This window comes from Thermophilibacter provencensis, assembly GCF_030372065.1.
Taxonomy (GTDB): Bacteria; Actinomycetota; Coriobacteriia; order Coriobacteriales; family Atopobiaceae; genus Thermophilibacter; species Thermophilibacter provencensis_A.
This window is the reverse complement of the sequence record NZ_JAUDEA010000004.1, coordinates 57,672-160,413: the sequence shown is the minus strand read 5'-3', so window position 1 is coordinate 160,413 and position 102,742 is coordinate 57,672. Positions and strand designations below refer to the sequence as shown.

The following is a 102,742-nucleotide window of genomic DNA, read 5'->3' as shown; positions in this document are numbered from 1 at the left end:
CTCGCCTGGTCGGCGCGGGAGATGGCCTGGTTGGCGAGGCTCGACTCAACGTAGACCACCGTGCGCGGGCCAAACGCCATCGTGACCACGGGGTCAACGCTCGCACGAACGTCCGAGCGCTCGAGCATCTTTGCCGCAAAGCGCGATCCCTTGGGCAGCGAGATCATGAGCTTCTCGCCATCGTCGGACACCGCGGTCGACGAGAGGAGCAGCGAGCCCTTGGCGGGCATCTGCGCCACGAGCTGGTCGACGACCTGCTTCCAGGTGCGCTGGAGGTTGCCGTTGCTGAGGCCGCCCCCGCCGCCCCGAGCCCCGGCGCGTCCCGCGCCTGCTCCGCGCTCGGCTGACGCCTCGCTCGCTTCGCGAGTCGCAGCGCGGGGCGCGCCGGGGCTCGGGGCGGCGGGGGCACTCGGCTGTGGCGCCTTCTCGGCTGGGGCGGTCGGCGCCGGCTCGGGCGCTGTAGCGGCGGCGGGCTCGCTGCTCTTCTCGGCGGGCGCGGGAGTCGGCGCGGCTGCCACATTCGGTTGGGGCTGGGGAGCAACCGGGGCCGTGGGGGCCGGCTGCTCGAGGCTCTTCTCGGCTGTTGGGGCGGCGCTCGCGAGCGCGCCGGGGGTGGCGAGAACGGCCACCTGGCGCTCGAGGTCCGCCACGCGCGCGGCGAGGGACTCGAGCGTGAGGTCCGTGGCGGGGCGCGCTATGCGCGTGAGGGCAATCTCCAGAACGAGGCGCTGGTTGGTGGCGGTGCGCATCTCGCTCGAGGCGTCGCCCAGGACGGTGAGCACGTGGGCGAGGCGGTCGGTGGAGCCAAAGGCGGCCGCCTCCGTGCGGAGCGCCTCGAGCTCCTCCCCGCGCGCGGCCACCACGTCATCGGCGCTGGGGACCGCCGCCACGACGTAGACGTCGCGCACGTGGGCGGCCAGCTCGCGCGTGAACTGCAGCAGGTCACGGCCGGCGTCCGCCAGCTCGGCGACCTCGGCAAAGAGCGCGGAGACGTCGCGGTGCGCCAGCGCGCGGGAGAACTTGCCCAGCACCGCGCCCGAGACCTCACCGAGAAAGTCCGTGGCCGCCGCCATGTCGATGCTTCCGGCGCCAAAGACCGAGAGCTGCTCCAGGGTGGTGAGGGCGTCGCGCATGCCGCCGCGCGCGTGGCGGACGATGAGCTCGAGGGCGGTCTCGTCGTAGGTGAAGCCCTCCTGCTTGCACACGTAGGCCAGGTGGGCCTGCATCTCGTCGTTGCCGATGGCGTGGAAGTCAAAGCGCTGCACGCGGCTGAGGATGGTGGCCAGGATCTTCTGCGGGTCCGTGGTGCACATGATGAAGACCACGTGCTCGGGGGGCTCCTCGAGCGTCTTGAGCAGGGCGTTGAACGCCTGCGTGGTGAGCATGTGGACCTCGTCGATGATGTAGACCTTGTAGCGGCCCATCGTGGGCGCATAGCTCACGCGCGAGATGATCTCCTCGCGGACGTTGTCCACGCCGGTGCGCGACGCCGCGTCAAGCTCGATCACGTCCGGGTGCTCGCCCGCGGCGATGAGCTGGCACTGCTCGCAGGTGCCGTCGGGCAGGGCGGCGGGGGCCTTCTCGCACATGAGCGCCTTTGCCAGGATGCGCGCCATGGTGGTCTTGCCCGTGCCGCGCGGACCACAGAACAGGTACGCATGGCTGGTGCGCCCCTCGAGCACGGCGCGCTTGAGGGTCTCGACCACGTGGGCCTGGCCCACGACCTGCTCGAACGTCTGCGGGCGATACTTGGTGTACAGCGATTCCATGCGACCTCCGGCGGTTTCGTCCCGAGGTCCTAGTATACCCGCCCTGCCGGACGCGGGGCGGCGCCCCTCATGATTCAAAAGGGGTCTGTCCCCTATTGAATCACGCGCGGGGGCGATACCAGGAGAGGAGCTCATCGGCGGCGTCTGCGGGGAGGTCGCGCAGGTCGAGGCCGTCGGCGTCGCTCGCCGCGGTGCGCACGGAGAGCGTGGCCACGCCGGCGCGCCGCTGGAAGGGGTTGGCGCGCACCTCCATGCGCTGCAGGCGAGCGCGCGGGGCGATCACGGTGAGGCGCGTCAGGCCGCCGGTAACGAGCACCAGCTCGCGGGCGGTTTGGCCGTAGCGGGCCGCGCCCCAGGCACGCAGCGCGTCCGCGACAAACCCCACGAGCAGCACTACGCTCAGCACGGCCGCGGCCACGAGCAACGGCTCCAGCAGCCACGCCGCGCTCTCGAGCAGGCCAGAAAACCCAAAGAGCCAGTGCACGCCAAAGAAGATCGCCGTCGCGAACGGCCACCAGATCACCGCGCGCACCACGGCGCGACGGCGCGCGACGGGCCCCAGGCGCCCCAGCTCAACGCTGCCAAGGACGCCCGCGCAGTCCGGCAGAACCTCCGCGAGGAAGGCGTCGACCTCGCCCACGCGGATGAACGGGTGAAGGAGCACGCTGCCCGAGGGCTCGCCGTCCTTCTCGCCGGGCGTGGCAACCACCTGTGCCGTGACCTCCGCATACCCGATGAGCTGGCGAATGATGCCCTGCCGCACCGCCACGTACTGCACGCGTCCCGCGGCAAGCGCGCGCGACGAGCGTGAGAGCAGGCCGTGCTCCACCACAACGCGGTCCTCGAAGCGCTCGACGCGATAGCCAGCGTAACGCACGAGGTTGACCACAAACGAGACCGCCGCGCCCAGGAGCAGCGCAACGGCGAGAAACGCCAGCACCGCGGGCACGACAACCGGTGAGATGCCGGCCATGAGCTCGTCGCCCCTGCCGACCACGTCCAGCAGCCCCCACTCTATGAGCTGGTTGGCCCCATTGACGAGAAGGACCACGAGCGCGAGGGCCTGGCTGCCGGCGCTCATCTGGGATGCCGCGGCGAGCGCGAGCTCGCGGCCCGCGAGCGAGAAGGTGGCAAGCGGGCGCCCCTCGGCCGGCGCGTCGTCCAGCGGGACGTCCTTCTCGCCCACCCCTGTCTGACCGGAGGCGGCGCGCTTGCGGCGGAAGAGCTCCGCGCGAAGAACGTCAGCCTCACCCGCACGGAGGCCAGAGATCTTGGACGCGTCGCCCTCGGAGGCGGCCGCGCCCGTGTCCAGGTCGAGCGTCAGGAGGCCAAACACGCGGTCGAGCAGCGACGAGTTCATCGAGACCGTGTGGATGTGCTCATAGGGAATCGTGAGGCTGCGGCGGCTGAACGGCCCCCAGCCCAGGCCCCAGCACAGGCGGACGCCCTCCGCCGTGAGCTCCCAGGTCCTGGCGCGCCAGACGGCAAAGCTCAGGAGCAGGCACGCCGCAAAGATGGCCGCGGCGGCAAGGACCAGCTTGGTGATCGTCCCCAGGTCCCCGGCAAAGAAGTCGCCGGCCAGGCCAAACGCCACGATCGCCACCAGGCCGGACGTCATCTTGAGCGCCTCAACGACCACCGAGAGCGGGTTGGCGCGACGCGTGCCGAGAAGCGCCTCGGGAGTGGCACCCGCCTCCTCAAAGAGCGAGCGCTCCGGGACGGTCAGGCGCTCGAGGTCCTTCTCCAGGCTGATGGGCTCGTCGCTTGGGGCGCCGGGCGCGGGCGGGCGGCCGTCCTTCTCGCCGGCGCTCACACGTCCTCCTTGGCGAAGCGCGCGAGCTCGGCCACGCGGTCGCGCAGCTCGTTGGCGTCGTCCTCCGCGAGGCCGGGTATCTCGAAGCTCTCTCCGGCGGTGGAGATGGTCACGGTGGCCAGGCCGTTCGCACGCAGGATGGGGCCCTGCTTGGTCTGAACGTGCTGGACGCGCACGAGGGGCACGAGCACGCGCTTCTTGGTAAAGACGCCGCGGTAGAGGTCCACGTCGGTGGGCGTGACGTCGTAGCGCCACGTTGCCATCTCAACGCGCGGGGAGATGAGGAGGTCGCCCACGCAGACCAGCTCGATGATGCCAGCCACCAGATAGACCCAGAAGACGTCGCCGCCCAGGTGACGCACGACGAGCCAGGCAACAACGGCCAGAACGGCCACCACAACGATGCCAATGGCGTCCGAGACGTACCACACGCGCAGCATGCGCGGGTCAAGGCGGTGCGAGGGCAGATTACCCATGAAACTCCTTCTGTCGCGGGGCGGAATCATTATCGCACGCGCGCCGACCGGCGCCTCTGAGAGGGGCTGCTGCCGCCTTGCACTCTCCGATCCCAAAAATAACGGGCACAGATCCACTGGGAAAAAGATGCCAACTGGGCTTTTGCTTCGCTCCCCGGCCATTTTGGCGGACCTGTGCCCGTTATTTTTGGGGCCACTCAAGTACGCGCCGAATCGAGGCATGAAAGAAGCGCGCTCGATGGGATCGGGTGCCCGCCAGAGGCCCCTTATGGCTGCTGCCTCCCGGCCCTGACCAGGTTCGAGGTGTTGCGTCACCCGAGCCCATCGAACGCGCTCGCAAAGAGTGTAGCAGAACCGCGGGAGCGCCACCGCACCGCGGCCCAAAATGGACGAGGGCCCGCCGACGCCAAGCGTCCCGGGCCCCCACTTCGGCAGCTGCCGAGCAATTGTGCTCTACAGTGCGGGCCCATGCGAAGCAATCTCGTCGTGCGCCCGCTCCCTGCGCAGTGAGTATCATTCCCCATCCGGCGCGCCCTAGCCACAGCGCTCCGGTGAGCGGTATTCTTCACCGGCCGAACATAACTGAGAGACAAGTCCTCCACATACGCTAGGATTTGACGGGTAAGCAACTCGAGGGGGGTCGATGTCCAAGAAGAACTCCACGCGCCGCAAGAACGCCGGTGCGGACGCCAACTTTGCAGGCGAGAAGTACGACGGCGAGCGCATCTCCGCAGTGTTTGACTACAACGAGCTCTGCCTCGCGCGCGCCGCGGAGCTGCTCGCCCCGCGCCTCGCGGACGTGACGATGGTGGCCTCGTTTGCCTCGCTGCTTGCCATCGTCCTGGTCGCGCTCATCGAGAAGGACCAGCTCGTCCTTCTTGTCGTGCTGTTTGTCATCTCGTTCTCGCTGCTCCAAGCCTCGCGCAACATCGGCAAGCTCAAGATGCGCTACGCGCGCGGCACCAACCTGCTTCCGGACGACGAGGCTCCGCGCCAGCGCGTGGTGGTCTGCGACGACGCCGTGCACGTTGAGCGCGAGAACGGCAGCACCGAGAGCTACAACCTCTCCGAGCTGCGCCGCGTTGGCGAGACCTCGGACTCCATCCTCGCCTGCTTTGGCAACAAGCGCTACGTCTACATCCCGCGCACGGCCCTCTCCGAGGGTCGCTTCCGCGAGGCGTCCCGCATCCTCAAGGGCCATCTCAAGAAGTAGCCCGCCACCAACCCGTCCCCTAACCCAGACCCAAGGAGGTCCCCATGGCCCTTATCAGCGTTGACTACTTCTCCTCCGCGCTCATGCGCACCACCACGCTCGAGGTCATTCTCCCCTTTGACGACCAGGGCGACGCCTACGCCACGGACTCCGCGATGCGCCGCGAGGGCGGCACCCTCGAGAAGGACCTCAAGACCTGGGAGGCCCACCCCTACCCCGCCCGCAAGGCGCCGTTCAAGACGCTCTTCCTGCTGCACGGCATCTCCGGCAACCACGCGGACTGGATCTCCGAGACCCGCATCCGTCACTGGGCGGAGACCCGCGGCGTGGCCGTGGTCATGCCCTCTGGCTACAACGCCTTCTACCTGGACCAGCCCGAGGTCCACAACTACTACGGGCGCTTTGTGGGCCAGGAGCTCGTTGAGGTGGCGCGCGCGATGTTTCCGCTCTCGCACCGTCGCGAGGACACCTTCATCGGCGGCATCTCGATGGGCGCGTACGGCGCGCTGCGCAACGGCCTCAAGTACTGTGAGACCTTCGGCGCCATCGTGGGGCTGTCCTCGGCCATGATCATCGACAGCTTTGACCAGATCATCTCGTCCGACGGTCTCTTCTTCCTCTCGCGCCCGTTCCTCGAGCACACCTTTGGCGACCTCAACCACGTGCGCGACTCCGACAAGGACCCCGCGCGCCTGGCCGCCGACCTCGTCTACTGCGACCGCCCACGCCCGCGCATCTTCATGAGCTGTGGCTCCGAGGACCCGCTTGCCGAGCCCAACCGCGTGTTGGCCCAGCGCATGCGCGACACGGGACTCGACGTCACCTATCATGAGATGCGCGGTGGCCACGACTGGGACTTCTGGAACGCAGCCCTGCCGGAGGCCCTCGACTGGCTCATCTAGCGCGCACGCAAACGGTCCGGACTCACGGGGAGGGACGCGAGAATGGCACTGCTCAGGGTCGACTTCTACTCCCACTACCTCAAGCGCAACGTGGTTCTCACCGCGGTGATTCCCGCCGACAAGATGGAGGGCGACAAGCTCGCCAAGAAGCGACGTGGGCCGTACCGCACGGTCTACCTGCTGCACGGCCTCTTTGGGCAGGACGTTGACTGGATCGACCGCACCCACGTGGTGGAGACGGCCGAGGCGCGCGACATCGCCCTCATCATGCCCTCCGGCGAGGACGGCCTCTACCTCAACAAGCCCGAGATAAACGAGTGGCACGGCAAGTTCATAAGCGAGGAGCTGGTGGACTTCACGCGGCGCCTCTTCCCGCTGTCCGCAAAGCGCGAGGACACGGCGCTCGCCGGCATCTCCATCGGCGCGTACACGGCGCTGATCAACGGCCTGCTGCGGCCGGACCGCTTTGGCTCGATCATCATCCTCTCCGGCGCCTTCATGCGCGACCGCGTGCTCGAGGCCGTGGAGAGCCGCTCGCCGCGCAAGCGCAAGTACTACGAGCGCTTCTTCGGCGACATCGACACCGTCATTGGCTCCGACAAGGACTATGTGGCGCTCATCGACAAGTTCAAGCAGGACCCGGAGCTGCCCAAGCCGCGCTTCTACTCCGCGTGCGGCCTGCACGACAACCTCTGCGAGAACAACCGCGACCTCGTGAAGCTCCTGCGCGACGCCAACTTTGACGTCACCTACTGGGAGCCGGACATCGGCGCACACGAGTGGCCGTTCTGGAACGCGTGGATCGACTGCGCGCTGGATTGGTACGCGCCCGGCCCGATGAAGCCCTCCACGGCCGAGGTGGACTACACGGCGCTCACCACGCTGCGCCCGCCCGAGAAGCAGTAGCGGGCGGCGGGCCTGCTTGTCCTGCCTTCTCGCTGGCCTGGACCTTCTCGCACCCTTGTCCGCCTTGCCGGGTTTTGGGCAAAAGATTTTATGCGCATCGAGCATCGCACGTTCTTCTCGCCTTAAGCGCTAACTGTTGTTTTATATCAATAACTGGCGAGAAGAACGCGCACGGCGCAAGGCCATCCTGGGCATGAGGCTCCCGCCGGCAACATCAAAGATGTTGCCCAAAACCGCCCCTCAGCGCGACGGAAGGCCACCTCGCCGCGCGCAAGGGCACGCCTCAGCGCAAAAGCACGCCAAACCGTGTATCAAGCTTTTATCTTGCTCGGGGCGCTCCCAGGACGCGACCCACGCGCTTGCGGAACTCGGCGAGGAAGCGCGGCGCGTCAACCGTGACCGCGACCTCGCAGGTCTTCTGAGCATCGCAGAGGCGCTCGGGGTCGCAGACCGTCCGGCCGCGCGTTGGGCCCTCGAGGTCCACGCAGAGGTTGGCCCCCAGGCACCCCACCAGCGACGGGTCGATTGCCGCCGCAACCGCCAGGGGGTCGTGCAGGGCACAGCCTCCCATATGCGGGTTGTTCTGCTCGTAGATGTCTATGTAGTGGTCCGTCATATCGGCAAAGAGCACGCCCGCAGACGTGCCGAGCGCGCGCCATCGGGCGGTGTCCTCGCGCGTGAGCACCACCTGATGCGTCACGTCGAGGCCGATCATGCGCGTGGGAAGCCCCAGCCGCAGCACCACGTCCGCCGCCTCGGGATCATTGTGAACGTTGGCCTCGGCGCACGGGGTCACGTTGCCCGGAACCGTGAGGGCGCCGCCCATGAACGTGACGCGCGAGAGGGTGCGTGCGAGCTCCGGAGCGCGCACCAGCGCGCTCGCGAGGTTGGTGAGCGGTCCCGTGGGGACGTAGTAGAAAGACGAGCCATACACCAAGGGCGTTCCCGCCGGCAAATGAGCACGATATTTCCCTTCGTGTAAGGGTCGGCTTTTACCAACGAGAAAATCCACGCCGTCACCGGGCGCGCGACGGCACATACACCCAAGATGCTGCCCGCCGAGGCCGTTCGCCCCGTGGATGCGCGCCACGCCCTCCGGTGGCTCAAACGCCGCGCTCGCAGAGAGCGCCCGGTCCGCCCCGCGGTATACCGGGATGTCTGGATACCCCAGCAGCTCGAGCAGGGCATGGGTGTTTCTCACCGCCGTATCCACTGCCACGTTGCCGTAGCTGCAGATCACCGCCACAAGCTCGACTTCGGGACTTCCGAGCGCATACGCGAGCGCCAGGGCATCGTCGATGCCGGTGTCCAAATCCAGTACCAGGGGCCGACGAGAAGTTCCGCTCATCGCGCCGCCTCCACTTCCTCTGCGGTGGGTATGGACGGCTGGGCGCCGAGGCGGCTCACGGCAATCGCGGCCGCGGCGGCGCCCCAGCGCATGGACTCCTCAAGCGTCATGCCGCGCACGGCGCCCGCGACAAGAGCCCCGATGAAGGTGTCGCCCGCAGCCGTGGTGTCCACGACGGTCGCGGGCGCGGCGGGCACGCGGGAGGGCGCGGCGTCGGCGCCCAGCCCAAAGGAGCCCGCGGCGCCGAGCGTGATCACGACGCAGCCAGCACCCAGCTCTCGCAGGCGGCCCGCCGCAGCGAGGCACGTGACGTCATCGACGGGCAGCACGCCACACATGACCTGACACTCGGTCTCGTTCAGACAGACGAGGTCGACGCAGGGCCAGAGGTCGTCCGGTGCGGGACGGGCCGGCGCGGGGTTGTAGACCGTGTAGAGGCCGAGCTCGTGCGCCTCGCGCAGTGCGGCCTCGGTGGTTGCGGGGTCGCACTCGCCCTGCGTGACGAAGACGTCGCCCTTCTCGCCAATACGCCGCAGGTCGGCGACTACGTCTGCCTCAACGAGCGCGTGGTTGGCGCCCGCGTGGAGCACGATACGGTTCTCGCCGGCCGTGCGCAGGATCACCGCGACGCCTGTGGTCGCGTTCACCAGGCGCCGCACGCCCGTCGTATCCACGCCCGCCCCTGCGAGCCCGTGCGCGAGCTCCTCGCCAAAGACGTCCGCACCCACGGCGGCGATCATGCGCACGTCGGCGCCCAGCCGCGCCGCGGCGACGGCCTGGTTGGCGCCCTTTCCTCCGGCGGCCGTGATGAAGCCGGAGCCGGAGAGCGTCTCTCCGGCGGCCGGCAGGCGCGGCGCGTCGATGGAGAGGTCCATGTTCATGCTGCCGAAGACGATGACCTTGGGCATGGCGACCTCCCCGCAGCGGCTACTTGACCTCGATGAGCTCGTAGCGACTCGTGCCCAGGCCGATCTTCTCGGCATGCTCGATCATGGATCGCCAGTTGGTGTCCGGGTGCGTGAGGTTGAAGTGGTCGTGCTGGCAGCGCTCGGGGACGCCACCCTGGGCCTCCAGCTTGGCGCGCATGTCGGTGAGCTCGGTGTTGGGCATCGCCGGCGCGGCGAGCGCCATGTCGATGCAGGCCTGGTCGATGGCAACCGGGTCAAAGCTCGCGAACATGCCAAGATCCGGCACGATGGGCGTGTCGTTCTCGGGGTGACAGTCGCAGTTGGGGCTCACGTCGATGGCAAGCGAGATGTGGAAGCTCGCGCGGTCCTGCACCACGGCCTGCGCGTACTCGGCAATCTTGTAGTTGAGCACGTCAACGGCCTGGTCGTAGTCCGGCGTGATGGCGTCCTGGTTGCAGGCGCCGATGCAGCGGCCGCAGCCCACGCAGCGATCGTGATCGATTCTCGCCACTGGCACGGAGACGACCTTGCCGCTTGACAGCTCGCGCTGGCGTGCCTGGTCAAAGTTCACGGCGCCGTGCGCGCAGATGCGCTCGCACGCGTGGCAGCCGACGCACTTCTCGGCGTGGACGCTCGGCTTGCCGGCGGAGTGCTGCTCCATCTTGCCCGCACGGGAGCCGCCGCCCATGCCCAGGTTCTTCATGCAGCCGCCAAAGCCGGCCTGCTCGTGGCCCTTGAAGTGCGTGAGGGAGATCACGACGTCGGCGTCCATGAGGGCATGGCCGATCTTGGCCTCCTTCACGTACTCGCCGTTCTTCACGGGCACGAGCGTCTCGTCGGTGCCCTTGAGGCCGTCGGCGATGATCACCTGACAGCCGGTGGCGTAGGGCGTGAAGCCGTTCTGATAGGCGCAGTCGAGGTGCTCGAGGGCGTTTTTGCGGCTGCCCACGTAGAGCGTGTTGCAGTCCGTGAGGAAGGGCTTGCCGCCCAGCTCCTTGACAACGTCGGCCACGGCGCGCGCGTAGTTGGGGCGCAGGAAGCTCAGGTTGCCCAGCTCGCCAAAGTGAATCTTGATGGCAACGAACTTGTTCTCAAAGTCGATCTGCTCGATGCCCGCCTTGCGGATGAGGCGCTTGAGCTTGTCGAGCTGGCTCTCGCGCGCGTGCGTGCGCAGGTTGGTGTAGTAGACCTTTGCGGTGCTGGTGCTGGCGTCCATGAGGCCCCTCTCCTTGGTTAGTCCACCCTGAAATTGTACGCTAGAGGCGTCCCGCACCGCAGGCGTCATGACAGTGGTGTCAGGGTTAGCTGTCATAAAACGCGGCGGCCCCGCCTCTCCTGGGAGACGGAGCCGCCGCGCTGCTTTTGCGATGCTGCTCAGGTGCTAGTTGTTCCGCCCCTTCCGGCCGAGTTTCAAAATGTAGACGTTTTGACACCCGGCGGATATTATTTGTCGCTGGAAAATACCAAGAGAGATGGCCTAGTTTCCTCAATGTAGGCCGGGAGCAGTGCAGGGAATATACCCCGGCCTACCGTAGCGCTGCGAAATCCTGCCGAGTGCGCGCTTTTGGGCTGAGGGGCGCTGAGAAAAACGCGTGAGTGCCGCGATGCCCTTCTCGATGCTGAGAAATCATGTCGAGTGCGCCCCCTGACGCTTGAACAACCCGCCGAGTGCACGCCGAGAAGAACCGCGCGCGCCGCACTCGACCGGATTTCAAAGCGCCCTGCGGCCCAATCGCGCGCACTCGGCGCAATTCCGCAGCGGCAGCGGCGCCGCGGTACAATGTGGCGCCAGCAAAGGAGGACCCATGCCCACAGAGAAGAACTTTGAGCTCGGACGCCCCGTCCTCGTGTGCCGCTGGCGCCTCGCGGGCCACGCGCTCCCCCTCGAGAACCGCCACCTGCGCGCGCTCTCCCGGCGCCACGTCAACGGAAGCCCCGTGCCCACGCAGCTCGTGGCCTGGGCAAAGCAGCACATCGAGTGGACGCTCGCCGAGGGCGCGGCGGCCTGCCCGGACGGCACCCTCATGCTCGTCGTAGACGAGGCGGGCCAGGCGGCCATGAGCGTGGGCCCCTACGAGCCGCTCGCCGCAACCGCCGCCGCTGACCTCGCGTATCGCGCCCAAAACGCACTCGAGGAAGCCGCAAAAACGGGCGTTGCGCCAGAGTCGCTCTGGGCCGTGCGCGCGGGCGCGCTCGTAAGAGACGCCGCCGAGAAGGACGCCCCCTCGGGCGCCGCCACGCTCGTCGCGGACCTCGCCGCCACGCTCGGCATCCCCGTCACGGCCGAGAAGGACCTCGTCTCGGGGGTCATCTCCGGGTCCGCGCCCTTTGAGGAGCTTTTCCTCACCTCAGATGAGCACGGCATCGTCCCGGCAACCGGCTCGGACGGCCCCCTCGCCCAAAGGCTCGCCGCGGGCTACGCCAAGCTGCTCGACAGCGCGCGATAGCACCTCCCGCCGGATCTTCTCGCGCGCCGAGGGCTACGACGCGACGGTGAAGCTCCACACGCCGGCGGCCTCGGAGCAGATGAGGTCAAGCGACCACGTGCGCATGCTGCGCCCCACGCTGTTGGAGTCGTGCACCACCGCGGTACCGTCCTCGGCAAGCCGCTCGAGCACGATGTAGTGCCCCACCTCGGTAAACGTGCCTGGGTTCATCACGCAGATGACGGGGCGCCCGGCCTCGAGCTCCGCCCGCAGCGAGTCCACGGTGGCAGAGACCATCGTGCCCGTGAGGCCCAGCTTGGCCGCGCCCGTGGTCATGAGCTCCCACGAGCTGCCGTTGAGGTCCGTGGAGTAGCCGTTCTCGGTGGCAAACGCGGCCATGCCCGCCGGGTCGTAGCTCGTGTCTCCCGTGAGGTAGATGTAGACCATGTCGAGCGCGGTGGGGCCGCACCCCTGCTTGGAGAGGACGCCGCCCGAGTACTCAACGTCCGCCCACTGCGGGTCGGTCTGGTAGAGGTAGGGCATGGAGCCCTTTGCCCAGAGGTCAACCGGCGTGCTCGTGGGGCCCTCGGGCTCCCCCGCGCCCTCAACCGTGACGGGCACGTTGGGAATCTCGCCCGGCTGCTCGTCAACTGTCTCGGGAGCGGAGCAGGCTCCCGGTAGCACGGCAAGAAGGAGCACGAGAAGGGCCACGATGACGGCGGCCGCAGCCCCCAGGAGCGCCAGGCGCCCACGAGCGACGCCGCGCGCGCCGCGAGCCCCTCCCATGTTGAGTTTTCCGCCCACGCGACCTCCCGTAGATTGCTCAGAAGATAGTAGCATCACCGGTCATGGCCGGCAAAACCGTGAACTTTTTGTCCGCGGGCCTCCAGGGGGGGCGAAAGGCGCCGCGAGGACGCCTTCCGCGCACGGCAAAACCCGCTCCGCGCACAGGCCCCTCTCGCCCGGCAGAAGAGCACTTTACCTGCGCTTTATTTTGCTGCTACCGGTTACGGAAAAAAACGACGCAATAGCCAGAAACCAACCAAATATTGTTTCCGAGAACGCCCTTCGGGGTAGTAGACTGTGAGATACGTGGGCACATGCCCACGCTCAGTCATGCGCCTTGTGAGTGAGAGCAGCCTGGGACCATGGGGGTTCCCAGCCTAGGGTAAGAAGGAGAGGATATGGCGCGTAAGTTTAAGTCCATGGACGGCAACGAGGCGGCATCGTACGTCTCGTATGCGTTCACCGAGGTGGCGGGCATCTACCCGATCACCCCGTCCAGCCCCATGGCCGACCACGTCGACCAGTGGGCCGCTCAGGGCATGAAGAACGTCTTTGGCACCCCGGTCAAGGTCGTTGAGATGGAGTCCGAGGCGGGCGCCGCGGGCACCGTCCACGGCTCGCTCGGCGCCGGCGCCCTCACGACCACCTACACGGCGTCGCAGGGCCTGCTCCTCATGATCCCTAACATGTACAAGATCGCCGGCGAGGGCCTTCCGGCCGTGTTCCACGTGTCCGCCCGTACCGTGGCCTCCCACGCCCTCAACATCTTTGGCGATCACTCCGACGTCATGGCCTGCCGCCAGACCGGCTTTGCCATGCTCGCCGAGGGCAACGTCCAGGAGGTCATGGACCTCGCGCCGGTGGCCCACCTCGCGGCCATCGAGGGCAAGGTGCCGTTCCTGAACTTCTTCGACGGCTTCCGCACCTCGCACGAGATCCAGAAGGTCGCGGTCTGGGACTTTGACGACCTCAAGGACATGCTGGACATGGACGCCGTCCAGGCGTTCCGCGACCACGCCCTCAACCCGGAGCACCCGCACGCCCGCGGCTCCCACGAGAACGGCGACATCTTCTTCCAGCACCGCGAGGCCTGCAACAAGGCCTACGACGCGCTGCCCGCCGTGGTCCAGTCCTACATGGACAAGATCAACGAGAAGCTCGGCACGAGCTATCACCTCTTTGACTACTACGGCGCCGATGACGCCGACCGCGTTGTGGTCTGCATGGGCTCCTTCTGCGACACCCTCGAGGAGGTCATCGACTACCTCAACGCCCACGGCGAGAAGGTCGGCCTCGTGAAGGTCCGCCTGTACCGTCCGTGGTCCGTCGAGGACTTCGTGGCCGCGCTGCCCGCCACCGTCAAGAAGATTGCCGTGCTCGACCGCACCAAGGAGCCCGGCTCCATCGGCGAGCCCCTCTACCAGGACGTCATCACCGCCCTCTACGAGGCCGGCAAGTCCGAGATCACCGTCGTTGGCGGCCGCTACGGCCTCGGCTCCAAGGACGAGCCGCCCGCGGCAGCCTTCGCCGTCTACAAGGAGCTCGAGAAGGACGCCCCCGCCCGCGAGTTCACCATCGGCATCGTGGACGACGTCACCAACCTCAGCCTCCCCATGGACCCGGACGCCCCCAACACGGCCGATCCCTCCACGATCGAGTGCAAGTTCTGGGGCCTCGGCGGCGACGGCACCGTTGGCGCCAACAAGAACTCCATCAAGATCATCGGCGACCACACCGACAAGTACGTCCAGGCCTACTTCCAGTACGACTCCAAGAAGACCGGCGGAGTCACCATCTCTCACCTGCGCTTTGGTGACTCCCCGATCCGCTCGCCGTACTACATCAACAAGGCCAACTTCGTCGCCTGCCACAACCCGTCCTACATCATCAAGGGCTTCCCGATGGTCCGCGACGTCAAGCCGGGCGGCACGTTCCTGGTGAACTGCCAGTGGTCCGACGAGGAGTTCGCCTCCCACCTGCCGGCCGTGGCCAAGCGCTACATCGCCAAGAACAACATCAACGTCTACCTGATCGACGCCATCGACCTCGCCGAGAAGGTCGGCATGGGCAAGCGCACCAACACGGTGCTGCAGTCCGCGTTCTTCTCGCTGGCTCAGGTCCTTCCCGCCGAGGACGCCATCCAGTACATGAAGGACGCCGCCGAGAAGTCCTACGCCAAGAAGGGCCAGAACATCGTCGAGGCCAACTGGAAGGCCATCGACGCCGGCGCCACCGCCTACCGCAAGTTTGAGGTGCCCGCCGACTGGGCCAACGCCGAGGACGAGAAGGTCGAGCTCACCCTTGAGGGACGCGAGGCCATCGTCAAGCAGGTCCGCGAGCTCATGGAGCCCATCAACCGCATGGACGGCGACTCGCTGCCCGTCTCCAAGTTCGTCGACGTTGCCGACGGCCAGTGGGAGCTCGGCGCCTCCGCGTACGAGAAGCGCGGCGTTGCCGTCATGGTTCCGCACTGGGACGAGTCCAAGTGCATCCAGTGCAACCAGTGCTCCTTCGTGTGCCCGCACGCCACGATTCGCCCGATCGTCATGAACGCCGACGAGCAGGCCGCCGCTCCCGAGGAGATGCGTCGCATCGACGTCATGGTTCCCAAGAACTCCGGCCTCACCTTCACCATGGCCATCAGTCCGCTCGACTGCATGGGCTGCACCAACTGCGTCAAGGTCTGCCCGAAGGGCGCCCTCACGATGGTGCCGCAGGAGTCCGAGCTCGACCAGGCTCCGGTGTGGGACTACGCGGTGAACAAGGTCTCCGAGAAGAAGGAGCTCGTGGCCGCCAACGTCAAGGGCAGCCAGTTCGCCAAGCCCTACCTCGAGTTCTCCGGCTCCTGCGCCGGCTGCGCCGAGACCGCCTACGCGCGCCTCGTCACGCAGGTCTGCGGTGATCGCATGTTCATCTCCAACGCCACCGGCTGCTCCTCCATCTGGGGCAACCCCGCTGCCACCTCGCCCTTCACGGTCAACGAGTGCGGCCACGGCCCGGCGTGGAACAACTCCCTCTTTGAGGACAACGCCGAGCACGGCCTGGGTCTCGCCCTTGGCTACGACGCCGTCCAGGAGAAGATCGTTGCCGAGACCGAGGAGCTCCTCCAGTGCGACAAGGCCTCCGACGCCCTGAAGGAGGCTGCGACCACTTGGCTCGAGAACCGCAAGGACACCGAGGGCAGCAAGACCGCAGCCGCTGCCTACATCGCCGAGCTCGAGAAGAGCGACTGCGAGACGGCCAAGGCCATCCTCGCCGACAAGGCCTATCTCACCAAGAAGGCCTTCTGGATCTTCGGCGGCGACGGCTGGGCGTATGACATCGGCTTCGGCGGCCTCGATCACGTCCTTGCCTCCGGCAACAACGTGAACGTCTTCGTCTTTGACACCGAGGTCTACTCCAACACCGGCGGCCAGGCCTCCAAGGCCTCCAACATCGGCCAGGTGGCCCAGTTCGCGGCCTCCGGCAAGGTGACCAAGAAGAAGAGCCTCGCCGAGATCGCCATGTCCTACGGCTACGTCTACGTGGCGCAGGTTGCCATGGGCGCCAACATGAACCAGACGCTCAAGGCCATCCACGAGGCCGTGAGCTACGACGGCCCGTCGCTGATCATCGGCTACAGCCCGTGCGAGATGCACTCCATCAAGGGTGGCGGCATGCAGAACTGCCAGATGGAGATGAAGAAGGCCGTGGAGTGCGGCTACTGGAACCTCTTCCGCTTCAACCCGGCTGCCCCCACGGGCAAGAAGTTCACGCTCGACTCCAAGGAGCCGGCTGGCGGGTACCAGGACTTCCTCATGAACGAGGCCCGCTACACCTCGCTCACCCGCTCCTTCCCCGAGCGCGCCAAGGAGCTCTTCGCCCAGAACGAGGAGGCCGCCATGGCTCGCTACGCGCACCTGCTCAAGCTCAAGGACCTTTACGCCGAGGCGTAAGTTCCTCTCGCTGAGCTGATTGCGCAAGCTGCGGCCCCCGGCATCACGCCGGGGGCCGTTTTTGTGGCGGTCGGCAGGGGTGATGACAAAGGTGACAGGGTAGATTGTCATCATGGGCTTCATGATGACAATCTACCCTGTCACCTTTGTCATCACCCCTGCCGCGATCCGTGTCCTGAAAATCGGGGGTATGGCACAAGGTCCTTCTCGCGACCTGCGGTTCTTCTTTTCAGTGTCCTTAAAAATGGGGCCATGGCACGGCGAGTTGTGCCACGGCCCCGAATTTAAGGACACTGAAAGCAATCGAGGGCGCGCGCTACCGCCGCCCGAGCGCCCAGGCAGAGAAGGCAGAGGCCAGTGGCACGGAGAGAATGACCGCAAGGCTGCCCACCAGGCTCTGGAACACCTCAAGCGTGAGGTAATCCGAGTTGAGCAGCTGAAACGGCGCCGTGCCGTACGTGAGCAGCGAGAGCAGCGTGGTGATGGCGCCGCCGGCAAACGCCAGGATGAGCGTGGTGCACATGGTACCCGTCATGTCCTGGCCCATCTCCATGCCCGCGCGGAAGAGCTCCCGCTGCGTGATGGCCGGATGCACCTGCCGCATCTCAAAGAGGGCCGAGGTGACGCCCATGGTCATGTCCAGCACCGCGCCCAAAGAGGCAATGAGCACGCAGGTAAACAGCACGTCGCTCACCTCAAAGCCCGCCCGCTGGCGCAGGAAGATGAGCTCCTCGGCGGCGTCCATGTTGTACCCACCCACGTGCAGAACGGCCGAGAAGATCGCGTAGAAGGCGGCCGCAACCACAACGCCGCACATGCTCGCGAGGATGGAGACGCGCGTCTTGGCACTCCAGCCGTTGAGCAGCGTCATCGAGCTCACCGTGATGGCAAGCACCACGCCCACCGTCACCAGGATGACCGGGTAGCCGTGATAGAAGGCGGGCAGCAGGAAGCACGCAATGAGAAAGATCGCAAACGCGAGTCCAATGAGGCTCCGCAGCCCCTTCATGCGGCCAATGCCAATCATGAGCGCGGCAAACACGGCGAGAAGCCCCAGGAGTCCCACGCTCCTGTTGTAGTTGTAGATGCTGTAGTACGGCTCGAGGCCCTCCTGCATCTCAAGTCGGATGATGACGCCCGTGCCCGCCTCGCAGATGATGTTGTGCGTGTCGCTGACCTCGTTGTGAACCTGAAGCTCCTGCCCTGCAAGCTCCCCGTCGTTGACGCGCACGCGCAGCTCCTGGGAGCCCCAGTACCTGCTCTCGTCGTACGGCGTGGGCTCAAGGTCCTCCGAGATCACCTCGAGCACGGTGCCGCTGGGGTACGTGATGCCCGACGTGTCCAGCGAGGCGTAGTCGATGGGGTTTGACCGCCCCCACACGAGCACCCCGACAACGGTCGCAACGATGGCGAGAAGGACCACGAGGTCCGACTTCTCAAACGGGAGCTTCTTCATGGGTCTTGTCGCTCTTTCTCCTGGGTTCTCATGCAGCGTGCGGCCCCGCAGCGCAGAGGCTGCGGGGCCGGGCGGGACCGGACGAGCCGGCAAGGGAGGAATCTGGCTTACTTGACGTTCAGGCCGTACCAGGCAATGCCTTCCTTCTGCCAGCCGAGCTCCTCAAGCGCGTCGTACTCAAGGGTGTCGGCGGTGTAGAGGTGCGTCGCGGTGTCCTCATACGGGTTGAAGAGGCGGTAGAGCGGGGCTGCGTTCTCGTCGTCCTTGTCGGCGGAGTGCCAGGCCACGCCCTCCTTCTGCCAGCCGAGGGCCTCGAGCTTGTCGCTCTCCTCAACGCTCATGGTGTAGTGGTGGTCGTCGGCGTAGGGGTTGAAGAGGCGGTAGACCTCGGCGCCCTCGGTCGGGGCAACCCAGGCCTCGCCCTCGACGGTCCAGCCGATCTCGGCAAGGCTGTCCTTCTCGTCAACGCTTGCCGTGTAGAGGTGCTCGGCGGTGTACTGGTTGTAGAGACGGTACATGACCTCGCTCTCGGCGGGCTCCTCGGCGCGCTCGATGGTCACCTGGTCGAGGATGTCGTCCTCGGTCACCTGCGCGTCATCGGTGTAGTAGGTGGTGAAGGTGATGGAGTCCTCGGTCACCGTGGCGATGGACATGTTCTGGCGCTGGGACTGGTCCTGAACCGCGGAGAAGGTGTTCTGCGCGAGGTTCTGAATCTCGTAGTACTTGGAGCCGGAGGCCGAGTTGGCGGTGATGTAGAGGACCTCGCCGCTCTCGGGGTTGGTCAGCGTGTCCTGGACCTCGTCGGTGATGTTGGGCGTGGTGCCGTCCATCAGATACGTGCGGGTGTACACGTGGTCGTGACCCATGAGCACGGCGTCAATGCCAAGCTGCGAGAAGACCACGGGCAGCTCGGAGCGGCGCTGGAGGATGTCGCTATCAGCGGTGTGGTCGGCCACGGAGTAGACGGAGTGGTGGAAGGTGACGATCTTCCAGTTGGCATCCGGGTTCTGCGCGATGGCGTCCATCATAAACGCGCGGTGCTCAGAGGTGCTCATGTTGTTGGAGTTGAGCGACATGAACAGCACTCCGTTGTAGGTGTACCAGTAGTCGCCGGAGGCGTCGCCCGCGTTCTCGGTGGCACCGAGCTCGGAGACGTTGGGCATGTTGTAGTTATAGGAGTAGTGCTGGTTGTCGTTGTAGGTGTCGTGGTTGCCCACGTTGGTGGCAAGCGTGATGCTGTGGAGCACCTCGGGGGCAAAGAAGCCCTCGTACTCCTCCTCGATGGTCTCGACGTCACGCGTGTTGACCTGGTCGCCCAGGCTGATCATGAAGTCGGTCTCGGGGAAGGCCTTGGTCATGGTGTCAAGGGTGTTGGTCCAGCCCTTGGTGTCGGAGGCAACGTCGCCGCTGGCGCCAATCTGCGGGTCGCCGGCAAACATGAACGAGAAGGACTCGCCGTCGCCGAGGTTGCCCGTGGAGAACTCGTAGGTCTCGGACCAGCAGTCATCGTTGCCCACGCGGTAGATGTAGTCGGTGTTGGCCTGAAGCTTGTCGACGGTGGCCTTGAAGGAGTTCAGGCCGTCAAGCTCGGAGCCGTCGACCTCGGCGGTCGCGGACGTGACGCCCTCGGTGGGGAAGGCAGACTCGGCGGTCCAGTTGGCGGGCTTCACGGCGACCTGAACCACGGCGTCCTCGGCGGTGGTGCCCAGCCAGTTGAAGTTGCGCTGGGTCTCGGTGGCGCCGATCTCAAGAGAGACGCGCTCGACCGAGTTGGCCTCGGCGGCGCTTGCCTTCACGGCGGGGGCCGCCGCGGCAACGCCCGCTGCGAGCATAATCGCGCATGCCGCGCTCAGCCATCGTTTGCTGTTCTTCATCTTGCTCCCCTCTTATGGGTACCGGTTGTGACCCCGTGCGATTCTCACGGAGCCGTTCTTGGTAGTTATAGGAGGGAAGTTCGCGTACTTGCGTAAGCCGTTGTGACACGCTGCGGTAAGCAATCGTAAGTTTGCGGTAAGCAAGCTGAACGCCTGTTGATGACAAAGGTGCCTGTCACCATTGTCATGATGACAATGGTGACAGGCACCTTTGTCATCAACAGGCACCCTTGTCAGGTTCCGGCGCTACCTGTGCGTGGCGATTCTCATGGCAACGTCGTGTGCGATGAGCTCGAGGTCGTCGTTGAGGGCGGGCAGCCCGACCGTAACCCCACGGCGGCGCAGCGCGCGGGCGAGCAGCCAGTCGGTGACGCCGGGGTTCTTGGGCAGGATCGGCCCGTGCAGGTACGTACCAATGACGCCTTCGTGCAGCACGCCCTCGCCGCCGTCCTCGCCGTTGTTGCCGGTGCCGTGAACGAGCGCGCGCCCCAGGGGCTTCTCGCCAGCGCCAAGGAGCGTCCTTCCCGCGTGGTTCTCAAAGCCCACGATTGGCGCGTCGCACACGGGAGACTCTATCGCCACGTTGCCAATGAGGCGGGTGGCGCCCGCGGTGGTCTCTATGTCAAGGACGTGCAGGCCCTCCACGCGCTCGTCGCCCATCATGTAGTAGTGGCCGAGCAGCTGGTAGCCGCCGCAGATGGCGAGAAGGACGCCGCCGGCCTCCACGTACGCGGCGAGCTTCTCGCGCTGGCCCTGGAGCTCGTGGCACACGGCGAGCTGGTCGCGGTCCGCGCCGCCGCCCAGAAGCACCACGTCCGCGTCGGAGAGGTCGAGCTCCTGGCCCATGAGGACCTGGTCAACACGGCAGGGGATGCCGCGCCACTCGCAGCGCTTGGAGAGTGAGGCGATGTTGCCGCCGTCTCCGTAGAGGTTGAGCGCGTCCGGGTAGAGGTGCACGATCCGCAGCGGGCGGTCAAGCGCCCACTTTGTGCCGGGTACAAAGTTGACATCGCCAGCGGCAGACCTGTCCCGTTTTGTCTGCACGGAAAAACACGTCCCCAAATTGCAGAGGCGCTCGAGGTCGGCGACGACGGGCGGGAAGGCGGTGTAGTTGGCGATCACGTGGAGCTTCTCGCCCGCGCCAACGAAGCGCAGGGCATCCTCCACGCCGTTGATGAGCTCGATGGGGGCGCCCAGCTCGGCGTACTTCACGCGCACGGCCATGTCCTCGCGGCGGGTGCCGCCCACGCAGACGCAGCACAGGTCGGAGAGGTCGCGCAGGCGCTCGAGGTCAATATCCCAGATCCAGGAGACGTCGTGGCCGTCCGCGTCGTTGTCGTTGAGGAAGAGGGCGAGGTAGCGGCCGTCCTCCGCGCGCACCTGCTGGACCATGCGGTTGAAGCCGGTGGGGTTCTTCGCGAGGTTGCTCACGACGGAGTAGCCGCCCTCGAGCTGGTAGGTCTTGCCGCGCCCGCTCGCGGGCTCGTAGGCGTCGAGCACCTCCTGGAAGCGCGCCGCGCTGCCGCCGCCGAGCAGGCACGCCACCAGGGCCGCCGTCACGTTGTAGACCATGTAGAGGCCGTTATAGCGCGTGGTCACGTGGTGGCGCACGGGCTTCTCGCCGCGGCGATCCTCGATGTCAAACTCGTACCCGCCACAGGTGAGGCTCACGTTCACGGCGGCAAAGGCCAGCTCGGGGCGCTCCCAGCCGCACTCCGGGCAGCGGTACTTGCCCAGCTGGCCGTAGTGCACGTACTCGTAGTCGAGCGGGGCGTTGCACTTGGCGCAGAAGCGGCTGTCCGAGATGCGGTCCGCCTCAAGGCCCGTGGGCTCGTCGATGCCAAACGGCACGCCCGGGTTGTCCACGCGCGCTGCGATGGAGGCGCAGAGCGGGTCGTCGGCGTTGTAGGCGATCGCCGTCTGGGGGGAGCGGCGCAGCGCCTCGGCAATGACGTCCTGCGTGTGGTCAATCTCTCCGTAACGGTCCAGCTGGTCGCGGAACAGGTTGAGAAGGACGAGCGCCCGCGGCCGCAGGCGGGGCAGCACGCGCACGGTGTAGAGCTCGTCGCACTCAAAGCAGCCGACGCGCGGCCGCTCGGAGCGGGCCTCCACGAGCGCCGCGGCGATGCCGGACTCCATGTTGTTGCCGGCGCGGTTGCACACGACCTTCTCGCCGCGCGAGCCAAGGGCGTCGGCGGCAAGGCCGGTCGTGGTGGTCTTGCCATTGGTGCCCGTCACCACCACGGAGCGCTCCAGAGCATCGCCCAGCGCGCCGATGATGCTGGGATCAAGCCGCAGCGCAACGGCGCCGGGAGCGTTGCCGCCGCCTCGATGCAGCAGGCGGGTGGTGCCCCACCGAGCGGCGTCGGCGGCCAGGCATGCGATTCTCGCACGGGGATTCATGTGAGCTCCTTCTGCGCGTGTCCTCTCACGCAATACTAGCATTCCGGGATGGGGCGCCCCTCGCACCGCCCGCGGGCGCGCGTCCTTCTCGCCAGAGCCGCTGCCGAGAAAAACCGGTGGCTGTACCACTTTCCGGAAAGCGCGCCGAGAAAACCGCGGGGCTGTGCCGGCGCCGCCCGCCCCAAGGGAAGCGCCATGGTACAGAGTCCGTCTTTTCTCGGCGCGGTTCCCCGGAAGTGGTACAGACCCCGGCGTTTCTCGGCACCCGGGCCCTCGCCAAACCAAGGCCTGCACAGACCCCCTTTTTTCTCGACGCCCCGCGCACCGCCCGTGCCGCCACGGCCCCCTCCCCATAACTCTGCTAGTATCTTTTCTGTCGTGCTCGCGGGGATGCTTCTTTTGGAGTGCTTTCCACCGGGATCCCGCAGGTCGCGGGCGCGTCATGCCCCCGCCCGGGCATCCAGAAAAGCCCTCCAAGGAGAAAAGAGAACCGCATGTCAAGGCAGTCAGGAACTACCCAGATCTCTCCCGCCGCAAGCGAGGAGCACGCCCGCAGAATCGCCCGCACCGGCATGGTCGCCGCGACGTATGCCGCCCTCACCCTCGTTGCCCTCCTCTTCCTGGGCAGCCTTGCCTGGGGCCCCATGCAGTTCCGCGTCTCCGAGGCCCTCTGCGTCCTCGCGCTCTTCACCGCGGACGCCGTCCCCGGCCTTGCCCTTGGCTGCGCCATCGCCAACATCGCCAACATCGTGCTCTCCGGCACCGGCATGCTCGGCATGCTCGACGTTGTCTTTGGCACGCTCGCCACCGCGCTCGGCGCGTGGTTTACCTGGAGGAACCGTCGCCGCCCCGCCCTGGCGCTGCTTGGCCCCGTGATCGCCAACGCGCTCATCGTGCCCGCCTACCTGCCCCTCCTTCTTCAGGGCATCGGCTTCTACACCATCCCGTTCACCAACATCGCGCTCGACGGCGCGTATCCCGCCATGTACGTCTTTGGCCTGCTCGCAACCGGCATCGGCGAGGCCGTGGTGATGTACGCGCTCGGGCTCCCGCTTGCCCGCGCGCTCTCCCGCACGTCTCTCCCCAAGAGCCTCGGCGCAGACGAGGGCCCGGAGAGGTAGGCACCCGCGTGAACCCCGTAGTCGTCATCCCCTCATACTGGGCGCAGGGCGAGAAGCCCGGCGCGCTCGGCGAGCGTGGCGTCTACGACTACACCACCCGCATCGACCGCCCCCTGCCCGAGCTCGAGAGCTGCCTCTCCTCGCTCGAGCAGGTGAGCGGCGTCCTGCGCGTCATCGTGCTCGTGGTGGCGCCCAAGTCCTGCGCGGACTCCGCGCGCGCCCGCGTGAACAGCATCTGCCGCGCGCACGCGGACCTCAACCCCCTCGTCATCGGCGCGCAGGAGGCTGCCCACGTGGAGCGCGCGGTGGCCAGGATGGCGCACCACATCGCCGGGGAGACCGTCTCCCTGCGCGGGTACGGGGCCATCCGCAACATGGGCCTGGCCGTCGCCTCCATCCTGGGCCACGACGTCGTGGTGTTTCTCGATGACGACGAGGTGGTCCTGGACAAGGACTTCCTCATCAAGGCCGTGTGGGGACTGGGGTCGCTCACCCGCCAGAACCTGCAGATCCTTGTTAAGAGCGGCTTCTTTGTGGACGCGCTCGACTCCCCCTACGCAGAGCCCAGCGACCAGTGGAGCGAGAAGTACTGGACCAAGGCCGCCGAGTTCAACAAGGTCATGGAGCGCGCCCAGACCTCCGCCAACAGGATCACCCGCAGCAACCACCTCTGCGGCGGGTGCTGCGCCCTGCACGCCGCGGCATACACGCGCGTGCCCTTTGACCCCTACATCACGCGCGGTGAGGACCTCGACTACGTGCTCGACCTGCGCGCCAACGGCCTCGACGTCTGGTTTGACAACGAGTGGTTCGTGCGCGCGCAGCCGCCCGAGGAGCCCGCGCCCGTGCCGTCCACCTTCATGCAGGACGTCTACCGCTGGCTCTACGAGTACCGCAAGCTCGACGCCATGAACGCGCGGCGTGACCTGCGCACCATCACGCCGGAGTCCCTCATGCCCTACCCGGCGCCGTGGCTCACGCCGGACGTGCGCCAGCGCGTCTTTTGCACCGCCCTCAGGCGCTTCCTCGCCGGGCCGGACCGCCTTGCCTATCTGGGCATCCTCACGAAGGGCCGCTACGAGGCGGACAAGTTTGCCAAGCTCGCGAGCACGCGGTACCTCTCGTTTGCCATGGTGTGGCCCACCATTGCCTCGGCGCTCTGGGACGACCGCTTTCTCCAGGGCTCCATCCTCTCAACGGGCGAGGTGAGCGCGCCGATCTCCAGCGCGATGCGGGCCGCGCGGCCAACGAAGGACCAGCTCGGAGACACCGGATCTCTCCCCATGGTAGGTGATGACCAGTGATCAAGCCCACAAAGAGCCTCGCCGCGGACCTGACCACCCTCCTGCTCCTACTGTGCGCCCTGACGCTTGCCGGGGCGCTCGCGTGGAGCGTGAGCGACGGCCTGGTGGTGACCGCCATCCTCGTGGGGTGCGGCCTCGCTGCCGTCATCGTGATGAGCGGCGCCATCAGCCTCACGCCCGAGGATACGCGCGCCGAGTCCACCGAGCGCACGCTGCGCGTGGCCACCAACACGCTGGGCCACCTTCGCGGCGGCCTCACCGTGGAGAACGCCCGCGCCATCTGCGCGCTGCTCCTCCCCGAGACGAGCGCCGCGGGCATTGCCATCACGGACACGCAGACGGTCCTCGCCTACGAGGGCGCGCTCGAGACCCCCTTCATGCCGGGCACGCTCAACGCCAAGCCCACGCGCGAGGTGCTCGAGAGCAGGCGCATGGAGACCTTTGTCTCCGTTGACCAGGAGAGCCAGGACGTGCGGCGCTTCTCGATAGGAAACCGTCGCCCCGGCCACGCCTTTGGCATCATCGTGCCCCTGCTCGTGCAGGACCGAGCCGTGGGCACCATCAAGCTCTACTACCGCCGCGACCTTGACATCGACCGCACGCAGCTCGCCATTGCCGAGGGCCTGGGGACGCTGCTCTCCACGCAGCTCTCGTCCCTGGAGCTGGACCGCCAGGCGGAGCTCGCGGCGCGCGCGGAGATCAAGGCGCTCCAAGCACAGATCAACCCGCACTTCCTCTTCAACACGCTCAACACCATCGCCTCCTTCACGCGCACCAACCCCACCAAGGCGCGCGACCTTCTCCGCGAGTTCTCGGCCTTCTACCGCAGCACGCTGGAGAGCTCGGAGAAGACGCTCATCTCGCTCTCGCAGGAGCTCGAGCAGACGAGGCGCTACCTCAAGATCGAGAAGGCCCGCTTTGGCGAGAACCGCATCGTGGAGAGCGAGCACATGGAACCCGGCTGCGAGGACCTCCCCGTGCCGAGCTTCCTGGTTCAGCCAATCGTTGAGAACGCGGTGCGCCACGCGATGCGCGATGAGGGCGCACTTCACGTTGACGTACAGGTTGCAACCGACGGTGATGATATTCTTATTGCTGTTGCCGACGACGGCCTTGGCATGGACAAGGACGTGGCCGATCGCCTTCTGGCCGAGGCGACCGAGCAGCACGAGCAGAGCGGCGGCGGCTCGCGCGGCACGGGCATGGCGCTGCGCAACGTTGCCGACCGCATCGAGCGCTTCTACGGCCAGGGCTCCGGCGTGGAGATCGTCTCCAAGCCGGGCGAGGGAACGTGCGTTACGCTCAGGCTTGCCAACGCCCGCGAGAGGCTCGCGAGCGCGCCGAGGGCCTAAGGGAGAATGGAACGGGGCTCAGGCCCTGGAGGAACAAAGGGGTACACATGCGAGCGATGATCGTAGACGACGAGGCGCCGGCCCGCTCCGAGCTGAGGTTCCTGCTCGAGGAGACGGGCAGGATCGATGACATCATGGAGGCGTCGAGCGCCCGCGAGGCCGTCGAGAAGCTCATGGAGGGCAAGGCGGACGTCATGTTCCTCGACATCCAGATGCCCAAGACCTCCGGCATGCAGCTCGCCGAGGCGCTCCACAAGCTCAAGAACCCGCCCGCGGTGGTCTTTGTGACCGCCTACAGCGAGTACGCCCTCGAGGCCTTTGAGGTGGACGCCATCGACTACCTCATGAAGCCCGTGGACCCCGACCGCCTGAACCAGGCCCTCGACAAGGTCCAGACCCGCATCAAGCCGCAGCCGCAGAGCCACTCCTCCGTGGAGCGCATCCCCGTGGTCAAGAGCGGCCGCAAGGTGCTCGTCCCCATCGACCAGATCCGCTACATCGAGGCCAAGGACGACTACTCCTGCATCTACACGGACAACGACCGCTTCCTCTCCACCATCTCGCTCGCCAAGCTCGAGCAGAAGCTCGCGCCGCACGGGTTCTTCCGCGTGCACCGCGGCTACATCGTCAACCTTGAGTACGTGGAGGACGTCGAGGTCATCTCCTCCGGCATCCTGCAGCTGGGCGTCAACGGCATCGAGGGCAAGAAGATCTCCGTCTCGCGCCGCCGCGTGGTTGCCCTCAAGCGCGCCCTCGGCCTCTAGGAGCGCGCGTGACCACACGCTACGACATCATCTCGGACACGCACGGCTATCTCTCGCCCGAGCTTCTCGCCGAGCTTGCCGGGGCGGACGTGATCGTGCACGCCGGCGACATCTGCTCACCGCGGGACTACCTCGTGCTGCAGGACATCGCGCGCGTGCAGATGTGCCTGGGCAACAACGACTGGCCCTCGGACTACGGCCCCATGGTCAAGGACCGCAAGGTCTTCATGGGCAGCGGGCTCAAGTGGCAGGTGACGCACTATCGCAGGCGCCTCAACCTCGCCATGTGCGACGTCGCCATCTTTGGCCACACCCACACGCCGGTACTCGAGCGCGACGAGTGGACGGGCGTGCTCGTGATGAACCCGGGCAGCCCCACCTACCCGCGGCGCTCGCGGCCGTCCATGGGCCGCATCATCGTGGAGGACGAGAAGATCGTCGAGGCGAGGATCATCACGCTTGCGTAGCGGGAGGCCGCGGCGCGTCCACGGCCACGAAGAGCGGCGCCACCACCTTGACGTAGAAGACCAGCCACACAAACGAGACGCAGAAGCCCGCAATCACGTCTGAGGCGTAGTGAACGCCCAGGTAGACGCGGCTGATGCCCACCATGGCGATGACGAGGCCAAACACGACGCACCACACCACGCGCATGGCGTCCTTGCGGTGATAGCGCCAGACCATCCAGATGAGCAGGCCAAAGAACGCCATCGAGACCATCGAGTGGCCCGACGGGAAGCTGTAGCCCGTCTCCGAGATGAGACGGAACCCGTCCGGCCGGGGGCGCTGGACGATCTCCTTGAGCACGGTGTTGAGCAGCACGACGCACACCAGGTTCACGGCGACGCACCACCCGGGCGCCTTGCCCGGCGCGAGCGCCGCAATCACCGCGGCAAGCACGGCAAGGACGACCACGGAGGCAAGCGAGGTGAAGGCCTCCATGAAGGGCGTGAGGGCGTCTGAGCGCAGACGCTCGACAAAGAACTCGTAGGCAAGGGTGTCCAGGCGCATGATCTCGCCGGACGCCACCTCCCCGAGCAGCCACACAAAGACAAGCGCCGCGGCGAGAAGCATGAGCGTCTTGACGTTCTCACGGGCAAGGCCCAGGGCGCCGCGAGCAATCTCACGGGCGCCCCGGGCAAACTCCCCTGTCTTGGACATGATTAGAGGTTGGCCTCGAGCTCGGCGACGAGGGCCGGCTTGGGCATGTTGCCCACGACGGTGTGGACCGGCTTGCCGCCCTTGAAGAGGATGAGCGTGGGGATGGAGACGATGCGAAACTGCGTGGCGAGGTCGGGCTCCTCGTCAACGTTGCACTTGTAGACGGTGAGCTTGTCGGCCATCTCCTGAGAGATCTGGTCGATGACGGGCGCGAGCGCGCGGCACGGGCCGCACCACGACGCCCAGAAGTCAACGAGAACGGGCTTCTCGGAGCTGGAGATGACGGACTTAAAGTCCGCGGTGGTTATTGCCTTGGCCATGGGAACCTCCCCGGTCGAATTGTGTACCTGTTTGCCTTATGCCCGATTTACACTGGTTCAAACGGACATCCGCGACGGGGTGATGACAAGGGTGACAGGGCGGATTGTGACAAAGGTGACAGGGTAGATTGTCACCATGGTTCTCATGGTGACAATCTACCCTGTCACCTTTGTCACAATCCGCCCTGTCACCCTTGTCATCACCCCTGTCATCACCTTGTCGCGAGAACGGAGAATCACATGGCCTCTGAGCGAGACGTGCGGCGGCGCGCGTACCTGGATAAAGCGGCGGCAGAGCTCGATGCGCTCACCAAACGCGGCGTTGTGATGGGCGGAAACGCGCTCTCCTCGGTCCTTCTCGTCAAGGGAGAGCTCTCGGACGCCGAGAAGAACGGCGACGCCCCCTTCTCCGGCGCCGACGGAACGGCGCTCAGGGCCTCCCTCGACCGGCTGGGCTACGCCCCCGAGGACTGGGAGTGGGCGCTCGGCGTCACGGCGGACGGAACGCCCCTCGAGGCGAGCCTCTTCCGCCTTGCCATCTGCACGCTCGACCCCGCGACGCTCGTGTGCTGCGACGACGTGGCGGCAAACCTCGTGCGCGAGGCCTATGCGGACGAGCTCTCAAGCCTGGACCGGCTCGAGGAGGCAATGCTGCTCCCTGGAGAGGTGGCCCACGTCCTTGGGGTGCGCGTGCTCAACCTTGGCGGCTTTGCGGCGGCCCTTGCGTCCGGGGACGCGTACGAGAAGCAGGTCATGTGGGCTCGCCTCAAGCGGATGCCGCCGCTCGGTGAGCCGTTCTAACCCGTTACCGCGCTCTGACGCCACCACGGCCGGGGGCGCGGTATGCTTAGTCCATCTGTTGCAACCCGGGGAAGGAGCATCTCCCATGTCCACCATGCCTGCACCCATCGACGCCACCACCACCCCTGAGTGGGCCGCCCTCATGGCCCACCACGACGAGCTCGTCCAGAGCGGCTTCCACCTCAAGGACGCCTTCGCGGCCGACCCCGAGCGCGTGGCCAAGCTCTCCTACGACATGGACGACCTGCACTTTGACCTCTCCAAGAACCTCATGGACGACAAGACCGTGGGGCTGCTCTGCGACCTCGCCCGCGCCGTGGGCCTCGAGGAGCGTCGCGACGCCATGTACGCCGGCGAGCACCTCAACACCACCGAGGACCGCGCCGTCCTGCACACCGCGCTGCGCCGCCCGGCCTCCGAGGTCGGCACCGTCTTTGACGGCGAGCAGGACTGCGTGGCAGACGTCCGTGCCGAGCTGGACCGCATGTACGCCTTTGCCGAGCGCGTCCGCTCCGGCGAGTGGAAGGGCGTCACGGGCAAGCGCATCGAGCACGTGATGTCCATCGGCATTGGCGGCTCCGACCTCGGCCCCGTCATGGTCTACGAGGCCCTCAAGCCCATGGCCGACGCCGGCGTCGACTGCCGCTACGTCTCCAACATCGACCCCAACGACATGGCCGAGAAGGTCAAGGGCCTCGACCCCGAGACCACGCTCGTGATCGTGGTCTCCAAGACGTTCACCACGCTCGAGACCCTCACCAACGCCCGCGAGGCCAAGACCTGGCTGCTCGAGACCCTGCGCGCCCAGGGCGCCATCGACGGTTCCGCCGAGAAGGACGCTGAGGCCATCCGCAAGCACTTCGTGGCCGTCTCCACCGCGCTCGACCTCGTGGCCGACTTTGGCATTGACCCCGAGAACGCCTTCGGCTTCTGGAACTGGGTCGGCGGCCGCTACTCCGTCGACTCCGCCGTGGGCCTCTCCCTCATCATCGTCTTTGGCCCCGAGCGCTTTGAGCAGTTCCTCGCCGGCTTCCACGACCTCGACGAGTACTTCCAGAAGACCCCGCTCGAGAAGAACGTGGTGGCGCTTCTCGGCCTGCTCAACGTCTGGTACGTCAACTTCTGGGGCGCCGAGAGCCACGCTGTGCTGCCCTACAACCAGTACCTGCACCGCTTTGCCGCCTACCTCCAGCAGCTCACGATGGAGTCCAACGGCAAGAGCGTGCGCTGGGACGGCACGCCCGTGACCTCCGCCACCGGCGAGATCTTCTGGGGCGAGCCGGGCACCAACGGCCAGCACGCCTTCTACCAGCTCATTCACCAGGGCACCCGCATGATTCCGGCGGACTTCATCGCCTTTGTGAACACGCCCAACCCCACCAAGGACGGCGACCAGGACGTTCACGAGCTCTTCCTGGGCAACTACCTCGCCCAGACCAAGGCGCTCGCCTTTGGCAAGACGGCCGACGAGGTCCGCGCCGAGGGCACGGCCGAGTGGATGGTTCCGGCGCGCGTCTTCGAGGGCAACCGTCCCACCACGTCGATCTTCGGCATTGACCTGACCCCGCACGCCCTGGGCGAGCTCATCGCGCTCTACGAGCACATCACCTTTGTCGAGGGCACGGTCTGGGGCCTGGACAGCTACGACCAGTGGGGCGTTGAGCTGGGCAAGCAGCTCGCCAAGCAGATTACGCCCGCCTTCCACGACGACGAGGCCCTGGCCGCCCAGGACGCCTCCACGCAGGCCCTCATCAACTACTACCGCGCCCACCGCAAGTAACCTGACAAAGGTGACTGACAAAGGTGACAGGGTAGATTGTCATCATTTTGGCCGCCGGGCGAGAAGGGCCCGGCGGCCGTTTTGTTGGGTACCAAGAAGTGCCGGGCCCATGCCAGCCCTGGCGCCCGCGTCAGGAAAGCGCGAGGGGGAGGACGTCGAGCAGACAGGTGAGGTGGACGTCCGCCAGGGACTGGTCCAGGTGCACGCCCTCGGGCAGCGGCATGGCGCAGACGCGCGCGCCGGACCTGTGCGCGGCAAGAATCCCGATGGGCGAGTCCTCAACGACGAGCGTCTGCCCCGGCTCAACGCCGAGAAGCTCCATCGTGCGCAGGTAGACGTCGGGCGCAGGCTTTGACGCCGCGCACTCCTCCCCGCTCACGGTGACGTCCAGAAGCCCGCCGATGCCGAGTGCCTCCACAAAGCCGTCTATCACCCAGCGCGGCGAGGCAGACGCCAGGCCGGTCCTCACGCCGGCCCGGCGCAGCCCCGAGAGAGTCTCCCGTACGCCGGGGGTGGCAAGCTCGGCGTAGGGCATGGGATTGTTGGCAAAGCGCGTCCGGAACTTCTTGTACAGCCGCTCTCGGCGCTCAACATCGTGCGGCTCCACGCAACCCCACACGACCTTGTTGTTTGACCCGTAGAAGTCCGGAAAGCCCGAGTCGTCTATGCCCTCCTCGGCAAAGAACGCGCGGCGGCGGCGGTCGAGCTCCGGCTCGGAGTTGACGAGCACGCCGTCCTTGTCGAAGATCACCGCCTCGTACACGCCCCCACCTACTTTGACTCGAGCTGCTTGGCGAGCATGATCGAGAGGATGGCCTCGTCGGTCTGGGCAAAGCCCTCGCGCATCAGCTTGCCGGTGTTCTTGATGGTCTCCTCGGCATCGTCAAAGATGATGCCGTCCTTACTCGTGGGAGAGATGTCCGCGAGCGCGAGCGTGGAGCACTGGATGGCCGAGTTGGTGCCCGCTGCAATCTTGAGCGCGCAGGTGGCCTTGGCGCCGTCGCAGATCATGCCCTGCAGCGTGGCGAGCATGTTGTTGATCGCGTACTTGATCTCGCGCAGGCCTCCGCCCTGCAGGAAGGTGATGCCGCAGCACGAGCCCGTTCCCCCGGCGATGCCGGAACCGCACAGCGGGGACAGGCGGCCCATGTACTCCTTGATGTGCAGGACCACAAGGTCGGAGAGCACCAGGGCACGGGCGAGGTCCTCGTCGCTGGAGCCGAGGATGCGCGCGAGCTCGATGATGGGAAGCGAGCTCGCAATACCCTGGTTGCCGCTGCCGCCGCAGGTCATGACTGAGAGGGGGCAGCCTCCCATGCGCGCGTCGCTCGCGGCGGCGGTGACCGACATCAGGCGCAGCGTTGCGTTGTTGAGAAGCGCCCCGCGGCGGTCGGCGCCGGCGCCGATGCGCTTACCCACCTCAAGGCCGTACTCGCCGGAGAGACCCTCCTCGCTCACGCGGGTGTTGAGCGGCACGCAATCCAGGATGAACTTGATGTCCTCGAAAGGAGTGGTCGTAGCAAACTCGTAGATGGCGTCTACGGTGAGGCCCTCGTGGGCGTCGTCCGCGCCGCTCCCAACAGAGACGGGCTCGTCAACGAGAACCTCTCCGTTCTTCTCCACGCGCACCACGTTGGTGTGGTCGCGCATGATGACGACGCGCGAGCTGTCCGCCCCGTCGGTCAGGAGCGCCTCGATGTAGAGCGCCTCCGAGGTGGCCTTCTGCTCAACGCGGATCGCATGGGCGTCAACGAGGGCCTTTGCCGCCTCCAGGTGCTCGGGCGTAAAGCCAGAGAGGACCTCGAGCTTCTTATTGGACTGGCGCACCACCGCGCCCAGGGCGGCGGCGATCTCGATGCCCACCATGCCCGTTCCCGGGATGCCCACGCCGAGCGCGTTCTTGATGATGTTGGCGCTCAGCTTGAGACGGATGTCCTTGGGCGTGCCGTCAAGCTGCTCGGCGGCGATAGAGACGGCGTAGGCAACCGCGATGGGCTCGGTGCAGCCCTCGGCGGGAACGACCTCCTTCTTGAGGAGCTCGATGAAGTCAACCATGCTAGTCCTCCAATGACGCGGCAAGCCCGACGATGCCTCGAACCGCCTCGCAGTAGATGTCTGCGGCGCGAGAGACGTCCGTGAGCCGCACGTGCTCGTCGACGCCGTGCGCGCCGCTGTGTGTTCCGGGAAGCTTGGGGCCAAACGCCACGAGCGCGGGCATGAGGCTCGCATAGGTGCCGCCGGCCATGACCGAGCAGCCGCCCCGTTCGCCGCACACGCGCTCATAGGCGCCGAGAAGAACCTGGACGCAGGGGTCGTCCTCGGCAACGAGGTGGATGGGCTTCTCCTGCGCCACCTCGACCTGCCAGGCCTCGCCAAGCGCCGCGCGAACGCGGGAGACCGCCTCGGTCGTGCCAAGCGCGGTGCCGCAGCGCACGTCAACCTCTGCCGCAAGGGCACCGTCCCGGACGTTCAGGACGCCGAGGTTCATGGAGGTATGGCCAAAGACCTCGTCGGGAACGTCGATGCCAAGGGCCGCGCCGGTGAGGTCCGCGCACAGCAGGCGGCAGACCTCGTCCAGGCAGCCTGCCTCAGGACCCAGCTCCTTCACGAGGCGCGCCACGAGGGCGTTGATGGCATTCTCGCCGCGCTCCGGCGTGCTCCCGTGAGCGGATCGGCCCGTGGCGGAGATCTCCCTGCCATCGGGGAGCGTCGCGTGAGCCTCTGAGGGAACCACGTTTGCTGCGGTCCCGCCGCTCAGCGTGAGCCCCGACAGGTCCGACGTTCGGGACAGCCTCAGGTGAAGGCGGGCCTTCTCCCCCCTGACCACGGGAAACGCCGCGTCCGGCACAAACCCCATGCTCGGGAGCTCCTCCCCCGCCTCCACGTACTCGCGGAGGTCGGACATGCCGGTCTCCTCGTCCGTGCCAAAGATGATGCGCAGGCGGCACGGCAGGTCCTCGCCCACGTACCCGGCAAGGAGGACCATGAGAATCGCGGCGCCGATCTTGTTGTCCATGCAGCCGCGACCGTAGAGCACGCCGTCCTCAACCTCGGCGGCATATGGGTCGCGCGTCCAGCCGTCTCCCGCGGGCACAACGTCCAGGTGCACGGGGAACGCGGCGAGCGGTCCGCGTGCGCCAGTCTCGGCCCAGCCGACCTTCTCGCCGAGGCGGCGCGTCTCAAACCCCAGGCGCTCGCACTCGGCAAGGGCAAAGTCGAGCGCACGGGCGCACCCCTCGCCGTAAGGCGCGCCAGGCGCGGGAGCGGCATGCTCAGTGTTGATGCGCACGAGCGCGCGCAGCAGCGAGACGATCCTCTCGTCGCGCTCGGCAACCTCACGGCAAGGGGCGCTCACGACTACTCGCCTTCCTTCTCGGTCTTGGGGGTAAAGACGAGGTCGCACGTCTCGTCGCCGGCACCGATCTGGGCGTCAAACTCCAGGTTCACGCCGGCGCTGTCCGCGCGGGCAAAGTCGCTGTAGCAGGCAAGGCGGCAGAGCTCGGCAACCTGCTCGGCGGGCAGGCCCATGCCCTTCCAGGTGGCGGCAAGCGGGCAGTGGTGGAAGCGGAGCAGGCCGCGCTCGTCGGTCTTCTCCACGAGCTCCATCTCAAAGACGTCCTGGCCGTTGGAGTTATAGAGCATCTCGGCCATCTTGCCCGGGTTGCCCTCGCAGACGCCGTACTTGCGGCCGCGCTCCACGCCAAAGGCGTAGATGGTGGCCTTGCAGAACTCGTCAGGATCGATGCCGTGCCTCTTGGCCTCCTCGAGCATGAGGTGGAACCACTGCGCGCGGGTGCCGTTGGCGCCACGGACGCCCTCGAGGTACTCCTCGCGCGTGAAGGTCTGCTTGTCGGACATGTCTCTCTCCTTTTTCTTGGGGGGGGCGCGACGGCAATCCCCTCGCCGCCGCGCCCCGGCTGTCTGTGCTGGTTACGCGCTGAGGATGCCGAGGAAGGCGCCCACGAGCGAGACCACGATGAGGATCACCAGGAGCTTGGTGATGGTCCACTTCTTGTACTTGATGCCCCAGAAGACGAACATCACGGCCGCGAGGGCGAGGATGCCGGGGGCGATGGAGTTCAGGGTGTCCTGAAGGACGATGGTCTTCTCGCCAAAGGTCCAGGCAAGCGGGGTGGAAACCTTGACCGTGCTGGCGGAGAGGGCGCCCATGACGAACATGCCCACGATGGAGGCGCAGTCGATGAGCTTGTTGACAATGCCGCCGGCGAGGATCTTCTGGACGGACTCGCGACCGAGCTTGTAGCCCAGGCCAAAGAGGGCGCGGGCCTCGGCAAAGGTGAGGAGGCCGAAGAGGATCACAAAGAAGACGCCGAAGGCGTTGCCCTGGGTGGCGAAGGAGGCGCCAAGGGCGAAGAGGATGACCTGGACGGTGCCAAAGTCAACCGTGTCGCCAACGCCGGCGAGCGGGCCCATGAGGCCGTTCTTGACACCGGTGATGATCTCCTCGGGGATGTCGGCGCCCATGGCACGCTGCTCCTCCATGGCGAGGACGGTGCCGTGGATCAGGCAGCCCCAGTTGGCGTTGGTGTTGAAGAAGCCGAGGTGACGCTTGAGGGCGGCCTCAAGGTCGGCCTGCTCCGGATAGAGCTTCTTGAGGACGGGCGCAAAGGAGGCGCAGACGGCCACGGACTGCATGCGCTCGAAGGAGTTGGAAATCTCGGCGGTGAACTGCCAGCGCAGGAAGACGCCGTTCACGTCCTTCTTGCTGAGCATGCGCTGCTCGCCGGCGGCCGCGGCCTTCTCGGAGAGCTCGCGCAGGGTGGCAAAGGAGTCGTCCTCGCCCATGAAGGTAACGAGAAGGGCAAGGCAGATGCCAAAGATGGCGGCGGCCATCGTGGGGATCTGGAGGTACTGGACCAGGAAGAAGCCGATGATGAACAGCGGCAGGAACTTCATCTTGCCGATCATAAACACGACGGTGGCGAAGCCGAGGGCCGGCAGGAGGCCGCCCATGACGTTGAACGCCGTGAGGATCCACTGCGGGCAGACGTTGAGCAGCGAGGTCACCAGGTCGGCACCGAAGTAGTTGATGACGAACATCAGCGGGAAGCGCAGGATGAAGCCAAAGATGAGCGGGTAGACCGTGGCGCAGCGCCAGACGGCGTTGACGTCGCCCTTGTCGGCGTACTTATCGGCCCAGTGCACAAAGACGGCGTTGCCGGTGCGGCGGACGTTGTTGACGAGGACGCCAAGAACGCCGAGGGGCACGGCGATGGAGACGGCGGTCTCCGGCGTGCAGCCCGTCTGGATGGCGATGGGAACGGCGATGAGGGCCGCGAAGACGCGGTCGGACGGAATGTTGCCACCGGCGGCGACCATGCCGAGATACACCATCTCGATGCTGCCGCCCGTGACGACGCCCGTCTCGAGGTTGCCGGTGAGCGCGCCAAGGACGGTGCCCACGAGCAGCGGCGACTTCATGGTCTGGATGAACGAGTAGCCCGCGAGGCCGGCCGCCCACCAGAACCACAGGCCGCCAACTATGGCAAAGAACAGGTTGAGACCCATGACGTTTCTCCTTTACGACTCGTACTTCCTCATGGCCTCCTCGTAGGAGATGCCTGCCTCCTCGGGGACGACCTGAATCTCGATGTTCACGCCTGCGTCATGAAGGGCGCGAACGTCCTCAGCCTCAGACGGACCGAAGGCGACCGCAGGGAAGACAACCTTGCGACCGGCCTCGGCGGGGATACCGCCGAGCTGAAGCGTCTCGAACGCGAGGCCCGCCTCGTGCGAGGCGCGCGCCGCGTGAACATCCTTGAACAGCAGGAAGATGTTGCCCGTGCCGAGCGTGCCGGCCTGATAGGCGGCAGCGGCGTCGGCGGCGGTCTTGATGTCGACGTTCACGCCGGAGGGCGCGGCCATCTTGTAGATGCTCGCCATGAACTCGTCCTGACCGAGCACGTCGTCAACGATGATGATCTCGTTGGCGGAGGCGATCTTGGACCACTTGGTGATCACCTGGCCGTGGATAAGCCTGTAGTCAACGCGGGCCCACGTAATCTTTGCCATTTCCTCTCCTTTTCCTGTCGTGCCTTGTCTGATACCCAACAGACCGGGCGCACCCGGTCGCAACCCCTATGCCTGGGCGAGAAGCTCGTTGATGTGGCGAATGCCCTCATGCGAGGTCTCGATGCAGCGCTTTGCGAGCGCCTCGGGGTCAAGCCCCTCGTCGCGGCTGTTGATCGCCTCGATGAGCATGGGAAGGTTCGCGCCCGAAACGAGGTGGTAGTTGCGTGCGGTGCGAAGGCCCATGCTCGCGACGTTGCAGGGCGACCCACCAAAGAGGTCGCAGAGCACGAGCACGCCGTCGCCGGTGTCAACCTCCTCGAGCGCCGCGGCAAACTCGGAGCTGAGCTCGTCGACGTTTCCCTCGCGCCTGAGCGCGAGCGTCTTCACCTGCTGAGCGGGCCCCATGATGACCTCGCTGGCGCTCACGAGCCCCTCCGCAAGGCCGCCGTGAGTCATGACGACGATTCCGACCATTCATCCTCCTTACTTTTGATTACTTTTGAACGTCACAATTTCTTCAAAACTGCTCCTAGTGCGCGCTTTGGGTTGCATAGCACTCTACCTAAGCCTCGACAGGCCATCTTTTGGCAGGGGTGAGCGGCATTTTTTCGCTTGTTGTCGAATTTCTCGCTGATTTGTCGTCAGATAGGGTGATAATTAGATATTAAAGAAGGAAATTTTGCTCTATTTCACGTGTTTTTTGCTCTCTGTTTTGCAAAGTGAATTTGCTCTATTTTGGTCAGTTATTTTTTTTAATCAGAATAGAGGTACTTTTTTATGAAGATGGACAAGCAGGACCAGGGATATCTGTGCCCTCACGGCTACCGAATGAGGCTCATTGACGGAAAGCTCCGCCATCTCCTCAAAAACCACACAATCGTGCGCCTTGTTGGCCCCCACGGTGCGGGAAAGAGCTGGACCGCGCTCGCCCAGGCCCGAAGCGTCATTGCCGCAGACGACGAGGGCATCCGCCCCATCATCGAAACCAACCCGGATCGCGCGCTGCAGGGCGGTCTGTCGCCGCACGTTATCGACGAGTGGCAGCTCATCCCCTCCCTCGCCAAGTCGGCGGCGCAGTCTCGCGACGGGTCGTTCCTTCTCGTGAGCTCAGTTGATGGACGACCCGAGGAGGAGCGCCATCTTGCGAGCACCCCGATCGTCCGGCTCTGGCCCCTCTCGCTTGCCGAGGCCGGCCTTTCCAACGTGAGCGTCTCCCTTATGGGGCTCTTCACCCACAACTTCTATCCGATGTCGTGTCCAATGGGCCTCCCCGAGGTTGCCGAGGCAATCTGTCAGGGCGGGTGGCCCCGCCTGCAGGGTCTGGGGGCGGATGCCTCCGCGCGACTCATCCGAGTTCTGCTGCAGACCGTCATGGAGAACGAGCTGCCAAAGCGGGGCAAGCGGATCCCCATGGCGGTAAAGGTCGCCTGCGCGCACGCCGCCTGCGATTGGCAGGCAACCTACGAGGACTATGCGGCATATGCCCGCGACCGCGGCGAGAAGCCCTTCTCGAGAAACACCGCGCGCGATTACCGGCAGCTCTTCCTTGATACGTATCTTGCCTATGTCGTTGAGGGATGGCGGGCGCCCATTCGCTCCACCTCACGCGTGAGGTTCAAGCCGCGAATGCAGTTCGTAGACCCATCCATCCCCGCCATGTGGCTCACGCACACGCCGGACACGCTGCTCCAAGACGCCCCCGCGCTCCTCTCGCTTCTGCGCTGCCTCGTTCTGCGCGACCTCAACGTCTACGCGTCCGTGCTCGAGATGGAGGCCGCGCCCACGGTGAGGTACTACGCGGACTCCGACGGGGCGCGCGCCGACGCCGTGATCACCCTGTCGGACGGCAGGTGGGGAGCAATCAACGTTGCGATTGGCGAGACTCAGTTTGATGAGGCGGCCCGCGGGCTCACGCGCCTGAGAAGCAAGCTCCGCAAGAACCCTGCCGCCGGCTGCCCCGACCCCACGTTCCTCGCCGTCATCATGGGCAGTTGTACGCGACCTCGGCTCGACAAGAAGACGGGCGTGTACGCCTTCCCCATCGGCGCGCTCACGATGTGACGACCCGACAAAGGTGATGACAAAGGTGATGATGACAAAGGTGACAGGGTAAAGTGTCATCATTTTGGCCGCCGGGCCTTCTCGGGGCGCCCACCGCGCCGAGAAGGTATAGAGCGGCGCCCCGGGCGGCGTTGGGGCCGTCCGGGGCGCACATGACAAACTACCCTGTCACTTTTGACAGGTTTCTTTGTCAGGTTAGTGGCGGAAGTGGCGGTTGCCGGTGAAGACCATCGCAATGCCGTGCTCGTTGCAGGCCTCGATGGACTCGTCGTCGCGCTTGGAGCCGCCGGGCTGGATGATGCAGGTCACACCGTGCTCGGCGAGCACGTCCACGTTGTCGCGGAACGGGAAGAATGCGTCGGACGCACAGGCGTATCCGCCCTTCTCCATGCCCATGCGCTCGCAGGCCTCGTCCGCTCGCTGGCAGGCCAGAAGCGCGGAGTCAACGCGGTTGGGCTGACCCGGGCCCATGCCAATGCCGGACTTGTCCTTGGAGACGAGAATTGCGTTGGACTTCACGCCCTTGCAGACGCGCCACGCAAACATGAGCTCGTCCATCTCCTCCGGCGTGGGCTTGCGCTCGGTGGGGCAGGTGAAGGTCTCGGGGTCCTCGGCAACGGTGTCGACGTTCTGGACGAGGATGCCGCCATCGATGGAGCGCAGCTCAAACTCAGCGTGCCCCTCGGCACCACCCGTGGCAAGGACGCGCAGGTTGGGGCGCTTGGCCATGCGCTCGATGGCCTCGGGGGTGTAGCTCGGGGCAATGATGACCTCGACGAACTGGCCGTTCTCGTCAAAGGCGTGCTCCACCAGCTCAAAGGGCACCTCGCGGTTGCAGGCGATGATGCCGCCAAATGCGCTCTTGGGATCGCACGCAAAGGCGCGGTCGTAGGCGGTGGTGATGTCCTCGGCAACGGCGGAGCCGCAGGGGTTCTGGTGCTTGAGGATCACGCAGGCCGGTCCGTCGAACTCGCGCACGAGGTTCCACGCGGCGTCCGCGTCCAGGTAGTTGTTGTAGGAGAGCGGCTTGCCCTGGAGCTGCTCGGCGCCCACGAGCGGGTTGGCGGAGGAGCAGGCGTCGGCCATCTCGTCGGCAAAGCGGTAGACCGCGGCGGTCTGCTGGGGGTTCTCGCCGTAGCGCAGGTCGTCGACCTTCTCGAGATAGAAGCCCAGCTCCTCGGGCATGGCGGGAGCATCGTCGCACTCGTCGTCCGCGAAGTCCTCGTCGTAGCGGTCGGCGAGCCACATGGCGATGGCCGCGTCGTAGTTGGCCGTGGTCTCGTAGACCTTGAGCTGCAGGTAGCGTCGCAGCTCGAGGGAGGTGCAGCCGTCGTTGGCGCGCATCTCCTCGAGGACCTCGTCGTAGTCCGCCGGGTCGGAGACCACGGTCACGGACGCGGCGTTCTTTGCCGCGGAGCGCAGCATCGAGGGGCCACCGATGTCAATGTGCTCGATGGCGTCGTCAAACGTAACGTCCGGCTTGGACACGGTCTTCTCAAACTCATAGAGGTTCACGCACACAAGATCAATCATACCAATGCCGTGCTCGGCAGCCTCGGCCATGTGGGCGGGGTTGTCGCGGCGGGCAAGAAGGCCGCCGTGCACCTTGGGGTGAAGGGTCTTCACGCGGCCGTCCATCATCTCCGGGAAGCCCGTGTACTGCTCGATGGGCACCACATGGACGCCGGCCTCCTCGAGCACGCGAGCCGTGCCGCCGGTTGAGATCACCTCGACCCCAAACTCGTCCTCGAGCGCCTTGACGAAGTCAACGACGCCGGTTTTGTCGGTTACCGAGACGAGCGCGCGCCTGATGGGAGTGTCTGCCATAAGCCCTCCTTGGAAATGTGGACCGCTTGCGGTACCGTCTCTCTTACGATACCTCAGCTAGGAGACGATATGTCAGAGAACGTCGGGGAACTCGCGCTGCGCCCCTTTGAGGAGCGAGACTTCTATCCGCTCGTCAGCCTCATCGCCCAGACGTGGCTGGCGGACTTCCCGGGCGAGCCCGGCGAGCTCGCGGCAACCGTGGAGCTTTGCGACTACCTGAGCCACACCACGTGGTCGCTCGTGGCCGAGCGCGACGGCGCTCCGCTCGGCGCCGTTCTGCTTGCCGAGAAGGATGGCGTTGTCGCCGACGCGGACGAGTGGCGCGACCGCGGGTCCGTCGCTGAGCGCGAGGCCGCGCGCAGCCCGGAGGCCACCCTCGCCATGGACCTTGAGATGGCGGGCGTGGTGGAGGGCGCGGGCCTCGCGCTGGACTACGAGAAGGCCGGCGCGCCCGAGGCCGCGGCCGCCCTCAAGCTGCTCATCGTCTCGCCGGAGGCGCGCGGGCTCGGCCTTGGCCGGCGGCTTCTCGACCGCGTCCGCGCGCACCTGCGCGAGCGCGGCGCGGCGGGCTACTACCTGCTCACCGACGATAACTGCGACGTCTCCTTCTACGACCACATGGGGCTCACGCAGGAGCTGCGGCGGCGCTCGGAGGTCACGTGGCCGGGCGAGGAACCGGGCGCCGACTTTGGCATCTACGTCTACTCGGAGCGTCTGTAGCGCCCGGCGCGCGGGATGGCGATTCGGATTTCTGGCGCCCGGATGTCCTGATTTTCGGTTCTGCCTGTTCATGGGGGGTGAGGAATGAGCAACGCAACACCGTGCGTGCGCGGCAGGTTTGCGCCAACGCCCTCGGGTCGCATGCACCTGGGAAACGCGTTCTCCGCGCTCATGGCCTGGCTCTCCGCGCGATCGGCGAGCGGAGAGATGGTGATGCGCGTCGAGGACCTTGATCCGCGTGCCCAGAGCCGCGAGCGCGCCGAGCTGCTCATGCACGACCTCGAGTGGCTGGGACTCGCCTGGGACGAGGGACCGTACTACCAGAGCGAGCGCGCCGAGCTCTACGGCGCAGCGCTCGAGGAGCTCTCCGCGCGCGGGCTCACCTACCCCTGCTTCTGCTCGCGCGCCGAGCTCCATGCGGCAACCGCGCCGCACGCCTCCGACGGCGCGCCCATCTACCCCGGCACATGCCGGGAGCTCTCCGCGGATGAGGTTGCCCGCCGCAGTGCGACGCGCCCGCCGGCCGTGCGCCTGCGGGTTCCGGACGAGGACGACCCCGCGGGCACCATCGAGTTCTCCGACCTCGCCTTCGGGGCGCGGCGCGAGGTGCTCGCGCGCGAGTGCGGAGACTTTCTCGTGCGACGCAGCGACGGCGTTGTGGCCTACCAGCTCGCCGTGGTGGTAGACGACGCCCTCATGGGCGTGAACCAGGTGGTGCGCGGGCGCGATCTTCTCGGCTCGTGCGCGCGACAGATCTATCTGGGGCGCCTGCTCGGATACGAGGCACCCGCCTACGGGCACGTCCCCCTGCTCGTTGCCGCAGACGGAAGGCGCCTCTCAAAGCGCGAGAAGGACCTCGACCTCGGCGCGCTGCGCGAGCGCGGCGTGCGCCCCGAGCGCATCGTGGGCGCGCTCGGGGCCGCAGTTGGCCTCTGCGAGCCCGGCGCCGACGTCACGCCCCAAGAGCTTGTCCCTCTCTTCTCGTGGAACAAGCTTGCCGCGCGCCACGGAGACGTCATCGTTGACGAGCGGTTCCTCGCGCGGCTTTTCTGAGCGTGCAGACGATCTCTAGGTATTTCTCGTTGCCGAGAAATACGGGCGTTGTGAGTTGAGCCGTTGTGGGGTATCATGCTCTAGCACCTAATGGAGAGCTGACCGAGAGGCCGAAGGTGCTCGCCTGCTAAGCGAGTATAGGATGCAAATCCTATCTGGGGTTCGAATCCCCAGCTCTCCGCCAGACTGTTTGGGACCCGTCTTGCTGCGCGCAAGGCGGGTCTTTTCGTTTGGCGGGCCACGGCCTCACCACATCTTCGACTTTTTTCTCGCTGACGCTTGACGCGGTCCCTCTTGCGTGGCAATATATCCAATCGCACGCGGCGTTACCTCAGCTGGATAGAGGACCTGACTACGAATCAGGGCGTCATAGGTTCGAATCCTATACGCCGCACCACGCAAGTTACGGGAGGCTCCCTTGGGAGCCTCCCGTTTTGTGTATCGCCGTCACGAGCGCGTCGAGAAAACAGCTCCCCTGTACCAGTTTTGGCAAATCACGCCGAGAGAACCGGGGGTCTGTACGGCGCGCTCAGACCGCATGCCGAGAATACCTCGCCCCTGTACCAGATCTGAGAATTCTTGCCGATATAATCCGCGCGCTGTACCACGCGCCAACACCGCGGTGGCGCCGGCACGGTACAGAGGACCAGTTTTCTCGGCAAGAATCGCGTCGTGCGGTACACCCCCCAGGTTTTCTCGACGGGTGGGCGGCGCCGCTGGCACACGCCCCGGGTTTTCTCGGCACAGATCTGAGAGCGTGGTACAGACCCCGAGTTCTCTCGACCTCGGACCCGGGACGTGGCACAAGGGCAGGTATTTCTCGACATGGCTCCGAGACGTGGCACGGGACCACGGCCTCCTCGCCGTCACGCGCCAAGGCCGAAGTCCCGCAGACAGAGATCGAGGTCCTCCTCAAAGCTCCCCAGCTCAATACCCGCAGCCCGTATCTTGTCCGACGCAAGGCGAAAGTCGCGCGGGTGCTCGGCATAGGTGCTCTCGTCCGGAAGGATGAGGCGGTCAACCTCGGCGACAGGGCATCCCAGGCGCTCCGCGACCAGGCGCGCGGTCTCATACGTGGTGCGACCGTTCTGGCTGGCAAGGTGATATGCCCCGCTCGGAAGCCCGAGAATCGCGGGAAGCTGGCCCGCAAAGCGCTGGGCATAGGTCATGTTGCGACGCTCATGCACCCTAAACACCGTAGGTCTGCCGGAGCGCAGCGCGCCCATCACGTTGGTGAGGATGTTGGGAGAGGGTCGCACACCGGGCATGGCCAGGCCAAACATCCACGAGAAGCGCAGGATGAGATAGTCGTCGACGTTTTCCCTGATCCAGGCGTCCGCCTCCATCTTCTGCTGACCGTAGCGCGTCGTGGAGGCCTGCTCGTCCTCCTCCGAGAAGGGCGCCGCGCCGGGAGAGGCGTTGAAGCACTGCTCCGTAGAGATGAACACGACCTGCCTTCCCAGCTCGTGACAGGCGCGCGCGATGGCGATGGCGGACTCGGTGTTCACGAGGCGCGTGCCCTCGGGGTCCTGCTCGCAATGGGCGGTCGTGGCGTCCGCCGCCATGTGCAGACACACGTCAAAGTCCGCCGCGCGGACAAACGCCTCCACACCTTCAGGGTCTCGAAAGTCAACGTCAGAGTGCGAGACGCGAAGGAACTCATAGCGCCCCGCGTTGTAGAGCTGGGCCAAGCTTGCAAGATAGCCGTTTGCCCCGGTGATGAGAATTCGTTGCATCGTCTCCTCCTTAGGAAGTCTCGCCCGGCCTTGTTGCGTAGCTCCTCAGCACTCGGCACGTGCCCTCTATCGAGTAACTGCCCACACTCGCGGGAACGAGCGCGGAGCGCGTGAAGGGGAGTTCGACCATCCCGTCCGTCGTGCAAATCCGAGCGCGACCCGCAACGCACGAGATGACCTCGTAGCGTCCGTTTGTCCGTGCCTCCCAGCCTCCGCGCACGTCAACGACGTCGCTCACAAACAGGCGATGCGTCACGCCGCGCCGCACGGAGGCCGGTGCCTGAGCGTCAAAGGCGCCAAAGTGGCCGGGCTCTGGGCGGCTGTCCGTCCGCAGCACGTCAAAGCCCCGCTTCACGTGAAGCTCGCGCCCGCGCCCCCAGTCGCAGACGCGGTAGGTCTTGAAGCCAAGGCTGCCAACCTCGAGGGCAAAAACGCCCTTGCCCAGGGCATGAAGCGTCCCCGCCGGTATGAGGACGAAGTCACCCTCAGAGACAGGCACCTTGCGACAGCACTTCTCGCCCACCGTGTCGTCAAGCGCGGCCGCTCGGATGACATCGACGTCATTGGTAATGGTTCCGCAGTAGATGAAGGCACCGGGATTGGCGGCAAGGATGTACCAGGACTCGGTCTTCTCGTGGTCGCCCTCGTGCGCCTGGGCATACGCCTCGTCAGGATGGACCTGCACGGAAAGGTTATCCGCAGCGTCCATGACAAGCACCTGCACGATGCCGTCGTCCTCGAGGTCTCCCATGATCTCAGCTCGATGCTCGCGAATGAGCTCATCGAGCGGGACCCCGCCATACGGCCCGCCCTCAACCACGTTGACGAGCCCCTCGTGAACCGAGACGTCAAAGGACTCTCCGTGGCAAACGTCGCCTGTCATCCCGCGGGCCTCGTTGATGCGCGGACCCGACCAAACCGGCGAGATGTAGTTGGGGCGCAGAAGCAGCGGTCCCATCCCGCCCCCCTAAAGCTCGAGCGAGGAGACGCCGTCGGCCGCCATGCGCGCGCCGATCTCCTCAATGATTGGAACTCCGGCGCTGCAGCCAATGCGCTCGGCACCAGCGCTCACCATATCAAGAAACGCGTCAGCGGTGCGAATTCCGCCCGCCGCCTTGACCTTCACGCGGGCGTCAACGTGTTCGCGCATGAGGCGCACGTCCTCAACGGTGGCTCCCCCCTTCGAAAAGCCCGTCGAGGTCTTCACGAAGGAGGGCAGGACCTCGCTCGCAATCTCGCAGAGCCTGAGCTTCTCGTCGTGCGTGAGCAGGCAGTTCTCGAAGATGACCTTGGAGGGCACCTGCGCCTCGCGGCACACCTCCACAATCCGCGTCATCTCGTCAGTCACATACGCCCAGTTGCCGGCCTTGACCTCGGTGAGGTTGACCACATAGTCAATCTCGTTGGCACCGTTGGCGAGCGCGTCCTTTGTCTCGAAAACCTTGCAAGCAATAGAGGTCTGACCCAGAGGAAAGCCAATCGCCGCGCCCGTGTGAACGTCCGTCCCTGCAAGAAGCCGCGAGCAGAGTGCGGACTGCACCGAGTTCACCGCCACCATCCTAAAGTGATGACGCCTGGCCTCGTCGCAGAGCCGCTCCATGTCCTCGCGCGTAGCGTCGGGACGCAAATTGGTGTGGTCAATCAGCTGGGCAAGGTCGTCGAGCGTATAGCGTTTCATGGCGGCTTCCCTCCATTTCCCCTAGAATCGATATGTTGGTAACATAACAACTGGTTCTTCTCAATATGTTATGTATATGTCAGTACACACTATTGACACAAGGGAGGTCCGATGACCCTCTATGATAAGGTCCGCGAAGACCTCCTCTCCAAGATTAAGGACGGGACCTACCCCGAAGGACAGACCATACCCTCAGAGCTTGAGCTTGCTCAAATCTACGGGGTGAGCAGGCCGACGGTACGCCAAGCCCTTCAGCTTCTTGCGGACGAGGGTTATCTCGAGAAGCGCCGGCGTCGTGGCACGGTGGTGACCAGGCCCAAGGTGAGACAGTCCTTCACCATGAGCATCTCGAGCTTCGAAGACGCCATGCGTCTTGCCGGGCGCCTCCCCAAAACCAAAGTCCTCGTGTTCAAGCGTGAGCGCGCGAACACCGAGGTCGAGAAGCGCCTCGAGCTCACCCGCGGTCAGGACGTCTTCAAACTCGTCCGACTTCGCTATGCCGACAACCTGCCCAACGTCTTTGTGGAAAGCTACATCCCCTGCGCGCTCTACCCAGAGCTCGACTCGTTCGACTTCAACGAGTCGAGCCTCTACGCCGCAATGGATGCCTGCGGAAACCCCGTGATGACGGCACAGCGACGCCTTGAGGCCATCAAAGCCGACGGTGCGATCGCCGCGCTCCTCGACGTCGAGCCCGGAGACCCGCTCTTGCTCTTCCACACTGTTGCCCACGACGCCAGTGGGACGGCCGTGGAGTACTCCGTGGCAACCTACCGCGGGGAGAGCAACAGCTTTGAGCTCAACGTCAGTCGAGCCTGAGCACGGGCGGGGCGCTCGCGCCCTAGCCCAACTGCCGGGCCGGCCTGAACTGTGCCCCACTTTGGGCGCCCAGCCCCGTAAAGGCATAGGGCACCCCGCGAGCGTCGCAGAGATCCATGAGATCGACGATGTCATGCTCCTCCCGAGAGAGGTAGGCGCTCAGAGACTCCTCTCCCGCAGCACCCACCGCGTCGAGCAGGCCCCGCACGGCCTCCGGCGCAAACATCGCCCGCATGCTCCGCTCCTCGTCTCCGTACACGACGAGCGCGGACGGTCCGGCAAGGTCCTCTCGCACCACAACGTAGCCATCCTCCTCGCCAACGAGCATCGTGCGAACGTCCCCCGCACTCTCAAACCGCGCGACCTCCGTCATCTGCATCTCTTCTCCCTCCCTCGGCTCCGTGATCTCAGTATACCAGAACAATTGTTCTTTGGAACAGTTGTTCTGAACTATTTTTGAGATTCCGCGCGTCACGCAAAGAGGGCCGCCCGCCAGCGCGGGCGACCCTCGGCGCACCCTGCGTATGAGCGCTAGGCCTCGGGCTTGATGACCTCCACACCGCCCATGTACGGGCGCAGGGCCTCGGGCACCGTGATGGAGCCGTCGGCGTTCTGGTAGTTCTCCATGATGGCGGCCATGGTGCGGCCCACGGCAAGACCGGAGCCGTTGAGCGTGTGCACGAAGCGCGTGCCCTTGAACTCCGCCGGGTCCTTGTAGCGGATGTTGGCGCGGCGCGCCTGGAAGTCCCAGCAGTTGGAGCAGGAGGAGATCTCCTTGTAGGCGTTGTAGCTGGGCAGCCACACCTCGAGGTCGTAGCACTTGCAGGCAGAGAAGCCGATGTCACCGGTGCAGAGCGTCACCACGTGGTAGGGCAGCTCCAGCGCCTGGAGGACGGCCTCGGCCTCGGCGACCATGCTCTCGAGCTGGTTCATCGAGTCCTCGGGCTTGGCGAACTTGACCATCTCGACCTTGTCGAACTGGTGCACGCGGATGATGCCGCGCGTGTCGCGGCCGGCCGAGCCCGCCTCCTCGCGGAAGCACGGGGTGAAGGCGGTGTACCAGAGCGGCAGCTGGGACGCGTCGAGCACCTCGCCGCGGTGCAGGTTGGTGAGCATGACCTCCGCGGTGGGGATGAGATAGAGGTCGGGGTTCACGTGGTAGAGGTCGTCCTCGAACTTAGGCAGCTGGCCCGTGCCAAAGAGGGTCTCGCGGTTGGTGATGACGGGCATCCACCACTCCTTGAAACCAGCCTTGACGTGCATGTCCACCATGAAGCTGATGAGCGCGCGCTCCATGCGGGCGCCCATGCCGCCGAGCACGTAGAAGCGGGTGCCGGCAATCTTGACGCCGCGGTCGAAGTCGATCATGCCCGTGGCGGGGCCAAGGTCCCAGTGCGCCTTGGGCTCAAAGCCGTCCGCCGCGAAGTCGCGCGGGGTGCCCCAGCGGCGCACCTCGGGGTTGTCCGAGTCGTCCTTGCCGTAGGGGACGCTCTCGTGCGGAATGTTGGGGATGCGGGAGACGAGGTCAAAGAGGGCGTCCTCCACCTCGGTGCGGCGGGCGTCCAGCTCGGCGATGCGGTCCTTGTTTGCCGCCACGCGCTGCTTTGCGGCCTCCGCCTCGTCCTTCTTGCCCTCGCGCATGAGCAGGCCGATCTCCTTGGAGACGGAGTTGCGCTCGGCCTGGAGCTTCTCCACCTCGGCGATGACGGAGCGGCGCTCCTCGTCGAGCTCGAAGAACTTCTCGCGGTCCCAGTGGGCGTTCTGGCGGGACTCGCAGGACTTGTCCACGATGTCAGGGTTTTCTCGGACGAACTTGATGTCGAGCATGCTGGCTCCTCGCTTCGTGCTGTGCCTTCGCCATCGACGCGCGGGCCGACGGCCCTCCAAGTATATACTTGTGCGGTGAATCTTCGACCGCACTTGGGAGGCAGGACATGCAGGCAATCGGCGACTTCTTCACATGGCTCTTCAACGACCGCATGGGCGTCATCTGCCTGATCGTGGGCGGCATCGTCTTGTGCCTGCTCATCGCCCTGCTCATGGAGCGCAAGACCAAGAAGCGCTACTTCAATCACGAGAAGAGCGAGGGCGACTGGGACCTCTTCGGAGAGGACGAGTAGCGCGACCCTCCTGCCGGCCCGTCCGGCCATGCGCACACAAAAGGGCCGCCGGGCGAGAAAACCCGGCGGCCCTGCTCTTTTATGGTGCGGGCGAAAGGACTTGAACCTTCATGGAGTTGCCCCCATACGGACCTGAACCGTACGCGTCTGCCAATTCCGCCACGCCCGCGTGCCGGTTAATAGTAGCGCAACGACCACGCGCTGCCAAGGGGTTTTCTTGAGAGCCGCCGCGCGTCTCCCGCGCGCTGGCCGCGGCGCAAACGGCGCGGTAGAATAGCCGCACGCACGGCAAACGCAACTTAATCGAGGAGGTGCCGTGATCGAGACGCCGCACAGCGACGCCATGGGTGAGCGCGAGGAGGTCCTGCTCGGGCGCTACCGCGTGCTCGAGCGAAGGGGCACCGGCGGCTTTGGCACGGTCTGCACGTGCTGGGACACCCGCCTGCAGCGCCGCGTGGCGATAAAGCGCATCCCCCTTGCCGCGGACTCGGGCACCACCGCCGAGGAGGCGCTCGCGGAGGCAAGAACCGCCTGCATGCTCGCCCACCCCAACATCGTCACCGTCTACGACTTCGAGGCGGAGGGGGCCTACGCCTACCTTGTCATGGAGTACGTGGACGGCCTCAACCTCGCCGAGCTTCTCGCCCGCGTTGAGGGGGGCGTCCTCACGCCGGAAGAGTGCGCGCACGTTCTTGCGTGCGTGGCGCGCGCCCTCTCCTACGCGCACGAGAACCGCGTGCTGCACCTCGACATCAAGCCCACCAACATCATGGTCGACCGCCGCGGGACCGTGAAGCTCGCGGACTTTGGCATGGCCTCGCTCGCATCCGCCGCCGGCTATGGCGGCGCGCGCGGCGGAACCGTGGGCTACATGCCCCCCGAGCAGATCGAGGGGATGCTCGTTGACGAGCGCACGGACGTCTTCTCGCTCGCCACGGTCATCTGGCAGTCCCTCACCGGCTCGGACCCCTTCCTGGCGAGAAGCGCCGAGGAGTCCCTCACGAGGATTCGCCGCGGCCCGGGGCGGGGCCTCGCCCGCACCTGTCCCGAGCTGTCACCTGACGCCGAGCTGGTGCTTCTCGACGCGCTCGCGCCGGCGGCCTCCGAGAGAACCCCCTCCGTTGACGACCTGGCCGGGGAGCTCGCACCGCTCCTTGGGGACGAGCGCGAGGGCGCCACGTCCCTGCGCGACCTCGTTGAGCAGGCCGAGGAGGACGACGGCGCCATCGCCGCGGGAAGGAGGGCGCGCCCGGGCCTCGACGTGCGCCTGCCCCGCCTTGAGGGCGTCCTCACCCGCGGCCTCACGGCCGTGGCCACCCTCGCCGCGCTGCGCGTTGTGCTGCTCGCCGCCGGAACGCAGGGGCAGGCCCTCGCCGTGGCGCCGCTTCTGGGGTGCGCCCTCGCCGCCGTGTGGCCGCCCTTTGGGGGCCCGCTCGCCGGCCTGGCACTCGCCTGGGCCATCGCCTCGGCGAGCATCACCGGGACGGCGACCCTTCTCGCCTGGGCCCTCGCCCTTCTCCTTGTCCTCTGGCTCGCCCTCTTTGGCAGGCACGACCGGCTCTCCTCGCTGCCGCTGCTTCTGCCCTGCTGCCTCCCGTCCCCGGTCTCGGGCGCGGCACTCGCGGGGTTTGCCCTGGACCCGCTCCCCGCGGCGGCCACGGGCGCGCTCGGCTACGCGCTGGGCAGCCTCTTCCACATTGCCGCCACGGTGGGGCCCTCCTCGGAGGCGCTTCTCGCCGCGCTCGCCGCGTCCTGGCTGCGCCCGGCGTTCTGGGTCATGCTGGCGGGCTCGACGGCCTGCGCCTGGGTCTCGAGCATCGTTGCCCTCAGGGGGAGCGTGGCCGCGGGGGTCACGGGGCAGGCGCTCGGGCTGGGAAGCGTGATTCTTTTCTCGGTTCTCGCAGCTAGGATGGAGAATGCCCGCATACTGTCAGCCCTCGATTGGGAGACGGTGACACTTGCGGTACTCTGGTTTGTGCTTTTGTGCATCGCGACTGTCCTGAGGGGTCCCCTCTACGAGGACCAAGAAGGCGGGGGTACCAATGAGTTTTCTGAGTGACTTTGAGGCGCGCATAGGCTCCGTCTTTGGCGCCGCTCCGCAGGGCTACACCGAGCCCTTCTCCTTTAAGAAGCTCGCCAAGCGCGCCGCGCGCGAGATGGAGAGCGAGACGTACGAGATTGACGGCGTGGACACCGCGCCGGCGCTCTACACCGTGCTCGTCTCCGCGTCCGATGACTCGCTCATGCGCCCGCTCTACGAGCAGATCACGTACGAGACCTCGGCCTTTGTGACCTCTCAGGCCCAGAAGAAGGGCTACGCCTTTGTGGGCAGCCCGCTCGTGCGCTTTATGGTCGACCCCTCCCTCAAGCCCGGGAAGTTTGCCGTCTTTGCCGAGAACGTCGACGCCGGCACGCTCGCCCGCCTGCGCGAGGAGGAGCGCGCGTTTCTCGCCGGCAACTCGAGCTCGGGCGGCGCGGCGGCGCAGCTCCACCCCAGGGCCAAGCGCCCCACCAACGTCCCCAGCCCGCGCCACGACTCCGACACCGGGCTCGACGTGATGCCCGCGGACTACGCGACCCCCGAGCCCGTTGCCTCGGCCTCGGAGTCCACCCCCATGCCCGTGCCCGTCATGGCGCCCACGCCCGCCGCGGGCGTGCCGCAGACGCAGCGCCGCAGCGTCCCCCTCGTCAACATGAGGACCGTGAGCTCCAGCATCCCCGGCATGCAGGACGAGCCGATCGCCCAGGGCGCGCCTCAGGCCGAGGCCTCCTGCCTGCTCATAGACCGCCAGACCGGCCAGACCTTCACGGGCAGGGCCCCCTCGACGGTCATCGGCCGCGAGCGCTCCCGCGCCGGCGTGGTCCTGAGGGACCCCAACGTCTCCCGCGCGCACGCCGAGCTCTCCTTTGACGGGCGCGACTGGCGCATCACCGACCTCAACTCCACCAACGGCACGCTCGTCAACGACGTTGACGTCAAGACTTGCGTCCTGCGCGACGGCGACCTCATCACCGTCGGCCTCGTGAACCTAGAGTTTAGGGAGAACCCGCGATGATCGAGCTCGTCCTCTTTGTGGGACGCGTGCTCCTCATCGTCGTCCTGTACCTCTTCCTCTTCGCCGTCATGCGGACGGGCGTGGGCCTCGTCAAGGGCCAGCGCCGCGACTCGGCGATTTGGTCCATCGACGTCGAGAAGGGCACGAGGTCGCTGCGCGGCCTCCACGTGGACATCCTCGGCCCCGTTGTCATTGGGCGCTCGCCCTCCTCGGACATCGTCGTTGACGAGCCGTACGTCTCGTCCACCCACGCGCGCTTCACCCTCCAGGGCCCCGCGCTCGTGCTCGAGGACCTCGGCTCCACCAACGGCACGCTCGTCAACGGCCACCCCATCGAGCAGCCCGTCACCCTCCGCGAGGATGACGAGGTGCAGGTTGGTGACACCATCATGCGGGTGAGCCGCGGATGACGACGGAGGAGACCCACATCCCCGCCACCCAGGAGCCCGCAAACGCTCCCGGCCGCGCCGAGATCCCCGTTGAGGGGCGAGCCGGCGCGGACGTTGCCTCGGGCGCCAACGAGTTCATCTCCTGGGGCGCGCGCAGCGACGTGGGCCTGGTCCGCGGTCACAACGAGGACTCCTTCCTTCTTAGAACGCCCCTCTTCGTGGTCTCGGACGGCATGGGCGGACATGCGGCAGGCGAGGTCGCGAGCTCCATTGCCGTTGAGACCATCGGCGAGCGCGCGCCCGGCACGGCCGACGACGTTCTTCTGGGCGCGGCCGTTGAGGCGGCAAACGCCAGCGTCATCAAGGCGGCCGAGGAGGGCGTGGGCAAGCCCGGCATGGGCTGCACCGCAACCGCCGTACTTATCGAGAAGAACAAGATGGCCGTGGCGCACGTGGGCGACTCGCGCGTCTACGTGCTGCACCACGGCACGCTCGTGCGCATCACGCACGACCACTCCTACGTTGAGGAGCTCGTCGACGCCGGCGAGATCACCGCGGACGAGGCGCGCACGCACCCCTCGCGCTCCATCATCACCCGCGCCCTGGGCTCCGACCCAGACATGTACGCCGATCACTTCTCGCTTGAGGTCAACGACGGCGACCGCATCATCCTGTGCTCGGACGGCCTCTCGAGCATGATCTCCGACAGCGAGATCGAGTCCGTGGCCGTCTCCAGCGCAACGCCCCAGCAGGCGGCGGACAACCTCGTCTCCGCCGCGCTCACGGCCGGCGGCGCCGACAACGTGACGGTGGTCGTGGTCGACGTGCTCGACGACGGCCTCGTGGACGAGGTCCGCAAGAGGATCGCCAAGAGCGTTGCGGGCATTGCCGCCATCATCATCGGGATTGCCCTCGTCGTTGCCCTGATAGCGTTCACCTTCATCAGGGGCGAGTGGTTCCTCGGCATCAACAACGGCACCGTGGGCCTGTACCGCGGCGTCCAGGGGAGCTTCCTCGGCGTCCCCACCTACGAGCTCGTGGGAACGAGCGCCGTCAACGTCTCCGACCTCCCCGTTGCCATCCAGGACCAGCTCGAGCAGGGCATCAGGGTCAACGGCGAGGATGCGGGGCGCGAGGTCATCAACTCCTACCACCAGCAGATTGACGAGGAGAAGCTGCGCGCCGCCGAGATTGCGGAGACGGCCCGCTCCGAGACCGAGACCCCTGCAGACGCTCCCGAGGACGCGCCCGCGAACACGCCGCAGGACGCGGCGCCGGAGGGCGGCCAGGAGGAGCAGCCGGCGGAGGAGCCCGAGGCGCCGGCTCCGGAACAGACGGAGCAGACGGGCGCCGAGTCGCAGGACGGAGGTGAGTAGCATGCTGAGAAGGACGAGATATGCCGGTGCGGCCTCCCGCGCCGAGATGGATGCGATGTCAGCGCCCGCGCCGGCCGCCGCGCCGCTGGCTGACCGCGGCCATGGGCGCCGCAACACCGAGCTTCTCCTGCTCTGCATCGCCGCCATCCCCGTGGTGCTGCTCTACGCCATGTACGTGGTCAACTCGAGTCTCACGCTGAGCCTCTCCACGCTTGGGGTGCCGCTCGGCCTCTTTGCCGCGTTTGCGGCGGCCCACGTGGCCATCCGTTTCCTCGCGCCAGAAGCTGACCCGGCCATTCTCCCCATCGTCTTTGTCCTCTCGGGCGTGGGCATAACCTTCCTCACGCGCCTGGCGCCGGACTCCGCCGTCAACCAGATCGTGTGGCTCTTCCTCTCCGTAGCCGCCATGGTGGCGGTTCTCGCCGTCGTGCGCGACCTCGACAGCCTCGCGGACTACAAGTACACCCTCGGCATAGCCGGCGTGGTGCTTCTCGTGCTGCCCATGATCTTGGGAACCGAGCAGAACGGCTCCAAGCTCTGGATCTACATCGGCAGCTTTAGCTTCCAGCCCGGCGAGTTTGCCAAGATTCTCATCACGCTCTTCCTCGCGTTCTACCTGGCCACCAACCGCGAGGCGCTCTCCGCCTCCATGCGCAGCTTTGGGCCCATCCACCTGCCGCGCCTGCGCATGCTGCTGCCGCTGCTCGTCATGTGGGGCATCAGCCTTCTTGTGGTGGTCTTTGAGACGGACCTCGGCAGCGCCCTGCTCTTCTTTGCGTTCTTCGTCATCATGATCTACGTGGCCACCGGCCGCGTGAGCTACGTTGCCGTGAGTCTGGGGCTCCTGGCCCTGGGCGGCGTGGCCTGCTACTTCCTCTTTGGGCACGTCCAGAACCGCATCAACATCTGGATCGACCCGTGGTCGGCGGCGGCCACCGGCGGCTACCAGATCGTCCAGTCGCTCTACTCGCTCGCAGACGGCGGGCTCACGGGCGTGGGCATTGGCAACGGACTTGCCACCACCATCCCCTTTGTCCAGAGCGACTTCATCTTCTCGGCCATCGCCGAGGAGATGGGCCTTCTGGGCGGCTCCGCCATCCTTATTCTCTACCTGCTCTTCTGCGTGCGCGGCCTCGCAACCGCGGCGCGCGCCAAGTCCGACTGCTCCGCCTTTGCGGCCGTTGGCCTCACCTGCGCCATCTCCTTCCAGGCGTTTCTCATCGTGGGAGGCGTCACCAAGCTCCTCCCGCTCACGGGCGTCACGCTGCCCTTCATGAGCCAGGGCGGCACCTCGCTCCTGGCGAGCTTTGTCATCGTGGGCCTGCTCCTGCGCGCGGGCGACGAGGGCACCGGGCACGAGGCCGAGATGGCCAGCGCCTCGCAGCGCGAGAGCGAGCGGCGCGACCCCATCCTCACGCTCGCGAGCCAGGCGCCCACAGGCTCCCAGGCGGGCGCCCACGTTGCCTCCGTGGTGCACGGCAGCCACGCGCGCGGCCACTTTGGCCTCACCACCGCCGAGTCCGGCGTGCTCGGCCGCGTGGCGCTGAGCAAGCGCCTCACCACGCTCATCACCGTCTTTGCGCTGTTCTTTGCCGCGCTGGTGGCCAACCTCACCTACGTGCAGCAGATCGACGCCGAGCGCGTCCAGAACATGCCGAGCAACAACCACACCATCGCCCGCAGCGCCTACGTGCAGCGCGGCGCGATCATCACCTCGGACGGCGTGACCCTCGCGGAGAGCGTGCAGCAGTCCGACGGCAGCTACCTGCGCAGCTACCCGCAGGGCTCGCTCGCGCGCCACACCGTTGGCTACGTCTCCACGCAGTACGGCAGCGCGGGCATCGAGTCCACCATGAACGAGACGCTCACCGGCCGCAAGGACTACTCCAACTGGAGAAGCGCGCTCTACTCGCTGGCCGGCGTCTCGCAGTCCGGCTCAACGGTGGCGCTCACCATCAACTCGAGGATCCAGAAGGCCGCCGAGGACGCGCTTGTGGGCTACACCGGCGCCATCGTGGTGCTCGACCCCAAGACGGGCGCCGTCCTTGCCAAGGCCTCCTCGCCCACCTACACCGTGGAGAACCTCGAGCAGGCCATGCAGGGCACGGGCGGCGAGCTGCTCGACCGCACCACGCAGGCACTCTACGCCCCCGGCTCCTCCTTCAAGGCGATCACCCTCTCCGCCGCGCTGGACTCCGGCACGGCAACGCTCGACGAGACCATCTACGCCGGCCCCTCGCTCGAGATCGGCGGCGCCGAGGTGAGCAACTACGGCCACAACGACTACGGCAGCCCCAGCCTCAGGGAGGCCTTTGCCCTCTCGTCCAACACCGCGCTCGGCGCGCTTGGCGTTGAGGTTGGCGCGGGCACCCTCGTGAGCTACGCCAACGCCTTTGGCTACGGCCAGAACATCGGTCAGGACTTTGACTGCCTGCCCTCGCTCATGCCGGACCCGGACGAGATGACGGAGTGGGAGACCGCATGGGCCTCCTGCGGCCAGCCCGTTGGCCAGCACGAGAGCCCGGCGGGACCGCAGACCACCGTCATGCAGAACGCCGTCGTCGCCCAGGCAATCGCCAACGGCGGCGTGGCGATGAACCCCTACGTTGTTGACCACGTGCTCTCGCCGGAGGGCATCGAGACCTCCAAGACCTCCCCGCGCTCGCTGGGACAGGTCATCTCGTCCACCACTGCCGAGCAGGTCAAGGAGGCCATGCTCGCCGTCGTGGACCACGGAACCGGCACGCGCGCCCAGGTCTGGGGCGTGCAGGTTGCCGGCAAGACCGGAACCGCGCAGGTGGAGAACGGCAACATCAACTCGTTCTTCATCGGGTTTGCCCCCTACGACAACCCCACCCTCGTCATCTCCGCGTGCGTTGAGGGCCAGGGCGAGGACGTCGAGGGCTTTGCCGCGGGGTTTGCGGGACAGGTTCTCGCCGAGGCGCTTGCAATTCAGGCCTCGGGCACGGGCAACTAGGCACGGGGGGCGAGACGGCGAGAAGAGCACGGAAGACGAGCAGAGACGCAGCCAGAAACGAACTACGACGAACATGAGGAGACGCGGGCGCATCCCGCGCGTGGATAGGAGAGACAATGTCAGCGATGGTTCTCGGGGGACGCTACCAGGTCCAGGACAAGATCGGAGCGGGCGGCATGGCCACGGTCTACCGCGGCCTTGACGAGGTCCTCGGCCGCACCGTGGCGATCAAGACCATGCTGCCGCAGTACGCCAACGACCCGTCCTTCGCGGCGCGCTTCAAGCAGGAGGCGCAGGCCGCAGCGGCACTGCAGAGCCCCTACATCGTCTCCGTCTACGACTGGGGCAAGGACGCGGACACCTACTACATCGTCATGGAGTACCTGCGCGGCACCGACCTCAAGAGCGGCATCCGCAAGCACGGCGCCCTCGACTGCAAGAAGGTCGCGCAGATTGGCTCGCAGATCGCCCAGGCGCTCTCCGTGGCCCACAAGCACGACATCATCCACCGCGACATCAAGCCGCAGAACATCATGGTGCAGCCCGACGGCAACATCAAGGTGATGGACTTCGGCATCGCGCGCGCCAAGAACAGCCACCTCACGCAGGACAACTCCGTCCTCGGCACCGCGCACTACGTCTCCCCCGAGCAGACGCAGGGCAAGGACCTCGGCCCCACCACGGACATCTACTCGCTCGGCATCGTCATGTACGAGGCCGTCACGGGGCAGGTGCCCTTCCAGGGCGACGACGCCATCACCGTTGCCCTCAAGCAGGTAAACGAGCAGCCCAAGCCGCCCAGCCAGCTCAACCCCGCCGTGGACCCGTCCCTTGAGTCGATCATCCTCAAGTGCATGCAGAAGAGCCCCGCCGACCGCTTCCAGACGGCCGACGAGCTCTATCGCACCCTGCGAGACTACCTCGCCGGGCGCATGCAGGCCGTCAACACCGCAACCTCCATGCTGCCCGCCCAGCCCACCAACAAGCTCGAGCGCGGCGCGGGCGTGGTCCCCGCCACGAGCGGCACGGCCTCGATGCCGCGCGTGGAGCGCACCAACCGCTACCGTGGGCAGAGCGCCACGGAGCAGGCCGCCGAGCAGGAGGCCGAGCGCGCGAGAAAGCACAAGCGCAATGTGGTTCTCGGCGTCATTGGCGGCGTAGCCGCCGTGGCCATTGCCATCGTTGCGCTGGTGAGCGTGCTGGGCAACCGGACCGCGATGGCAACCATCCCCAGCCTTGCGGGCATGACGCAGGAGCAGGCCGAGGACGCCCTCGCGGAGCGCGGGCTCGAGCTTGGCGACATTGACCGCGGCTTTAGCGAGGACTACCCCGAGGGTCAGATCTACGACCAGGACCCGAGCGCCCTGCGCGAGGTCCCCGAGGGAACGCGCGTGAACATCCGCATCTCCCGCGGCCCGTCCGGCGCGGAGGAGACCGAGGTCCCCGACCTCACCAACCTCACGCCCGAGGATGCCGAGAGGAAGCTCCAGGAGGTTGGCCTTCTCGGCCGTGAGGGCGAGTCTCGCGAGGACGAGAACATCGAGCAGGGCCGCGTGTGCGACCAGAGCGACGAGCCCGGCTCCAAGATCCGCGTTGGGCAGACCGTCACCTACTACCTCTCCTCCGGCAGCGGCCAGGAGAGCGTCCCCGACGTCTCAAACAAGGACGAGGAGACGGCTGCCAGCGAGATCGAGGAGGCCGGCTTTGAGCTTGCGCCCACGCAGTACATCTACAGCGACAGCGTGAGCGAGGGCAACGTCGTCTACACCACGCCGAGCGCCGGGGAGTCCCACGACAGGGGCACCACGGTGACGCTCTACGTCTCCCTTGGGCCCGAGCAGCCCGAGGAGATCAACGTCCCGTACGTGGTCTCGTACTCCTACTACGACGCGGCCGCCGCCCTGCGCAACCAGGGTTTCACGCCCATCCTCGCGTCAGGCAACTCCGCCGAGGGCAAGGTCACGAGCCAGTCCATCACCGGCACCGCCCCCAGGGGCGCCGAAATTGTCCTCACCACCCAGACGCCCACCGTCACCGAGCCCAGCACCGGGCAGACCGATCCCGAGCTCCCTGGCCAGGACCCCGATGATGAGCCCAGCACACCCGGCACCACCACGGGTGATAACACGAGCACTACCACGGGAGACAATACCGGCACCACTACGGGAGACAATACCGGTACCACCACCGGCGACAACAACGGCACCACCACGGGCGCCGAGTCCGGCACCCACACCGGGCTAAGCAGCAACTAGCAGCCCGCGCACGACCCCGTCGAGACCTTCTCGGCGGGGTCTTTTCATGACAAAAGTGCCTGTCACCTTTGTCAACCTTTGTCATAAAAAGCAGGTCAGCAGCCATATGGCCACTGACCTGCGAGTTTACTGGTGCCCCCGGGCCGATTCGAACGGCCGACACCCGCTTTAGGAGAGCGGTGCTCTATCCCCTGAGCTACGAAGGCGTGAACGCTATTCTATCACCGGCACAACCCGCTGACAAAACGCGATAAGGACCCTCTACTTCTTGCCCTTCTTGGCGTCCTTCTTGAGCTGGGCGTCGCGCTGCTTCTCAAAGATCTCGAGCAGCTTCTTGTCGCTGATGCCGCGCAGCTGGGACTCAACGCGCTTGCGGATGGGACGACGCTTGGCAAAGTCGTAAATGAAGCTGCCGATGATGAGCACGTAGGCCGCAACGAGCGTCACCACCGAGGCAACGCCCATCGGGGTGGAGACGTCGGTCTGGTCGCCAAAGGCATAGGCCAGCACGAGCGAGGCCACGGCCAGGACAAAGCCCACGCCCACCGCAATCCAGAAGACCTTCTCGGTCCTGCGGTAATCGGGGTCGCTGCGCAGGAGCGCGTCGTAGGCGCGCGTGCGCATGTCCTGCTCCTCGCGCTCGCGGCGCTTGCGGTCGCGCTTCTCCTCCTTGGTCTCGGTGACCGAGGCCGCCTTGGGCTTTGAGGACACGCGCACGGACGCGGCGGCCTCGCGGGCAGGACGGGCCTTGGCGGCAGAGCTGCGCGAGAAGCCCTTCTTCTCCTCCTCGGGCGCGCTTACGCTCTCGGCCTCCTTGCTCGGCCTTCCAACGGCGTTGCCCTCGGCCTCGCGGCGGGCGCCCTCGATGGTGTCTCGCAGTGACATGGGACTCCTTACAGGTACGTGTGCCGCGCCCCTCTTAGCGGGCGGGCGTGAACTCGGTGCCGGTGATGATCTGGAAGGCCTCCTGGTAGCGCCTGGACGTGCCCTCGATGACCTCCGCTGGGATGCGCGGCGGCTCGCCGGTCATGTCCCAGTTGGCGCGCAGCCAGTCGCGGACGTACTGCTTGTCGTAGCTCGGCTGGACCTTGCCCTCCTCGTAGGAGTCGGCGGGCCAGAAGCGGCTGGAGTCGGGCGTGAGGCACTCGTCGATGAGCGTGAGCTTGCCGTCGATGAAGCCAAACTCAAACTTGGTGTCTGCGATGATGATGCCCTGCTCGGCGGCGTAGTCCGCGGCGGCCTTGTAGATGGAGAGGGAGGCGTCGCGCAGCTGCTCGGCAACGTCGGTGCCCACGATCTCGCAGCAGCGCTCAAAGGAGATGTTCTCGTCGTGGTCGCCCAGCTCCGCCTTGGTGGAGGGGGTGAAGATGGGCTCGGGCAGCTTGGAGGCCTCGGCCAGGCCCTCGGGCAGCTTGATGCCGCAGACGGTGCCGTCCTCGTCGTAGGTCTTCTTGCCGGAGCCGGTGAGGTAGCCGCGGACGATGCACTCGATGGGCACGGTCTGAGCCTTCTTGACCAGCATGGAGCGGCCGGCCAGGTAGTCGGCATAGGGCTGGTACTCGGCCGGCAGGTCCGCCACGTCGCAGGAGATCATGTGGTTGGGGATGAGGTCCTTGAAGCGCTCGAACCAGAACGCCGAGATGCGCGTGAGGATCTCGCCCTTGTGGGGAATCTCGTCGGGCAGGATGAAGTCGTAGGCACTGATGCGGTCCGAGGCAACCATGAGCAGGCTGTCGCCGCAGTCATAGATGTCGCGAACCTTGCCGTGCGAGTCCGGACGAAGTTCCATAGCCATAGCCGTCCCTCCAACGTCGTTGCAGTCAACGTATCAGTATACCGTTAGTGCGGGGCCGCCGAGCCGCGGTTCTTCTCGGCAGTCGAGGGGCTAGCGCTCCTGCTTGCGCGGCTGGCGCTGGGGGATGCGCAGCGTGAAGGTGGTGCCCTTGTTGAGCTCGGACTCCACGAGGATGGTGCCGTTGTGGCGGTCGACGATCTCCTTGGTGATGGCCAGGCCAACGCCCAGGCCGCCCGAGACGCGCTCGCGGCTCACGTCGGAGCGCCAGAAGCGCGAGAAGGTCTGCGGGATGTCCTCCTTGGCAATGCCGATGCCCGTGTCCTGCACCGCAATGAGCACGTCTGCGTGATCCTGGCGCAGGGACACCTTCACCCAACCATCCTCGTTGGTGTAGCGCATGGCGTTGCTCATGAGGTTGACCACGGCCTCGCGGATGAGGTCCGGGTCAACGTCCGCGTAGAGCTCGCCATGGGGCGTCTCGTCAACAAAGCGCAGGTGAAGGCCCTGCTCGTGGAAGAGCTGGTGCTGCGCGGAGACAAGGCTCTTCACGAGGTAGACCATGTCGGTCTTCTCGATCTTGATCTCCGTGGTGCCGTTCTCCAGGCGCGAGAGGCGCAGCATGGCGTCTATGAGGCGAGAAAGGCGGCGCACCTCGGAGGCAACGGTCTCAAAGTGCTCGTCGTCTGCGGGGAGCACGCCGTCCTGCATGGCCTCCACGGTGGCCTGCAGCGCCATGAGCGGGGTGCGCAGCTCGTGGGCCACATCGCCGGTGAGACGGTGCTCGAGCTTGAGGTCGCGCTCGATGGTGCTTGCCATGTCGTCAAAGGTCTCGCCGAGCTGGCCCACCTCGTCGGGGCCCGTGACGCCGGAGCGCGCGGTGAGGTCGCCGTTTCTGATCTGCTTGGCCGTCGAGGTGATGCGCTGGATGGGCCGGGCGATGCCGCGCGAGACAAAGTAGCCAATGACGCACGCGATCACGGCGGCGATGGCCGCAGCCGTTGCGATGGCGCCGTAGGAGTTGGAGCGGAAGGCCGAGTCGCTCTTGGTGAGCAGCGCGTCGGACCCAAGGGCCCAGAGGCGGACAGTTCCCACGGTGTCTCCGTTGGGCGCCACGATGGGCGCGCTCACCACAGCCTCGCGCGACGTGGGCACGGGGTTGGTCTCGGTCTTCTTTCCGGTTGTGGAGGTGGCGTCCGTCGTGGCCCACGTGTCGTCATAGAGGACGTTGCCCTCGGCGTCCGTCACCTGCACCACGATGTCCGAGGATATGGACGAGGCGGACTCCGCCGCGGAGATGACGTTGTCCGTGAACTCGCCCTCGGTGGCATAGAGGCCGGAGATGGCCTGTGCCGTTGAGGTGGCAATGGACTGCATGTTGCGGCGCGTGTAGGCCATGAACTGGCCCTCCCACACAACGCCGAGAACCGCCACCAGCACGAGGGCGGTCATGATCGCCGTGAGCGCAAAGGCAAAGGTGAGGCTCGTCGCATACGGACGGCCTCCCTTGGGAATTCTCTTGATTGTCTTCCACGAGCCGCTCGAGGAGGGCGAGCGCCCCTGGTCGGGGCCGTCCTCGTGAGCGCCTCCGCCCGTTACGAAGCGCGCCGACATGAGGGGCTACTTGGACGAGCCGTCGGCAGCCTTCTCGGACGCCTCAAAGCGATAGCCCACACCGTGCACCGTGTAGAGCCAGCGCGGGTTGCGCGGGTCGTCGCCGAGCTTGGCGCGCAGGTTCTTGACGTGGGAGTCAATGGTGCGCTCGTAGCCCTCAAAGTCGTAGCCCAGGACCTTCTCGACAAGCTCCATGCGGGTGTAGACGCGGCCGGGGTAGCGCGCGAGGGTGGTGAGCAGCTTGAACTCGGAGGCGGTGAGGTCAACCTCCTTACCCTCCACAAGAACCTTGTGACCGGAGATGTCGATCACGAGGTCGCCAAAGTCGAGCACCTCGAGGGCGGGCTCGGCCTCGGTGTGGGCACGGCGGAGCAGCGCGCGCACGCGGGCCACGAGCTCACGCGGCGAGAAGGGCTTGATGAGGTAGTCGTCCGCGCCGAGCTCAAGGCCGATGATCCTGTCCTCGACCTCGCCCTTGGCAGTGAGCATGATGATCGGCACGTTGGAGGTCTCGCGGATGGCGCGGCAGACGCGCTCGCCGGAGAGCTTGGGGAGCATGAGGTCGAGAATCACGAGGTCGAAGGTGTGCTTCTCAAACTCCTCAACCGCGCTCTGGCCGTCGCCCACGCCTCGCACGATGTAGTTCTCGCGCTCGAGGTAGGCCGCGACGGCATCACGAATGGCCTTCTCGTCCTCAACCAGCAGAATCTTCTTCTCGTCCGAAGCCATCAGGGGCCTCCTTGTGGTCTGCGTCTTGGCGCCAAAGCGCGGTCCGTACGTGCATTTAGTTTACCCTACCCGCCGTCGGACGAATCCGGCTTACAGGCGGAAGGTACGTACCGTTACGGAAGCGGGGTATCCCGTGTCCTGGTCCTTGACCGTGGAGAAGGTCACAAACAGGTCGCACTCCCCCGTACGAGCTGGGTATTCTCCGTAGTCCACGATGCGGTCGGCGGAGGGGAGGCTGGAGAGGCGCTTGTTGGCGAGGTCAACTGTCAGATACGTTGCGTTGCTCTTGATGATGAAGAGGTCGCCCTTGCCGCAGCCGCACTCCGACGGCTCGCGGTTGAGGCGCGCAAAGCCCCCTGACGCCGTACCAATGTAGGTGCCCATCTGTCCGAGAAGCCCGCCCGCGCTGTAGCTCGCCTCAACCGAGACCAGAAAGCGCTCGCCCACGCGCGTGGCACGGAAGGGGCGGACGTTCTGGGGCATCACGAGCTGGTCAAGCTGGGTGGAGAGGTCGTCAGAAAGGGAGTAGGCCGTCACTCCGTAGTAGATCACGGAGTCGCTGCGCACGCGCGGGGCGAGAACCACCGCGTCACCCGAGACCTGCGGCTGTGTGGCAAAGCGACCGAACGACTCCACAACCGCCTTGGCCTCGGCGTCGCCCGCGCGCCAGAGGTAGCAGAAGGAGTGCTCCGAGGTGCGGGTGCCGGAGGTCGAGGGCTGGACCTGCCAGATCACGTGCGAGCCGGAGACGGCAAAGGGCGCCGGATCAAAGTTGGCGTCGCCCTCCCAGAGCGTTGTGATCTCCCCCGTGAGCGCACCGTTTGCGAAGGAGGAGGCGTAGAGCTTCCAGCTCCGCGAGGTATAGTCGAGCTCAGTCCAGGCAAAGACGGAGTCCGAGCACCGCGCGTCATAGATGACGTTGGTGGTGCGGTCCTCGATGGGCTGCGGGACCACCTCGCTGAGCTGGCCCGTCTCAAGGGAGAGCGCGGAGGCCTTCACCATGGGCGTGGCCGAGGAGCCCGCCGTTGTCACGGGAATCCACGACCCCTCGCCCGGGTGAAGGACGTTTCCCAGCGGGATGGACCAGGTGTTCTCCACCTCGATGGGAGCGTCGGACTCCTCAAAGGTGGAGAGGATGTCCTCCGCGGAGTCCTCGTCCACGACCACGGGGTCGTTCGTGGGCTCCTCTGCCTCGTGGGTGCAGCCCGCGAGAATGCTCACCGAGGCGGCAACGGCAGAGCCGGCGGCCGCGGTCTTGAGAAAGGACCTTCGTGTGAGCTTGGGTGGGCGCATGCCGCTCTAGGCCTGCTGAGCAGCGGCGGCAGCCTCGGTGAGGGCGCGCGAGAGCTGGTCGGCGCAGGAGGTCTTGCGGGGGCCGCAGGTGTTGCCCGCGAGAATGGACACGATCTCGTCGACGGCGTGGCCCTTCACGAGCTTGCTCACGGCCTTGAGGTTGCCGTTGCAGCCGCCCTCAAAGGAGACCTCCTCGATGGTCTTGCCGTCATCGTCAAGGTCAATGTGAATGGCGCGGGAGCAGACGCCGCGCGGCGTGTAGTCAAAGTGCATGATTCTCCCCTCAGGTTAGGTACCCTAGCAGTATACCCGGTGCACGACAGCAAACGTACTGGGCCCCCGCATTCTAGAAAAGGCCCTTCGTGTAGCGCTGGCGCTCCCGGGAACCAAAAATGTCTCTTCGTGTAGCGTGATTTTCCGTGCAGCGAGCATTCACGGACATCAAAACACCAGTTGGCGGATTTTCGCACGAGTTTGAATCGCGCTTTAGCCGCCCTCGCACGCTACACGAGGGCGGTTTTTTCAAATCAAGCTGGCGCTACGCTACACGAGAGCAACTTTTTGGCTTCTCACTCAAAGCTGAGCTGCTCCAGGCGGTCAAAGACCACGCCAGCGCGCGTGAGGAAGGCGCGCGGGTCAAAGATGGCGTCCAGCTCCTCGGCGGGGACGGTGCAGCGCGGGTCTGCCTCGAGCTTCTCGCGGAACGTGGTGCCACCGGCGCACTGCTGCACCTCGCGCCACGTGGCCATGGCGTTCTCCTGCACGATGGCGTAGGCCTCCTCGCGCGTGATGCCGGTCTCAACCAGGGCAAGGAGCACCTTGGACGAGAAGATCAGGCCGCGCGTCTTGTTGAGGTTGGCGAGCATCTGCGCCGGGTAGAGGATGAGGCCGTCCACGATGCGCGTGAGGCACTGGAACATGTGGTCAAGCGCGATGAAGCTGTCGGCCTGCGCCACGCGCTCGGCGGAGCTGTGGCTGATGTCGCGCTCGTGCCAGAGGGCCACGTTGTCAAAGGCAACCTGAGCGTTAGCCTTCACCACGCGGGAGAGGCCGCAGACCTTCTCCACCGTGATGGGGTTGCGCTTGTGCGGCATGGCGGAGCTGCCCTTCTGGCCCTTGCGGAACGGCTCCTCCGCCTCGAGGGTATCGGTCTTCTGGAGGTTGCGGATCTCCGTGGCAATACGCTCGCAGGTAGCGGCGGTGGTGGCCAGGACACCGGCGAGGTAGGCGTGGTGGTCGCGCGAAATGACCTGCGTGGACAGCGGATCGTGCACGAGACCCAGGTGCTCGCAGACGTACTCCTCAACGAATGGGTCGATAGAGGAGTAGGTGCCCACCGCGCCGGAGATGGCACCAAAGGCCACGTTGGCGCGGGCGTGCTTGAGACGGTCGTAATCGCGCTTGAGCTCCCAGGCCCAGCTGCCGAACTTCATGCCAAAGGTCATGGGCTCGGCGTGGATGCCGTGCGTGCGGCCCACGCAGAGGGTGTCGCGCTCCTCAAAGGCGCGGCGCTTGCAGATCTCTCCGAGCTTCTTGCAGTCCTCGATGAGGATGTCGGTGGCCTGGACGAGCTGGTAGCAGAGGGCCGTGTCGCCCAGGTCGGAGGACGTCATGCCAAAGTGCACCCAGCGGGACGGCTTGGGCTCGCCCTCGGGGACGTCCTTGTCGATGTACTCGCCCATGTTGGTGAGAAAGGCAATGACGTCGTGGTTGGTCACGGCCTCGATGGCATCGACCTCGTCCTTGTTGAAGTCCGCGTGCTCGCGAATCCAGGCGGCCTCCTCCTTGGTGATGCCGATCTTGCCCATCTCGGCGTGTGCCTCGCAGGCCAGGACCTCAATCTCCTGCCAGATGCGGTACTTGTTCTCCAGGGAGAAGATGTGTCCCATCTCGGGACGGGTGTAGCGATCGATCATGGCGGCCTCCTCGGCGGTTGCGCGATGCATGCGACATAGATTCTACCGCAGGCGAGAAGTGCCCCGGCGAGAAGAGAGGGGCGGCCCGAAGGCCGCCCCTCATAGGTGGTGCTTGTGGCGCTGGCGCTACTTAGCGTCGGCGTCGGTCTCGGGCTGCTCCTCCGCGGGCTTCTCGTCCTCGGCGGGCTTCTCGGTGTCCGTCGTGGTCTGCTCGTCGTCGGCAGCGGGCTCGTCGGTGGCGTCGTCATCGGTGACGTTCAGGCCGTACCAAGCGATGCCCTCCTTGATCCAGCCGAGGGTCTCGAGAGCGTCGTACTCCTTCTCGTCGGCAGTGTAGAGGTGGGTGGCGCGCTGCTCGTACGGGTTGAAGAGACGGAGCAGCGGGGTCGCGCCCTCGTCGTCCTTGTCGGCGGAGTACCAGGCGACGCCCTCGTCAATCCAGCCGAGCTTGACGAGCGCGTCGCGCTCATCGGCCTTCATGGTGAAGTGGTGGTCGTCGGCGAACGGGTTGAACAGGCGGTAGACCGCCTCGCCCTCGCCCGGGGCGACCCACGCGACGCCCTCGTCGGTCCAGCCGAGGCCAACGAGCAGGGTGCGCTCCTCGGTGTTTGAGGTGTAGAAGTGCTCGCCGGTGTACTTGTTGTACAGGCGGTACATCACGCGCGCCTCGGCGGGCAGGGCCGGGATGACCTCGCCCTTGACGATGGTCTGGCCACAGACGGAGCAGACCTGGTCGCCGGTGTAGCCGGGGGCGTCGACGGTGGCGTCGACGGCGCCCTTGAGCTCGAGCTTGTGGTCGAGCTTGGCGATCTTCTCGCCCTCGGCGATGGTCTTGCCGCAGACGGTGCAGACCTCGTTGCCGGTGAAGCCCTCCTCGGTGCAGGTAGCGTCCTTGGCGCCCTGGAGCTCGGTGGTGTGGACATGCACGTTGGAAATGCCGTTCTCGTCAATGTCAGTGGCGATGTTGGGGTTGTCGCTCGTGATAGTGGGGAGCTCGTCAACAACGTCGCCGCTGTTCTCAACGTAGACGAGCGGGAGGTTCTTGCCGCTCACGTCCGTGAGGACGGGGTTGGCGTTCTCGGCGAAGTTGAGGTTGGTGGCGCCGTACTTGTTGTCAAGGTTCACGCCGCCCCACGAGTTGGTGCCCGTGGTGACGTCGAACGCGCCGTCAACGGTAACGTTGACATGGTTGACCACGACGGCAGCGCCGCTCTTGGACCCGCTGTGATTGAGCGTGACGTCCTTGACCGTTGCGGTGACGTCCTTGGCATCCTCGCCGGCCCAGATGTTGAGCAGGTGGGTGGTGTTGGCGGTGCCCACCATGGAGACGTTCTCGACGGTGCAGCCGTTGCCGGTGATGGCGAGCAGCGAGCTGGCGCCCGTGCCGCTGATACCGGCATTAGGCTCAAACTCGGCCGCAGCGGTGATCTTGTGGCCGTTGCCGTTGATGGTCACGCCGTCCGTGGCGAGCACGAGGCTCTGCGGAGTCACAACGTCCTTGAGGAGCTCAACTACGCCGTCCTTCTCGACGGCATCAAGCGCCGCCTGAAGGCTCATGTAGCCAACGCCGTCAACGGAGGCGACGGCAAAGGTCTCAGGCGTCATGTTCTCGGTGCCGGTGTTGTTGTCGAGGGTGACCTCGAGCTTGTCGACGCGAGCGCCGGCGGTGGCGCCGTCATCAACGCCGTAGATGTAGGAGACCTTCTCGAACGTGCAGCCGGAGATGGTGATGGTGTTGGCCTCGGCCTTGACATCACTCACGAAGTTGGCATAGACGGCGTCATGGAGGCCCTTGAAGGTGCAGCCATTGAAGGCAACGTCAACACCACTGGCGTTGATGCCGGTGACGGTCGCGTGACCGGTCTCAGGGGTGGTGCTGGCAATGGTGACATCCTTCACCGTGAGGGAAGTGTCTGACGCAAGGCCCTCACGGTTCAACTCATCACGGTAGTTGAACGCGGCGCCGCCCGCAATCGTGATCGTCTTGTCAGCGCCGTTGATGACCTCGGTCGCTCCGGGCTCAATCGTGACGGGCGCGGTGAGCGTCACATCTTCGAGCAGGGTGACCTCACCATCGGCGTTAATGGCATCCTGGAGCGTCTTGTAAGGCGTGTCGCCCACCGAGGCGACGTCCGTGCCCTCTGCCAGCGCAAACGTCGGGGCGATGGTCAGAGCCAGCGCACCGGCAAACGCCGTAGCAAGGAGCTTGGTGTACGTACGCATTCCTTCTCCTTTCCTAACCTTTGGCCAAAGCCCCGCCGGCCTCGGCCGATTGTCAAGCGATGTTAGACCCCCTCCCGTCCTCTTTCAACTAGTTTTCGGGTGGCGGGCAACGACTTGACCCCAACAATACGAAGTCAAGACGTGCGGCTCTTCAAAGGTTTCTGAGGTTTCGCCAAACGGCAGACGGGGGCATCTATTGAGTCTCAACTTTTTTCGGTGAGCGGCAGAGCGTGGCGCTGCTGCGCTAGTGCAGATTTACCGTTCTTCTCGCCGTCCCGCGCCGTTCTTCTCGCTGCTTCCCGCTCAAACCTAGCAGGTACTGTTTGCTGTACAAAGCGCTATATAATTTGATCATTCTATAACTTTGCTCAACTTCCACTACCTGCTATGTTTCAGATCACGCGAGAAGGGCGGGGCCCGTCACCGAGCCCCGCCCAAAGCGCGCCGTCGTGATGCCTGCAGCCCCTACTTCTCTGCGGGCGAGATTCCGTACCAGGCGATGCCCTCCTGGCGCCAGCCAATTTCAGCAAGCGACTCGTACTCCTCCTCGTCGGCTGTGCAGAGGTGCGTAACCGTGAGCTCGTACGGGTTGAAGAGGCGCAGCGGCGCCACGGGTTGTGCGGACTCACTCACGAGTGCGAACGTCGAGAAGTGCGTGGTGACAAAGCTCACCGTGCGCGTGCCAGCATCTACGGTGGCTTTCATGTCCGTCACAGTGCCGTTCTCGGTGATCATGCATCGACGCACCCTCACAGGAGACTGTGCTCACAGTTGCAAGTTTTCGTGTCGCGAGAGAGGCCGTAGGGAGCGAACCTGCGGCCTTTCTATCAACAATTTAATTGCGAGCACGCCATCCGGACGGGGACGGCGCGGTGGCTAGGCGAGGCTCGCCTCGTCCGCCGCAAGCGCCTCGCGCGCCTCGCCGAGCTGCACCACAACGGCATCGTGGCCGGTTCCGCCATACGTCACGCGCGCGTTGGCGATGCCCGCGGGGTCCAGGTCCTGCGCAATGTCCGCCTCAAAGAGCGGGCTCGCAGCGGCAAACTCCTCGGCCGTGAGATCCTCGAGGCCCTTGCCGTGCTTCTCGCAGTAGAGCACGAGCTCGCCCACCACGCGGTGAGCCTCACGGAAGGGCATGCCCTTCTTGGCCAGGTAGTCGGCAACGTCCGTGGCTGCCGAGAAGCCCGTGCCCGCCTGGGCCAGCATGGCGTCGGCGTTGACGGTCCAGGTCTCCACCATGCCCGCAGCGATCTCCATGCAATCGCTGAGCGTGCGGGCAGCGTCGAGCGGACCCTCTTTGCACTCCTGGAGGTCCTTGTTGTACGCCAGCGGCAGGGACTTCATCGTGGTGAGAAGTGCCATGAGGTCGCCGTAGACGCGGCCGGTCTTGCCACGCGTGAGCTCGGCAAAGTCCGGGTTCTTCTTCTGCGGCATGATGGAGCTGCCGGTGGAGTAGGCGTCCGAGAGCGTGATGAAGCCAAACTCGGTGGAGCTCCACAGGACGATCTCCTCGCAGAGGCGTGAGAGGTGCATCATGCTCACGGCGCAGGCGTACTCAAGATCGAGCAGGTAGTCGCGGTCGGAGACGGCGTCGAGCGAGTTGGGGATTGTGCGCGAGAAGCCCAGGAGCTCCGTGGTGCGCTGGCGGTTGAGCGGGTAGGTGGTACCGGCGAGCGCCGCCGCGCCGAGCGGGTTGGCGTCGGCCGCCGTGCGCGACGCGACGAGACGCGTGAAGTCGCGCGTGAACATCCAGAAGTAAGCGAGCAGGTGATGAGAGAACAGCACCGGCTGAGCGTGCTGGAGGTGCGTGTAGCCGGGCATCACGACGTCGAGGTTCTTCTCGGCGGCGTCAAGGAGCACGCGGCGCAGGGCGGCGTTTCCGGCGAGAAGCTGGTCGCAGAGGTCCTTGGCGAGCAGACGAATATCCGTGGCAACTTGGTCGTTGCGGGAGCGACCCGTGTGCAAGCGACCACCCGGCGTCCCGATGTTGCGGGTGAGCGCGCCCTCCACGGCCATGTGGACGTCCTCGTCGTTGACGTCCCAGGCGAAGGTGCCTTGTTCAATTTGGTCGGCTATGTGGGCGAGGCCTTGGTCGATGGCCGCCTGGTCGTCGACAGAGATGATGCCCTGCTCGGCGAGCATGCGCGCATGGGCGCGGCTACCGGCAATGTCCTGCTGGGCCATGTTCTTATCGACCTCGAGGCTCGCGCCAAACTCCTGCGTGAACTGGTCCACGCCCTTCTCGAATCTGCCGCCCCACAGCGCCATCATGGCTCCTTCCTCACGATTTGCCGCGTCTAGCTTATCAAAGGGATGGGGTCGGTGTGTCTCATCCTAGCTTCTTTAACGCAATTGGTTATTTTTTCACTCGATTTCTTTTCCCGATTGAAAGAGATAATGATACTATCTTAATGTAATCCGATGTATGGTAAATGGGGTTAGATGAACGTTTGTGTCAACAGACTAACTGCGCTGTCTTTGTTAAGGCGCTGCAGGACGGAGGGGGACTTCTCCGATGCAGAAAGGTGTGGGGTGTCGTCTCCCGACCCCTGGCCCCAGCACCGATGGACCAGACGCATCATCCCTTACCAGCTGGTTGGACTCGCCAATCCGCCAAGTCTCTCCCATCCTTTTGAGATTGCTGTGCCATCTGCGTCATCTCGACCAAAGGCAAGCTTCGTCCATGCAACTGTCTACAGAGACCAGATTCCAGCAGGTTCGTTTATCCGCGTAAGCCACGAGTTCGCCATCCCGTGCCCCGAGCTGCTCTTTCTAGAACTTGCGAGCGTGATGGAACAAGCCTCCTTGGAGCTTGTGGGATACGAGCTCTGCGGAACCTTTACACGAGATTCCGCAGACCCTCGGACTGGAAACGTCACACATGGGGTCAGGCCACTCACGACGGTGCATAACATCAGGCGCTACTTACTCAAGTTCCCGGCAACTCGGACGCGAAGCCTCGCTCTCGCCGCACTCGAAAATGTCCGCGACAATGCGTGGTCCGTCATGGAGGCCATCGTGGCCATGCTTCTTGTTCGATCAATCGAACAAGAGGGGTACGGAATACCAAACATTCGGCTCAATGTTCCGGAGGGTCCCGGCAGGGAGCTTAGGCTCAAGGGAGCCAAGGAGAAGCGCATTCCCGACATCGCGCTGGACGATCTGCCCGTCGGATTTAACTATGACGGCTATGGACACCTCGATTTGGCGGCGATAGACGTTGGCTCGCTTGAAAAGGATGAGATTCGCGCGGCGCTTGTGCAAGTCAGAGAGAAATATGTCGACGACCTGCGAAGAAACAGAGAGCTGCTGGCAGGTGGTCGGATTGTGCTTCCCATAGTTGCCGAAGACCTGTTTGAGTCGGGAGGGCTCGATGCCGCCGTTCTTGCAGCGATTAGCGCTTCGGAACGCATTGCGGGAATGGGCGGGGCTGTGGCCGATAATGTTCGGCGCGCGCTCGCGCGCGAGCGCAGCATTCGGAGACAGAGGCTTATCTGGTCTCTCTATCCATGGTCTGGCGGCACTTCTCTCGGAAACTATTGACCTCAAGAAGGCCTCTACCCGGCCGCCCTGGAAAATAACGGGCACAGGTCCCTCACTCAATCGAGCTCAACTGGGATTATGCGATCAACCACACGGAAAATAGCCGACCTGTGCCCGTTATTTTCCGGGGCGGCCGGGTAGAGACTGCCCGCGGCACAAAAAACTGCCGGCCGAGGGAGCCTCGGCCGGCAGTTCATGACAATCTACCCTGTCACCTTTGTCATGTCGGGTTAGTGGACGGGCTGGAGGCCGGAGCCGGGACCCTGGACCTTTGACCAGGTCTTGGACTGCAGGCCGTGCAGGACGATGAAGCCCTCGGCAGCGGTGTGGTCGAAGGTGTCGCCCTCATCGTAGGTGGCGAGGTTGTAGTCGTAGAGGCTGTACGGGCTGCGCACGCCGTCCACGAACAGGCCGCCCTTGCACAGGATGATGCGCACGTCGCCGGTCACAAACTTCTGCGTGTAGGCGTTGTACGCGTCGATGGCGTTGCGGTTCTGGCTGAACCACAGGCCGCGGTACACGGTCGAGGCCCACTCGACGTCCATCTTGGCCTTCTGCTTGAGGGTCTCGGCGTCGAGGCAGAGCTGCTCGAGGGTCTGGTGCGCCTGGATGAGCAGCAGCGCGGCCGGGCACTCGTAGCACTCGCGACTCTTGATGCCCACAACGCGGTCCTCAATCATGTCGATGCGGCCGTAGCCGTTGCGGCCGGCGATCTCGTTGGCCTTGATGATGAGGCTGAGCAGATCCATCTTCTCGCCGTTGAGCGCGGTGGGGATGCCCTCCTCAAAGGAGATCACGACCTCCTCGGGCTCGGCGGGGCAGTCCTCGAGGTTGTTGGTCATCGTCCAGATGTCCGCGGGCGGCTTGTTCCAGGTATCCTCGAGCACGCCGCACTCGATCGCGCGGCCCCAGAGGTTGTCGTCGATGGAGTAGGGCTTCTTCTTGGTGGTGGGCACGGGCACGCCATTGGCCTCGGCCCACTCCATCTCGGAGTCGCGCGTGGTGAGGTCCCACTCGCGCACGGGCGCGATGATCTCGAGCTCGGGGTCGAGCGCGCGGATGCAGGTCTCAAAGCGCACCTGGTCGTTGCCCTTGCCGGTGCAGCCGTGGGCGATGTACTTGGCGCCGTACTGGTGCGCGATGTCCACGAGGTGCTTGGAGATCAGCGGACGGGACAGCGCGGAGAGCAGCGGGTAGACGCCCTCGTACTTTCCGTTGGCCCAAATCGCCTTGGAGAGGATCTTCTCGGCGTACTCGGCGCGCATGTCGATGGCCTCGGAGGCAATGGCGCCCATGTCGAGGGCCTTCTGCTTGATCCAGGAGAGGTCCTTCTCGTCCTGGCCCACGTTGCCGCAGATGGCGATGACGTCGAGGTTCTTCTCGACCTGCAGCCACTTGACGATGACGGACGTGTCCAGACCGCCGGAATACGCGAGTACGACCTTTTCCTTCTCTGCCATGGTTGTTTCCCTTTCTGGGTTGGTGTTCAGCGACATAAGAAAGCCCCGACGTCGCGGGGCGCTGGAGCTAGACAGGCAACGAGAACCGACAAGCTGAAGCGGCACGCGACATCTAGGGCGTGATTCGTCGGTTCTGGCGTCGGGCGGCGAGGAGGGCAGCGGGCATGTGCGCGCTGTGAACGTTCATAAACGTTGGCCTCCTCAGTAGTTGAGCGGGCGCGGGCTATTGGCTCGCGGCTGTCTGACGTGGCTGACTATATTCCTTGGAGGCGTTGACTGCGAGAAAAGAATCCTTCTTGAAACAAAACGGGCCGGACGCCGAGAAGGACGTCCGGCCCGCGCGGTTGCGGTGGTGCGCCGTCAGGGCCTCGAACCCTGGACCTTGGGATTAAAAGTCCCCTGCTCTACCAACTGAGCTAACGGCGCGCGTGGTTGATTCTAGCACGGAGCGGGAGGCGGCGAGGCGCGTGCCGGCCTACTCCCAGGCCCACTGGCCGTTCACGAAGATGGGCGTCTCGTTGCCATCGACGTCAACTCCGTAGATGTTCATGTCGTCCGTGCCGATCATGAAGTCCACGTGCGCGCTGCTCTGGTTGACGCCGCGCGCCTCGAGCTCCTCCTTGCTCATGGACACGCCTCCCATGAGGCACTCCGGAAATCCCATGCCCAGCGCGAGGTGGCAGCTCGCGTTCTCGTCGTAGAGCGTGTCAAAGAAGAGGGTCTCGCTGCGACGGATGGGCGTGTTCTTGGAGACGAGCGCAACCTCGCCGAGGCGCCGCGACCCCTCGTCCGTCTCGATGATGTGACGCAGCACGTCGTGGCCCTGCTCGGCGCCAAAGTCCACCACGCGGCCACCCTCAAAGCGCAGCCAGAAGTTGCGCACGATCTGCCCCGCGCGCACGAGGGGCAGCGCCGAGTGGACCACGCCGTCCGCGCGCAGGCGGTCGGGTGAGGTGAAGACCTCCTCGGTGGGGATGTTGGGGAAGAAGGTCACGCCGTCCTGCGTGCGACCGGCGCCGCCGTCCCACACGTGGCCCGAGGGCAGGCCGACCACGAGGTCGGTGCCGTTGTCGGACTCGTAGCGCAGGGCGTCAAAGCGGTGGCTGTTGAGGAAGCGCTTGGTCTTCTCAAAGGAGGCGTTGTGCGTCTCCCACGCGCTCTCGGGGTCCTCGCCGTCGGCGCGGGCGACCTCGAGGATAAGGACCCACAGGCGGTAGAGTGCCTCGGCGGCGGAGAGATCGGGGAAGACCTCCTTTGCCCATGCCTGCACAGGAACGCCGGCGATGCACCAGACGTTGCGGCCGAAGTCCATGCCGTCGCGGAACGACTTGCACTCGAGGTTGCGGGCACGCGTGGCGGCGGCGGGCTTGGCGGGGTCAATCCCCTTGAGGGCCGAGGGGTCCGAGCCCTCGAGGAAGAGGAACGCCGCGCCATCCTCCGCGAGGGAGTTCAGCTGCTCGACCTGCCACGTGGGGGTGTGCTCGAAGAAGGAGAGCTCGCAGCTCTCGTAGGTGAGGCGGCGAATCTCGTCGTCGGTCCACAGCACCGTCACGTGGCCGGCACCGGCGCGGTACGCCGCACGCACCACGCGGCGCGCAAAGTCGGCGCGCTCAACGGGGACCTGAACAACGAGCTCCTGCCCGCGCCTCAGCGAGACGCCCTTGCGCACCAGCAGGTTTGCGTAGCGGTCAATCTGCTCGGAGAGTCCGTCAATGGAGACGCGGCACTCCTCGTCGGTCATGGGGATAGGGGACACGGCGGTTCCTTTCGGGGATGCTGCACATGCAAAGGGCCCCTCTCGGGGCCCGTGAGTTCCTGGAGCGGGCAACGGGACTCGAACCCGCGAATGTCAGCTTGGGAAGCTGATGCCTTACCACTTGGCGATGCCCGCGTGCGAAAGCATTCTATCACAGGGTCAGCCGCGCACGACGGAGGATGGGAGAGACCGCCCGGTCACCACAAACGCCATCCTGCGGTCTCGGCGCGGCGGATGTGCGTTCTGTGGTGGTTTTCCCTGGAGGCGCGCCCGACGAGAAGGACGGTCCCGCCGTGGCTCCCCAGCTCATGACACGCGCGCCGCGGCACGCGGCAGCTCGGCGATGGTAGCGGGGCAGCTGCGGGGAAGCTCCGTGCAAGGTCGCTTCTCTACCGTTGAACCATCACGGAACGCGGACGAGGGAGGCGCAATGGCACAGGGACCAGGACGCAAAGGCGGCGAGCGGAGACAGGGATGGCTGGGAGGCGGCTCGCGACGGGCGTCGCCTCGCTCGCCAATGCGCGGCGGCGACGTTCCACTTGGCGGAAAGCCTCCCGCGGTGGGTCACGCGGGAAGAGAAAGGCTCTCCCTCCTGCGCTGAGCCGAGGGAGAGCCTTGTGGGAAAACCTGTGGGCGCGGCTCCTAGGAGCGGCGGATCATCTCGGTCACGATCTCCGTGACGTGCGTGGCCTGGTCGCCGCTCACGTTCTCGGGGACGTCCTCGCTCGTGTGGGAGAGCGCGGGCAGGCCGTTCTCGTCCACGCCGCGGATGGTGACGGAGCGCAGCGAGGAGCGCATGGCCGGGGTGGCGTCCGTGCTGGCCCAATCGAGCGGCTTCTGGTCGAGCTCAACGTGGAGGTCGGCTGCGGCGCCCATGAGCAGGCGAGAAACGCGACGGTCGGCGCGGCGGTTGCTCTCGAGGCCCTCGTTCTTGAGGAGCGTGAGCTGGCCCGCGCCAATGCAGTCAAGGTTGACAACAAAGCAGCCGCGGATCTCCGAGCGGTGCTGCCTCAGGAACGCGCGCATGCCCGCGTGATCGAGAGAGGAGCCGCCCAGGGCAACAAACCAGATGTCGTGAGCGATAAGGGCGTCGTCGCCGATGGAGAGGACCGCCTCGCGCAGCTCCTCCTCGCTCGGGACCTCGCTCGGGGCGTCGCCCGAAGCCTCGTCCTCGCCAACAAGGCGCAGGCCGGCACGCGGCGCGGCACCGCCACGCCAAAGCCCGCTCTCGTCGTCGGAGGAGTCATCGTCCCCGGCGTCCGCCTCGCCCGCGGCGCTGACCTGCTTCTTCAGACGATCGAGCAGGCCGCTGAAGGGGTTCTTCTTGGCCTTGCGCTCGGCGCGCTCGGAGCCAATGGTGGAGATGGGCTCGGGCGCGGCGACGGGGGCGTCGTCCTTGGCCTCGGCGGCCGGCGCGGAAACGGGTGCCGCGGGGGCCGTCTTGTCCGGGGCGGGCTGGACGCGCTTGGCGTTGGGGTCGGTGGCAAAGGGGTCCGCCTCGCTCTGCGAGGGGTCGGGAAGGTCGAAGAGGGTGGCGCGGCGCGCCACGCTCGAGAGGCTCGGGCGGTAGCTCGACTTGCCCCACTCGGGGTCGCTCGGGGCCTCGGGGCGAGCCGGGCGCGCGGCGGGAATGGTGCTGTCCGGGTCGAGGACGTCGTCGATGTTGGAGAGGCCCGAGGTGTCCTTGGGGCCGACCCCGTGGCTGCCGTCGTCCATCACGATGGAGAAGCGACCGGTGGAGAGCAGGGCGTCCTTGGTGGTCTCGGCGTCGGACTCAGCGGGGGCCTCGTCCTGGACCACGCGAATGGGGCTGGTCGAGCCGGCGGGCTCGTCCTGGGCGGGCTCGGGCTCGGCGGCCGCAACCGGCGCGGTCTCGAGCGTGGCCTCAACCTCGGGCTCGGCCTCAACCTCGGCTGCGGCCTCGATCTCCGGCTCGTCAATCTCCATGGGGGCGGCAGCGGGCGCGGGCGTGGCGGGAACCGTCACGACCCTCGGGGCAACGTACTCGATCTCACAGTCCTCCGGAAGGATGCCAAGGGAGCGCATGACCTCCTCGCCGCGGCGGACGCCGAGCACCGGCTCAACAACGGTGCGCTCGGCGGGCTCGTCGGTGGGCTCGGCCTTCTCGGCCGCCTCCCGCTCGGGGGCAACCTCAGGCTTCACCGGGCGCTCGCGCGGAACGAGGCCGCTCGGGCGGACGTTCTCGAGCACACCGAGAAGGGCCGCGACGGAGGACTTGTTGTCGTTGGCGCCCAGGGTGCACGACCCAACGCGCTCGGAGATGGCACCGGCGGCAACGATCAGCGCGGGCACGCAGGCGAGAATGCCCACGATCCAGAAGACGATGCGCGCCACGCTGGGGATGAAGCCGAGCACCTGCACGAAGGCGCAGAGCGCAACGACGTAGGCGCACGGGACGGTGAGCTTGTTGATGAGGGTGAGGTAGGGCGCGAGGGGGGTGGTGAGCAGGAAGTTCTCGCGCGGGGTGTCATAGTGCGCCACGAGGACGATCGTGCGGCTGCCGCGCGTCACGAGCGGGCCCGCGGCGCGGTGGACGGCCACCACGTTCTGGCTCTGCGCGGTGGGGCCAAAGGACGGCGAGAACTCGCGGCCAAAGAGGCGCATCACGGAGAGCACGGTGGGAATGATGGCGAGCACAAAGCCCACGAGCGTCAGGGCGATCACCCCAAAGCCCGAGACGAGCACGCCAATGAACATCACGATGGCGAGAATCGTCGGGAAGAGCGGGGCGAGCGTCGGCGCGGAGAACTCCTCCACCTGCGGCTCGACGTCATGCTGCCCCATGAGGTGGGAGATGACCTCCGCGGCCTGAAGCTCCTCCTGGCTGTTTGCGGGGGAGATGTCGACCTTCTCGTTGAGGTAGTCCAGGTAGTCATGTGTCATGGCCATACTGTGCATCCTTTAGTAATTTGGCTCTCGCTTGCATCCGTAAGGTGTGCATACAATCAAAAGAGTATACGTCTTATGTTGCGTTTTCGCGGGAAAGACGTAGACGGCTCAAACAATTGCGGAAAGGGTGGCCATGCAGCTCACAAGGGATGACGAGCGGGCGAGAAGAATCTGCTCGCTCGCGCTCGAGTTCATGAACGCCACCGCGCCCATTCCCTCGACGGAAATCGCGCGCTCCTTCTACCCGGACCTCTCCGCCGACAGCTTCCGCCGTGCCTTCTCGCGCGATCGGGAGACCCTTGCCACCTGCGGTGTCTTTGTTGAGGAGCGCCCGTGGGACGCGCGCGAGTCCGCCTGGGGCATCAGTGACGACAGCTTTGCCGGAGGGCTCGAGCTCGAGCCCAGAGAGGCGTCCGCCCTCGAGGTTGCCTGCGCGCCCCTGCTCGACGACCCCGGCTTTCCCCTTGCCGGCGAGCTGCGGCTGGCCCTCGCAAAGATTACCCGCGCCTTTGCCGAGGCCGGAGTTGCGCACGCACCGGCGGCGTCCGAGAGTCGCGCCCTTGTGACGCTGCGCTCCTGTCTTCTGGATGGGGTGGCCGCGCGCATCACGTACGAGGACGCCCGCGGCAGAAGGACCGAGCGCACCATCGCGCCGTACGGGATGTTCGACCTCAGGGGACTCCGCTACGTCGTCGCCGGCGCGCCCGGGGAGGAGGGCGACTCCGCAACCCGCACCTACCGCGTTGACCGCGTGGTCTCCGCCGAGATGCTGCCCAACGTTGCGGTGCGCGTCCCCGCGGACTTCTCGGTTGATGACTGGCGGCGCCTGCCGTTTCAGCTTGGGGACGAGACGATGACCGCCGTCTTTGAGGTCTTGCCCGAGCGTGCGGACGACGTTCGCCGCGCCGCGGGCGAGCAGGGGTCCTGGCAAGACAGAGGTGACGCGTGCGTGTGGCGGGTGGGCGCAAGCGACGTCGGCGCGGCCGCGAGCTGGGCAATCTCCCAGGGGATACGGCCACTCGGAGCGGACGAGCTCGTCCTGGCCTGGCGACGCGCGCTCGAGGGGGTGGTCTCCCGTGCCTCGTAAGTCAACCGCAACGGGACGCCACGGAGCCCTGGACGAGGCGCGCGAGCTCGTGGCCCTTGTGACCAGCCTCTCCGAGGCCGGGGACGCGCTCACGCCCGAGGCCGTCTCCGCAAAGCTCGGCGTCTCACAAGAGCGCGCCGAGAAGCTCATTGGGCTCGTGCTCACCCTCTCCGGCGCGGAGGGCGCGGCGCTGCCGCTCGTTGAGGAGGACGGCGGCGTCACCCTCGCCTTCTCGCAGGGAATACGGGGCCGTCGCCTGCGGCTCACCCGCTCCGAGACCATGGCGCTCGTGGCCGCGCTCGAGCGCCTGGGCGTGGGTCCGAGCGACCCGCTGCGCGCGCGGCTCCAGAGCTCGCTGGACACGGCACCCGTTGACGAGGACCTCGTGAGGAGGCTCGTCGGAAAAACCGAGGACGCGGGGACGGGGGCCGTCATCAGCGCATGCTCGCAGGCCCTCTCCAGCCGCGGCGACCTTGCGTTTGCATACCAGAAGAGCGCACTCGACGAGCCCCTGCCAAGAAGGGCGGCCCCGAGGAGGCTCCGCCGCGAGGAGGGCCTGTGGTACCTCGATGCCCTTGACCTCGATTGCGGTGGCGAGCGGACCTTCCGCCTCGACCGCATGTCGGACGTGCGGGCCGTGCCGCGCGCGGGAGGGCGCAGCAGCCGCCCGTCTCCCACGCGGCAGGTGCTCATCACCTTCTCCGACGCCCGTTACCTCGACCTGCTCCCCTGGCACGAGCTGCGCATCGTGGGGCGCGGCGAGAAGGACGGCCTCGTGCAGGCCGAGACGAGCTACTACGGGGGCATGTGGCTCCCCCGCATGGTTGCCGCCTGCGCGGGGACCGCCACGACCAACGACCCCGAGGTCAACGCCCTCGTAGCGAACTACGCTCGCTCGCTTCTACGGTAGCGCGCGGCGGCCCTCACTCGTGGGACGCGCGCCACATCCTGATGTAGCGGCCAACGTTGGCGCTCTCCAGGCGCGAGACGTTGCCAGAGGGGAGCGAGCTCACGAAGAGCCGCCCGTATCCCTTGCTCACGACCCTCGAGTCCGCGAGGACGAGGACGCCCACGTCCGTTGCCGAGCGGATGAGGCGGCCCGCCGCCTGCTTCACGGAGATGACGGCCTCGGGCAGCGAGTAGCGCCACCAGGCGCGATCCTCCCGCAGGTCGCGCTCGCGCACCAGCGGGTCGTTGGGACTCGCAAAGGGCAGCTTGGGGATGACCACGCAGCGCAGCGTGTCCCCCGTCGCGTCAAAGCCCTCCCAGAACGAGCGCAGCGCGAGCAGCGAGAGGGTCTTCTCGGCCATGAAGCGAGTCCTCAGGCGGCGCGGTGACGATCCACGTTCCTGGCACGCCAGCTCCAGCCCCGCGGCGGCAAGGCGCGGTCGCAGGCCCTCGTAGACGCGCTCCATGTCGCGCCGGTTGGTAAAGAGCGTGAGCACCGAGCCGCCCATGGCCACGTGCACGTCATAGAGCAGGTCCTCGAGCGCGCCCAGGTACGCACGGTCGTTGGGCGCGGGGAGGTCCCCCGCCACCACCACGGACATGTGCGCGTCGTAGTCAAAGCTCGAGGAGAGCCGCACGTCCCGGCGCGTGGCGGCGGGCAGCGCGGAGAGGCCCACCGCCTGCTCAAAGTGGGAGAAGTCGTCGCTCACGGCAATGGTCGCCGAGGTGAACACCGCGCTCTTGGTCTCGGGGAGCCACCGCTCGGCAAGGTCCGCGCCCACGTCGATCTTCTCGGCAACCAGGCGCTCCGTTGCAAGGCGGCGCTTTGAGCGGGAGAGCTGCGCCGAGTAGACGTAGCGCCTGTCCGAGCCCTCGGCTATGAGGACAATGCCCGCGAGAAGGTCCTTGAGAAAGCGCGCGGACTCAGAGAGCGAGGCCGCCACCTGGGGAAGCTCGTCGGTGAGCGCCCCGGCCGCCTCGGCGACGGCCCTCACGGCCTCGTCGAGCGCGTCCTCGCAGACGCCCGCGGCGGCGCGCAGCTCTCCCCACTCGGGCGTTGAGCGAACCTGCTCGTCAATCCAGAGCGTGAGCGTGTCGTAGCCGCCGTCGTCGTGAGCTATGGCAGTGAGCCCGTGAACGGCAACAAAGAGGTCCGCCACGGCCGTTGCCGCGCGGGACGCCACGGCGGCCGCCTTGGTGAGCAGCCCCACGGCGAGCGTGGAGCCCTCGAGCGGCATCGCCTGCACCATGGCGGCGTGAATCGCGCCCGTGCGCGTGCCGCCCAAAAGCTCAAAGGCGCCGCGGGCCTCGTCCCCGGAGACCTCCACGGCCCACTGGCGGCGGGCCTCCGCCTCAAAGGCGTGCGCCTCGTCGATCACCCAGTGGCGCACCGGCGGGAGGATCCTGCCCTCCGCCTCAACGTCGCGCAGGAGCAGGGAGTGGTTGGTCACCACCACGTCACCGCGCGCCGCACGGCGGCGGGCGCCGTGCAGGAGGCACTCATTGGGAAAGTACGGGCAGCGCCCGCGCAGGCACTCGCCCGAGGTGGTCGTGAGCATCTGCCGCGGCACGTAGCGCCAGCGAATCCCCAGCGCGTCGAGGTCACCCTCGGAGGACTGGCACGCAAAGGCGTAGGTGACGGCAATGGCCGTGAGCATGTCGCAGGCCACGGCGTTGTCCGAGCGCCCGTCATGGTTTGCCACCGCAAGCGGCAGCTCCTCGAGGGCCGCTCGGTCAAGACGGTGAAGGCAGGGGTAGTGATCGTACCCCTTGAGGCTCGTGAAGGTGAGCCCACCGGGAAGGGCCGCGGCAAGGGCGGGCAGCTCGTGAGAGACGAGCTGATCGGTGAGGGCATTCGTCTTGGTGGCAATGCCCACGGTTACGTTGTTGCGCTGCGCGAAGAGCACCTCCGGCAGGAGGTAGGCCACGGACTTGCCCACGCCCGTGCCCGCCTCGATGGCGCGGTGCGTTGAGGTGGCGAGGGCGTCGCGCACCTCGAGGGCCATCTCCACCTGCTCGGGACGGCACTCCATGTGCTCGTACATGCGCGAGACCACGCCGCCCGGCTCAAAGGCCGCGCGAATCTCGTCCGCGGAGGGCGCGCTCACGTGGTCGAGCTCCATCGCGTCCACGCGCTGCTCGCCAGACTCCGCCCTCACCAGCTGCGCCCGGAGCGCCTTCAGCGAGAAGGGCTCGGGATCCTTCTCGCCGGCAAGATAGGAGAGGAGCGGCCTGAACGACCAGTCAACCTCGGGGTGCATGCCCGCAAGCTGGGCGAGAAGACCCTGGGGCAGGTCGGAGAGCGCGGTGAGCAGGACCCGCCACATGCCGCAGAGCGCGTCGACGTCGTCACCCGCGCGGTGCGTGACCGAGGCGCAGCCAAACGCCGACGCCATGTCCGCGAGGCGATGTGACGAGAGGCGCGGGAGGGCGATTCTCGAGAGGGAGAGCGTGTCGATCCAGGTGTCCGAGACCTCGGCACCGCCTGGAACGCCCTCGATGAAGGTGCGGTCAAACGTGGCGTTGTGCGCGAGCACTGGCCGGCCTGCCACAAACTCGGCAAGGGCCGCCACGGCGTCGCGCGCGCTGGGAGCATCGGTCACGTCGGCGTTTGAGATGCCCGTGAGCAGCGTGATCTCCGGCGGGATGGGCCCGCCGGGGTGCACGAAGGTCTCAAACCGGTCAACGACCTCGCGGCCGCGGAGCAGCGCCGCGGAGATCTCTATGAGGTCGCAGTCCTTGAAGGAGAGGCCGGTGGTCTCCGTGTCCAGGACCACCACCTCGTCCTCGAGCGGCCCAAAGTCACGCCCCTGGGCGCGCTCGGCGAGCGAGAGGTACTTCTCGGCAACGTCTTGCGGCGTACCCGGCAGCAGCAGCGAAGGCAGGGTCTTCTCCCCCGCCATCACGCCTCCCCCAGCGCGCACTCAACAAAGCGCGCGCAGAGCTCCGGGAACTCGATGCCGCCGTGACGCGCGGAGTCCGGAAGCAGGCTGTTTGCCGTCATGCCCGGGATGGTGTTGGTCTCAAGGATGACGGGCTCGCCGGCGGCGGTGACGATGAAGTCGCTCCGCGAGCAGCCGCGGCAGCCGAGCGCCTTGTGGGCGCGGACCGCAAGCTCCTGGGCGCGGGCGTAGACGCCCGGCTCAAGGCGGGCGGGGATGACGTGGTGGAGCGAGGAGGGCTCGTACTTGACCTTGAGGTCGTAGAACTCGGCGCCGGTCACGATCTCCACGATCGGGAGCGCGTGGGCGTCCTCGTTGCCAATGACGGGCACGGTGATCTCCATGCCCTCCACGCACTCCTCAACGAGCACGCGCCCGCCGGCGGCACCGGCGGCGGCGATGGCGTCGTTGAGGGCGGCGCGGTCGGTCACGCGCGAGATGCCAAAGCTCGAGCCGTTTGCCGCGGGCTTGACAAAGAGCGGGAGCCCAAGCTCCTCAACGAGCTCGTCAACCTGCTCGGCCGTGAGCTCAGCGCCCACGGGGAGGTCAACGCCGCGCGGCGCGCGGATGCCGGCGGCGGCAAAGAGTGCCTTGGCGATCTGTTTCTCGGAGGCCGCGGCAGAGGCGGCCACGCCGGAGAAGGTGTAGGGAATGTGCAGTATCTCAAGGAGGCCCTGGATGCAGCCGTCCTCGCCGTAGGCGCCGTGGAGGGCGACAAACGCCACGTCGTAGTTGCCGGCAACGAGCGTGCGGACAAAGTCCTTCTCGGCAAGGTCGAGCAGGTCAACGCTTGTGAACCCCGCCTCAAGAAGTGCGCCTCTGACCTCAGTGGCAGACTCGAGGGAGATCTCTCGCTCGTCGGACCACCCGCCGCCAATGACCACGACGCGACGGCTCGTCAGCTGTTCTCTGTCCATCGAAGCTCCTTCGCAGCACATCTCGTGCGCTAGACTCTCACTTGGGTTTTTCCTGATGATGAGGATACTCCACACGCACGCCAGACGCTAAGACAGGGGACAAAATGCCTTCCAATAACAACGCCGGCGCTCCGGTTGAGCAGATCACCGAGAAGCGCGACCTCCACACCCTCACGCGCGGGGAGCTTCAGGAGCTCCTTGCCGCGATGGGCCAGCCCAAGTTCAGGGCCAAGCAGGTCGAGGAGTGGGTGTGGGAGAAGAACGCGCAGTCCTTTGACGAGATGACCAACCTCCCCAAGGCGCTGCGCGACGCGCTCGGAGAGCGACTCACGCTCGGGGGCACCACCGAGGTGGCCCGCCAGGTCTCTTCCGACGGCAGCAGAAAGTACCTGCTTCGCTATCCCGACGGCGTGAGCGTTGAGTGCGTGGGCATGCCCACGAGAAACCGCCTTGCCGTCTGCGCCTCAACGCAGGCGGGGTGCGCCATGGGGTGCGCCTTCTGTGCCACGGGCGCGGCGGGCCTCGCGCGCTCGCTCACCGCGGCGGAGATATACGAGCAGGTCATGCACGTGCGCGATGACTTTAACGCACGTGTCACGAGCGTGGTCCTCATGGGGCAGGGCGAGCCGTTCATGAACTACGACGCCACCCTCGCCGCCCTGAGGCGCCTCAACTCCCCTGAGGGCGCGGGCATTGGCGCGCGACACCTCACGGTCTCCACCTGCGGCGTCATACCCCAGATCATGCGCTTTGCCAACGAGTCCGAGCAGTTCACCCTTGCCATCTCGCTCCACTCGGCCGTTCAGAAGACGCGTAACATGCTGATGCCCGGCGTGCGAAAGTACTCCCTGATAAACCTCTATAACGTGATGGGTGAGTACGTCAACAAGACGGGACGGCGCCCCACCTACGAGTACGCGCTCATCGGTGGCGTCAACGACACCGAGAGCGAGCTTCAGGCACTCTGTGACTTCTGCGAGGGCACGCTCGCGCACGTGAACCTCATCCAGCTCAACGAGGTTGAGGGATCAAAGTTCCGTCCCTCGACGGAGGCTCGCGCGGCCGACTTTGTGAGGCGCCTCGCCAGCGTTGGCGTGGAGGCCACCGTCAGGAACTCGCGCGGCTCGGACATTGACGCCGCCTGCGGCCAGCTCAAGCAGCGCCTGCGGTAGGAGTTGGTTCTTTTGAGATGTCTTGGTTAAAAAATCAAACCTTTTCGACTAGATACTCATACAGCCAAGGCATCTCAAAAGTCACTTCACCTCTTCTTCGAGCCGCGATAACGCCTTGTTCAAGCAATCGGGTCTTATAGACACGTACATAGTTCGCCGTCTTTCCCATACGCTTGGCAATGTCAGCTAGCTTGCTCGACGCGCCACCGTCCGGCATCATTGCCTCAAGAAATGCAAGGTCGCCGTCAGACAGCTCCTCACAGGTCTTCTTCACGACTCCATCGATAAAGTCATTTCTCGCACTTTTTGCCCCGCGGAACACATCTTCCTTCTCGATAACATCTCGTTCGCCAACAGCCTGCCAGGTCCTAAAGCCCACAAGCTGCATCATGTAAGCAAATCCGTCAGCTGCGCTCACAGCCTCATTCAGAGCATCATCTTCTATCGTCTTTCCGGAAGACTCAATGGTTTCCCTAAAGGCAACTGCCACATCCTCATCTTCAATTCTTCCAAGCTGATGTTGGGCCGCCCTTCTCAGAAACGATGCAGTTTTGTCAGAGAGCAGAGCCGATACATTTGCGGGCAAACCTGCCATGAAAAGCGCAATACGACGATCTTCTCTAACAAAATGCTGGTAAACGGCCGCAAAGTCGATGAGTTCGCTGAGAGTTGGATCTACCTCATCAACGGTGATCAAGAGTCCTATGCCGTGTTCTTCAAGGGTGTCAAGCAGGCGATTCATCCTTGTACGCCAGTTTCCAGACTTAGGATCCCTATACTCCCACGTTGCACCAAATAGTGCAGATACGGTTATCGACGTGAGTCGCGCCCTTCCTTGAGCTTTAACATAGCTATCTGCCGCCTCAGTTGCTCTCTCTAATATGTCCTCGAGCATACCGGGGCGCGCGGTAACGTTCGCTGAGACCCAACCATATTTTGCAGCCTCAGAAGCAACATAAGATAGTAGGACCGTTTTCCCAACTCCTCTTGAACCCACAAACAGGCTGCAGAGATTTGGGTCTCCTCCACCTGTTCTCAAGGCATACTCTATTTCCTGAAGTAAGTCATTTCGACCAGCAAGGACATGCGGACGTTTGCCAAACGTTGGCGTAAAGGGGTTTGGGGACAGAGCCATGGCTACTCCAATCTCTTTTGATTGAGATTAGCAGATTTTTTTCTTTTGCGGTTTTTTTTATTTTTTGCTCTTTCTTATTTTACCTGCTAAAAAGAGGTGTCAGAAGACTCGTTATTCTTCTGACACCACATTATTGATTAAGATTTGATGTTGTAGTATCCGAGGTTGGACCACTGTTGCTCGGTCTTCTCGCGGTTGGGAAGATTGTCGTCCATGACAACTCCGTAGGACTCGTTGACGGCGTCACAGACCTTATCGCAGGCATCCTTGACCGCACGTGCCCCGTTGCGCAGGCTCTCCTTTGCCTCGTTGGAGAGAAGAACGTTGTAGGCCGCCACCAGCGCCAGAGCAACCCCGCCCACCAAAACAAGCGTCGTCTTTATTTTCTTCATTCGGACCACGTCCCCGGACCGGCGAGAAGGTCAACAATGTGTGCAAGCTCATCCTCGCTCTTGAACTCAATCTCAATCTTGTTCTTGCCGCGAACGTTCTTGACGCGCACGTTTGTGTCGAGGGCGAGCCGCATCTGACGGGCGGCACGCTTATAAGACGGGGGAAGTGGAGCACGGACGGGACGATCGTCCCGCTCCGTGACAGAAAACAACGGAGCAAGACTTTCTGTCTGACGCACCGACAAGCTCTCACGAGCAACCTTCTCCGCGAGACGAATCCTACCCTCCTCGGAAGGAACGGCGAGAATGGCGCGCGCGTGACCCGCAGTCAGCTTGCCGTTCTCAACAAGCTCCTGCACCTCAGCGGGAAGGTCGAGCAGACGCAGCGTGTTGGCAATCGCCGAGCGCGACTTGGAGAGCGCCTGGGCGAGCTCCTCTTGAGTGAGGCCCTTGTCCTTGATGAGGCGCCTGTACCCCCGTGCCTCCTCGAGCGGCGTGAGGTCTGAGCGCTGAAGGTTCTCAATGAGCGCGAGCTTGAAGACGTCCTCATCGGAAATCTCACGGATGATGACCGGGACCTCGGAGAGCCCCGCAGCCTTGGCGGCCTGGTAGCGGCGCTCGCCAGCGACGATCTCGTATCCGCTGTCCTTCTTGCGCACAAGAATCGGCTGGAGGACACCATTCTTCTTGATGGAGTCCGTGAGCTCCGCAAGTTCCTCCGGCTTGAAGGTCTTTCTCGGCTGGCCCTTGTTGGGCTTGATCTCGCTGAGGGAGAGCGTCGAATCCGGCCTCATCCCAGCCGTCTCGGCGTCAGCCTCTCCAACGAGAAGACCCAGGCCGCGTCCCAGTCCACTCTTCTTAGCCACGTGCCACCACCTCTCGTGCCAGCTTTCCGTAGGCAAGGGCACCCTTGCTCACGCGGGCGTACTTTGACACCGGAAGCCCATGGCTCGGTGCCTCGGATACCTTGACGTTTCTTGGGATGATCGTCTTGAACATCTTCTTGCCAAAGTACGACTGAACCTCATCGACCACCTGCTTGGACAGCGTGGTCCTTGAGTCAAACATGGTCATGACCACGCCAAAGATCTCAAGCTGAGGGTTCATGCGCTTCTTGACCATCTGCATCGACTCGAGGAGCTTGGCCACGCCCTCGAGCGCGTAGTACTCGCACTGAATGGGAATGAGAAGCGAGTCGGCCGCCACAAGGGCGTTGATGGTCAGAAGGCCAAGGGACGGAGGACAGTCAATGAAGATGTAGTCAAACTCGTCCTTGACGCTCTCGAGGGCACCCTTGAGGACTGACTCACGAGCCATCTCAGAAACGAGCTCAATCTCCGCAGTTGCGAGCTGAATGGTGGCAGGAACGATATAGACGTTCTTCTCGCACGTCTCCATGATTGTTTCCTCAATAGGATACTCATGGAGGATCACGTCATAGATATCGTGCTCGAGTTCTTCCTTCTCAATGCCATAGCCGCTCGTTGAGTTTCCCTGCGGGTCAAAGTCAACGACAAGGACCTTTTTCTTCTGCTCACCCAGGCAGGCCGAGAGGTTCACAACGGTTGTGGACTTCCCAACGCCACCCTTTTGGTTAATGACGGCGAGAACCTTGCTGTCTCGCTGCGGGAGGCCCCTCTTCGTGTCTTTGTAGCTCATATGTCCTCCGTATATGCTGCGTTTCCTCACTAGCATCATACGTGATTGTTTCACGTGAAACGGACACATTTTCTTATCTGAAAGGCCTCGTGCGTTTCACGTGAAACATCCACAGCATATGAGTGTCCTCACTGTTTCACGTGAAACAGTGAGGACAAGAGAACCCTTAGAACCCGAGTGGCTCGTGCTTTGCGACACCCACCCGCCGGGGCAGCTTGAGACGCGGTTTGCCGCTCTTCTCGAAGACGAGAATCTCGCGGTGGCCGAGCTCGCGGGTGAGCTCAAAGCCGTTCTGAGACACAAGGCTCATGCCACAGAGCTCGGCAGCCCGCTGGGCAGCCACGAGCTCAGACTCCTCGGGGCGACCCTTCTCAACAACAAGCAGCCCGTGCCCGCTCAGAAGGGGCGACGCATACTCAACGAGCACATTGGTCTGCGCGACCGCACGAGCAAGCACCAAATCGCATGAGCCGGGCTTGCGAGCTGCATACTCCTCAACACGCACGTGCTCGGCATAGAGGTTATCAAGCCCCAACGCGTCAATGAACTCTGAGACGGCAGCGACCTTCTTGCCCACGGAGTCAATGAGCACGCCAGCGGAGCCCGTCATGATGCCAAAGGGAATGCCGGGAAAGCCCGCACCGGTACCCAGGTCAAGAAAGGATGAGAAGGACCGGTTGCCCACGCCCTCTACAGCAAGGGGCAGGATGGAGTCAAGACAGTGGAGGGTGACCGCCTCGGCAGGATTGGTGATTCTCGTGAGGTTGACGACCTTGTTCTTCTCGATAACAAGGAGCAGGTGCCTGATCATGCGCCGCGCGGCGGCCTCGTCACAGGCAATGCCATAGGAGGCAATCTCATCGAGGAGTTGGGCAACAAGCGTCTCTTCCATACCATCCAGACCATTCGTTGACAAAAACCCATGCATCAAAAGAAATTGTCACAGAAAAAGGGAGGATGTCAAAGACACCCTCCCTTGGTAATACTACAAACTCAGGTTAGCGAACCGCGGTGATGACCACGCGGCGCTCGGGGTCAACGCCCTCGGAGTGGGTGACAACACCCTCGTCGTTGCGCAGGGCAAGGTGAATGATGCGGCGCTCGTACGCGTTCATCGGGGAGAGCGTCACCTTGCCGCCACGCTGCTTGGCACGCGCGGCGGAGCTGAGCGCAATGTCCTCGAGCTTGCGCTTGCGGCGGTTCTTGTAGCTCTCAATGTCAACGACAACGGGATAGTAGAACTTGATGCGGCTGCTCAGCAGCGAGGTGAGCACCATCTGCAGGGCATCGAGCGTGCGGCCGTGACGACCAATGAGGACGGCGAGGTCACCGCCGTTGACGTCAAGGATGAGCTCGCCGTTCTCGCCGTCATACTCGTCAATGGAGGAGGACGTCTCGCCAAAGAGCGCGAGGATGCTCTTGAGGTAGCCAACGGCAAGATCGGCGATCTTGTCCATCTCCTCGTCGGTGAGCTGCTTGCCGGCCTCGTAGCGCTCTCTGATGGAGGAGAAGTCGTCGAGCTCGCCGCCCCCGAGGGTCACGTCCTCCTCGGGCGCGCTGACGTCTGTCATGCTATCCTCCGACATGAAATCCTCCTATAAAACAATTAAAACTAAATATCGATAATAACGAATGTTTCTTAGGACTTTTTGTGCTGACGCGGCTTCTTCTCGCGGCGAACGACGTCAACCTCGATGGGCTTGTTGGCCGCCTCGGCCTCAGCCTCCGCCTTGGCCTTCTCCATGACGCGCTTGGTGATGACCTGCTGCTGAATGACCTGCCAGATGGAGGACGTCACGTAGTAGAGCAGGACGGCGGACGGCACGCCCCAGCCAAACCAGAGCATCATGAGGGCCATGACGCCGCCCATGAGCATGGTCTGGGAGCGCTGAGCGGAGTCCTGGTTGGCGACGTTCATCACCATGGGGATGAACGTGAGCACACCAAAGAGCAGGTCAAAGATGATATAGGGAGCCGCCGCAACCCAGCCGGAGGCCTCGAGGACCTGCTGCACGGACTGGGAGATCGAGGGGAGGATGCTGTAGAAGCAGGCATCCGCGGGCACCTCGCGCACAACCGAGAACAGGCCAAAGAAGATGGGCATCTGCAGGAAGATGGGCAGGCACCCTCCGAGCGGGTTGAACTTCATGTCCGCGTAGACCTTGCGGAGCTCCTCGGCCTGACGCTCGGGGTCATCCGCATAGCGCTCCTGGATCTCCTGGAGCTTGGGCTGCATGACCTGCATGCGCACCGTCGACTTGGTGGAGTGCGCCATCAGCGGCGTCAGGATGAGACGGACGATGACCGTCAGGACAATGACCGCGAGGCCCCAGTCACCGACAAAGCCCTCGATGCCCGCGAGCACCGTCGTTAGAAAGCCAATAAACCATTCCCACATGGTTCCTCCATGGCCCGCGCCCGTTAGGGAACGGGGTCATAACCGCCAGCATGAAGGGGGTGGCACCGGCAGATCCTTCGGACGGCGAGACCAAACCCCCTGACGAAACCGTACTTCTCGATGGCCTGGCGCGCGTACTCGGAGCAGGTGGGAACATAGATGCACCGCGCGGACATGAGGGGCGACACGCGTCTCTGGTAAAAACGTATGATCGCCAGCGCGCCGCGTGAGGCGACGCCATGATGCGCGGCAGGACCCATCCTAGAGGCCCGCCCGGCCAATCAGCCTTCTCAGCGCACTCGCGACCTGCTCGGGGGAGCTGTCGTGCGTGTTGTGCGTGGAGAAGAGAATCACGTCGTACCCGTCAATCGGAAGCCCGGCGCTTCGGGCGGCCTCCCTGAGGACGCGCTTGCACCTGTTCCGAAAAACGGCGTTTCCAAGGCGCTTCGCTGCAACGAAGGCGACCCTTCCCGGATCGCCTTCGTCGAGCGGTGCTACTCGGATTCGCAGAAGGGAGTCGTTGTAGCGCCTCCCCCGCGCGAAGACCCTCTCAAAATCTCTCTTGGACTTGATGGTCTTCATGAAACGTCACTAGACGGTGAGACGCTTGCGACCCTTTGCGCGACGACGGGCGAGAACGGCACGGCCGCCCTTGGTGGCCATGCGGGCACGGAACCCGTGGGTGGTGGCGCGCTTGCGCTTGTTCGGCTGGTACGTACGCTTCATAGCTATTCCTCCCGGTTGGGTATGAACTTCCTTCTAGAGCAATAAGCTCAGAGATTGTAAAGGCCCCGTCCGCGCGTTGTCAACGAATCCATCAAAGAATCGCCGCATTTCAGCCGCTTGAGGCGGCTTTTTCTTTCTCGTGGGCGGTTCTTTTTCCTTTCAGGGCGTTCCGGAAAATTGGAACCATCCTTTCATTTCAATGAAACATGAGCTGAGCATGGTATGATTTTCCACCATAAGAGGGCGAGAAATACGCACTTTTCAACAACTGTTCTTCTCGTGATGAAAAGTTTCGTTCATATCGAATTCTCACTGAAACGTTTTCGACATTCGTTCATCTGATGTCGAAAAGGGAGGTAAGCGGTGACGCGGGACTTCTACCCCTTCGTGGAGGAGGAAAACACTGCCCCAAAGGGGGACGCACCGGTCTGCGAGGTTCACCACCCCGCACGCATCGCCGTGTACGACGACGCCTCCGCCGCGCCGCGTGTGGTGATCATCGAGCCCTGTGACGTGCGCGAATACCTCGAGCAGATTACCGCCGCCGTAAACCGCCTCTCGCACGAGCAGGGGGGAACCATCCCCTTCATGGTCATTCGCGAGATCGTGGAGAACTTCATCCACGCCTACTTCCAGGCGCCCACGATCACCATCCTCGACGGGGGAAACACCATCCGCTTCTCGGACCAGGGCCCGGGGATCAAGTCAAAGTCGCTCGCGCTCGAGTACGGGACCTCCTCGGCAACGGAGGAGATGAAGCGCTACATTCGCGGCGTGGGGAGCGGCCTGCCCTACGTGCAGCAGTACATGGCCGATAAGGGCGGCAGCCTCGAGATTGAGGACAACATAGCAGGCGGAACGGTTGTCACCATCTCCACACACCCCAAGGAGGAGGCGCGTGCCCTCTCGGGCGTGGAGGCGGAGGGGCCCCAGGAGCCGGCGACGCCGTGGGGCACGCCGCAGCAGATGCCCATGGCAACACCCATGCCGGCGCCCGCATACCCCCAACAGCCCGTCCCCGCCTGGCAGGGCGCTCCCTACCAGCAGATGCCCTACCATCCGGCCGCCTATCAGCCGATGCCCTACCAGCAGCCAACGTACCAGCAGGCCCTCACCGTCGACGAGCGCGGGCAGCAGGTCCTCTCGTACCTCTCCTCGCACGAGAGCGTGGGACCAAGCGAGCTCACCCGCAGCTACGGGGCATCGGGGCCAACGTGGTCGCGCGCCCTCTCAAATCTCTCCGCACAGGGCCTCATCATGAAGGTCGGTCAGAAGTATCAGCTCACGGGCATTGGCCGCTCACTCATATAGACGCGATCCCCCAGAGATGTCCTGAAAATCGGGACCGTGGCACAACTCGCCGTGCCACGGTCCCAAATTTCAGAACACTGAAAAGAAGAAACGCAGGTCGCGAGAAGAACCTCGTGCCATACCCCCGATTTTCAGGACACGCCAGCAGCACCCGCGCCGGACACGGCCCCAATCAAGGAACCGTTCGGCGGGATGGGTGGGGGACTTATCAACAATCGCTATACTGAGTGCGTACTTTTCAACATTTACGAACGTAGGATCACATGGAACTCTCCCTAGAATCAGACGCCGAGGCGCTGTGGCAGGATGCGCTCGACCTTCTCGCCGCGCGCGAGCTGCCCGAGTCCCTTCTCGCCATGCTCAGAAACTGCGAGCCGGAAGGGCTCTCCGACGGAACGCTCGAGCTCAGGACCTCCATGAGGCTCGTCGTCAAGAACGTCGGCAAGATCCAGCCGCTCGTGGAGGAGTGCGTCTCGCAGGCGGCCTTTGAGCCCACGAAGGTCGTCGTCACCTTTGAGCAGGCCACCGCGGCGGGCGAGCACCCGCGCGGCTCGACGATGACCCGCGACGAGGCAAACCGATGGATGGCGGAGACCGAGCAGCGCGTGCCCGTCTCCCTTGCCATGCCCTCGCGCGCGATCATGAACGACACCTGGGACGAGGGCGCCCAGGCGGCGCGCGACGAGGAGAACCTCCGCCGCCGCGCGAGGAACCCCCTCGTGGAGGACATATCCCCCACGACCTCAAAGCTCACCTTTGAGCGCTTTGTCCGCGGCGAGGAGAACGACATCGCCTACCAGGCGGCGCTGCAGGTGGCAAACGGCATGAACACCACCTACAACCCGCTTTTCATCTACGGCAAGAGCGGCCTGGGCAAGACCCACCTGCTGCGCGCCGTGCAGAACTACATCGCCCGCAACGACCCGTCGCGCCTGTGCGTCTATCGCGACGCGTCGACGTTCATCACCGACTACACCGAGGCCATGCGCCACACCGAGCGCTCGGCGGCGTCCGTGCTGCGCCAGAACTACGCCGACATTGACGTCCTCATCATCGACGACATCCAGAAGATGGTGGGCAAGGCCGGAACGATCGGCTTCTTCTTTGATACCTTCAACGAGCTCATCTCAAACGGCAAGCAGATCGTCCTCGCCGCCGACCGCACGCCCGCGCAGCTCGGCATGGGCAAGGACGGCTTTGACGAGCGCGTCACGAGCCGCCTGGGCTCCGGCTTCACCGCGCCCATCCAGGTGCCGAGCTACGAGCTCAAGCTCCGCCTCATCGAGACCTTCTGCGAGCGCATGCGCGACGACGCGGCGAGCGAGAACGTCACCGGACTCTCCGGCGTCATCCCCGAGCAGGCACGCAGGTACATGGCCGAGCGCGCGGGCACCAACATCCGCGTCATCGAGGGATTCTGCCAGCGCTGCCTCTTTGCCGCAACCACAGCGGAGCGGCGCGGCGGAGAGATCTCCCGCGAGGAGATCGAGGCCGTGGCCAAGGAGTGCTGGCCGAGCGCCGGGCACTCCGTCTCCATCGAGGACGTCCAGCGCGCCGTGGAGAAGTACTACGACATCGACCACTCGAGTCTCGTGGGCACCAAGCGCCACAAGGCCATCATGGAGGCGCGCCACGTTGCCATCTGGCTCGCGCGCGAGCTCTGCGACCGCACCCTCGCCGACATCGGCAAGCACTTCGGCGGCAGGAGCCACGCCACCGTCATGCACAGCATCAGCGTGGTGGACGAGGCGAGAAAGGACGACAAGATCTTCTACGATCGCCTCATGCAGATACGGGAGTCCATCACCGGAAACCTCTAGGATGTAGACAAGTCTGAGAAAAGTGTGTCGAAAGGGGGAGAAAAACCAACCTTCGTGGAAGAAGAAGTTTTCAACACGGCGCTCGCTGTCAATGCGGAAGAAAAGTCACATGCCACGCGAGAGTATTGGATTACGGCTTCTACCTCGTTCTTCTCGGTGTTTTTGTACTTTTCGACAGACCCTATTACTACTACTGTTCTTAGATCTCTATATAGATAGAAGAAAGGGACCTCATGAAATTCACCGTCAGCCAGTCCTCCCTCATGAAGGCCCTGTCCGTTGTGGCAAAGGGCATGGGCACAAACTCGACGCTTCCCATCCTCTCCGGCATCTATGTTCGCGCGGAGGCCGGTCAGCTCGAGTTCCAGACGAACAACCTCGCCATCTCCATCCGCCACTACATCCCGGCCAACGTTGAGGAGGAGGGCGAGGCGGTCATCTCCGGCAAGGTGCTCACCAACATCGTGAAGACCCTCCCCGACGCCGCCGTGACCTTTGAGGGCACGGGCCGTACCGTTGTCATCTCCTGTGACAAGTCGACCTTCCGCCTCAACACGCTCAACCCCGCGGACTGGTCGGGCTTTCCCGAGGTGGCGCCCGAGAGGAGCATCGAGCTTCCGAGCGAGCTCCTCTCCCACATGGTGGACAAGGTGTACCGCGTGACCTCCAAGGAGACCTCGCGACCCATTCTTCAGGGCATCCTCCTGACCGTTGAGGACAACACCATCCGTCTTGTGGCCACCGACTCGTTCCGCCTTGCCGTCTGCGACTCCTCCGTCGAGGCGGCCCCCGGCGAGGCCTTCCGCGCCATCGTGGGCGGCGCCACCTTCCACGACGTGCTCACCATGCCCTCCATGACCGACACCCTGCTCATTGGCACCACGGAGAGCCAGGTTGTCTTCACCTTTGGCAACACGACCTTTGTGGCTCGCCGCATCGAGGGCAACTTCCCCGACTACAAGCAGCTCCTGCCGCCCACCTGCGCCACGGCCGTCGAGCTCTCCGTTGCCGAGTTCTCCGCCGCGCTCAAGCGCGTCTCCGTCATCGCGCAGCAGAACGCCTCGGTGCGCTTTGACATCGATGCCGACGCGGGCCTCATGCGCCTCTCGGCGAGCTCTCCGGAGCAGGGCGAGTCCTCCGAGGTCATCTCGTGCGGCATTGAGGGGCAGAGCCTGGCCATCGCCCTCAACTACCACTACGTCTTTGACTGCGTGAACGCGGTGTCCGAGAACAAGGACCTGCGCCTCGAGCTCCAGGGCTCCGTGCAGCCGGGCATCTTCAAGTGCAACGGCAAGGTGAACTACCTCTACCTGCTCATGCCGGTTCGCCTCTAGGTGACCCACGTGGGGCTTTACGTCACAGAGCTCAGGCTCGCGGACTTCCGCAGCTTTGAGCGGCTGGTGGTGCTGCCCTCGGCGGGGGTGACGGTCTTTGTGGGGCCCAACGCCGCCGGGAAGACCAACACCGTCGAGGCGCTGCAGCTCCTCACGGCCGGGCAGTCATTCCGCCGCCCGACGCCCTCGCAGCTCGTCCGCGAGGGCGCCGAGAGCGCGCGCATCGACGCGCGGCTCGAGGGTGACGGTCGCGTGGTGGACGTTCGCTGTGACGCCGCCCCGGGCAAGCGGAGCTTCACGAGAAACGGCAAGCGCATTCAGGCGTCCGAGATGCCCGAGAGTCTCATGTCGGTTCTCTTTACCCCCGATGACCTGGCCATCGTCAAGCGGGGGGCGTCGGTGCGCCGAGACGAGCTCGATGGGTTTGGACGGCAGGCCAACCGCGGCTACGCAAACGTCCTCACCGCCTACCAGCGCTCCGTCGAGCAGAGAAACCGGCTGCTCAAGGACGAGCTCGTGGACATGTCGCTCCTTGCCGCGTGGGATGCCTCCGTGGCGCTGGGCGGCGCGACGCTGCTCGCCGCGCGCCTGAGGCTCTTCTCGCGGCTTGCCGAGAAGGTCGCGGCGGTGTACGCCACGGTCTCGGGCGGCGAGCGCCTGGCGTGCTCCTACGCCTGCACACTGGGGCAGGACCTCGAGGATCTCTCGCGCGACGAGCTGCGCGGCCTCTTCCTCGAGCGGCTCGAGGCGGTGCGCGAGGACGACCTGCGGCGCGGGCAGACCACGGTGGGTCCGCATCGCGACGACGTGGTCTTCTCCATCGAGGGTCGCGACGCGCGGGCCTATGGGTCCCAGGGGCAGCAGCGCTCCGTGGCGCTTGCCCTCAAGATGGCCGAGGTCGAGCTTGCGGGGGAGATCTTGGGCTCAACGCCCCTGCTCCTGCTCGATGACGTGATGAGCGAGCTCGATGGCACGCGCCGCGAGGCGGCGATGGGATTTGTGAGCGGCGGCATCCAGACCGTGATCACGACCACGAACCTCGGGTACTTCTCGCCGACGCTCCTTGACTCCGCTGAGGTGGTGAGCTTTGGTGACAAGTGAGATCGAGCGCGAGATACGCCGCCGCGCCGGGGCGCCCGTGGCCCTCGGAGACATCCTGGAGAGCACTCAGAACGCATCCGGTGCAAACTGGACGCACCGCGTGGCGAGGGCGTGGCACGCGGTGAACGGGGTTACGGAGCGCGCCCATACCGTGGGCGTCTTCGTTGAGCGGCCGCGCCGCGCCGGCGCGCCGCCCGTCCTGGTGGTCTACGTTGACTCAAAGTCGTGCGAGGTCGACTTCATGGCCAACCGCGAGGTGTATCTTGCGCGCCTCGCCCAGGCGGGGCTCTCCTTTGCCGAGGTTCGCTTCAGGCAGTCAAAGCGCCCGCAAACCGTGGCGAGAAGGACCGTGGGGGAGAAGGAGCCCGCAGCCCCGCTGCCCGCCCTCACGCCCGCGGAGGAGCGCGAGGTCGAGGCTCTTCTCGCAGACGTTCCCGAGGCGCTTAAACCAAGCGTTTCTCAGGCGATGAGAGTATCGCTGCAGGCAGAAAAGCGTAAGAATAGCTAAATTCGTGAAACCTACCTCAGAGGGCTTCTCAGGGCCTCTGAAGCGCTATCATCATTCCGTCTGCCCTGATTTTGCTCTGGGCCTGACCGAGAATGCACCTAAAACGAGCACGGGGCAAGAGGCCCCATCGGGAAGGATGTGCGCGTGGCAAAGAAGAACGAGTACGGTGCGGGCGAGATCAAGATCCTCGAGGGTCTTGAGGCCGTCCGCAAGCGCCCCGGCATGTACATCGGCACGACGAGCGCCGCGGGCCTGCACCACCTGGTGTGGGAGATAGTGGACAACTCCGTCGACGAGGCCATGGCCGGCTTCTGCAACAAGATCAAGGTGACCGTTCACCCGGACAACTCCATCACCGTGGAGGACAACGGGCGCGGCATCCCCGTTGAGAAGCACCCGGTCAAGAAGATCCCCACGCTGGAGGTCGTTCTCACCATCCTCCACGCCGGCGGCAAGTTTGACAACAACGCCTACAAGGTCTCCGGCGGCCTGCACGGCGTGGGCGTCTCCGTGGTGAACGCGCTCTCCAAGCGCCTGGTGGCGCAGGTCAAGCGCGACGGCAAGATCTACGAGATGGCCTTTGAGCGCGGCAAGACCGTGCAGAAGATGAAGGAGGTCGGCACCTCCAAGGCCACGGGCACCACAATCACCTTCTGGCCTGACGAGGAGATCTTCGAGACCACCACGTACAACTTTGACACCCTGCACACCCACCTGCAGGAGACGGCCTTCCTCAACAAGAACCTCAAGATCGTCCTCACCGACGAGCGCGAGCTCACGCCGCGCGTCGAGGAGTTCTGCTACGCGGGTGGCATCATTGACTTCGTCAAGTTCAGAAACGAGGGCAAGGACGTCCTGCCGGGTCTTTCTCGCCCCATCTACATTGAGGGCCGCTCCGACCCCGATGCCCCCGAGAGCCAGATGGGCGAGGTCGAGGTGGCCATGCAGTGGAACACCGGCTACTCCGAGGACACCCTCTCCTTTGCCAACGACATCTACACCGAGGAGGGTGGCATGCACCTCGAGGGCTTCCGCACGGCCCTCACCAACGCGATCAACAACTACGGTCGCAGCCACAACATCATCAAGGAGAAGGACCCCAAGCTCGAGGGTGGCGACATCCGCGAGGGCCTGGCGGCGATTATCTCCGTCAAGCTGCCCGACCCGCAGTTTGAGGGCCAGACCAAGGCCAAGCTCGGTAGCTCCTACATGCGCACCCTCACCAACCGCATTGTCTCCCAGGGCATGTCCGAGTACCTCGAGGAGCACCCGAACCAGGCCAAGGAGATCCTTAAGAAGGCCTCCCAGGCCGCCAAGGGCCGTCTCGCCGCTCAGAAGGCGCGCCAGGCCACCCGCCGCAAGAGCCTGCTCGAGAGCGCGGCGCTCCCCGGCAAGCTGGCTGACTGCTCGGTGCGCGACGCCGAGATGACCGAGCTCTTCATCGTGGAGGGCGACTCCGCAGGTGGCTCGGCAAAAGATGGTCGCAGGCGCGACATCCAGGCCATCCTGCCCCTGCGCGGCAAGATCTTGAACGTCGAGCGCGTGGGCGACCACAGGGCCTTCTCGTCCGACACCATCCAGGCGCTCATCACCGCCATCGGCACCGGCGTGACCACCGGCGCTGGTGACGGCGGGGACTTTGACATCTCCAAGGCGCGCTACCACAAGATCATCATCATGACGGACGCCGACGTTGACGGCGCGCACATCCGCATCCTGCTGATGACCTTCTTCTACAAGTACATGCGCCCGCTCATCGACGCCGGCTACGTCTACATTGCCACGCCGCCGATTTTTGGCGTGAAGGTGCGCAACAAGATCCACTACGTGTACCCGGACGGCAAGACGCCCGAGGACGAGCTGCTGCGCCAGACCATCCGCGACCTTGGTCTCGACCCCGACGAGGAGGACGAGACCGACAAGTCCCAGGCCGCCATCAAGGGCTCGGGCCGCAAGCGCAAGGGCTACTCCGTCCAGCGCTACAAGGGCCTGGGCGAGATGGACCCCAAGCAGCTGGCGAGCACCACGATGGACCCCAAGACGCGCATCCTGCAGCGCGTGACCATCGAGGACGCCATGACGGCCGACCGCGCGGTCCGCGAGCTCATGGGCAACCAGGTTGAGTACCGCCGCGACTACATCGAGAAGCACGCGCACGACGCCCGCTTCCTCGACGCGTAACCACCCTGCCGGGGTGATGAGAGGTGACTCTCACCTTTCATCACCAGAACAAGACGAGAAGTGACGGTCACTTCTCGTCACCAGAGAAAGGCCATACGTGGCAGACGAGAACAACAACAGCACCGAGGGCCTGCCCGAGGACCTCAAGCGGCTGCTCGACCGCGCCGAGGGCGAGGACGTTTACGTTGAGGACGACGCCGACTCCGACGAGGAGCTCGAGGAGGACGAGGAGCTCGAGGAGAGCTTTGGCGCCAACGTGCGCGGCGAGGACGCCGGCGAGACGGACATCAACGGCGGCGCGCTGCAGGTCAGCGAGTTTGGCGCCGAGATGCAGCAGAGCTTCATCGAGTACTCCATGTCCGTCATCACCGCCCGCGCGCTGCCGGACGTGCGCGACGGACTCAAGCCGGTCCACCGCCGCATCCTCTACGCGATGAACGAGTCCGGCATCTTCCCCAACCGCCCGCACAAGAAGAGTGCGTGGACGGTCGGCGAGGTCATCGGCAAGTACCACCCGCACGGAGACGCCGCCGTCTACGACACGATGGTTCGTCTCGCGCAGTGGTTCTCCATGCGCACGCCGCTGATCGACGGTCATGGCAACTTCGGCAACATCGACGGAGACGGCGCCGCGGCCATGCGTTACACGGAGAGCCGCCTGGCAAAGCCCGCGATGGAGCTCCTGCGCGACCTCCAGAAGGACACCGTTGACTGGCAGCCCAACTACGACGAGTCCCTTGCCGAGCCCCGGGTCCTACCTGCCCGCTTCCCCAACCTGCTGGTGAACGGCTCGTCGGGCATTGCCGTAGGCATGGCCACCAACATCCCTCCTCACAACCTTGCCGAGACCATCGAGGCAACCTGTGCCTTCATCGACAACCCTGACATCACGGTCGACGAGCTCATGCAGGTCATGCCCGGCCCGGACTTCCCCACCGGAGCCCTCATCATGGGCACCGACGGCATCCGTCAGGCCTACGAGACCGGCCGCGGCTCCATCACCATCCGCGCCAAGGCACACGTGGAGTCCACCAAGACCGGCCGCAGCCGCCTGGTCTTCACCGAGATCCCCTACCAGGTGAACAAGGGCACGCTGCAGGAGAAGATCGCCCAGCTCGTCAACGAGAAGCGCATCGAGGGCATCTCCGACATGCGCGACGAGTCCACGCAGAAGGGCATCCGCCTCGTCATCGAGCTCAAGAAGGGCATGGTGCCCGAGGTCGTTCTCAACAACCTCTATAAGTTCACCTCGCTGCAGACCACCTTTGGCGTGAACAACCTCGCGCTGGTTGACGGCGTGCCCAAGTGCCTCTCGCTACGCGAGATCCTGCGCCACTACGTTGACCACCAGGTTGACGTGGTCACCCGTCGCACGCGCTACGACCTCAAGAAGGCCCAGGCCCGCGCGCACATCCTCGAGGGCTACCTCATGGCCCTCGACCACATCGACGAGGTCATCCACATCATCCGCTCCTCGCAGACCGACACCGAGGCCTCCCAGCGCCTCATCGAGCGCTTTGGCTTCTCGCCCGAGCAGACCCAGGCCATCCTCGAGATGCGCCTGCGCCGCCTCACCGGCCTCGAGCGCGACAAGATCGAGGAGGAGCTCGACGGCCTGCGCCGCGCCATCGCCTACTACGAGGACCTTCTCGCCCACGAGGAGAAGATCCTCGGCGTGATCAAGGACGAGATGCGCGAGATCTCCCGCAAGTTTGGCGACAAGCGCCGCACCGAGATCTCTGGCGCCGCCCGCGACCTCGACGTCGAGGACCTCATCGCCGACGAGGACATGGTCGTCACGATCACCCACACCGGCTACATCAAGCGCATCCCCGTGGCCACCTACCGCTCGCAGAAGCGCGGCGGCAAGGGCGTGCAGGGCCTCAGCCTCAAGGACAACGACTTCGTCGAGGACCTCTTCGTGGCGAGCACCCATGACTACGTGCTCTTCTTCACCAACCTCGGCAAGGTCTACCGTCTCAAGGTCCACGAGCTGCCCATCGGCAGCCGCCAGGCGCGCGGCTCGGCCATCGTGAACGTGCTCGCGCTGGCCGAGGGCGAGCACGTGATGGCGGTCATCACCTGCCGCGAGTTCCCCGAGAACGAGTACCTCATGTTTGCCACGCGCGGCGGCATGGTGAAGAAGACCTCCATGAGCGAGTACGACCGCACGCGCCGCGACGGCATCATCGCCATCAACCTGCGCGCCGACGACGAGCTCGTGAACGTGCGTCGCGTGCGCGAGGGCGAGAAGGTCATTCTCGTCTCCACGGACGGCAAGGCGATCCTGTTTGACGAGTCCGAGGTGCGCGCCATGGGCCGCAACACCTCAGGCGTGCGCGGCATCACGCTCAAGGGTGACGCGCACATGCTCGGCATGGAGATCTCCAACGGCAACGGCGACCTGTTCGTGATCACCGAGAACGGCTACGGCAAGCGCACGCCCGTCTCCGAGTATCCCGAGCACAAGCGCGGCGGTCAGGGCGTCTATACCATCGCGATGACCGCCAAGAAGGGCAACCTCGTGGCGTGCCGCGTGGTGGGCCCGCAGCATGAGCTCATGATCGTCTCCAGCGAGGGCGTGGTCATTCGCGTGAAGGCGGGTGACGTCAGCCGCCTTGGCCGCTCCACGCAGGGCGTCAAGGTCATGAACATGGTCGAGGGCGATCACGTGAGCGCCGTGGCGCGCATGGTGGCCCGCAAGAAGAAGGCCCCCAAGCACGACGAGGCCCAGGGCATGCTCGACCTGGCAGCGGCCGGCGCCAAGGACGCCGACGAACCCGATTCCGTTGACATCGGCGGTGACGAGGAGCTCTCCGACGACCTCATCGACGACGAGGAGTAGCTGCAAAAAGGGGACGTGTTTTTCCTCTCAGAGAATTCGGGACAGGCCCCGGAGCCTGAACTGCCTCCCATTTCTTGGACATGGAAATAGAAGTCCGAGAGATGGGAGGCTT

At 65.3% G+C, this 102,742-nt stretch carries 84 protein-coding genes, 6 tRNA genes and 1 other RNA gene; 36 read left to right on the top strand and 55 right to left on the bottom strand.

Annotation, left to right across the window (positions count from 1 at the left end; genetic code table 11):
- From dnaX to ffs, 4 genes are all read right to left on the bottom strand, one after another.
- Positions 1–1,769: DNA polymerase III subunit gamma/tau (gene dnaX / locus QUW25_RS04275; protein ID WP_289510982.1), on the bottom strand; the 1,769-nt coding region annotated here is incomplete at its 3' end.
- A gap of 100 nt (positions 1,770–1,869) precedes the next feature.
- Complete coding sequence (locus QUW25_RS04270) at positions 1,870–3,582, bottom strand: PH domain-containing protein (RefSeq protein ID WP_289510981.1); 1,713 nt, start codon at positions 3,580–3,582, stop codon at positions 1,870–1,872.
- On the bottom strand, positions 3,579–4,058 hold the full coding sequence (locus tag QUW25_RS04265; RefSeq protein WP_289510980.1) for a PH domain-containing protein: 480 nt from the start codon (positions 4,056–4,058) through the stop codon (positions 3,579–3,581). The genes QUW25_RS04270 and QUW25_RS04265 overlap by 4 nt, the downstream gene beginning before the upstream one ends.
- A 232-nt stretch (positions 4,059–4,290) precedes the next feature.
- Positions 4,291–4,386, bottom strand: an RNA gene (gene ffs, locus QUW25_RS04260) — signal recognition particle sRNA small type.
- A gap of 315 nt (positions 4,387–4,701) precedes the next feature.
- Here ffs and QUW25_RS04255 point away from each other — a divergent pair.
- Genes QUW25_RS04255 through QUW25_RS04245 form a run of 3 tightly spaced genes read left to right on the top strand, consistent with a single transcriptional unit; the run spans position 4,702 to position 7,079 of the window.
- On the top strand, positions 4,702–5,271 hold the full coding sequence (locus QUW25_RS04255; protein ID WP_289510979.1) for a hypothetical protein: 570 nt from the start codon (positions 4,702–4,704) through the stop codon (positions 5,269–5,271).
- Positions 5,272–5,315: 44 nt separating this feature from the next.
- Positions 5,316–6,173 carry an alpha/beta hydrolase gene (locus QUW25_RS04250; protein WP_289510978.1) on the top strand — a complete coding sequence of 286 codons (858 nt, stop codon included), beginning with the start codon at positions 5,316–5,318 and terminating at the stop codon, positions 6,171–6,173.
- A 42-nt stretch (positions 6,174–6,215) separates the two neighbouring features.
- The gene (locus QUW25_RS04245; RefSeq protein ID WP_289510977.1) at positions 6,216–7,079 is read left to right on the top strand and encodes an alpha/beta hydrolase; all 864 of its coding nucleotides are present in this window, start codon (positions 6,216–6,218) and stop codon (positions 7,077–7,079) included.
- Between the two features lie 319 nt (positions 7,080–7,398).
- On the opposite strand, the gene QUW25_RS04240 is transcribed toward QUW25_RS04245, so the two are convergent.
- The 3 genes from QUW25_RS04240 to QUW25_RS04230 are packed head-to-tail and all read right to left on the bottom strand — an operon-like array spanning position 7,399 to position 10,551.
- Entirely contained in the window at positions 7,399–8,427 is a 1,029-nt protein-coding gene (locus tag QUW25_RS04240; protein ID WP_289510976.1) for a nucleoside hydrolase, read from the bottom strand.
- Positions 8,424–9,335: a ribokinase gene (locus QUW25_RS04235; RefSeq protein ID WP_289510975.1), complete on the bottom strand. Its 912-nt coding sequence runs from the start codon at positions 9,333–9,335 to the stop codon at positions 8,424–8,426. Before QUW25_RS04235 ends, QUW25_RS04240 begins: the two co-directional genes overlap by 4 nt.
- A 19-nt stretch (positions 9,336–9,354) precedes the next feature.
- Complete coding sequence (locus QUW25_RS04230) at positions 9,355–10,551, bottom strand: DUF362 domain-containing protein (RefSeq protein WP_289510974.1); 1,197 nt, start codon at positions 10,549–10,551, stop codon at positions 9,355–9,357.
- Positions 10,552–11,140: 589 nt separating this feature from the next.
- On the opposite strand from QUW25_RS04230, the gene QUW25_RS04225 reads away from it, so the two are divergent.
- Positions 11,141–11,782, top strand: coding sequence for a hypothetical protein (locus tag QUW25_RS04225; RefSeq protein WP_289510973.1), 642 nt, complete (start codon positions 11,141–11,143; stop codon positions 11,780–11,782).
- Between the two features lie 33 nt (positions 11,783–11,815).
- Here the strand turns inward: QUW25_RS04225 and QUW25_RS04220 are convergent, their stop codons facing one another.
- On the bottom strand, positions 11,816–12,565 hold the full coding sequence (locus QUW25_RS04220; RefSeq protein WP_289510972.1) for a C39 family peptidase: 750 nt from the start codon (positions 12,563–12,565) through the stop codon (positions 11,816–11,818).
- 380 nt (positions 12,566–12,945) lie between these two features.
- On the opposite strand from QUW25_RS04220, the gene nifJ reads away from it, so the two are divergent.
- Positions 12,946–16,482, top strand: a complete 3,537-nt coding sequence (gene nifJ / locus QUW25_RS04215) for a pyruvate:ferredoxin (flavodoxin) oxidoreductase (protein ID WP_289510971.1) — start codon at positions 12,946–12,948, stop codon at positions 16,480–16,482.
- Between the two features lie 316 nt (positions 16,483–16,798).
- Here nifJ and QUW25_RS04210 read toward each other — a convergent pair whose 3' ends face one another.
- The 3 genes from QUW25_RS04210 to QUW25_RS04200 all read right to left on the bottom strand — a co-directional run bounded on the left by QUW25_RS04210 (position 16,799) and on the right by QUW25_RS04200 (position 22,215).
- Positions 16,799–17,938, bottom strand: a complete 1,140-nt coding sequence (locus tag QUW25_RS04210; RefSeq protein WP_289510970.1) for a YibE/F family protein — start codon at positions 17,936–17,938, stop codon at positions 16,799–16,801.
- Positions 17,939–18,045: 107 nt separating this feature from the next.
- Positions 18,046–19,812 carry a metallophosphoesterase gene (locus QUW25_RS04205; RefSeq protein ID WP_289510969.1) on the bottom strand — a complete coding sequence of 589 codons (1,767 nt, stop codon included), beginning with the start codon at positions 19,810–19,812 and terminating at the stop codon, positions 18,046–18,048.
- 246 nt (positions 19,813–20,058) lie between these two features.
- Positions 20,059–22,215, bottom strand: a complete 2,157-nt coding sequence (locus QUW25_RS04200) for a MurT ligase domain-containing protein (protein ID WP_289510968.1) — start codon at positions 22,213–22,215, stop codon at positions 20,059–20,061.
- 494 nt (positions 22,216–22,709) lie between these two features.
- On the opposite strand from QUW25_RS04200, the gene QUW25_RS04195 reads away from it, so the two are divergent.
- The 5 genes from QUW25_RS04195 to QUW25_RS04175 are packed head-to-tail and all read left to right on the top strand — an operon-like array spanning position 22,710 to position 27,223.
- Positions 22,710–23,336 carry a QueT transporter family protein gene (locus tag QUW25_RS04195; protein ID WP_289510967.1) on the top strand — a complete coding sequence of 209 codons (627 nt, stop codon included), beginning with the start codon at positions 22,710–22,712 and terminating at the stop codon, positions 23,334–23,336.
- An 8-nt stretch (positions 23,337–23,344) separates the two neighbouring features.
- The gene (locus tag QUW25_RS04190; RefSeq protein WP_289510966.1) at positions 23,345–24,640 is read left to right on the top strand and encodes a glycosyltransferase family 2 protein; all 1,296 of its coding nucleotides are present in this window, start codon (positions 23,345–23,347) and stop codon (positions 24,638–24,640) included.
- Entirely contained in the window at positions 24,637–25,992 is a 1,356-nt protein-coding gene (locus QUW25_RS04185) for a GAF domain-containing sensor histidine kinase (RefSeq protein WP_289510965.1), read from the top strand. The genes QUW25_RS04190 and QUW25_RS04185 overlap by 4 nt, the downstream gene beginning before the upstream one ends.
- 47 nt (positions 25,993–26,039) lie before the next feature.
- Positions 26,040–26,756 carry a LytR/AlgR family response regulator transcription factor gene (locus tag QUW25_RS04180; protein WP_289510964.1) on the top strand — a complete coding sequence of 239 codons (717 nt, stop codon included), beginning with the start codon at positions 26,040–26,042 and terminating at the stop codon, positions 26,754–26,756.
- Positions 26,757–26,764: 8 nt separating this feature from the next.
- Entirely contained in the window at positions 26,765–27,223 is a 459-nt protein-coding gene (locus QUW25_RS04175; protein WP_289510963.1) for a YfcE family phosphodiesterase, read from the top strand.
- Here the strand turns inward: QUW25_RS04175 and QUW25_RS04170 are convergent.
- Together QUW25_RS04170 and trxA are read right to left on the bottom strand one after the other, a co-directional pair.
- Positions 27,210–27,917: a phosphatase PAP2 family protein gene (locus QUW25_RS04170; protein WP_289510962.1), complete on the bottom strand. Its 708-nt coding sequence runs from the start codon at positions 27,915–27,917 to the stop codon at positions 27,210–27,212. The genes QUW25_RS04175 and QUW25_RS04170 overlap by 14 nt on opposite strands.
- Before the next feature lie 2 nt (positions 27,918–27,919).
- The gene (gene trxA / locus QUW25_RS04165) at positions 27,920–28,237 is read right to left on the bottom strand and encodes a thioredoxin (RefSeq protein WP_289510961.1); all 318 of its coding nucleotides are present in this window, start codon (positions 28,235–28,237) and stop codon (positions 27,920–27,922) included.
- Between the two features lie 240 nt (positions 28,238–28,477).
- Between trxA and QUW25_RS04160 the strand changes: the two genes are divergently transcribed.
- Together QUW25_RS04160 and pgi are read left to right on the top strand one after the other, a co-directional pair.
- The gene (locus tag QUW25_RS04160; protein ID WP_289510960.1) at positions 28,478–29,038 is read left to right on the top strand and encodes a hypothetical protein; all 561 of its coding nucleotides are present in this window, start codon (positions 28,478–28,480) and stop codon (positions 29,036–29,038) included.
- Positions 29,039–29,123: 85 nt separating this feature from the next.
- A complete protein-coding gene (pgi, locus tag QUW25_RS04155) occupies positions 29,124–30,818 on the top strand; it encodes a glucose-6-phosphate isomerase (protein ID WP_289510959.1) in 1,695 nt (564 codons plus the stop codon).
- Positions 30,819–30,948: 130 nt separating this feature from the next.
- On the opposite strand, the gene QUW25_RS04150 is transcribed toward pgi, so the two are convergent.
- The 7 genes from QUW25_RS04150 to QUW25_RS04120 form a co-directional block, all read right to left on the bottom strand.
- Positions 30,949–31,581, bottom strand: coding sequence for an HAD family hydrolase (locus QUW25_RS04150; RefSeq protein ID WP_289510958.1), 633 nt, complete (start codon positions 31,579–31,581; stop codon positions 30,949–30,951).
- A gap of 8 nt (positions 31,582–31,589) precedes the next feature.
- Entirely contained in the window at positions 31,590–32,873 is a 1,284-nt protein-coding gene (locus QUW25_RS04145) for a serine dehydratase subunit alpha family protein (protein WP_289510957.1), read from the bottom strand.
- 1 nt (position 32,874) lies between these two features.
- The gene (locus QUW25_RS04140; protein WP_289510956.1) at positions 32,875–34,173 is read right to left on the bottom strand and encodes a M20/M25/M40 family metallo-hydrolase; all 1,299 of its coding nucleotides are present in this window, start codon (positions 34,171–34,173) and stop codon (positions 32,875–32,877) included.
- A 2-nt stretch (positions 34,174–34,175) separates the two neighbouring features.
- The gene (locus QUW25_RS04135) at positions 34,176–34,676 is read right to left on the bottom strand and encodes an L-2-amino-thiazoline-4-carboxylic acid hydrolase (RefSeq protein ID WP_289510955.1); all 501 of its coding nucleotides are present in this window, start codon (positions 34,674–34,676) and stop codon (positions 34,176–34,178) included.
- Between the two features lie 72 nt (positions 34,677–34,748).
- Positions 34,749–36,347: a PTS system mannose/fructose/sorbose family transporter subunit IID gene (locus tag QUW25_RS04130; RefSeq protein WP_289510954.1), complete on the bottom strand. Its 1,599-nt coding sequence runs from the start codon at positions 36,345–36,347 to the stop codon at positions 34,749–34,751.
- A 12-nt stretch (positions 36,348–36,359) separates the two neighbouring features.
- Entirely contained in the window at positions 36,360–36,851 is a 492-nt protein-coding gene (locus tag QUW25_RS04125; RefSeq protein ID WP_289510953.1) for a PTS sugar transporter subunit IIB, read from the bottom strand.
- A 66-nt stretch (positions 36,852–36,917) separates the two neighbouring features.
- On the bottom strand, positions 36,918–37,325 hold the full coding sequence (locus QUW25_RS04120; RefSeq protein ID WP_289510952.1) for a PTS sugar transporter subunit IIA: 408 nt from the start codon (positions 37,323–37,325) through the stop codon (positions 36,918–36,920).
- A gap of 303 nt (positions 37,326–37,628) precedes the next feature.
- On the opposite strand from QUW25_RS04120, the gene QUW25_RS04115 reads away from it, so the two are divergent.
- Positions 37,629–38,912 (top strand): ATP-binding protein, encoded by a 1,284-nt coding sequence (locus tag QUW25_RS04115; RefSeq protein ID WP_289510951.1) that lies wholly within the window; start codon positions 37,629–37,631, stop codon positions 38,910–38,912.
- Positions 38,913–39,107: 195 nt separating this feature from the next.
- Here the strand turns inward: QUW25_RS04115 and purH are convergent, their stop codons facing one another.
- Positions 39,108–40,739, bottom strand: a complete 1,632-nt coding sequence (gene purH / locus QUW25_RS04110; protein WP_289510950.1) for a bifunctional phosphoribosylaminoimidazolecarboxamide formyltransferase/IMP cyclohydrolase — start codon at positions 40,737–40,739, stop codon at positions 39,108–39,110.
- Positions 40,740–40,808: 69 nt separating this feature from the next.
- Between purH and QUW25_RS04105 the strand changes: the two genes are divergently transcribed.
- The 4 genes from QUW25_RS04105 to QUW25_RS04090 all read left to right on the top strand — a co-directional run bounded on the left by QUW25_RS04105 (position 40,809) and on the right by QUW25_RS04090 (position 42,909).
- A complete protein-coding gene (locus QUW25_RS04105; RefSeq protein WP_289510949.1) occupies positions 40,809–41,459 on the top strand; it encodes a GNAT family N-acetyltransferase in 651 nt (216 codons plus the stop codon).
- Between the two features lie 84 nt (positions 41,460–41,543).
- The gene (gene gluQRS, locus QUW25_RS04100) at positions 41,544–42,512 is read left to right on the top strand and encodes a tRNA glutamyl-Q(34) synthetase GluQRS (RefSeq protein WP_289510948.1); all 969 of its coding nucleotides are present in this window, start codon (positions 41,544–41,546) and stop codon (positions 42,510–42,512) included.
- Positions 42,513–42,604: 92 nt separating this feature from the next.
- A tRNA-Ser gene (locus tag QUW25_RS04095) sits at positions 42,605–42,696 on the top strand.
- A gap of 136 nt (positions 42,697–42,832) precedes the next feature.
- Positions 42,833–42,909, top strand: a tRNA-Arg gene (locus QUW25_RS04090).
- 469 nt (positions 42,910–43,378) lie between these two features.
- Here the strand turns inward: QUW25_RS04090 and QUW25_RS04085 are convergent.
- Genes QUW25_RS04085 through deoC form a run of 3 tightly spaced genes read right to left on the bottom strand, consistent with a single transcriptional unit; the run spans position 43,379 to position 45,926 of the window.
- On the bottom strand, positions 43,379–44,248 hold the full coding sequence (locus tag QUW25_RS04085) for an SDR family oxidoreductase (RefSeq protein ID WP_289510947.1): 870 nt from the start codon (positions 44,246–44,248) through the stop codon (positions 43,379–43,381).
- A gap of 10 nt (positions 44,249–44,258) precedes the next feature.
- A complete protein-coding gene (locus QUW25_RS04080; RefSeq protein WP_289510946.1) occupies positions 44,259–45,206 on the bottom strand; it encodes a class I mannose-6-phosphate isomerase in 948 nt (315 codons plus the stop codon).
- 9 nt (positions 45,207–45,215) lie between these two features.
- Entirely contained in the window at positions 45,216–45,926 is a 711-nt protein-coding gene (deoC, locus tag QUW25_RS04075) for a deoxyribose-phosphate aldolase (protein WP_289510945.1), read from the bottom strand.
- A gap of 111 nt (positions 45,927–46,037) precedes the next feature.
- On the opposite strand from deoC, the gene QUW25_RS04070 reads away from it, so the two are divergent.
- Positions 46,038–46,745, top strand: coding sequence for a GntR family transcriptional regulator (locus QUW25_RS04070; RefSeq protein WP_289510944.1), 708 nt, complete (start codon positions 46,038–46,040; stop codon positions 46,743–46,745).
- Between the two features lie 22 nt (positions 46,746–46,767).
- On the opposite strand, the gene QUW25_RS04065 is transcribed toward QUW25_RS04070, so the two are convergent.
- Together QUW25_RS04065 and serS are read right to left on the bottom strand one after the other, a co-directional pair.
- A complete protein-coding gene (locus QUW25_RS04065) occupies positions 46,768–47,124 on the bottom strand; it encodes a hypothetical protein (protein ID WP_289510943.1) in 357 nt (118 codons plus the stop codon).
- Positions 47,125–47,276: 152 nt separating this feature from the next.
- Positions 47,277–48,572: a serine--tRNA ligase gene (serS, locus tag QUW25_RS04060; RefSeq protein WP_289510942.1), complete on the bottom strand. Its 1,296-nt coding sequence runs from the start codon at positions 48,570–48,572 to the stop codon at positions 47,277–47,279.
- A gap of 107 nt (positions 48,573–48,679) precedes the next feature.
- On the opposite strand from serS, the gene QUW25_RS04055 reads away from it, so the two are divergent.
- On the top strand, positions 48,680–48,865 hold the full coding sequence (locus QUW25_RS04055; protein ID WP_289510941.1) for a DUF6724 family protein: 186 nt from the start codon (positions 48,680–48,682) through the stop codon (positions 48,863–48,865).
- Between the two features lie 82 nt (positions 48,866–48,947).
- Here the strand turns inward: QUW25_RS04055 and QUW25_RS04050 are convergent.
- A tRNA-Leu gene (locus QUW25_RS04050) sits at positions 48,948–49,034 on the bottom strand.
- A gap of 147 nt (positions 49,035–49,181) precedes the next feature.
- On the opposite strand from QUW25_RS04050, the gene QUW25_RS04045 reads away from it, so the two are divergent.
- From QUW25_RS04045 to pknB, 6 genes are all read left to right on the top strand, one after another.
- Entirely contained in the window at positions 49,182–50,924 is a 1,743-nt protein-coding gene (locus QUW25_RS04045; RefSeq protein ID WP_289510940.1) for a serine/threonine-protein kinase, read from the top strand.
- Entirely contained in the window at positions 50,908–51,921 is a 1,014-nt protein-coding gene (locus QUW25_RS04040) for an FhaA domain-containing protein (protein ID WP_289510939.1), read from the top strand. Before QUW25_RS04045 ends, QUW25_RS04040 begins: the two co-directional genes overlap by 17 nt.
- Entirely contained in the window at positions 51,918–52,331 is a 414-nt protein-coding gene (locus QUW25_RS04035; protein WP_289510938.1) for an FHA domain-containing protein, read from the top strand. The genes QUW25_RS04040 and QUW25_RS04035 overlap by 4 nt, the downstream gene beginning before the upstream one ends.
- Positions 52,328–53,686: a Stp1/IreP family PP2C-type Ser/Thr phosphatase gene (locus QUW25_RS04030; RefSeq protein ID WP_289510937.1), complete on the top strand. Its 1,359-nt coding sequence runs from the start codon at positions 52,328–52,330 to the stop codon at positions 53,684–53,686. The genes QUW25_RS04035 and QUW25_RS04030 overlap by 4 nt, the downstream gene beginning before the upstream one ends.
- 55 nt (positions 53,687–53,741) lie before the next feature.
- Positions 53,742–56,663: an FtsW/RodA/SpoVE family cell cycle protein gene (locus QUW25_RS04025; RefSeq protein WP_289510986.1), complete on the top strand. Its 2,922-nt coding sequence runs from the start codon at positions 53,742–53,744 to the stop codon at positions 56,661–56,663.
- A gap of 116 nt (positions 56,664–56,779) precedes the next feature.
- Positions 56,780–58,918 carry a Stk1 family PASTA domain-containing Ser/Thr kinase gene (gene pknB, locus QUW25_RS04020; protein WP_289510936.1) on the top strand — a complete coding sequence of 713 codons (2,139 nt, stop codon included), beginning with the start codon at positions 56,780–56,782 and terminating at the stop codon, positions 58,916–58,918.
- A gap of 130 nt (positions 58,919–59,048) precedes the next feature.
- Here the strand turns inward: pknB and QUW25_RS04015 are convergent.
- The 11 genes from QUW25_RS04015 to argH all read right to left on the bottom strand — a co-directional run bounded on the left by QUW25_RS04015 (position 59,049) and on the right by argH (position 70,753).
- Positions 59,049–59,124 (bottom strand) — tRNA-Arg (locus QUW25_RS04015).
- A 55-nt stretch (positions 59,125–59,179) separates the two neighbouring features.
- Positions 59,180–59,803, bottom strand: coding sequence for an APC family permease (locus QUW25_RS04010; RefSeq protein ID WP_289510935.1), 624 nt, complete (start codon positions 59,801–59,803; stop codon positions 59,180–59,182).
- 34 nt (positions 59,804–59,837) lie between these two features.
- Entirely contained in the window at positions 59,838–60,707 is an 870-nt protein-coding gene (locus tag QUW25_RS04005) for a phosphoribosylaminoimidazolesuccinocarboxamide synthase (RefSeq protein WP_289510985.1), read from the bottom strand.
- A gap of 96 nt (positions 60,708–60,803) precedes the next feature.
- Positions 60,804–62,324, bottom strand: coding sequence for a sensor histidine kinase (locus QUW25_RS04000; protein WP_289510934.1), 1,521 nt, complete (start codon positions 62,322–62,324; stop codon positions 60,804–60,806).
- A 6-nt stretch (positions 62,325–62,330) separates the two neighbouring features.
- Positions 62,331–63,053, bottom strand: a complete 723-nt coding sequence (locus QUW25_RS03995) for a response regulator transcription factor (RefSeq protein WP_289510933.1) — start codon at positions 63,051–63,053, stop codon at positions 62,331–62,333.
- Positions 63,054–63,143: 90 nt separating this feature from the next.
- Complete coding sequence (locus QUW25_RS03990) at positions 63,144–64,346, bottom strand: twin-arginine translocation signal domain-containing protein (protein WP_289510932.1); 1,203 nt, start codon at positions 64,344–64,346, stop codon at positions 63,144–63,146.
- Positions 64,347–64,352: 6 nt separating this feature from the next.
- Positions 64,353–64,619 (bottom strand): TIGR03905 family TSCPD domain-containing protein, encoded by a 267-nt coding sequence (locus QUW25_RS03985; RefSeq protein WP_289510931.1) that lies wholly within the window; start codon positions 64,617–64,619, stop codon positions 64,353–64,355.
- Positions 64,620–64,915: 296 nt separating this feature from the next.
- Positions 64,916–66,262: an adenylosuccinate lyase gene (purB, locus tag QUW25_RS03980; protein WP_289510930.1), complete on the bottom strand. Its 1,347-nt coding sequence runs from the start codon at positions 66,260–66,262 to the stop codon at positions 64,916–64,918.
- Between the two features lie 126 nt (positions 66,263–66,388).
- Entirely contained in the window at positions 66,389–68,485 is a 2,097-nt protein-coding gene (locus QUW25_RS03975; protein ID WP_289510929.1) for a hypothetical protein, read from the bottom strand.
- A gap of 465 nt (positions 68,486–68,950) precedes the next feature.
- The gene (locus QUW25_RS03970; protein ID WP_289510928.1) at positions 68,951–69,220 is read right to left on the bottom strand and encodes a hypothetical protein; all 270 of its coding nucleotides are present in this window, start codon (positions 69,218–69,220) and stop codon (positions 68,951–68,953) included.
- 141 nt (positions 69,221–69,361) lie between these two features.
- Positions 69,362–70,753 (bottom strand): argininosuccinate lyase, encoded by a 1,392-nt coding sequence (gene argH / locus QUW25_RS03965; protein WP_289510927.1) that lies wholly within the window; start codon positions 70,751–70,753, stop codon positions 69,362–69,364.
- A 750-nt stretch (positions 70,754–71,503) separates the two neighbouring features.
- Between argH and QUW25_RS03960 the strand changes: the two genes are divergently transcribed.
- Positions 71,504–72,028 (top strand): hypothetical protein, encoded by a 525-nt coding sequence (locus QUW25_RS03960; protein WP_289510926.1) that lies wholly within the window; start codon positions 71,504–71,506, stop codon positions 72,026–72,028.
- 230 nt (positions 72,029–72,258) lie between these two features.
- Here QUW25_RS03960 and QUW25_RS03955 read toward each other — a convergent pair whose 3' ends face one another.
- The 5 genes from QUW25_RS03955 to QUW25_RS03935 all read right to left on the bottom strand — a co-directional run bounded on the left by QUW25_RS03955 (position 72,259) and on the right by QUW25_RS03935 (position 78,154).
- A complete protein-coding gene (locus QUW25_RS03955) occupies positions 72,259–73,488 on the bottom strand; it encodes an argininosuccinate synthase (protein ID WP_289510925.1) in 1,230 nt (409 codons plus the stop codon).
- 350 nt (positions 73,489–73,838) lie between these two features.
- Positions 73,839–73,914 (bottom strand) — tRNA-Lys (locus QUW25_RS03950).
- A gap of 49 nt (positions 73,915–73,963) precedes the next feature.
- On the bottom strand, positions 73,964–75,244 hold the full coding sequence (locus tag QUW25_RS03945) for an aminopeptidase (protein WP_436317677.1): 1,281 nt from the start codon (positions 75,242–75,244) through the stop codon (positions 73,964–73,966).
- A gap of 60 nt (positions 75,245–75,304) precedes the next feature.
- A tRNA-Gly gene (locus QUW25_RS03940) sits at positions 75,305–75,379 on the bottom strand.
- A 507-nt stretch (positions 75,380–75,886) separates the two neighbouring features.
- On the bottom strand, positions 75,887–78,154 hold the full coding sequence (locus QUW25_RS03935) for a M28 family peptidase (protein WP_289510924.1): 2,268 nt from the start codon (positions 78,152–78,154) through the stop codon (positions 75,887–75,889).
- A gap of 133 nt (positions 78,155–78,287) precedes the next feature.
- On the opposite strand from QUW25_RS03935, the gene QUW25_RS03930 reads away from it, so the two are divergent.
- Both QUW25_RS03930 and QUW25_RS03925 read left to right on the top strand, forming a co-directional pair.
- Entirely contained in the window at positions 78,288–79,241 is a 954-nt protein-coding gene (locus QUW25_RS03930; RefSeq protein WP_289510923.1) for a helix-turn-helix transcriptional regulator, read from the top strand.
- The gene (locus QUW25_RS03925) at positions 79,231–80,151 is read left to right on the top strand and encodes a WYL domain-containing protein (protein WP_289510922.1); all 921 of its coding nucleotides are present in this window, start codon (positions 79,231–79,233) and stop codon (positions 80,149–80,151) included. The genes QUW25_RS03930 and QUW25_RS03925 overlap by 11 nt, the downstream gene beginning before the upstream one ends.
- A gap of 13 nt (positions 80,152–80,164) precedes the next feature.
- Here the strand turns inward: QUW25_RS03925 and QUW25_RS03920 are convergent, their stop codons facing one another.
- Both QUW25_RS03920 and QUW25_RS03915 read right to left on the bottom strand, forming a co-directional pair.
- Entirely contained in the window at positions 80,165–83,092 is a 2,928-nt protein-coding gene (locus QUW25_RS03920; RefSeq protein WP_289510921.1) for a helicase C-terminal domain-containing protein, read from the bottom strand.
- Positions 83,092–84,048, bottom strand: coding sequence for a D-alanine--D-alanine ligase family protein (locus tag QUW25_RS03915; protein WP_289510920.1), 957 nt, complete (start codon positions 84,046–84,048; stop codon positions 83,092–83,094). Before QUW25_RS03915 ends, QUW25_RS03920 begins: the two co-directional genes overlap by 1 nt.
- Before the next feature lie 104 nt (positions 84,049–84,152).
- Here QUW25_RS03915 and rlmN point away from each other — a divergent pair, with 104 nt between their 5' ends.
- Complete coding sequence (gene rlmN / locus QUW25_RS03910) at positions 84,153–85,220, top strand: 23S rRNA (adenine(2503)-C(2))-methyltransferase RlmN (protein WP_289510919.1); 1,068 nt, start codon at positions 84,153–84,155, stop codon at positions 85,218–85,220.
- Positions 85,221–85,254: 34 nt separating this feature from the next.
- Here rlmN and QUW25_RS03905 read toward each other — a convergent pair whose 3' ends face one another.
- The 10 genes from QUW25_RS03905 to rpmH form a co-directional block, all read right to left on the bottom strand.
- On the bottom strand, positions 85,255–86,355 hold the full coding sequence (locus QUW25_RS03905) for an ATP-binding protein (RefSeq protein WP_289510918.1): 1,101 nt from the start codon (positions 86,353–86,355) through the stop codon (positions 85,255–85,257).
- Positions 86,356–86,492: 137 nt separating this feature from the next.
- Positions 86,493–86,747 carry a hypothetical protein gene (locus tag QUW25_RS03900; protein ID WP_289510917.1) on the bottom strand — a complete coding sequence of 85 codons (255 nt, stop codon included), beginning with the start codon at positions 86,745–86,747 and terminating at the stop codon, positions 86,493–86,495.
- Positions 86,744–87,613 carry a ParB/RepB/Spo0J family partition protein gene (locus tag QUW25_RS03895; protein ID WP_289510916.1) on the bottom strand — a complete coding sequence of 290 codons (870 nt, stop codon included), beginning with the start codon at positions 87,611–87,613 and terminating at the stop codon, positions 86,744–86,746. The genes QUW25_RS03900 and QUW25_RS03895 overlap by 4 nt, the downstream gene beginning before the upstream one ends.
- Positions 87,606–88,406 carry a ParA family protein gene (locus QUW25_RS03890; RefSeq protein ID WP_289510915.1) on the bottom strand — a complete coding sequence of 267 codons (801 nt, stop codon included), beginning with the start codon at positions 88,404–88,406 and terminating at the stop codon, positions 87,606–87,608. The genes QUW25_RS03895 and QUW25_RS03890 overlap by 8 nt, the downstream gene beginning before the upstream one ends.
- Positions 88,407–88,572: 166 nt before the next feature.
- A complete protein-coding gene (rsmG, locus tag QUW25_RS03885; RefSeq protein WP_289510914.1) occupies positions 88,573–89,298 on the bottom strand; it encodes a 16S rRNA (guanine(527)-N(7))-methyltransferase RsmG in 726 nt (241 codons plus the stop codon).
- A gap of 106 nt (positions 89,299–89,404) precedes the next feature.
- A complete protein-coding gene (locus tag QUW25_RS03880; RefSeq protein WP_289510913.1) occupies positions 89,405–89,977 on the bottom strand; it encodes a protein jag in 573 nt (190 codons plus the stop codon).
- 68 nt (positions 89,978–90,045) lie between these two features.
- Entirely contained in the window at positions 90,046–90,804 is a 759-nt protein-coding gene (locus QUW25_RS03875; RefSeq protein WP_289510912.1) for a YidC/Oxa1 family membrane protein insertase, read from the bottom strand.
- A 23-nt stretch (positions 90,805–90,827) separates the two neighbouring features.
- Positions 90,828–91,064, bottom strand: a complete 237-nt coding sequence (gene yidD / locus QUW25_RS03870) for a membrane protein insertion efficiency factor YidD (protein WP_289510911.1) — start codon at positions 91,062–91,064, stop codon at positions 90,828–90,830.
- A gap of 1 nt (position 91,065) precedes the next feature.
- Positions 91,066–91,386: a ribonuclease P protein component gene (gene rnpA, locus QUW25_RS03865; protein ID WP_289510910.1), complete on the bottom strand. Its 321-nt coding sequence runs from the start codon at positions 91,384–91,386 to the stop codon at positions 91,066–91,068.
- A 9-nt stretch (positions 91,387–91,395) separates the two neighbouring features.
- Entirely contained in the window at positions 91,396–91,530 is a 135-nt protein-coding gene (gene rpmH, locus QUW25_RS03860) for a 50S ribosomal protein L34 (RefSeq protein WP_072373740.1), read from the bottom strand.
- 363 nt (positions 91,531–91,893) lie between these two features.
- Between rpmH and QUW25_RS03855 the strand changes: the two genes are divergently transcribed.
- The 7 genes from QUW25_RS03855 (at position 91,894) to gyrA (ending at position 102,630) form a co-directional block, all read left to right on the top strand.
- The gene (locus QUW25_RS03855; RefSeq protein WP_289510909.1) at positions 91,894–92,841 is read left to right on the top strand and encodes an ATP-binding protein; all 948 of its coding nucleotides are present in this window, start codon (positions 91,894–91,896) and stop codon (positions 92,839–92,841) included.
- Positions 92,842–93,104: 263 nt separating this feature from the next.
- The gene (locus QUW25_RS03850) at positions 93,105–94,661 is read left to right on the top strand and encodes a DnaA ATPase domain-containing protein (protein WP_289510908.1); all 1,557 of its coding nucleotides are present in this window, start codon (positions 93,105–93,107) and stop codon (positions 94,659–94,661) included.
- 233 nt (positions 94,662–94,894) lie between these two features.
- Positions 94,895–95,995, top strand: coding sequence for a DNA polymerase III subunit beta (gene dnaN, locus QUW25_RS03845; protein ID WP_289510907.1), 1,101 nt, complete (start codon positions 94,895–94,897; stop codon positions 95,993–95,995).
- 9 nt (positions 95,996–96,004) lie between these two features.
- Complete coding sequence (gene recF, locus QUW25_RS03840; protein WP_289510906.1) at positions 96,005–97,096, top strand: DNA replication/repair protein RecF; 1,092 nt, start codon at positions 96,005–96,007, stop codon at positions 97,094–97,096.
- The gene (locus QUW25_RS03835; protein ID WP_289510905.1) at positions 97,086–97,604 is read left to right on the top strand and encodes a hypothetical protein; all 519 of its coding nucleotides are present in this window, start codon (positions 97,086–97,088) and stop codon (positions 97,602–97,604) included. The genes recF and QUW25_RS03835 overlap by 11 nt, the downstream gene beginning before the upstream one ends.
- A gap of 144 nt (positions 97,605–97,748) precedes the next feature.
- Positions 97,749–99,785, top strand: a complete 2,037-nt coding sequence (gene gyrB, locus QUW25_RS03830; RefSeq protein ID WP_289510904.1) for a DNA topoisomerase (ATP-hydrolyzing) subunit B — start codon at positions 97,749–97,751, stop codon at positions 99,783–99,785.
- A gap of 97 nt (positions 99,786–99,882) precedes the next feature.
- Positions 99,883–102,630 carry a DNA gyrase subunit A gene (gene gyrA, locus QUW25_RS03825; protein WP_289510903.1) on the top strand — a complete coding sequence of 916 codons (2,748 nt, stop codon included), beginning with the start codon at positions 99,883–99,885 and terminating at the stop codon, positions 102,628–102,630.
- Positions 102,631–102,742: the final 112 nt, after the last annotated feature.

Coding starts and splice junctions, on each gene's coding strand:
- QUW25_RS04265 (WP_289510980.1), bottom strand. CDS start 4,058: ATGGGTAATCTGCCCTCGCACCGCCTTGACCCGCGCATGCTGCGCGTG.
- QUW25_RS04255 (WP_289510979.1), top strand. CDS start 4,702: ATGTCCAAGAAGAACTCCACGCGCCGCAAGAACGCCGGTGCGGACGCC.
- QUW25_RS04250 (WP_289510978.1), top strand. CDS start 5,316: ATGGCCCTTATCAGCGTTGACTACTTCTCCTCCGCGCTCATGCGCACC.
- QUW25_RS04245 (WP_289510977.1), top strand. CDS start 6,216: ATGGCACTGCTCAGGGTCGACTTCTACTCCCACTACCTCAAGCGCAAC.
- QUW25_RS04240 (WP_289510976.1), bottom strand. CDS start 8,427: ATGAGCGGAACTTCTCGTCGGCCCCTGGTACTGGATTTGGACACCGGC.
- QUW25_RS04235 (WP_289510975.1), bottom strand. CDS start 9,335: ATGCCCAAGGTCATCGTCTTCGGCAGCATGAACATGGACCTCTCCATC.
- QUW25_RS04230 (WP_289510974.1), bottom strand. CDS start 10,551: ATGGACGCCAGCACCAGCACCGCAAAGGTCTACTACACCAACCTGCGC.
- QUW25_RS04225 (WP_289510973.1), top strand. CDS start 11,141: ATGCCCACAGAGAAGAACTTTGAGCTCGGACGCCCCGTCCTCGTGTGC.
- nifJ (WP_289510971.1), top strand. CDS start 12,946: ATGGCGCGTAAGTTTAAGTCCATGGACGGCAACGAGGCGGCATCGTAC.
- QUW25_RS04210 (WP_289510970.1), bottom strand. CDS start 17,938: ATGAAGAAGCTCCCGTTTGAGAAGTCGGACCTCGTGGTCCTTCTCGCC.
- QUW25_RS04205 (WP_289510969.1), bottom strand. CDS start 19,812: ATGAAGAACAGCAAACGATGGCTGAGCGCGGCATGCGCGATTATGCTC.
- QUW25_RS04200 (WP_289510968.1), bottom strand. CDS start 22,215: ATGAATCCCCGTGCGAGAATCGCATGCCTGGCCGCCGACGCCGCTCGG.
- QUW25_RS04195 (WP_289510967.1), top strand. CDS start 22,710: ATGTCAAGGCAGTCAGGAACTACCCAGATCTCTCCCGCCGCAAGCGAG.
- QUW25_RS04180 (WP_289510964.1), top strand. CDS start 26,040: ATGCGAGCGATGATCGTAGACGACGAGGCGCCGGCCCGCTCCGAGCTG.
- QUW25_RS04170 (WP_289510962.1), bottom strand. CDS start 27,917: ATGTCCAAGACAGGGGAGTTTGCCCGGGGCGCCCGTGAGATTGCTCGC.
- trxA (WP_289510961.1), bottom strand. CDS start 28,237: ATGGCCAAGGCAATAACCACCGCGGACTTTAAGTCCGTCATCTCCAGC.
- QUW25_RS04160 (WP_289510960.1), top strand. CDS start 28,478: ATGGCCTCTGAGCGAGACGTGCGGCGGCGCGCGTACCTGGATAAAGCG.
- pgi (WP_289510959.1), top strand. CDS start 29,124: ATGTCCACCATGCCTGCACCCATCGACGCCACCACCACCCCTGAGTGG.
- QUW25_RS04145 (WP_289510957.1), bottom strand. CDS start 32,873: ATGGTTGACTTCATCGAGCTCCTCAAGAAGGAGGTCGTTCCCGCCGAG.
- QUW25_RS04135 (WP_289510955.1), bottom strand. CDS start 34,676: ATGTCCGACAAGCAGACCTTCACGCGCGAGGAGTACCTCGAGGGCGTC.
- QUW25_RS04130 (WP_289510954.1), bottom strand. CDS start 36,347: ATGGGTCTCAACCTGTTCTTTGCCATAGTTGGCGGCCTGTGGTTCTGG.
- QUW25_RS04125 (WP_289510953.1), bottom strand. CDS start 36,851: ATGGCAAAGATTACGTGGGCCCGCGTTGACTACAGGCTTATCCACGGC.
- QUW25_RS04120 (WP_289510952.1), bottom strand. CDS start 37,325: ATGGTCGGAATCGTCGTCATGACTCACGGCGGCCTTGCGGAGGGGCTC.
- QUW25_RS04115 (WP_289510951.1), top strand. CDS start 37,629: ATGAAGATGGACAAGCAGGACCAGGGATATCTGTGCCCTCACGGCTAC.
- purH (WP_289510950.1), bottom strand. CDS start 40,739: ATGGCAGACACTCCCATCAGGCGCGCGCTCGTCTCGGTAACCGACAAA.
- QUW25_RS04105 (WP_289510949.1), top strand. CDS start 40,809: ATGTCAGAGAACGTCGGGGAACTCGCGCTGCGCCCCTTTGAGGAGCGA.
- gluQRS (WP_289510948.1), top strand. CDS start 41,544: ATGAGCAACGCAACACCGTGCGTGCGCGGCAGGTTTGCGCCAACGCCC.
- QUW25_RS04085 (WP_289510947.1), bottom strand. CDS start 44,248: ATGCAACGAATTCTCATCACCGGGGCAAACGGCTATCTTGCAAGCTTG.
- QUW25_RS04080 (WP_289510946.1), bottom strand. CDS start 45,206: ATGGGACCGCTGCTTCTGCGCCCCAACTACATCTCGCCGGTTTGGTCG.
- deoC (WP_289510945.1), bottom strand. CDS start 45,926: ATGAAACGCTATACGCTCGACGACCTTGCCCAGCTGATTGACCACACC.
- QUW25_RS04070 (WP_289510944.1), top strand. CDS start 46,038: ATGACCCTCTATGATAAGGTCCGCGAAGACCTCCTCTCCAAGATTAAG.
- QUW25_RS04065 (WP_289510943.1), bottom strand. CDS start 47,124: ATGCAGATGACGGAGGTCGCGCGGTTTGAGAGTGCGGGGGACGTTCGC.
- serS (WP_289510942.1), bottom strand. CDS start 48,572: ATGCTCGACATCAAGTTCGTCCGAGAAAACCCTGACATCGTGGACAAG.
- QUW25_RS04055 (WP_289510941.1), top strand. CDS start 48,680: ATGCAGGCAATCGGCGACTTCTTCACATGGCTCTTCAACGACCGCATG.
- QUW25_RS04040 (WP_289510939.1), top strand. CDS start 50,908: ATGAGTTTTCTGAGTGACTTTGAGGCGCGCATAGGCTCCGTCTTTGGC.
- QUW25_RS04035 (WP_289510938.1), top strand. CDS start 51,918: ATGATCGAGCTCGTCCTCTTTGTGGGACGCGTGCTCCTCATCGTCGTC.
- QUW25_RS04030 (WP_289510937.1), top strand. CDS start 52,328: ATGACGACGGAGGAGACCCACATCCCCGCCACCCAGGAGCCCGCAAAC.
- QUW25_RS04025 (WP_289510986.1), top strand. CDS start 53,742: ATGTCAGCGCCCGCGCCGGCCGCCGCGCCGCTGGCTGACCGCGGCCAT.
- pknB (WP_289510936.1), top strand. CDS start 56,780: ATGTCAGCGATGGTTCTCGGGGGACGCTACCAGGTCCAGGACAAGATC.
- QUW25_RS04010 (WP_289510935.1), bottom strand. CDS start 59,803: ATGTCACTGCGAGACACCATCGAGGGCGCCCGCCGCGAGGCCGAGGGC.
- QUW25_RS04005 (WP_289510985.1), bottom strand. CDS start 60,707: ATGGAACTTCGTCCGGACTCGCACGGCAAGGTTCGCGACATCTATGAC.
- QUW25_RS04000 (WP_289510934.1), bottom strand. CDS start 62,324: ATGTCGGCGCGCTTCGTAACGGGCGGAGGCGCTCACGAGGACGGCCCC.
- QUW25_RS03995 (WP_289510933.1), bottom strand. CDS start 63,053: ATGGCTTCGGACGAGAAGAAGATTCTGCTGGTTGAGGACGAGAAGGCC.
- QUW25_RS03990 (WP_289510932.1), bottom strand. CDS start 64,346: ATGCGCCCACCCAAGCTCACACGAAGGTCCTTTCTCAAGACCGCGGCC.
- QUW25_RS03985 (WP_289510931.1), bottom strand. CDS start 64,619: ATGCACTTTGACTACACGCCGCGCGGCGTCTGCTCCCGCGCCATTCAC.
- purB (WP_289510930.1), bottom strand. CDS start 66,262: ATGATCGATCGCTACACCCGTCCCGAGATGGGACACATCTTCTCCCTG.
- QUW25_RS03975 (WP_289510929.1), bottom strand. CDS start 68,485: ATGCGTACGTACACCAAGCTCCTTGCTACGGCGTTTGCCGGTGCGCTG.
- QUW25_RS03970 (WP_289510928.1), bottom strand. CDS start 69,220: ATGATCACCGAGAACGGCACTGTGACGGACATGAAAGCCACCGTAGAT.
- argH (WP_289510927.1), bottom strand. CDS start 70,753: ATGGCGCTGTGGGGCGGCAGATTCGAGAAGGGCGTGGACCAGTTCACG.
- QUW25_RS03955 (WP_289510925.1), bottom strand. CDS start 73,488: ATGGCAGAGAAGGAAAAGGTCGTACTCGCGTATTCCGGCGGTCTGGAC.
- QUW25_RS03935 (WP_289510924.1), bottom strand. CDS start 78,154: ATGGCCATGACACATGACTACCTGGACTACCTCAACGAGAAGGTCGAC.
- QUW25_RS03930 (WP_289510923.1), top strand. CDS start 78,288: ATGCAGCTCACAAGGGATGACGAGCGGGCGAGAAGAATCTGCTCGCTC.
- QUW25_RS03920 (WP_289510921.1), bottom strand. CDS start 83,092: ATGGCGGGGGAGAAGACCCTGCCTTCGCTGCTGCTGCCGGGTACGCCG.
- QUW25_RS03915 (WP_289510920.1), bottom strand. CDS start 84,048: ATGGACAGAGAACAGCTGACGAGCCGTCGCGTCGTGGTCATTGGCGGC.
- rlmN (WP_289510919.1), top strand. CDS start 84,153: ATGCCTTCCAATAACAACGCCGGCGCTCCGGTTGAGCAGATCACCGAG.
- QUW25_RS03905 (WP_289510918.1), bottom strand. CDS start 86,355: ATGGCTCTGTCCCCAAACCCCTTTACGCCAACGTTTGGCAAACGTCCG.
- QUW25_RS03900 (WP_289510917.1), bottom strand. CDS start 86,747: ATGAAGAAAATAAAGACGACGCTTGTTTTGGTGGGCGGGGTTGCTCTG.
- QUW25_RS03890 (WP_289510915.1), bottom strand. CDS start 88,406: ATGAGCTACAAAGACACGAAGAGGGGCCTCCCGCAGCGAGACAGCAAG.
- rsmG (WP_289510914.1), bottom strand. CDS start 89,298: ATGGAAGAGACGCTTGTTGCCCAACTCCTCGATGAGATTGCCTCCTAT.
- QUW25_RS03880 (WP_289510913.1), bottom strand. CDS start 89,977: ATGACAGACGTCAGCGCGCCCGAGGAGGACGTGACCCTCGGGGGCGGC.
- QUW25_RS03875 (WP_289510912.1), bottom strand. CDS start 90,804: ATGTGGGAATGGTTTATTGGCTTTCTAACGACGGTGCTCGCGGGCATC.
- yidD (WP_289510911.1), bottom strand. CDS start 91,064: ATGGGTCCTGCCGCGCATCATGGCGTCGCCTCACGCGGCGCGCTGGCG.
- rnpA (WP_289510910.1), bottom strand. CDS start 91,386: ATGAAGACCATCAAGTCCAAGAGAGATTTTGAGAGGGTCTTCGCGCGG.
- rpmH (WP_072373740.1), bottom strand. CDS start 91,530: ATGAAGCGTACGTACCAGCCGAACAAGCGCAAGCGCGCCACCACCCAC.
- QUW25_RS03850 (WP_289510908.1), top strand. CDS start 93,105: ATGGAACTCTCCCTAGAATCAGACGCCGAGGCGCTGTGGCAGGATGCG.
- dnaN (WP_289510907.1), top strand. CDS start 94,895: ATGAAATTCACCGTCAGCCAGTCCTCCCTCATGAAGGCCCTGTCCGTT.